At 43.0% G+C, this 115,343-nt stretch carries 107 protein-coding genes and 1 riboswitch (1 of these 108 cut by a window edge); of the genes, 39 read left to right on the top strand and 68 right to left on the bottom strand.

Translation table 11 applies throughout. The features are described 5' to 3' along the window. Window positions 1–494, top strand: partial view of a DUF4396 domain-containing protein gene (locus tag B1K52_RS06970; protein WP_256855863.1) — the 3' portion only. 175 nt of this gene lie to the left of the window's left edge; 494 of the gene's 669 nt are visible here — the last part of the coding sequence; its start codon lies beyond the left edge, outside the window; its stop codon occupies window positions 492–494. A 169-nt stretch (window positions 495–663) separates the two neighbouring features. Here the strand turns inward: B1K52_RS06970 and B1K52_RS06965 are convergent, their stop codons facing one another. Together B1K52_RS06965 and purT are read right to left on the bottom strand one after the other, a co-directional pair. Further along, window positions 664–1,005 carry an avidin-fold protein gene (locus B1K52_RS06965; RefSeq protein ID WP_077306685.1) on the bottom strand — a complete coding sequence of 114 codons (342 nt, stop codon included), beginning with the start codon at window positions 1,003–1,005 and terminating at the stop codon, window positions 664–666. Beyond that, the gene (gene purT, locus B1K52_RS06960) at window positions 1,002–2,165 is read right to left on the bottom strand and encodes a formate-dependent phosphoribosylglycinamide formyltransferase (RefSeq protein WP_077306683.1); all 1,164 of its coding nucleotides are present in this window, start codon (window positions 2,163–2,165) and stop codon (window positions 1,002–1,004) included. The genes B1K52_RS06965 and purT overlap by 4 nt, the downstream gene beginning before the upstream one ends. Window positions 2,166–2,277: 112 nt before the next feature. Between purT and B1K52_RS06955 the strand changes: the two genes are divergently transcribed. The 3 genes from B1K52_RS06955 to B1K52_RS06945 all read left to right on the top strand — a co-directional run bounded on the left by B1K52_RS06955 (window position 2,278) and on the right by B1K52_RS06945 (window position 7,396). Further along, entirely contained in the window at window positions 2,278–4,632 is a 2,355-nt protein-coding gene (locus B1K52_RS06955; RefSeq protein ID WP_077306681.1) for a putative bifunctional diguanylate cyclase/phosphodiesterase, read from the top strand. A gap of 68 nt (window positions 4,633–4,700) precedes the next feature. Next, window positions 4,701–6,407 carry a DUF6044 family protein gene (locus B1K52_RS06950; RefSeq protein WP_077306679.1) on the top strand — a complete coding sequence of 569 codons (1,707 nt, stop codon included), beginning with the start codon at window positions 4,701–4,703 and terminating at the stop codon, window positions 6,405–6,407. After that, complete coding sequence (locus B1K52_RS06945; protein WP_256855861.1) at window positions 6,404–7,396, top strand: glycosyltransferase family 2 protein; 993 nt, start codon at window positions 6,404–6,406, stop codon at window positions 7,394–7,396. The genes B1K52_RS06950 and B1K52_RS06945 overlap by 4 nt, the downstream gene beginning before the upstream one ends. 145 nt (window positions 7,397–7,541) lie before the next feature. Here B1K52_RS06945 and B1K52_RS06940 read toward each other — a convergent pair whose 3' ends face one another. The 8 genes from B1K52_RS06940 to B1K52_RS06905 all read right to left on the bottom strand — a co-directional run bounded on the left by B1K52_RS06940 (window position 7,542) and on the right by B1K52_RS06905 (window position 16,405). Next, the gene (locus B1K52_RS06940) at window positions 7,542–9,332 is read right to left on the bottom strand and encodes a solute:sodium symporter family transporter (RefSeq protein ID WP_077306675.1); all 1,791 of its coding nucleotides are present in this window, start codon (window positions 9,330–9,332) and stop codon (window positions 7,542–7,544) included. A gap of 86 nt (window positions 9,333–9,418) precedes the next feature. Next, a complete protein-coding gene (locus tag B1K52_RS06935) occupies window positions 9,419–10,645 on the bottom strand; it encodes a hypothetical protein (RefSeq protein WP_077306673.1) in 1,227 nt (408 codons plus the stop codon). Between the two features lie 87 nt (window positions 10,646–10,732). Further along, a complete protein-coding gene (locus tag B1K52_RS06930) occupies window positions 10,733–11,548 on the bottom strand; it encodes a VOC family protein (RefSeq protein ID WP_077306671.1) in 816 nt (271 codons plus the stop codon). A gap of 145 nt (window positions 11,549–11,693) precedes the next feature. Further along, entirely contained in the window at window positions 11,694–12,878 is a 1,185-nt protein-coding gene (locus B1K52_RS06925; protein ID WP_077306669.1) for a NupC/NupG family nucleoside CNT transporter, read from the bottom strand. A gap of 359 nt (window positions 12,879–13,237) precedes the next feature. Then, window positions 13,238–14,116 carry an aldose 1-epimerase family protein gene (locus B1K52_RS06920; RefSeq protein ID WP_077306667.1) on the bottom strand — a complete coding sequence of 293 codons (879 nt, stop codon included), beginning with the start codon at window positions 14,114–14,116 and terminating at the stop codon, window positions 13,238–13,240. Beyond that, window positions 14,113–14,934 carry a sugar-phosphatase gene (yidA, locus tag B1K52_RS06915; protein WP_077306665.1) on the bottom strand — a complete coding sequence of 274 codons (822 nt, stop codon included), beginning with the start codon at window positions 14,932–14,934 and terminating at the stop codon, window positions 14,113–14,115. Before yidA ends, B1K52_RS06920 begins: the two co-directional genes overlap by 4 nt. A gap of 73 nt (window positions 14,935–15,007) precedes the next feature. After that, window positions 15,008–15,727, bottom strand: coding sequence for a GNAT family N-acetyltransferase (locus tag B1K52_RS06910; protein ID WP_077306663.1), 720 nt, complete (start codon window positions 15,725–15,727; stop codon window positions 15,008–15,010). A 9-nt stretch (window positions 15,728–15,736) separates the two neighbouring features. Continuing rightward, window positions 15,737–16,405: a peptide-methionine (S)-S-oxide reductase MsrA gene (locus B1K52_RS06905; protein ID WP_077306661.1), complete on the bottom strand. Its 669-nt coding sequence runs from the start codon at window positions 16,403–16,405 to the stop codon at window positions 15,737–15,739. Window positions 16,406–16,666: 261 nt separating this feature from the next. Between B1K52_RS06905 and B1K52_RS06900 the strand changes: the two genes are divergently transcribed. Beyond that, on the top strand, window positions 16,667–18,184 hold the full coding sequence (locus B1K52_RS06900; protein WP_256855860.1) for a glycosyltransferase family 2 protein: 1,518 nt from the start codon (window positions 16,667–16,669) through the stop codon (window positions 18,182–18,184). 77 nt (window positions 18,185–18,261) lie between these two features. After that, on the top strand, window positions 18,262–19,017 hold the full coding sequence (hisA, locus tag B1K52_RS06895; RefSeq protein WP_077306659.1) for a phosphoribosylformimino-5-aminoimidazole carboxamide ribotide isomerase: 756 nt from the start codon (window positions 18,262–18,264) through the stop codon (window positions 19,015–19,017). A 347-nt stretch (window positions 19,018–19,364) separates the two neighbouring features. Here hisA and B1K52_RS06890 read toward each other — a convergent pair whose 3' ends face one another. From B1K52_RS06890 to B1K52_RS06865, 6 genes are all read right to left on the bottom strand, one after another. Further along, complete coding sequence (locus tag B1K52_RS06890; protein WP_077306657.1) at window positions 19,365–19,736, bottom strand: hypothetical protein; 372 nt, start codon at window positions 19,734–19,736, stop codon at window positions 19,365–19,367. 91 nt (window positions 19,737–19,827) lie between these two features. Next, a complete protein-coding gene (locus tag B1K52_RS06885) occupies window positions 19,828–20,721 on the bottom strand; it encodes an NAD-dependent epimerase/dehydratase family protein (protein WP_077306655.1) in 894 nt (297 codons plus the stop codon). 12 nt (window positions 20,722–20,733) lie between these two features. Then, window positions 20,734–21,357, bottom strand: a complete 624-nt coding sequence (locus tag B1K52_RS06880; RefSeq protein WP_143588851.1) for a DUF1796 family putative cysteine peptidase — start codon at window positions 21,355–21,357, stop codon at window positions 20,734–20,736. Window positions 21,358–21,444: 87 nt separating this feature from the next. Then, entirely contained in the window at window positions 21,445–22,344 is a 900-nt protein-coding gene (locus B1K52_RS06875; protein ID WP_077306653.1) for an NAD-dependent epimerase/dehydratase family protein, read from the bottom strand. A gap of 14 nt (window positions 22,345–22,358) precedes the next feature. Beyond that, on the bottom strand, window positions 22,359–23,570 hold the full coding sequence (locus B1K52_RS06870; protein WP_077306651.1) for a glycosyltransferase family 4 protein: 1,212 nt from the start codon (window positions 23,568–23,570) through the stop codon (window positions 22,359–22,361). Window positions 23,571–23,685: 115 nt separating this feature from the next. After that, entirely contained in the window at window positions 23,686–24,186 is a 501-nt protein-coding gene (locus tag B1K52_RS06865; protein ID WP_077306649.1) for a hypothetical protein, read from the bottom strand. A gap of 165 nt (window positions 24,187–24,351) precedes the next feature. Between B1K52_RS06865 and wecB the strand changes: the two genes are divergently transcribed. Genes wecB through B1K52_RS06850 form a run of 3 tightly spaced genes read left to right on the top strand, consistent with a single transcriptional unit; the run spans window position 24,352 to window position 27,255 of the window. Next, window positions 24,352–25,443 (top strand): non-hydrolyzing UDP-N-acetylglucosamine 2-epimerase, encoded by a 1,092-nt coding sequence (gene wecB, locus B1K52_RS06860; protein ID WP_077306647.1) that lies wholly within the window; start codon window positions 24,352–24,354, stop codon window positions 25,441–25,443. Next, window positions 25,436–26,422, top strand: coding sequence for a polysaccharide biosynthesis protein (locus tag B1K52_RS06855; RefSeq protein WP_077306645.1), 987 nt, complete (start codon window positions 25,436–25,438; stop codon window positions 26,420–26,422). The genes wecB and B1K52_RS06855 overlap by 8 nt, the downstream gene beginning before the upstream one ends. Beyond that, window positions 26,422–27,255, top strand: coding sequence for a dTDP-4-dehydrorhamnose reductase family protein (locus B1K52_RS06850; RefSeq protein ID WP_077306643.1), 834 nt, complete (start codon window positions 26,422–26,424; stop codon window positions 27,253–27,255). The genes B1K52_RS06855 and B1K52_RS06850 overlap by 1 nt, the downstream gene beginning before the upstream one ends. Here the strand turns inward: B1K52_RS06850 and B1K52_RS06845 are convergent. Continuing rightward, a complete protein-coding gene (locus tag B1K52_RS06845) occupies window positions 27,234–28,322 on the bottom strand; it encodes a glycosyltransferase family 4 protein (RefSeq protein ID WP_077306641.1) in 1,089 nt (362 codons plus the stop codon). The two genes, B1K52_RS06850 and B1K52_RS06845, sit on opposite strands and share 22 nt — an antisense overlap. 86 nt (window positions 28,323–28,408) lie before the next feature. Here B1K52_RS06845 and B1K52_RS06840 point away from each other — a divergent pair, with 86 nt between their 5' ends. The 4 genes from B1K52_RS06840 to B1K52_RS06825 all read left to right on the top strand — a co-directional run bounded on the left by B1K52_RS06840 (window position 28,409) and on the right by B1K52_RS06825 (window position 31,763). Next, window positions 28,409–29,137 (top strand): glycosyltransferase family 2 protein, encoded by a 729-nt coding sequence (locus B1K52_RS06840; RefSeq protein ID WP_077306639.1) that lies wholly within the window; start codon window positions 28,409–28,411, stop codon window positions 29,135–29,137. A 139-nt stretch (window positions 29,138–29,276) separates the two neighbouring features. Continuing rightward, window positions 29,277–30,503 (top strand): glycosyltransferase family 4 protein, encoded by a 1,227-nt coding sequence (locus tag B1K52_RS06835; protein ID WP_077306637.1) that lies wholly within the window; start codon window positions 29,277–29,279, stop codon window positions 30,501–30,503. A 100-nt stretch (window positions 30,504–30,603) separates the two neighbouring features. After that, window positions 30,604–31,035, top strand: coding sequence for a hypothetical protein (locus tag B1K52_RS06830; protein WP_077306635.1), 432 nt, complete (start codon window positions 30,604–30,606; stop codon window positions 31,033–31,035). A 401-nt stretch (window positions 31,036–31,436) separates the two neighbouring features. Then, window positions 31,437–31,763: a four-helix bundle copper-binding protein gene (locus tag B1K52_RS06825; RefSeq protein WP_077306633.1), complete on the top strand. Its 327-nt coding sequence runs from the start codon at window positions 31,437–31,439 to the stop codon at window positions 31,761–31,763. 61 nt (window positions 31,764–31,824) lie between these two features. Here B1K52_RS06825 and B1K52_RS06820 read toward each other — a convergent pair whose 3' ends face one another. Beyond that, the gene (locus B1K52_RS06820; RefSeq protein WP_077306631.1) at window positions 31,825–32,121 is read right to left on the bottom strand and encodes a hypothetical protein; all 297 of its coding nucleotides are present in this window, start codon (window positions 32,119–32,121) and stop codon (window positions 31,825–31,827) included. Window positions 32,122–32,279: 158 nt separating this feature from the next. Between B1K52_RS06820 and B1K52_RS06815 the strand changes: the two genes are divergently transcribed. From B1K52_RS06815 to B1K52_RS06800, 4 genes are read left to right on the top strand one after another with little or no spacing between them, the layout of a single operon-like run. Beyond that, on the top strand, window positions 32,280–33,377 hold the full coding sequence (locus B1K52_RS06815; RefSeq protein WP_077306629.1) for an ABC transporter ATP-binding protein: 1,098 nt from the start codon (window positions 32,280–32,282) through the stop codon (window positions 33,375–33,377). Further along, window positions 33,367–34,176 carry an ABC transporter permease gene (locus B1K52_RS06810; protein ID WP_077306627.1) on the top strand — a complete coding sequence of 270 codons (810 nt, stop codon included), beginning with the start codon at window positions 33,367–33,369 and terminating at the stop codon, window positions 34,174–34,176. The genes B1K52_RS06815 and B1K52_RS06810 overlap by 11 nt, the downstream gene beginning before the upstream one ends. Beyond that, on the top strand, window positions 34,169–34,975 hold the full coding sequence (locus B1K52_RS06805) for an ABC transporter permease (protein WP_077306625.1): 807 nt from the start codon (window positions 34,169–34,171) through the stop codon (window positions 34,973–34,975). The genes B1K52_RS06810 and B1K52_RS06805 overlap by 8 nt, the downstream gene beginning before the upstream one ends. Further along, window positions 34,972–36,039: an ABC transporter substrate-binding protein gene (locus tag B1K52_RS06800; RefSeq protein WP_077306623.1), complete on the top strand. Its 1,068-nt coding sequence runs from the start codon at window positions 34,972–34,974 to the stop codon at window positions 36,037–36,039. The genes B1K52_RS06805 and B1K52_RS06800 overlap by 4 nt, the downstream gene beginning before the upstream one ends. Window positions 36,040–36,083: 44 nt before the next feature. Here B1K52_RS06800 and B1K52_RS06795 read toward each other — a convergent pair whose 3' ends face one another. The 4 genes from B1K52_RS06795 to B1K52_RS06780 all read right to left on the bottom strand — a co-directional run bounded on the left by B1K52_RS06795 (window position 36,084) and on the right by B1K52_RS06780 (window position 40,899). Further along, window positions 36,084–37,526 (bottom strand): glycoside hydrolase family 1 protein, encoded by a 1,443-nt coding sequence (locus B1K52_RS06795; protein WP_077306621.1) that lies wholly within the window; start codon window positions 37,524–37,526, stop codon window positions 36,084–36,086. Between the two features lie 21 nt (window positions 37,527–37,547). Then, complete coding sequence (locus B1K52_RS06790; protein WP_077306619.1) at window positions 37,548–39,446, bottom strand: beta-glucoside-specific PTS transporter subunit IIABC; 1,899 nt, start codon at window positions 39,444–39,446, stop codon at window positions 37,548–37,550. 320 nt (window positions 39,447–39,766) lie between these two features. Continuing rightward, window positions 39,767–39,916: a DUF2642 domain-containing protein gene (locus B1K52_RS06785; RefSeq protein ID WP_256855859.1), complete on the bottom strand. Its 150-nt coding sequence runs from the start codon at window positions 39,914–39,916 to the stop codon at window positions 39,767–39,769. A 59-nt stretch (window positions 39,917–39,975) separates the two neighbouring features. Then, window positions 39,976–40,899, bottom strand: coding sequence for an alpha/beta hydrolase (locus tag B1K52_RS06780; RefSeq protein WP_077306615.1), 924 nt, complete (start codon window positions 40,897–40,899; stop codon window positions 39,976–39,978). A gap of 133 nt (window positions 40,900–41,032) precedes the next feature. Here B1K52_RS06780 and B1K52_RS06775 point away from each other — a divergent pair, with 133 nt between their 5' ends. Then, the gene (locus B1K52_RS06775; protein ID WP_256855858.1) at window positions 41,033–42,214 is read left to right on the top strand and encodes an MFS transporter; all 1,182 of its coding nucleotides are present in this window, start codon (window positions 41,033–41,035) and stop codon (window positions 42,212–42,214) included. Window positions 42,215–42,789: 575 nt separating this feature from the next. On the opposite strand, the gene B1K52_RS06770 is transcribed toward B1K52_RS06775, so the two are convergent. The 10 genes from B1K52_RS06770 to B1K52_RS06725 all read right to left on the bottom strand — a co-directional run bounded on the left by B1K52_RS06770 (window position 42,790) and on the right by B1K52_RS06725 (window position 55,339). Continuing rightward, window positions 42,790–43,500, bottom strand: a complete 711-nt coding sequence (locus B1K52_RS06770) for a FadR/GntR family transcriptional regulator (protein ID WP_077306613.1) — start codon at window positions 43,498–43,500, stop codon at window positions 42,790–42,792. Window positions 43,501–43,606: 106 nt separating this feature from the next. Beyond that, a complete protein-coding gene (gudD, locus tag B1K52_RS06765; RefSeq protein WP_077306611.1) occupies window positions 43,607–44,971 on the bottom strand; it encodes a glucarate dehydratase in 1,365 nt (454 codons plus the stop codon). Between the two features lie 19 nt (window positions 44,972–44,990). Continuing rightward, complete coding sequence (locus B1K52_RS06760) at window positions 44,991–46,343, bottom strand: MFS transporter (RefSeq protein WP_143588850.1); 1,353 nt, start codon at window positions 46,341–46,343, stop codon at window positions 44,991–44,993. A 70-nt stretch (window positions 46,344–46,413) separates the two neighbouring features. Further along, window positions 46,414–47,880, bottom strand: a complete 1,467-nt coding sequence (gene gucD, locus B1K52_RS06755; protein WP_077306609.1) for an alpha-ketoglutaric semialdehyde dehydrogenase GucD — start codon at window positions 47,878–47,880, stop codon at window positions 46,414–46,416. A gap of 14 nt (window positions 47,881–47,894) precedes the next feature. Beyond that, window positions 47,895–48,827, bottom strand: a complete 933-nt coding sequence (gene kdgD / locus B1K52_RS06750; protein ID WP_077306607.1) for a 5-dehydro-4-deoxyglucarate dehydratase — start codon at window positions 48,825–48,827, stop codon at window positions 47,895–47,897. Between the two features lie 416 nt (window positions 48,828–49,243). Then, window positions 49,244–49,672 carry a hypothetical protein gene (locus tag B1K52_RS06745; protein WP_077306604.1) on the bottom strand — a complete coding sequence of 143 codons (429 nt, stop codon included), beginning with the start codon at window positions 49,670–49,672 and terminating at the stop codon, window positions 49,244–49,246. 111 nt (window positions 49,673–49,783) lie between these two features. Further along, on the bottom strand, window positions 49,784–50,650 hold the full coding sequence (locus tag B1K52_RS06740) for an SDR family oxidoreductase (protein WP_077306602.1): 867 nt from the start codon (window positions 50,648–50,650) through the stop codon (window positions 49,784–49,786). A 78-nt stretch (window positions 50,651–50,728) separates the two neighbouring features. Next, a complete protein-coding gene (mmuM, locus tag B1K52_RS06735; RefSeq protein WP_077310525.1) occupies window positions 50,729–51,664 on the bottom strand; it encodes a homocysteine S-methyltransferase in 936 nt (311 codons plus the stop codon). Then, window positions 51,624–53,042, bottom strand: coding sequence for an S-methylmethionine permease (gene mmuP, locus B1K52_RS06730; protein ID WP_077306600.1), 1,419 nt, complete (start codon window positions 53,040–53,042; stop codon window positions 51,624–51,626). Before mmuP ends, mmuM begins: the two co-directional genes overlap by 41 nt. Before the next feature lie 91 nt (window positions 53,043–53,133). Further along, window positions 53,134–53,238, bottom strand: a riboswitch (SAM riboswitch). 52 nt (window positions 53,239–53,290) lie between these two features. Continuing rightward, complete coding sequence (locus B1K52_RS06725) at window positions 53,291–55,339, bottom strand: beta-galactosidase (protein WP_306278117.1); 2,049 nt, start codon at window positions 55,337–55,339, stop codon at window positions 53,291–53,293. Between the two features lie 166 nt (window positions 55,340–55,505). Between B1K52_RS06725 and B1K52_RS06720 the strand changes: the two genes are divergently transcribed. The 3 genes from B1K52_RS06720 to B1K52_RS06710 are packed head-to-tail and all read left to right on the top strand — an operon-like array spanning window position 55,506 to window position 59,214. Beyond that, on the top strand, window positions 55,506–56,678 hold the full coding sequence (locus tag B1K52_RS06720) for a galactokinase (protein WP_077306596.1): 1,173 nt from the start codon (window positions 55,506–55,508) through the stop codon (window positions 56,676–56,678). Window positions 56,679–56,692: 14 nt separating this feature from the next. Beyond that, the gene (gene galT / locus B1K52_RS06715; protein ID WP_077306594.1) at window positions 56,693–58,186 is read left to right on the top strand and encodes a UDP-glucose--hexose-1-phosphate uridylyltransferase; all 1,494 of its coding nucleotides are present in this window, start codon (window positions 56,693–56,695) and stop codon (window positions 58,184–58,186) included. Further along, window positions 58,183–59,214: an aldose epimerase family protein gene (locus tag B1K52_RS06710; RefSeq protein ID WP_256855857.1), complete on the top strand. Its 1,032-nt coding sequence runs from the start codon at window positions 58,183–58,185 to the stop codon at window positions 59,212–59,214. Before galT ends, B1K52_RS06710 begins: the two co-directional genes overlap by 4 nt. A gap of 92 nt (window positions 59,215–59,306) precedes the next feature. On the opposite strand, the gene B1K52_RS06705 is transcribed toward B1K52_RS06710, so the two are convergent. Beyond that, entirely contained in the window at window positions 59,307–60,446 is a 1,140-nt protein-coding gene (locus tag B1K52_RS06705) for an ROK family transcriptional regulator (RefSeq protein WP_077306592.1), read from the bottom strand. A 71-nt stretch (window positions 60,447–60,517) separates the two neighbouring features. Next, on the bottom strand, window positions 60,518–61,081 hold the full coding sequence (gene maa, locus B1K52_RS06700) for a maltose O-acetyltransferase (RefSeq protein ID WP_077306590.1): 564 nt from the start codon (window positions 61,079–61,081) through the stop codon (window positions 60,518–60,520). A 103-nt stretch (window positions 61,082–61,184) separates the two neighbouring features. On the opposite strand from maa, the gene B1K52_RS06695 reads away from it, so the two are divergent. Next, window positions 61,185–62,051 carry an N-acetylmuramoyl-L-alanine amidase gene (locus tag B1K52_RS06695; protein ID WP_077306588.1) on the top strand — a complete coding sequence of 289 codons (867 nt, stop codon included), beginning with the start codon at window positions 61,185–61,187 and terminating at the stop codon, window positions 62,049–62,051. A 97-nt stretch (window positions 62,052–62,148) separates the two neighbouring features. Continuing rightward, the gene (locus B1K52_RS06690; protein WP_077306586.1) at window positions 62,149–62,496 is read left to right on the top strand and encodes a hypothetical protein; all 348 of its coding nucleotides are present in this window, start codon (window positions 62,149–62,151) and stop codon (window positions 62,494–62,496) included. Window positions 62,497–62,566: 70 nt separating this feature from the next. Here the strand turns inward: B1K52_RS06690 and B1K52_RS06685 are convergent, their stop codons facing one another. The 3 genes from B1K52_RS06685 to B1K52_RS06675 form a co-directional block, all read right to left on the bottom strand. Continuing rightward, window positions 62,567–63,619 (bottom strand): tetratricopeptide repeat protein, encoded by a 1,053-nt coding sequence (locus tag B1K52_RS06685; protein ID WP_077306584.1) that lies wholly within the window; start codon window positions 63,617–63,619, stop codon window positions 62,567–62,569. A gap of 96 nt (window positions 63,620–63,715) precedes the next feature. Next, on the bottom strand, window positions 63,716–64,219 hold the full coding sequence (locus B1K52_RS06680) for a GNAT family N-acetyltransferase (protein WP_077306582.1): 504 nt from the start codon (window positions 64,217–64,219) through the stop codon (window positions 63,716–63,718). Between the two features lie 45 nt (window positions 64,220–64,264). After that, on the bottom strand, window positions 64,265–64,657 hold the full coding sequence (locus B1K52_RS06675; protein WP_077306580.1) for a YfmQ family protein: 393 nt from the start codon (window positions 64,655–64,657) through the stop codon (window positions 64,265–64,267). Between the two features lie 154 nt (window positions 64,658–64,811). On the opposite strand from B1K52_RS06675, the gene B1K52_RS06670 reads away from it, so the two are divergent. Continuing rightward, on the top strand, window positions 64,812–65,231 hold the full coding sequence (locus B1K52_RS06670; RefSeq protein WP_083731686.1) for a DUF4064 domain-containing protein: 420 nt from the start codon (window positions 64,812–64,814) through the stop codon (window positions 65,229–65,231). A gap of 447 nt (window positions 65,232–65,678) precedes the next feature. On the opposite strand, the gene brnQ is transcribed toward B1K52_RS06670, so the two are convergent. Next, window positions 65,679–66,995, bottom strand: a complete 1,317-nt coding sequence (brnQ, locus tag B1K52_RS06665) for a branched-chain amino acid transport system II carrier protein (RefSeq protein ID WP_077306575.1) — start codon at window positions 66,993–66,995, stop codon at window positions 65,679–65,681. Window positions 66,996–67,431: 436 nt separating this feature from the next. Beyond that, window positions 67,432–68,046 (bottom strand): LysE/ArgO family amino acid transporter, encoded by a 615-nt coding sequence (locus B1K52_RS06660; protein WP_077306573.1) that lies wholly within the window; start codon window positions 68,044–68,046, stop codon window positions 67,432–67,434. Window positions 68,047–68,158: 112 nt separating this feature from the next. Here B1K52_RS06660 and B1K52_RS18405 point away from each other — a divergent pair, with 112 nt between their 5' ends. Both B1K52_RS18405 and B1K52_RS06655 read left to right on the top strand, forming a co-directional pair. Next, complete coding sequence (locus tag B1K52_RS18405; RefSeq protein ID WP_306278116.1) at window positions 68,159–68,491, top strand: winged helix-turn-helix domain-containing protein; 333 nt, start codon at window positions 68,159–68,161, stop codon at window positions 68,489–68,491. 68 nt (window positions 68,492–68,559) lie between these two features. Then, window positions 68,560–69,600 (top strand): aminotransferase-like domain-containing protein, encoded by a 1,041-nt coding sequence (locus B1K52_RS06655; protein ID WP_306278115.1) that lies wholly within the window; start codon window positions 68,560–68,562, stop codon window positions 69,598–69,600. 89 nt (window positions 69,601–69,689) lie between these two features. Here B1K52_RS06655 and B1K52_RS06650 read toward each other — a convergent pair whose 3' ends face one another. The 8 genes from B1K52_RS06650 to B1K52_RS06615 all read right to left on the bottom strand — a co-directional run bounded on the left by B1K52_RS06650 (window position 69,690) and on the right by B1K52_RS06615 (window position 78,887). Next, window positions 69,690–70,217 (bottom strand): GNAT family N-acetyltransferase, encoded by a 528-nt coding sequence (locus tag B1K52_RS06650; RefSeq protein WP_306278150.1) that lies wholly within the window; start codon window positions 70,215–70,217, stop codon window positions 69,690–69,692. Window positions 70,218–70,383: 166 nt separating this feature from the next. Further along, the gene (locus B1K52_RS06645; protein WP_179106489.1) at window positions 70,384–71,970 is read right to left on the bottom strand and encodes a putative bifunctional diguanylate cyclase/phosphodiesterase; all 1,587 of its coding nucleotides are present in this window, start codon (window positions 71,968–71,970) and stop codon (window positions 70,384–70,386) included. A 107-nt stretch (window positions 71,971–72,077) separates the two neighbouring features. Further along, the gene (locus tag B1K52_RS06640; protein ID WP_077306566.1) at window positions 72,078–72,785 is read right to left on the bottom strand and encodes a hypothetical protein; all 708 of its coding nucleotides are present in this window, start codon (window positions 72,783–72,785) and stop codon (window positions 72,078–72,080) included. Between the two features lie 34 nt (window positions 72,786–72,819). After that, window positions 72,820–75,006: an alpha-galactosidase gene (locus B1K52_RS06635; protein WP_077306564.1), complete on the bottom strand. Its 2,187-nt coding sequence runs from the start codon at window positions 75,004–75,006 to the stop codon at window positions 72,820–72,822. A 174-nt stretch (window positions 75,007–75,180) separates the two neighbouring features. Next, window positions 75,181–75,888, bottom strand: a complete 708-nt coding sequence (locus B1K52_RS06630) for a LutC/YkgG family protein (protein WP_077306562.1) — start codon at window positions 75,886–75,888, stop codon at window positions 75,181–75,183. Then, window positions 75,885–77,315, bottom strand: coding sequence for a LutB/LldF family L-lactate oxidation iron-sulfur protein (locus tag B1K52_RS06625; protein WP_077306560.1), 1,431 nt, complete (start codon window positions 77,313–77,315; stop codon window positions 75,885–75,887). The genes B1K52_RS06630 and B1K52_RS06625 overlap by 4 nt, the downstream gene beginning before the upstream one ends. A 16-nt stretch (window positions 77,316–77,331) precedes the next feature. Next, window positions 77,332–78,048, bottom strand: coding sequence for a (Fe-S)-binding protein (locus B1K52_RS06620; RefSeq protein ID WP_077306558.1), 717 nt, complete (start codon window positions 78,046–78,048; stop codon window positions 77,332–77,334). 128 nt (window positions 78,049–78,176) lie between these two features. Next, window positions 78,177–78,887, bottom strand: coding sequence for a FadR/GntR family transcriptional regulator (locus B1K52_RS06615; RefSeq protein WP_077306556.1), 711 nt, complete (start codon window positions 78,885–78,887; stop codon window positions 78,177–78,179). 151 nt (window positions 78,888–79,038) lie between these two features. On the opposite strand from B1K52_RS06615, the gene B1K52_RS06610 reads away from it, so the two are divergent. Beyond that, window positions 79,039–80,838 (top strand): L-lactate permease, encoded by a 1,800-nt coding sequence (locus B1K52_RS06610; protein WP_077306554.1) that lies wholly within the window; start codon window positions 79,039–79,041, stop codon window positions 80,836–80,838. Between the two features lie 28 nt (window positions 80,839–80,866). On the opposite strand, the gene B1K52_RS06605 is transcribed toward B1K52_RS06610, so the two are convergent. Together B1K52_RS06605 and B1K52_RS06600 are read right to left on the bottom strand one after the other, a co-directional pair. Continuing rightward, window positions 80,867–81,499 carry a pentapeptide repeat-containing protein gene (locus tag B1K52_RS06605; protein ID WP_077306552.1) on the bottom strand — a complete coding sequence of 211 codons (633 nt, stop codon included), beginning with the start codon at window positions 81,497–81,499 and terminating at the stop codon, window positions 80,867–80,869. 83 nt (window positions 81,500–81,582) lie between these two features. Then, window positions 81,583–83,589: a YhgE/Pip domain-containing protein gene (locus B1K52_RS06600; protein WP_077306550.1), complete on the bottom strand. Its 2,007-nt coding sequence runs from the start codon at window positions 83,587–83,589 to the stop codon at window positions 81,583–81,585. Between the two features lie 139 nt (window positions 83,590–83,728). Between B1K52_RS06600 and B1K52_RS06595 the strand changes: the two genes are divergently transcribed. The 4 genes from B1K52_RS06595 to B1K52_RS06580 all read left to right on the top strand — a co-directional run bounded on the left by B1K52_RS06595 (window position 83,729) and on the right by B1K52_RS06580 (window position 88,187). Continuing rightward, the gene (locus B1K52_RS06595; RefSeq protein WP_077306548.1) at window positions 83,729–84,658 is read left to right on the top strand and encodes a LysR substrate-binding domain-containing protein; all 930 of its coding nucleotides are present in this window, start codon (window positions 83,729–83,731) and stop codon (window positions 84,656–84,658) included. A gap of 80 nt (window positions 84,659–84,738) precedes the next feature. After that, window positions 84,739–85,179 (top strand): Rrf2 family transcriptional regulator, encoded by a 441-nt coding sequence (locus B1K52_RS06590; protein WP_077306546.1) that lies wholly within the window; start codon window positions 84,739–84,741, stop codon window positions 85,177–85,179. 60 nt (window positions 85,180–85,239) lie between these two features. Then, window positions 85,240–86,142, top strand: a complete 903-nt coding sequence (locus B1K52_RS06585; RefSeq protein WP_143588849.1) for an NAD(P)/FAD-dependent oxidoreductase — start codon at window positions 85,240–85,242, stop codon at window positions 86,140–86,142. 101 nt (window positions 86,143–86,243) lie between these two features. Then, window positions 86,244–88,187, top strand: a complete 1,944-nt coding sequence (locus B1K52_RS06580) for a S9 family peptidase (RefSeq protein WP_179106488.1) — start codon at window positions 86,244–86,246, stop codon at window positions 88,185–88,187. Window positions 88,188–88,366: 179 nt separating this feature from the next. On the opposite strand, the gene B1K52_RS06575 is transcribed toward B1K52_RS06580, so the two are convergent. The 6 genes from B1K52_RS06575 to B1K52_RS06555 form a co-directional block, all read right to left on the bottom strand. Next, a complete protein-coding gene (locus B1K52_RS06575; protein ID WP_077306539.1) occupies window positions 88,367–88,699 on the bottom strand; it encodes a hypothetical protein in 333 nt (110 codons plus the stop codon). A gap of 347 nt (window positions 88,700–89,046) precedes the next feature. Continuing rightward, window positions 89,047–89,175 (bottom strand): hypothetical protein, encoded by a 129-nt coding sequence (locus B1K52_RS18225; protein WP_256855856.1) that lies wholly within the window; start codon window positions 89,173–89,175, stop codon window positions 89,047–89,049. Between the two features lie 210 nt (window positions 89,176–89,385). Beyond that, complete coding sequence (locus B1K52_RS06570; protein WP_077306536.1) at window positions 89,386–90,525, bottom strand: M20 metallopeptidase family protein; 1,140 nt, start codon at window positions 90,523–90,525, stop codon at window positions 89,386–89,388. Window positions 90,526–90,542: 17 nt separating this feature from the next. Beyond that, on the bottom strand, window positions 90,543–91,958 hold the full coding sequence (locus tag B1K52_RS06565; protein WP_077306534.1) for a YfcC family protein: 1,416 nt from the start codon (window positions 91,956–91,958) through the stop codon (window positions 90,543–90,545). Window positions 91,959–92,117: 159 nt separating this feature from the next. After that, on the bottom strand, window positions 92,118–93,155 hold the full coding sequence (locus B1K52_RS06560; protein WP_077306532.1) for a polysaccharide pyruvyl transferase family protein: 1,038 nt from the start codon (window positions 93,153–93,155) through the stop codon (window positions 92,118–92,120). Between the two features lie 107 nt (window positions 93,156–93,262). Next, complete coding sequence (locus B1K52_RS06555; RefSeq protein WP_179106487.1) at window positions 93,263–93,817, bottom strand: DUF3267 domain-containing protein; 555 nt, start codon at window positions 93,815–93,817, stop codon at window positions 93,263–93,265. Between the two features lie 115 nt (window positions 93,818–93,932). Here B1K52_RS06555 and B1K52_RS06550 point away from each other — a divergent pair, with 115 nt between their 5' ends. Next, complete coding sequence (locus tag B1K52_RS06550; protein WP_077306528.1) at window positions 93,933–94,625, top strand: DUF421 domain-containing protein; 693 nt, start codon at window positions 93,933–93,935, stop codon at window positions 94,623–94,625. Between the two features lie 1,099 nt (window positions 94,626–95,724). Here B1K52_RS06550 and nhaC read toward each other — a convergent pair. After that, a complete protein-coding gene (nhaC, locus tag B1K52_RS06535) occupies window positions 95,725–97,149 on the bottom strand; it encodes a Na+/H+ antiporter NhaC (RefSeq protein ID WP_077306525.1) in 1,425 nt (474 codons plus the stop codon). A 308-nt stretch (window positions 97,150–97,457) separates the two neighbouring features. After that, on the bottom strand, window positions 97,458–98,168 hold the full coding sequence (locus tag B1K52_RS06530; RefSeq protein WP_077306523.1) for a DsbA family oxidoreductase: 711 nt from the start codon (window positions 98,166–98,168) through the stop codon (window positions 97,458–97,460). A 217-nt stretch (window positions 98,169–98,385) separates the two neighbouring features. On the opposite strand from B1K52_RS06530, the gene B1K52_RS06525 reads away from it, so the two are divergent. Then, window positions 98,386–99,402: a quercetin 2,3-dioxygenase gene (locus B1K52_RS06525; protein ID WP_077306521.1), complete on the top strand. Its 1,017-nt coding sequence runs from the start codon at window positions 98,386–98,388 to the stop codon at window positions 99,400–99,402. A 33-nt stretch (window positions 99,403–99,435) separates the two neighbouring features. Here B1K52_RS06525 and B1K52_RS06520 read toward each other — a convergent pair whose 3' ends face one another. Then, window positions 99,436–101,391, bottom strand: coding sequence for a glycoside hydrolase family 127 protein (locus B1K52_RS06520; protein WP_256855855.1), 1,956 nt, complete (start codon window positions 101,389–101,391; stop codon window positions 99,436–99,438). Between the two features lie 140 nt (window positions 101,392–101,531). Here B1K52_RS06520 and B1K52_RS06515 point away from each other — a divergent pair, with 140 nt between their 5' ends. Next, complete coding sequence (locus B1K52_RS06515; protein ID WP_077306517.1) at window positions 101,532–102,401, top strand: helix-turn-helix transcriptional regulator; 870 nt, start codon at window positions 101,532–101,534, stop codon at window positions 102,399–102,401. Between the two features lie 27 nt (window positions 102,402–102,428). Here the strand turns inward: B1K52_RS06515 and B1K52_RS17685 are convergent, their stop codons facing one another. From B1K52_RS17685 to B1K52_RS06500, 3 genes are all read right to left on the bottom strand, one after another. Beyond that, complete coding sequence (locus B1K52_RS17685) at window positions 102,429–102,578, bottom strand: sortase family protein (RefSeq protein WP_179106486.1); 150 nt, start codon at window positions 102,576–102,578, stop codon at window positions 102,429–102,431. Window positions 102,579–102,674: 96 nt separating this feature from the next. Then, window positions 102,675–103,544 (bottom strand): EamA family transporter, encoded by an 870-nt coding sequence (locus tag B1K52_RS06505; RefSeq protein WP_077306515.1) that lies wholly within the window; start codon window positions 103,542–103,544, stop codon window positions 102,675–102,677. Between the two features lie 63 nt (window positions 103,545–103,607). Beyond that, window positions 103,608–104,237: a DUF2306 domain-containing protein gene (locus B1K52_RS06500; RefSeq protein WP_256855854.1), complete on the bottom strand. Its 630-nt coding sequence runs from the start codon at window positions 104,235–104,237 to the stop codon at window positions 103,608–103,610. Between the two features lie 90 nt (window positions 104,238–104,327). Here B1K52_RS06500 and B1K52_RS06495 point away from each other — a divergent pair, with 90 nt between their 5' ends. The 3 genes from B1K52_RS06495 to B1K52_RS17680 are packed head-to-tail and all read left to right on the top strand — an operon-like array spanning window position 104,328 to window position 105,700. Further along, entirely contained in the window at window positions 104,328–105,080 is a 753-nt protein-coding gene (locus B1K52_RS06495; RefSeq protein WP_077306513.1) for a glycosyl hydrolase family 18 protein, read from the top strand. Window positions 105,081–105,137: 57 nt separating this feature from the next. Continuing rightward, the gene (locus tag B1K52_RS06490) at window positions 105,138–105,407 is read left to right on the top strand and encodes a hypothetical protein (protein ID WP_077306511.1); all 270 of its coding nucleotides are present in this window, start codon (window positions 105,138–105,140) and stop codon (window positions 105,405–105,407) included. A 5-nt stretch (window positions 105,408–105,412) separates the two neighbouring features. Continuing rightward, complete coding sequence (locus B1K52_RS17680; protein WP_143588847.1) at window positions 105,413–105,700, top strand: hypothetical protein; 288 nt, start codon at window positions 105,413–105,415, stop codon at window positions 105,698–105,700. Window positions 105,701–105,757: 57 nt separating this feature from the next. On the opposite strand, the gene B1K52_RS06485 is transcribed toward B1K52_RS17680, so the two are convergent. The 4 genes from B1K52_RS06485 to B1K52_RS06470 form a co-directional block, all read right to left on the bottom strand. Continuing rightward, window positions 105,758–106,816: a hypothetical protein gene (locus B1K52_RS06485; protein WP_077306509.1), complete on the bottom strand. Its 1,059-nt coding sequence runs from the start codon at window positions 106,814–106,816 to the stop codon at window positions 105,758–105,760. Between the two features lie 84 nt (window positions 106,817–106,900). After that, window positions 106,901–107,260: a VOC family protein gene (locus B1K52_RS06480; protein ID WP_077306507.1), complete on the bottom strand. Its 360-nt coding sequence runs from the start codon at window positions 107,258–107,260 to the stop codon at window positions 106,901–106,903. 77 nt (window positions 107,261–107,337) lie between these two features. Beyond that, window positions 107,338–108,969: an alkaline phosphatase gene (locus B1K52_RS06475; protein ID WP_077306504.1), complete on the bottom strand. Its 1,632-nt coding sequence runs from the start codon at window positions 108,967–108,969 to the stop codon at window positions 107,338–107,340. A gap of 442 nt (window positions 108,970–109,411) precedes the next feature. Further along, window positions 109,412–111,397, bottom strand: coding sequence for a methyl-accepting chemotaxis protein (locus tag B1K52_RS06470; RefSeq protein ID WP_077306502.1), 1,986 nt, complete (start codon window positions 111,395–111,397; stop codon window positions 109,412–109,414). A gap of 418 nt (window positions 111,398–111,815) precedes the next feature. Between B1K52_RS06470 and ahpC the strand changes: the two genes are divergently transcribed. Next, entirely contained in the window at window positions 111,816–112,379 is a 564-nt protein-coding gene (gene ahpC / locus B1K52_RS06465; protein ID WP_077306500.1) for an alkyl hydroperoxide reductase subunit C, read from the top strand. Window positions 112,380–112,395: 16 nt separating this feature from the next. Beyond that, on the top strand, window positions 112,396–113,925 hold the full coding sequence (gene ahpF / locus B1K52_RS06460) for an alkyl hydroperoxide reductase subunit F (protein ID WP_077306498.1): 1,530 nt from the start codon (window positions 112,396–112,398) through the stop codon (window positions 113,923–113,925). Between the two features lie 57 nt (window positions 113,926–113,982). Here ahpF and B1K52_RS18100 read toward each other — a convergent pair whose 3' ends face one another. The 3 genes from B1K52_RS18100 to B1K52_RS06450 form a co-directional block, all read right to left on the bottom strand. After that, a complete protein-coding gene (locus tag B1K52_RS18100; RefSeq protein WP_218668038.1) occupies window positions 113,983–114,153 on the bottom strand; it encodes a hypothetical protein in 171 nt (56 codons plus the stop codon). A 72-nt stretch (window positions 114,154–114,225) separates the two neighbouring features. Beyond that, window positions 114,226–115,173, bottom strand: coding sequence for a 5-oxoprolinase subunit C family protein (locus B1K52_RS06455; RefSeq protein ID WP_077306496.1), 948 nt, complete (start codon window positions 115,171–115,173; stop codon window positions 114,226–114,228). After that, complete coding sequence (locus tag B1K52_RS06450) at window positions 115,166–115,342, bottom strand: LamB/YcsF family protein (protein WP_179106485.1); 177 nt, start codon at window positions 115,340–115,342, stop codon at window positions 115,166–115,168. Before B1K52_RS06450 ends, B1K52_RS06455 begins: the two co-directional genes overlap by 8 nt. Window position 115,343: the final 1 nt, after the last annotated feature.

Below are 115,343 nucleotides of genomic sequence, written 5' to 3'. Positions count from 1 at the left end.
GAAAGGATAGTATGGCAAAAGGACAGGATATGGATGGTGACATGCACCATACTGACAAACCATTTTGGCAGCAGGTATTTGTTTCCACCACACACTGCAGCGGCGGTTGCGCATTAGGTGACATAATTGGCGCTCCAATTGTATTTTGGACAGGCTTTACAATTGCAGGAAGTACGCTGTATGCAGATTATGCAGTAGAATTTATTCTCGCCTTTCTGTTCGGTATTCTTTTTCAATACTTCGGCTTGGGAATGAACAAGAAAAAAGACAGCCATATCAGGGATGCAGTCAAGACAGATGCGCTTTCTTTGATTGCATTTGAAATAGGTATGTTTGGTTTTATGTATATAGCACACGCTGTATTGTTTAATGGTTTGCACCCAAATAGCTTCCTTTTCTGGTTTATGATGCAAATTGCAATGATTATCGGCTTTGCAACAAGTTATCCAGTCAATTGGATTATGGTGCGAAAAGGTATAAAGCACAGCATGTAAAAAGACACGGAAACAATGTTAGTATTGTTTCCGTGTCTTGATTGTTCATCCGACGCGCTATTTGAATTGCATCTAGCTAAGAGACAAATGATACCTAAAATTACATACACGACTCCTCTCTCTGTCATCGCTTATATACACTTTATAAACAGAGAGCATCTCACCTCATTTACTCGACCACTTGTTCCACAATCGAGTGTCCGCGGGATTCGTCATCATACATCCATTCCCACTGCTCATGCAACCGAATTCGGCCATCTGGCAAGATTTCTGGTGTCGACAAACATTGCCCGCTGCGCAGTTCACCCTGTTTATTAATATGATGATAACGAAATCGCAGCTTGCCATCTGGCTCTGCCAGACCAATTAGCCTGCCTTCTAGAATTGAACCGCCACGATAAGCAGCTGTGAGGATTTGACCTTCCTGTCGGTAATGAAAAGTCGTTTGACTGGATACTTCTCCGTTGTCCGAATTAGCAACAGCTCGGAATGTCAGATTATGATAATTCATTTTTCACTATCCACTCTTAGCTGCTTCCGAGCCCGCTCCGCGCGTTCTTTCGCTTCCTCAACTGTGTCTGCAGCTGATAATACAACTGCAACACGACGACCGACAGTTGTGTTCGGTTTGCGAAATACCCAAATTTGGGTTTCCGGCTCTTGCAGCGCTTCTCGCATTCCGGATATATGGTAAGAGTCAAATGTGGCATCCGCCTTCAATGGGCTTGTGGCACCAGGCTTCATCAATTTTATCTCTGTGATTGGCAATCCCATAATTGCACGTATATGCAGAGCAAATTGAGACAGCTGCTGTGTTGCCATCGTCACCATACCTGTATCATGCGGTCGCGGCGAAACTTCACTAAAGTATACTTGGTCATCAGCAAGAAAGAGCTCTACGCCAAACAATCCATATCCGCCTAGTCCTGCTGTTACCCGTTCAGCTATTTCCTGCGCCTCCTCCAGCTGCGCATCTGACAAGGGATGCGGCTGCCAGGAAGCCACATAGTCGCCATTCTCCTGCTCATGCCCAATCGGTGCACAAAAGTACGTTCCATTTACTGCTCTAACCGTTAACAGTGTAATTTCTGCATCAAATCGAATGAATTCTTCAACAATAACACGCGGTTTCTGCACTCTTCCTCCTTCCATTGCCATTTGCCAGCTAGACTCGATATCTTCTTTACTGCGGCAAACGCTCTGCCCTTTACCTGATGAACTCATCAACGGTTTAATTACACATGGAAACCCGATTTCTTCTACTGCTGCTTGGAATTCTTCATATGTATCAGCAAATTGGTAGGCAGCCGTTGGCACATCTAATGTTTCCGCGGCAAATCGGCGAATACCTTCCCGATCCATCGTCAATTGTGCCGCTTTGGCCGTCGGCACGACATGGTATCCTTCTTTCTCTAACTCAATTAATTCATCTGTAGCGATTGCTTCAATCTCTGGAACGATAAAGTCTGCTTTTTCCCATTCGAGGATTTGTCTTAGCTTACTAGCATCCAGCATATCAATCACATAGCTTCGATCAGCAACAGCCATTGCTGGCGCTCCATCGTATCGGTCAACTGCTATTGTTTCAAGTCCGAGCCGCTGCGCTTCCAGTACAACTTCTTTTCCTAATTCTCCAGATCCAAGTAAGAGCATTTTTTTCGTTTGAAACATTCAATCGCCTCCTAAAAATTATACAGCCATAATTCGGCTTTATCTGATATGCTTATGTTACCATGCCTGTACAAAACAGGTAATCCGCAACTGTATTTCTAGGAGGAAAAAAGTGTTCTCGTTCATCGACATTCCTGGTATCCACCTTATCTATACTATTATCAGCGTTATGCTGCTGAGTGTTCTTACTTTGGTTGTATTATATGTGAGTCAGCATATGATGCGGACAGGAGTAACCGCCTGGAAGGTAGTCATGGTGTCTGCCTTGACAGGTGTGAGCGGTGCATTGGCAACCTTCTTATTTATTTTATCGATAGATGCCGATCAATTGCAGCATGCCTCAGGACTGTTTTTTCTCATCAGTTTCCTCGTAAGCACAATGGGCGGCGCCATCACATTACGCATGATTCGCATTCCTATTGAAAACACAAAATATAACTTGCTGCTCAGCATCTTATTGGCCTTTATTATCTATTCGCTCTATGTGTTCACACCGTTAACTTTGTACGCAGACCAGATTCAGGCCAATCCAGCCGAAGTAATTGTTACGATAGCGCTGACCCAATCCACCGTCTTCTCTTTGTTCCGGTTTTTGAACATGTATACAAATAGAAGACAAATAAAATGGAGTAAATTCACTCTGTTAGCAGGAAGCTTCATGACTGGTATTGCCATTACAGGGTTAGGTTACAGTATTTTCGCTGCCTTTATTTCTTCTCCTTCTACTGAAGATGGAGGACTACTATTCCTGCTGCCCATAGGTATCGTCTTGTTTATAAATATATTCCTAACCGTTATACCACTGCTTTACAGGAACCGGACGTTGCTGACGTTGCATCAGCTCTATCAATCGTTGTTTGATGATAACCCATATGCAGTCTTTGCTGTCGAAACGAACAATAAGATTAAGCATGCAAATAAGAAAAGCACACATTTATCAGGCTTTGACAATGATTCTATTCATTGCTTGGATGCAGCATCTTTGTTTCCTGATAAGGAAGACTTTCAAGAAAAACTCGCAATTCTTAAAAACGGCAGCCCTCAACAATGGGATACCTTGCTCGTCCAGCGTTCCGGTGAACAAATTGATGTGCATGTCACAGCTATACCAACTATTATTAGGCAGCAGGTTGTTGGTTACTTTCTCGTGATGAAAGACACGTCTCAAACAAAAGAAACCGCAAAACAAATTCAATTTCTTGCTTATCATGATGATTTAACTAGGCTGCCGAATCGCCGATTAATGCAGCAGACAATGCAGCAATATTCCAAAAAACAAATACCGTTCAGTATCATGCTCATTGATTACGACCTTTTCAAGCGCATTAATGATATTTTTGGCCATTCTTTTGGTGACGAAGTGCTAATAGAAACGGCTGATAGACTTACAGAAATACTCGATGGCAGCGGCACAGTCCACCGGGTCGGCGGAGATGAATTCCTGCTGATTGTTCCGGGTGACCAGACTACTCAAATCGCGGAAACAATTGTTAAGAAATTTCAGCAGTCAATGCGTATCCAAGAATACGAACTCGTCTTACAAGCTAGTATTGGGATTGCTTCCTATCCGACAGACGCAGAGGATATGGATAATCTATATAAGTATGCTGATATCGCGATGTACCAAACGAAAGAAAATGGCGGAAATGGCTATACAGTGTTTCATCAAGAAATGGCAGAGAAACAAGTACTTCGCTTTGAGATAGAACATGAATTACAGAAAGCGATTGAGACACAAGCATTCGACCTGTATTTTCAACCTAAGTTCCATAGTTTCAAACGAGAAATAACAGGGGCTGAAGTGCTGCTTCGCTGGAACCATCCAGAGCGCGGATTCATACCCCCAAATGTCTTTATTCCCATTGCGGAAGAAAGCGGCCTAATTGTTGGAATAGAACGAAGTGTCATTGAACGTGTTATGGCTTGTTTGGCAGACTGGGGACCTGCAGCAGAAAACACAATTCCATGCATCTCAATCAACGTATCAGTCAGTACTTTCTTACAGGATGATTTCTCCACCTTTTTCTGTGATTGTCTGCATCATTATAATATTTCAGGCCACTTACTGGAGCTTGAAATCACCGAACGTGTTGTCATGCAAAATGAAGCGAAAATTAATACGATCTTGCAGAAACTGCGGGAGACAGGTGTCCGAATTAGTATTGATGATTTTGGCACTGGCTACAGCTCCTTGAGCTATTTGGATAAGCTCAAGGTTGATATTCTCAAGATTGATCAAACGTTTATCCAGCATATTCAGCACAACCAGACGATTGTTGCTGCCATCCAATCACTGGCTGATAACTTGCAGCTTCACACGATTGCCGAAGGCGTCGAGACTGAAGAACAGCTTCAAAAGCTTCGTTTACTCGGCTGTACAGAGGTGCAGGGCTATTTATTCTCCAAGCCACTGCCGCAAGCTGACTTTGAAGCTTTCTATATTGAAAAAATACCCGTTTGGCATTAAGCCAGCGGGTATTTTTGTATAAGCCTCAGCCTGTTCCAGCATACTAATAGCCAATACCCGAAGAGGAAGTGGAACTTGTGCGGACGTATGCAAACAGAAAAGCGATCCTGCTTAGTGTGGCAGCGATACTTATCTTTGTCTCCCCTCTGTTTTTACTTGGAGATCAAGCTCATATCCGCGTCCACGATAATCTCGACTCCAACCTGGCCTGGTATAAAGTACTTGCCGAAAGCGGACAGTTATTTGGCGGAATTCATGCTGTTATTCCACAGATAATTGGCGGTTTGCCAAGAGACGCTCTTGGTACAGAATGGACACTCATCGTTTGGTTACATACCTGGTTTCCGACAATGACAGCTTATGGAATCAGCCAGCTGTTCACGAGACTGATTGCGTTTCTGGGCATGTATTTGCTGCTTCGTACGCACATAATCCGGAATGAAAAAGCGCATTGGATTGTTGCTCTCGTATCACTTGCCTTTGCACTTACACCTTTCTGGCCGTCAGGAATGCTTAGTACAATGGGACATCCATTAGCACTGTGGGCCTTCCTATCCATACGGGCTCAGAAAGCAACCTGGAGACATTGGATTGCCATTACATTGCTTCCCTTCTATGCGAGTTTCGTCCTTGGCTTTTTCTTTTTCCTCGCTTTAATGGGAATCATTTGGCTAATCGATCTCATTCGATATCGTCGTCTCAATCTTGTCTTTTTGTTCAGCATAATCTGGATGACTACCGTTTTTCTCGCAACGGATTATCGACTCGTCTACACGATGATAGCCGGCTCTGAGACAATGCATCGGGTAGAGTTTGTCTCTTCCAGACAAGACTTTTCCCAAACACTTCGTTTATTTCAGAAAAACTTTTTGCTAGGACACAATCATGTGATGACGCTTCATACATTTATCATACTTCCCGTGCTCATTATTGCACTGCTGCTCGTTCTTTTCACAAAAAGACGCACGAGACCCATGCATATTTATCTTGGTCTGACGGGGTTAAACCTGCTTCTCTCCTTTTGGTATGCCCTTTGGTTTAATAAAATATGGAAGTTACCAAAAGAACATCTCGATTTGTTATCTGCATTCAATTTCGCTCGCTTCCATTTTCTGCGTCCACTCGTTATCTACGTTAGTTTCGGCTTGGCTTGTTATTTGTTATGGCAGCTTGGCAGGCGTAGCATACGCGGATTGGTTTATCTAATTCTCTGCCTGCAGCTAGTCGTTTTGGCTTTATCAAATGAAGAGATTGTTTACCGCTATAAGCAAGCACCTTCCGTGGGAGCATTTTATGCCGTCGAACAGTTTCAGGAGATTCGCGATTATATAGATCTGCCCCAAAGCTCCTATAAGGTAGCAAGTATTGGTCTGCATCCTGCCATTGCGCAGTATAACGGGTTTTATACAGTGGATACATACAATAACATCATACCACTCGCATACAAGCACCAATTCCGCGAAGTAATTGCTGGTGAACTTGCAAAAGATAAACAGCTAAAACGGTATTTTGATGAATGGGGCAGCCGCTTATACGTTTACTCTGCGGAGTTAGGCAAACATTATGACTTCCGTAAGCATACTAGCAAGACTATCAAAAATCTTGAGTTAAACACGCAAGCATTACATGATTTAGGTGGTGCCTTTATCGTTTCCTCCGTTCCAATTGAGAATGCTGCAGCCAACAACCTGCAATTCGAGCGGAGTTTCGATCACCCCGATTCAGCATGGCGCATCCATCTGTATCGTGTGCAATCAAAGGAGGGAATACATTGACTTCTACATTACCTGTACTGACCTTAGTAATTCCTTGCTATAACGAAGAGGCAATTTTGACCAATACTTGCGCTAAGCTTAGTTCAACTTTGGCTTCCCTAATGGTAGAACAGCTCATCTCTCCAGCGAGCACAATCCTCTTCGTTGATGACGGCAGCAAGGATCATACTTGGCAGCTGATTAAAATCGAACACCTAGCCAACCGGCTTGTTACCGGTATCAAGCTTGCGGCTAACGCTGGTCATCAGCGGGCACTTCTTGCCGGGATGATGCATGCCAAACATTATTCAGATTGTGTCATCACACTGGATGCTGACCTGCAAGATGACATCTCGGTTATCCGGACATTTGTGCTGCGTTATCTTGAAGGATTTGAAATAGTATACGGCGTCCGGAATGATCGAACCTCGGATACTAGTTTTAAACGCAATACCGCTGCCCTCTTCTACCGGTTTATGAATACGCTTGGCATTCGGTTAATCTCAAATCATGCTGACTACCGGCTGCTAAACAAGCGGGCGCTAAATGAGCTAAGCCGTTATGGAGAATCAAAATTATTTCTGCGCGGCATCATACCACAAATCGGATTTAAGTCTGATATCGTTCCTTATGAAAGAAAACGTCGTCTTGCTGGCGAAACAAAATACCCGCTCAAGAAGATGCTTAGCTTTGCATTTGAGGGTATTACATCTTTTAGTGTCGCGCCAATACGCTTGATTGCTGCAATCGGTTTTACCCTGTTTTTAATTAGCATGCTTGCCGCTTGTTATGCTGCCTTCCAGAAGTTATTCGGCAATCCCGATGCAGGCTGGACCTCGCTAATTATCTCTATCTGGCTTCTTGGCGGCCTTCAGCTGATGGCTATCGGAATTATTGGTGAATATATTGGTACTATTTTTGCAGAAGTTAAAAAACGACCACTGTATTCAATCGATTCTACACTGGAGCAAATACATCCAATAGGCACAACGAAATTTACAAAGACTTAACAATTATTTTGCATTAGGTCCGCTTTTCTGTTAGAATATCTTACAAACAGGATACCCCCAAAATATTTCTGTTTGTTTGCTGCTGTGTGCTCAGCAGCATGAAAAAAGCCACTCCTTTGAGTGGCTTTTTTGCTTTCTATTCTTGTTAATCTCCGCTAATCCGTGATTCCCTAGCAGCTTCTGTCTGCTTTTCTACATAACTGCTGTACTTTTTATGCCAAAATTTAAGGGAAACAATATATAGAATAATATTGGCAACAACAAGGACGGCAATTGACGGCCAAAACCAGTTCGACACTGCAGCATTCTCATAAGCCAATCCAATTGGAGAGAAGACAACGTAAACAAGTAAGATAGCCATAATCAGTGTGATAGAAGCAGGAATAGCATGCTTCCAAGGAACCAGATGATCTTCCCCATTTTCAGCGTAGAAGACCGGCTTGATTGTTTGAAGCGGTTTCGCTTTTGCCATAATTAGCATAAAGACCACTTCAATTGCCAGCAAGATGCCATATACATGGATATAATTGATTCCTGGATCCCAATCGAAAATCTGTCGGAAACCCCAGACCATCATGTAATACGCAAGAACGTGGAATCCAATGACCACTTTTGCTGCCATGGAAGGAATTCGCTTGAAAAGCATCCCCATTAAGACAATGACAAGGATTGGAATATTAAAGAACCCTGTAAATTGGCGGATTAAATTCCATAATCCATTGGGTGCGTACATCAAGAATGGTGCAACAAAGAAGGATACGAGCGCAATGAAAATGCCGAGTATCTTGCTGACCTTGATGAGTTTATCGTCAGAGGCTTCCGGATTAAATACAGGTTTGTATATATCCAGGACAAGCAGCGTTGCCACACTGTTTAGTATTGAGTTAAAGCTGCTTAAAACTGCTCCAAACAGTACAGCAAGGAAGAATCCAAGCATCCAAATTGGCAGCACGTCACTAACTAATGTCGGATAACTCAAATCACTATCTCTGATAGAATCACCGTACATATGGAATGCAATCAGACCGGGAAGCAACATAAAAATTGGCACTAGCAGTTTCAGATAACCAGTGAACAGCACGCCCTTCTGTCCTTCTGCTAAATTTTTTGCACCTAATGCACGCTGAATAACGTATTGATTCAGCGCCCAGTAGAACAGGTTAGCAAATAGGATACCTGTAAAAATGGAGAAGAAAGGAACATTATCATCACTGCTGCCAATGGCATTTAGTTTCTCCGGGCTATTTTGGACAATATGCTTCATCCCTTGGACCATGCTCCCATCACCAAGCATGATAAAACCAAGTATCGGAACAAGAAAACCGATGATAATAAGTCCGATACCATTCAATGTGTCGGATACTGCTACAGCACGTAATCCACCGAAAATAGCATAAATTGCTCCAATTATTCCAACGAACCAGATTGTCAGCCACAATGCCTGTGTATATGTAATGTTAAGAAGTTCAGGAAGATCAAATAATTGAAGGACGGCTACACCACCCGAATAAAGCATGGAAGGTATTGTTACACACATATAGCCGAGAAGGAAAAGAATTACTGTCATACGACGGACTGTTTCATCATAGCGTTTGCTCAGAAACTCTGGAACTGTGGAAATACCAATTCCCAAAAACTTCGGGAGCAGGAAAATAGCCATAATGATGGCAGCCAGTCCAGCTGTTACTTCCCACGCCATCCCTGACATGTTGTTTGCAAAGCTTTGACCATTCAAACCGATCAACTGCTCGGCTGATAGGTTAGTTAGTACAAGCGATCCAGCAATAAACACTCCTGTTAAACCACGTCCAGCCAGGAAATATTCATCAGCTGAACCAACATTTCCCTTTGTCATGTAATATGATACTGCTGCCACTAATGCCATGAAGATAGCACAAGTTGCCAGGATAAAGATAATTTCACCAATACTGAACATGCAATCACCCTTTATGTAGAAGATAGGCCTGAAAACTACCTAGGCATCTATTAAGTAACCGATTTCTTGCATTGGAAAACCTGTTTTTACAAATTTGTATGCACGTTCACCGAATCTGGTGCTGTTCGTACATATGCCAGCTCATAAAGATTCTCATCTTGTAACGCAATCCAAGCTAACTGCAGCTGCAATGCATCCCGAAGCTGTTCTTTTGCACGCTGAATCGGAAGCAGTTTCTCCACAGATTTTATAGCACGCGGCAATCTATCGATAATGCACTCTCTAATAAGACCTGTATACATACCTACATGAACGCTAGCCGTCACAGCATCAACGATATAATCGTCCCATACATATTGAAATTGAAAAATATATGCTGGCTCTAGTTCATCCTCAATAGCGGCGTCGGCAGCCGGCTCTGCATCAGCTAGCTTCCAACGCTTCCATGGTTCCTCTTCCTCAGCAGCCAAAGATAGGAATCGAACCGCCTGCAGCTGTAGCTCCTCTTCCGTTAACAATTCATCTTTCTGCCACGGGGTCGCACCTGAATAGAAAATCACTTCCTCATTTTTACGAACAGCAACCTGATCTGGTATATCTTCTATGCTATGTGCTTCAACCAGCTCTTTTTCTGCCCAAAGCTGCAATCCTTCTTCCTCTTCCTGATAATAGTTAACAAATGTTTCCGTAAGTCCCATTAAAGCCGTCCAATCTTCCTTCCCTTCTGTTTCTTTTATATCAGTTAACACGGGTGGCAATTCACTGTAAAGGGCCGTTCCATCGGCGCGAACGCCGATTGCTTGATCGAAAAGCTGATAAACAGCAGCCCCATCTGCCACTGTTAGAATGATCGGTGATTCTTTCAGCAGATTCTCTTTGGCAGTTGCGACTGTCACCGGCTCTTTTCTATCAAGCAGTGTATATGTATGTTTGTATAATTGTGCTGCTGTTATATAGCCAGAACGATGCACTTCTGCAGTCAGCCCTGTACTTGGAATCGGCAAATGGTATTTGGGATCAGATTCTGCCAAACGAATAACTGCGTGATCCTCATATTCCTCTATCTGGACCGTTTGGTTCGCTTCCGGATAAAAAGCTGATGCAAACTGGTTTGCTGCCAATACAGGTTCAGTTCCTGCCTTATCGGGCAGCTCAACTGTCAAGTCAAATCCAATCAGCTTACCTTCAGTATCTAGGTCAATGATACCGCACTGTTCTTTGTCCTCTGTTAAAAGAAGCAGCATGTTTCCCGCTTCCTCAACCTGTACGAATGGCGGAAGAAATTGCTTTAATTTTTCTAATAGTTCTTTCATGGTTAACTCCTTTTCTTCTGCATAATTGCTATCATTATGGCACAAATACAAAAAGGCGCACCACAGCAGCTGCCGTCGTGCGTCTATTCATTTATTGTATACTGTAAGTTTTACCGTCGAACCAACCGGGTCTTGGAGTGAGTACGTGTATTTTTCCTGTTTCACTTCCAAACCTGCTGCTTCTGCCCTTTCGATTGCTTGCCGACGGACATCTTCATCTGGATAGACAATCGTAAACCAATCCATGCCAGCTTCATCTATACTAATAGAAGGTGCATTTGCTCCATGCCACGTATTGAGTCCGATATGATGATGATAATGGCCTGTGGAGACAAATAAAGCGCCAGGATATCCTGAAACAACCGTCTCGAATCCTAATACATTGTTATAAAATGCTGCTGCTTCACCGATATGCCGCATATACAAGTGTATATGGCCGATGACAGTACCTGCCGGAAGACCCGTCCATTCCCCCTCGGTAGTTTCTTTTAGCAGGTCCTGTCCATCAAGCGGATCGGTTGTCATTTGAACTTCTCCGTTTTCCCATTTCCAACTTGTGTCTTGCTTATCTGCGTATATCTCAATGCCATTTCCATCAGGGTCATTCAGATATATCGCTTCACTAACACCATGATCTGATGCTCCGAATGCTACCCGATGCAGCACATAGAATTTAACTACATCTGCCAAATCTTTTCTTGAGGGTAGCAGCAATGCGAAGTGATAGAGACCGGCATGCCGATCTGGCTTCTGCTTAAGCTCTTTGCCTTCCTCAAGATACAGCAAAATATCAGTGTCTGAACCAAGCGCGGCTCTGCCTGTTTCCTCTTCGATTACTTGCAAACCGATTACATTTGTATAATAGTCTACGGATCGATGGAGATTTGCTACTCGTAATTTCACTTGGCCAACATAGGTTTGCGGCGGTTGTTGATAAAAGATAAAAGCTCCCCCTCAATCACTTACTTAATGTAAGTAAGTATATTTTAGAAAGCCATTAACGTCAAGTAACAAAAAAGAACACCACGTTTCCGTGATGTTCTTCTAATTACCAATATAACAATCCGACGATTGTTGCAGATAAGAAGCTGACTAATGTTGCACCGTATAGAAGTTTCAGACCAAACTTCGCTACCGTATTCCCTTGTTTCTCGTTGAGACCTTTCACGGCACCAGCAATAATACCGATGGAAGAGAAGTTCGCAAAAGAAACGAGGAATACGGAAACAATTGCAGTAACACGATCGCTTAACACGTAAATCCCGCTGTCTAGCGTCTGCATCGCAACAAATTCATTCGATACCATTTTTGTAGCCATAATGCTCCCTGCATCAATCGCTTGTGACCAAGGAATACCCATTAAGAATGCAAATGGCGCAAACACGTATCCAAGCAGTTCTTGGAAGTTAATACCGAATATAGCATCAAAGATACCATTAATCATGGCAATTAAGGCAACAAAGCCGATTAGCATTGCTGCTACGACTACAGCCACTTTGAAACCATCCATTATGTATTCTCCAAGCATTTCAAAGAAGGTTTGTTTTTCGCCTTTTTCTTCCTCAATCATATCTTCTTCTGGGTCTACATCATACGGATTAATAATCAAAGCAATGATAAATCCGCCAAACAAGTTCAAAACAAGCGCTGTTACAACATAACGCGGCTCAAGCATTGTCATATAAGAGCCGACAATCGACATCGACACAGTAGACATTGCAGATGCACAAAGTGTATATAAACGATGACGCGGCAACAAGCCAAGCTGTTTTTTCAGAGAGATAAATACTTCTGATTGTCCTAGTACAGCTGAGGCAACTGCGTTGTAGGACTCCAGCTTCCCAAGTCCATTCACCTTGCTAAGTGCAATTCCGATATATTTAATAAGGAACGGCAAAATGCGCCAGTATTGCAGAATTCCAATTAATGCTGAAATGAAAACAATTGGAAGCAGAACATTCATGAAGAAAGTAGATTCTTCAGGGTTCACAAGTCCGCCAAAAACAAAGGTGATTCCTTCTGCTGCATAAATGAGCAGTTGATTAAATCCTGTTGATATACTTCCTACCAACACGTTTCCTGCTCCTGTATTCAAGAGGATGTAACCGAATACAAGCTGCAGCACAATCATGATAATAATCGGGCGAATCTTCACCATTTTTTTATTTGAACTAGCTATCCATGCTAACCCCATAAATACGAATAAACCAATGATACCAATAATGTAACTCATGATGCTCCCCTTTCGCGCCTTTTGCCATAAGCTTTAGACGACATTACTCATCAAAGTAAAACATTTTTTTCACAACGAGTCCTATTATGCCATATTAATTCGTCATTACGTAGCATCATGTGAAAAATAAATGTATTGGAAATATTCTAACTTATGTCTCGCATTGTACAAGGATAATGGGAAGAAGACAAGCCTGTCTAATTGAATTAGTATAACGCAAAATTAAGCGCTTTTACACAGGGTATTTACTCTCCTTTTAGTTTCGCTTTACAAGCTGTATGTATACACGATTTCTCGATCTCTTTTACAGAATGCGTCCCGCATAGAAAGACCGCTGTTCGGAAACAGCGGCGTCTTATTTAATGGAACGTCATCGTATAAGTAGAACGGAAATCATTTTGCGGAAGAAGCTGCTGGATACCTGTCTTCTGCGAAAACTCTCCCATTGAATCTACTGTATCAGCAATCCCGAACCATGGCTCGATACAGATAAAAGGTGCCATCGTTTCTGTTGCTTGGTCATATTTTGACCATATACCAACAAATGGGAAACCAGACATTGCAACAGCGACGCCATTCCCTTTTTCTGATTGAAGATGCACTTCTTCAATGTGGTCGTATACGAGCGCATCGTTTGCAAAAAGATCTGCTTTAACTGGTGTCGCCGGCAGTACTGTTGGCTGACCATTCTTCTGAATCAAGCCATCAACTAGTTCATAAGCGGTTACTTGCTTGCCTTGCACGGGTTTCAATTGAAGCTTATAATCTGCTGTTTCTTCTCCCGGTACAAGCGGGATTCGAAAAGCCGGATGAGCTCCAATGGAGAAATACATCGTCTTCACTTGCTCTAGATTAGTCACTTTCCAATCAACGGACAACTTATCTTGATCCAAGTGATAAGAAATCTCTACACGGAATTCATAAGGATAGACTTCCTTGTAACCCCCATTAGATTCCAAAATGAATGTAACAGCAGATTTGTTAGCGCGGAACACTTGAAACTTTGCATCGCGCAGAAAACCGTGCTGTGAAAGTTCGTACGTGTTCCCTTCCGCTTTATACTGATTATCCTTCAATCGTCCGACAATCGGGAATAAGACGGGCGACACACGACCCCAATAGGCAGCATCTCCGCTCCACATATAAGAAATCTCTGTATCCTTATGGAAGACACTGCGCACTTCGGCACCTAATTCAGCTACTTCCACCTTCAATAGATCATTCTCAATACAAATCATGCTTCGTTCACCTTCAATATCTTTTCACGAATTGCTTCTGCCACTCCATGCGCATTATTAGAGGTAGTGATATAATCAGCCGCTTCCTTGATTGCTGGAATTGCATTTTCCATCGCAACGCCACAGCCCGCATACTGAATCATAGATAAGTCATTGCCATTGTCGCCAATCGCCATTACTTCCTCTTGTTTAATTCCGAGCTGTTCCGCAAGCTGCTTCACGGCATTCCCCTTGCTTGCTTCTGGATGCAGAATTTCATAGAAATATGGTGCACTCTGCACCATCGTGTATCGTTTTTTCCATTCTTCCGGTACATTGTCAATTGTCTCACTCAGGCGTGCTGGTTCATCAATATACATGATTTTCGGAATAAGCACCTCCTGCGGAATTTCATCTACTGTACGGTAATGAAGCGGCATTTTCGTCATATAAGATTCCAGAACTGTATAGTTACTAATATCCCGATTGGAAGTATATAAGTTTTCTGCATCGAAATAATGCATTGGTGTTTCAAGTGTCAAACTAAGCTGATGTAAATCAATAAAGTCATCATGCGTTAAAGATAACTGCGAGACTACTTCATTCGTATGCGCGTTTTGAACAAGCGCCCCATTAAAAGCGATAACAAAGTCTCCGTCTTCATTTAAAACCAATTCTTCCAGATAACGATACACGCCATTTATCGGTCTGCCTGTGCAAAGCACAATCTTCACACCACGTTTTTTGGCTTCCTGAAGCGCTTCATGCACCTCCATTGTTACTTCATGCTGATCATTCAACAATGTGCCATCCATATCAATTGCAACAAGTTTATACATATACCTTTTCCCCCTCAGATAGTGTCCTATGTACTTTCTTTTCTAGTATAGCGAAATATGACATAAATAGTTGTCACATTCCTTTGTAATACGTTGCAATTCGCTTTTCTTTTATACAGCCATTCTTTTTGAAAACACGCTGCATTGGTAAATTGGCAGCATGCGTGCTGCCTTCGTATACAACAGCTCCCATTTCTTGAAGCATAAATAAGCTGGCCGCATGAACGAGCTGCCCTAAACCTTGTCCACGCACAGTTGGCAAAGAACCGATATAATAGATGCGCCCCTCCCCATCTTTTCCTGGTTCCAAATGCGGAATTGTCATAGCAATTGGTACGTCACCCTGATAGATGATACGGCAGCTCATCTGCCAATTATCTCCCAACAGGTCTTTCACATCCTGCAGCTGAAATTCTGCAGGGCGCGTGGAAGCTTTGTTAGCCGAGTCCACCATACAAGCCTCCCATACTTTCAAAAACTTATTTTCAGTAGTTTCGCCCATTCCCACAGCTTCCCATCGATAATAAGTTGGGAGCATTTGTTCATTTGCCAGCTGTTTCTGATAGACATACTTTTTAGCGAACAGATTATACCCATAATCGAGCAGTTCGCTATGAAGTGTGTCATAACTTTCATCCTCTGTATATATAATGACTCGAACATGAATAGAAGGATTTTGATCTATTTCTGTATTTGCTTTCTCAACCAAACTGCGAAGTTCCTGAACACTCACGTTCTTATCAACTTGTTCAATGTCGATTTGATTAGGGAATAGGTTGTACTGAAATGACATCACGGTCACCTACCATTTCAATCGATCAAGCAGCTGCTGAAGGTGCAAAATCTCTTCTTCTGAAATGCTCCATTGTGTAACTTCCTGTTTAATAGCTGCTAAGGTTCCGTACTCTCTGACAAATCCATTCAGCCGTGCCACGATTGTTGAATGATGAAAGCCAGCTTCATTAGGAAAACAAGTCATCAGCTGTTCCGTCGCTCGTTTAAACCGTTTTAAATAGTATTTTTGGTGATGCGGCTCCGCTTCAGCGAATTGGTGTAACGGCGCTATTTCTGTATAAAACGTATCATCTTGTTCGGTTTCCAAATGCCGTTTAACCATTTCCATCACGCGCTTCTGATCGGCATTGCGATAAAGCAAAAGACTAATGTACTGTCTTTCCTTATACACAGCTCGATTTGGATTGTGATCTTGCCAGAACTTACGCAGCAGCTGCTCAAGCGATATCACATCCAAATCAAAAGTTACTTCCACCGTCTCTGTATGGTCTCCCATTTGGCGGTATGTCGGATTTGTTTTTGTTCCTCCCGCGAAACCAACCCGTGTATGAAGAACTCCTGGCAGCTGTCCGAAATTCGCTTCCGGACTCCAGAAGCATCCCATCCCGAAGACAAGGGTATCTGTTCGTTTGTTTTCCAGCATATGCTGTTCTATTTCTTGTATGTTCGTATCCATTTACCTATACACCCTTTCTATCTAGAACAAAAGAACTGTAAATAAATCCCACATCATTCAACAAGAGTTGACCAATGGTTAGCGAATAACCCCTTTATTTGACTAACGATTCTGCCTTCCAACAGCATTCTTCTGTGCTATTATGTGACTTAAGAACCAGTAAGTAAGCTTGAGCAGATTCATCTCGTGTATCTTATGACAGCATGTGTTAACTTCCGATAAGCCTGCTCGCTTAATTTCAAAAGGAGGAAGCAAGTAAACATGATCACTGTTCCAGGCAGCACGGAAACACGTACTTTATCTAAAATCAAGCGCACATATATGCGTCCGCGGATTGTCGCCTTTATCCCCGCTCACAATGAAGAAAAGGCCATCCACGACTGCTTGATGGGATTGAAAGAGCAGGTACTGCCTAGCGGTGTGGAACTTGACGTCTTCGTTGTAGCAGATAATTGCACGGATCGCACCGAAGAAATTGCTCAGGAAGCGGGCGTTGAACTTGGATTGTCTATTAATATTATCGTAACAGAAAATAACAAACAGCGAAAAGTTGGAGCGCTGAATGCCGTCTGGAAAAACATTTATGGCGATAATATGGATATCTTCGAAATGGAACGAACAGATTACGAGATAGCTTACCAGCGTTCTGTTAAAGGTATACTCGGAATGGATGCCGATAGTCGTTTAGCTCCGCGAGCACTTCAATACTTATGGGACGGATTAATGAGTGCACGAAATATTGGCGGCGTAATGGCTAAATATACAATGCGTATGCCAAAGAAAAAAAGTCTCCTCTCCAAAGATGATCCTTATTATGAAGAGAAGCTTTACAGCGGAGAGTATGGCGGTCCAATGGCTAGGTGGTGGACACATCAGCAGAAGCAAGACATGGCCAGCTGGCTCCTCAACTTGCAGTACCGAGGCGGCAGCACATATGTGCTTGGCGGCCAGGCGACGTTATTCAGACCTGAAGCATTATATGAAGTCATGCAAAGCAATAAACTGGACGGTCCTTGGCAAAATGACTCCGATGTAGAAGATATGCTGCTAACTTGGCAACTCCAGAAAAATGGCTGGAAAACGCTAGTCAGTCCGCGTGCACGCTGTTTTGTCGATGCAATGCGCTCTTATCATACATTCCGTAATCAGCGTGTAAAATGGAGTTCTGGTACAGTCAGCCTGCTTACCGATCGCGATCTAATGTTGAAAACAAGACATACCGGTCATTTGTGGCGTTCTCAAATGAAATCATTAATGGATTTGCTCATCCGCGTCATCTTTGTACTAATGCTTGGTTCAGCAATTGCAACCGACCAATTTCAGTGGTCCTGGATTTGGGTAATCCCAATTGGACTCGCCTCGTTACTGAATGCTATTCTGGCACTCAAGACTCCGATGCATCGACCCATTGATGTCATACTCGCGTTTTTGCTCATAAGTCCGGAAATTTATTTATGGGTAAATTTGATGACTTTTGCTCAAGTTTGGGGCGAAAAACTATCCAATGATAAAAAAGATGGCTGGGCAAACCAATATCAAGCAGAAGCAGGCAAAACGAAAAGCAAGCTCGTTCAAGGTGTACTTGCTTTACTGTTAGTCATTAGTCTTGTCATTTTCGCTTGTTACTATTTCCGCGATTACCTGACGAGTGAGGCAGTCCAAGAAGCGACAAGTCCTTACTTAATGGCTGGATGGATTGGTTTAACCGGCTTGACCATCTTGATGTCTCTTATTATGGTCTATCAGATTTGGACACTGCGAGGCAGACATCAAGCATAACTGTAATAACCCGCCCTTTCCTAGGGCGGCATTTTTGCTTTATACTTGGAGCAATAGACAGAAAGAAGGGGATCGCCTTGTTATTTCGACCTTGTATTGATCTACATAATGGACAAGTAAAGCAAATTGTCGGCTCTTCCATTACGTCAGAAAATGACAAAGTGGTGGAGAACTTTGTCTCTTCCCACAGCGCTGCACACTATGCTGCGTTATTTCAGGAAAAACAAGTTTCAGGAGGACATGTTATCATGCTCGGACCTGGTAATGAGCAAGCAGCAAAAGAAGCACTTCAAGCTTATCCCGGTGGGTTACAAATCGGAGGCGGTATCAATCCTGAGAATGCGGCAGCTTACCTGGAGGCTGGTGCAAGTCACGTTATTGTCACCTCTTATATTTTTCATGACGGTATATTAGATGAAGACAGACTGCGAAAAATAACAGAAACAGTCGGCAAAGATCGACTTGTTATTGATTTGAGCTGTACGTACCATGACGGAAAATGGTTCGTTGCCACAGATCGGTGGACGAAACGGAGCGATTTTGAAGTTAACGCTGCGAATTTAACAGCGCTCGCTGCTTATTGCGATGAATTCCTCATTCATGCCGTGGACGTAGAAGGAAAACAAAATGGCATCCAAGAAGAGCTTGTCCGTCATTTGGCCGCTCACATGCCAGTAATAGCAACATACGCTGGGGGAATACGCTCCTTGGAAGATATCGACCTCTTCCGAAAATTAACGAATCATAACATGTGTTATACAATCGGAAGTGCACTCGACTTATTCGGCGGTAATGTTTCATTAGCTGATGTTCTAACGAAAGAGAATAACTAGAAGAGACTGGGACACGATTAATTTAGTATAATAGCGAACAATTAATACATCCATTCTTAATATAGTCCTCCGGCGGCGGCTGCCTCTTCAACTCTTGCTGTTACTGTTGGACACTAATAGCTTTTGAAATAAGACACCGACAAGAAAATCGCTTCTTATTTTCGAGGAGTCTCCATATTCCACCTATACTAGTGAAGGTTTCCCATAATTCAAAACAGCGGAGTGTATTTCCGAAGCGTTGCGCTCATCTTAGTTTCCCCATGAAAAAATCCAAACAACGCTGCTGTTAATTGCAGTATGGTTTGGATTTTTAAATAGCATAGCTTAAACAGTTATGTTTCAGCTTCTTATTTCCATTTATCTGTGAAGTTTGAAAGCAAACCTTGTGCTTTCTCAGTTAAGCTTCCTGTCGCTTCATTGGCTTGTTCGGTTACCTGTTGTACTGCTTCTGTTCCTTGGTCCGCAGCACCTTGTAACGCTTCTGTTCCTTGGTCCATAGCCTCTTGCCCCAGCTCTGTGCCCTGCTGTGCCAAATCGCTCGCCTGATCAGTTAGATTATCAACACCTGATGCTTCTGTTACAGAATCAACAGCTTGCTGCGCTTGTTCGGATACTTGCTCACCGTTCAGCAGTTCACCTGCTTTATTAACAAGCTCTTCTGGTGCAATATCACTTATCTTGTTACCGATAAGTTCCTTAAAGGAATCAAAAATCCCCATATAAACACCTCCTATGGGTTCACTATATGACATAGCTGTACGAAATACAACGCTTACACCTTGTATAGCACGTAAAGAAAGTGTGAACAAACTATCTGTTGGCTGCATATTCCCATACATCTTTTAAAGAAGCAGAAAGCGTACGCGTCGGCTCCCAGCCAAGTGCACGAATTTTTTCGGCTGTCATTGACAGTTTCGCTTCGATTGCTGCCTCTGTTTTCGCATGTATTGAGAACTTATAGTTACTCACTTGCCGGAGTACCGACAAAATTTCTCCCAAAGAAACCCATCGTCCTGAAGTGATTTCGTACGTTTCTCCAGCCTGACCATGCAAAAGCAACACTTCGTAAGCTTCCACCAAGTCTCTCACATCAATAAAATCTCTTGTTACGGTGACATCACCAACGTAGAATTCCGTTTTTCCTGTTTCCTTTAGCTGACGAACTTGTTCTGCAAATACTGTGCATACACCGTTTGATTTTCCCGGACCTATTAGATTAGAAGGTTTGGCAATCATAACATCTGTACCGAATAGGTTATGCCAGGCGAGGCCTACTGTTGTCTGCAATGTCTTTGTTAGACTATATGGGTGCGTTGGCGTTGCCAGGCTAGCTATTTCATCTTGCAGCACACTTCCAGCAACCACCAAACGAGCCGGGAGTTCAATTGTTCGAATTGATTCCACTATATGAAGTGTAGATTCCACATTTGCCTGCCAGCTTTTTAATGGTGTTTCCCAAGATGCAGATACACTGTTCTCTCCTGCAAGATGAAGAATATAATCTGGCCTTATATTTTCCAACAGTGCATGTACGGCCGTCTTCTCCGTCAAATCAAGTGTATGAATTGTTAGCTTCTCTCCAATGTCATCAAGCTTCGTTTGCCTTGTCACCGCATCTACAGCATACCCTTTTTTCAGAAAATGCCTTACTGTATGACGACCGGTAAAACCGCTTGCCCCTGTAATTAGAATCCGCTTTTCCATACATACCTCCTGTTACATCAAATGCACATCTTGAAACAACTGCTTCCACAGTGCATTATTCCCTTCCCAAATCTCATTGTCTGGCAGCTCTACGCTATAGACGTTATCTATTGGCCAATGTTTTTCAACAATCCCAGAAACTGGGCCATGGTTCACTATGAGGATCCGAAAATCATGTTCAATAATTGAACGGAGAACTCGCTGAAGCTCTGCCGTATCCTCGAGTGTGGCATTCGTCCGAATAAATAATATACGCTTTGCTGTAATCAGTTTTTCCAAAAGCCGGTTTACACGGCGATCCAGTTTCTCCTTCACCTGCGGATACATCGGCAGCTGTGTCAGGCTGTTCTGCGCTGCATGAAAGTCATGATTGGACATAATTAAATTTCTTTCGTCCGAGACAAGCAACATATCTGCTGTTGCGTAGCCGGCAATACGCAGATTTTCATGAAGCATAAAATCCGCAAAACGCTTCTCGAACAGCTGTATCACATTAGGCAGAAGCGGCGATCCCATCCAATCAAGCGGCCCCGAAAATGGCCGAAGATTATTCTTCTTCATTTGAATGGCTCCAAGACAGAGATCTCCAAGACTATAAACAGCATCATAACCGCCTTTTATCAAATCGTTTCCCACACATATTCCTCCTTTTGCAATCTCCCCTATCTATTAGATTCACTCCTCTGTTTTTACGGAAGAGCAAACCGTCCAGTTTAAAAGAAATTACATCTGGCTCCATGCCTTTTGTATACCATCTGTAAGAGATGTAGATGGAAGCCATTTTAGTTGCGCAACGGCTTTATCATTACAAAGACAGCTGTGAGAAATGTCTCCAGATCGGCTAGAGGTGAATTGCATATCTAAGGAAGGATGTAACTGCTTAAAACATGCGACTAGATCAAGAATCGACGTGCTGGTACCAGTACTAGCATGATAAGTACCGCTTTCTTCCTTCTGCATTGCGGCAATATTAGCCGTTACGATATCGTTCACAAAGATAAAGTCCCTTGATTGGGTGCCATCTCCGTGGATCATAATCGGTTCTTTTCGCTTCAGCTTTTCTAAGAATACTGCCACAACACCGCCTTCGCCCTTCGGTTTCTGCCCCGGTCCGTATACATTTCCGTAACGGAGGATTGTGTAAGGAAGTTGATAAAACTGGTGGAATAGCTGGATGTATTTCTCAGCAGACAGTTTGGATAAGCCATAATAAGAGATTGGGTTCGCTATATCTTCTTCTTGAATCAAAACCTTTTGGATGTCACCATAGACAGCAGAGGTGGACGCAAAAATAAATTTCTTTACTCCTGCAGTACGGCTCGCTTCCAGCATATTGATTGTGCCGCCAATATTTACATCTGCATCTTGCACTGGGTTTAATATGCTTTTTGTTACATCTGCCTGCGCTGCTAAGTGGAACAGTATATCAGGCTGCTCTTCAATGACGGCACGATACGCGTCTGCACTTTTAACATCAAATTGATACAGCCGTACATCCTGCGGAATATCAGTATTTCCAGCTGAGAGGTCATCCAAGATGACAACCTCATGCCCCTCACTTTGTAAAGTCTTCACAAGGTGAGAACCTATAAATCCTGCTCCGCCAGTCACAATTATCTTCATAATGGACCTCCTAATCAGCTGTCTGGTGCAAAGCGTTTATAAATTTCCAAGAGTCGTTCCACGCCTACGTCCATTGACCAATGCTGCAGGCCCCATTCTCGTGCTTGCTCCCCAAGCTTCCTTCGGTAGTCATCATCTTCCAGCAATGTTTCAATTGCCCCCTGTAAAGCCGATGCATCCCCCTTTGGCACGATTAAACCTGTTACTCCATCTTCGACCATTTCCGGCAGCCCGCCCGCATCCGTCACGATTACAGGTTTACTGCTAACCTGCGATTCGATAACACTTAGAGGCTGGTTATCCATCAAACTTGGAAGCACACTAATATCCGCTAGTTTCAACAGAACCGGAACGTCCTCTCGCTTGCCAAGGAAAAGCACCTTATCCCCCAACCCCAAACTTGTCACTTGGGCTTGCAAATGCTGCTTTCGATTGCCGTCTCCGACAATCCAGCAAACCCAATCATCACGATCTTTTAAGGATGCTAACGCGTCAATGAGGTGATGAACACCTTTGAGTTCAATAAGTCTTCCCGCATAGATAATCACTTTTTTCTCTGGCGGTGTCTGCATTGTTGTCGGTTTAGATTGCTCTTCTTGAAAACGTTCTACCGAGAACCCATAATGCAGTTTTTCGAATTTATCTTCAGGCACTCCGAATTCTTCCACTAATATTTTCTGCAGCCATTCATTAGCTGTAATCGTCACCTCTGCACTAGAAGCTCCTAATCTTTCAATCTCATCAAAATAGGCACGGGCAAGATTGGATGTCGGAGATTTGTGGATGGTTGTAAGCTGATGACGTATTTCATGGGACACTAATCCGTGCAAAGTGGCGATAAGCGGAACGCCTTCAGGTCGTGCTCGATCTAGTGCCACCGTGGAAATGACGTCGTGCGTGTGAATGATGTCATAATCATCAAGCCCAAATTCTGCAGCTGCTAGTTCATACGTGTACCGCTGCACTTCTGTGTATTCGACTAGATGATTCAAATAAACTTTTGGGAAATTGTTTTTCTGAAGGATGCTATACACATAAGCAGACCAACGTTCCTTTGGAATGGTCTTCTCGCGCCCAGAGACTTGAATATACGTGTTCTCCCCGCCATAACCCATAATATCTACAGTATGGCCCAGATCCACCAGACTGCTTTTCAACTGGGAAAGATAATTCCATACCCCGCCCAAATGCGGAATGGACCAATATGTTGCTAACAAGATTTTCATTATATTTCCTCCCATACAAATAAAACGCCCATTGATAAGCCTTTAACAGTATATGGTGCAAATGAAAGCATGTGCCTGGCACAAAAAAGGCTTCCTGCCTCAGCAGGAAGCTCAATCAGTCAGGAATGGAAGCTAAGATATCGAGATCGGGTATGGTAATCCGGCTGTTATTAATAGAAATCGATCTGGTTCCGTCCGCATTCAACTCCGTTTTAAATCCGTTTATATGTTCTGGCTGGTATGGAACAGGAGTTGCTGGCACAAAATTTGGTACAGCTGCTCCCTGTGGTTCGGATAAAGGCACGGCTGGCTGCGCTTCTGTTACAGGCGCCTCCCAAGGCGTTGTACTTTCCAAACTTGGATTAACTGCCTCGATTGCCGGTGGCGTAATTATACCTGGAACAATTGCACTGCCTGCGATAGATGAGGTTGCATCAACTGGAGGTGCATTTACAGGTGACGGGACTTCTTCTGCCTGTTCTGTTTGCGGAACTGCTGCAGGAAACGTCGCCGGAAAGCCTCTTGTAGGTGAAAACGCGCCTCCCCAGATAGTTCCTCCTGCGGAAGGGCCCATTGCTCTTCTGCCATATAGTCGCGTAGTTATTTTATTCGGCACTTTCATCATCCTTTCCACAGCTAGTATATGAATATCCCTCGCCGTTGTTATTCCTGACAAGAAAAAACGTCATTACTGTGTATCTATCCAATCCCTTTCTAAATCTATCCATATACTAATCAACGAAAATACGCTTGTGGATAGCGGTTTTAAAGGAGGTTACTTGTGAAGGTTTTAACTGTCTTAGGAACACGCCCTGAAATCATCCGGCTATCTATCATAATCAAAAAACTAGATTTGCTGGCAGAACCGCACGTACTTGTTCACACCGGTCAAAACTACACCTCCAATTTAAGTGATGTATTTTTTGATGAAATGCACATCCGAAAGCCTGATTACATCTTGTCACAGAGTCAACAGACATTAGGCGAACAGCTGGCAACGATGTATAAAGAGCTGGAAGTCATTCTGAAAAAGGAGGTACCGGATAAAGTACTTGTGCTAGGAGACACCAACAGCGCTCTTAGCGCTTTACTCGCGGAACGGATGCACATACCTGTTGTTCATATGGAAGCAGGCAACCGTTGTTTTGATTTGGAAGTACCAGAAGAGAAGAACAGACGCGTCATTGATGCAATCTCGAGTCTCAACCTGCCTTATACACCTGGCAGCAGAGAAAATCTACTACGCGAAGGTCTTCCGGCGAATCGCATCGTCGTATCAGGAAATCCAATCTTTGAAGTGCTGAAGCAGTATGCAGCCAGTATTCAACAAAGTCGCATCTTAGAAGAACTCAAGCTGAAGAAACATTCCTACTTGCTAACAACCATACACCGTGCAGAAAACGTTGATCATCCAGATAAACTGCGGACGATTATCAATGGGTTAAGCGCTGCTGCTGAGAAACTAAACAAGCGCATGATTTGCAGCATCCATCCACGGACCCAATCAAAGATCAGTCAGCTAAACGATGTAACAGTGAGTCCGCTCGTTGAGTTTCACCAGCCGTTTGGTTTCTTTGATTTTGTCACACTCGAGAAACATGCACTGTTGGCACTGACCGACAGCGGAACGGTACAAGAAGAATGTTGTCTGTTCCACGTACCAACAGTGACAGTACGCAAAACGACGGAACGCCCTGAAACTGTCGCTTGCGGCAGCAATATCGTCTCTGGCATTGACGCCGCTGCGATTGAACGGTCCGCCATCATTATGGCCGCTGCTGCGAAAGATTGGGAGTTTCCCAAAGGATATGCTGACCCGAATGTATCGGATAAGGTTATCAAAATTATTTTAGGAGGTTTGGAGATTGTTTAAAGATAAAACAATTTTTATTACTGGAGGAACTGGCTCGTGGGGCTATGAGCTTGTCAAACAGCTGCTGCTTCACCGCCCAAAAGAGATACGCATTTTCTCTCGTAATGAATCCCACCAGTTTACGATGAAGCATGAGTTTGACAACAACCCGAAACTGCAATTTAAAATCGGTGATATCCGCGACCGTGAAGCATTAATCGAAGCAACAGAAGGCGTGGATTATTTATTCCATCTTGCAGCACTCAAACACGTACCAGTTTGTGAAGATCAGCCGCTAGAAGCGCTTAAAACCAATGTATTAGGAACACAGCATGTCATTGATGCAGCCATCCACCATAAGATCGATAAAGTCATTTACATCTCAACCGACAAAGCATCAGATCCTGCAAACTTCTATGGCCTTTCCAAAGCAATGGGAGAAAGGCTAATTACACACGCGAATACCCTTCATGCTAACACAACATTCGTATGTATCCGTGGTGGTAATGTACTTGGAACAAATGGAAGCGTCATTCATGTTTTCAAGAAAGCAATTCACCAAAAAGGAAAAATCGGCATCACAGATCCCGAAATGACACGTTTCTTCTTAACTGTAGAGGACGCGATTAAACTTGTATTTAAAGCAACCTTTGAAGCAGTCGGCGGGGAAATTTTCATCATGAAGATGCCGGCTATTAAAATTACGGATCTTGCAAAAGTATTAATGGAAGCCTCTGGCACGAAGGATATTGAATTTGAAACATTAGGTATTCGTCCTGGCGAGAAAATTCATGAGCTGTTATTAACGATTAATGAAAGCAACTCGGCAATTGTGTATGACGATCGCTACTTCGTTATTCTGCCCGATATCAAAACGGATGCAATTAAAGACCAATATAAAGGCTATAAAAAAGTGGAGATTACCGATTACAATTCCAGCCAGAACCTGCTTTCACTTAAGGAAATCCAAAGCATGCTCGCAAAAGGTGGTTTTATTTAATGAAGATACTTATCCTCGGCGGAAAGGGAATGGCGGGGCATGTAATGTACAGTTACCTGCGCAAAAAGCCGGATTACGATGTGTATTATACTTCCCGCGATCGAACGGATAAGAATAGTATCTATCTCGATGCAGTTGACACTTCTGCATTGGAACAGCTGATCAATTCACTGGAACCAGAGATTGTCATCAACTGTACCGGAATCCTGAATGAGGCTGCAGAGCAAAACCCGCTTTTAGCTTTCCGAGTGAACAGCCTGCTGCCTCATCAGCTTGCTGCTTTCATGAGTAGAAAACAAGGTCGCTTGATTCAGATCAGCACTGACTGTGTCTTCTCCGGTAAAACTGGGCAATACAAAGAAACGGACTTCCGCGATGGAGACTCCGTTTATGCACAATCTAAACAGCTAGGTGAAATCACAGCAGAACCGCATCTAACTATACGAACTTCGATTATCGGACCTGAGCTTAAGAAAGATGGCATTGGGCTGTTTCATTGGTTTATGAATCAGAACGGAAAGATTAAAGGATTTGAGAACGTTTACTGGAATGGTGTAACAACACTTGAGTTGGCCAAAGCAACAGACTTCTTCATTCAACAGCAAACAAGCGGATTATTCCACCTTTGCCCTGAAAATACAATAAGCAAACACGACCTCTTAATGCTTTTCAAAGAGGTCTATCAAAAAAACGACATCCACATTACCCCGGATGCCGCTCATGTGCTGGATCGAACCATTGTAAACACCAGAAAATCACCTGCATATGCTGTACCAAGCTTTCGTGAGATGCTGGAGGAGCAAAAGCAAATTTATCCGTTACTCGTATCTTGAATGCCTAAGTCCAGCAGCATTTGCTTAAACGAGCTTGCGTAGGAACTGTGACTGAACCTTTCCTTCACATGCCGGAGTCCATTCTCTCGAATATAAGTGCGTTGGTCTGTATTGACTATTAACTCTTTCGCTTCTCGAAGCGCTGAATCTGGATTGCCTATATCGTAATATTTCCCTGTTTGATTATGAATTACCGCTCGGCGTACGCCATCAGAATCTGTGGTTAATACGGGGCAGCTGCAGCTAATGGCTTCTATTACTGCATAGCCTGCACTTTCCACCTTGGATGTTGATAATAAAAAACCGCCTGAATCACCGATCAAAGAGAAGTAATACGGCATATCGGTATGCGGTACATCCGGAAAAATAGACACATGCGCACGCAGCTGCAAGCTGTCCAGCATCTGTTCAAACGCGTCATTCTCACTTTGTGTCGCCAGCGACGGATCATGGAACATATAAAACTGCAAATCTTGGCGATATTCTGTCAGCAGTTTATGAGCTATCAGGAGAAACTCCCGCCAGTTTTTATTGTCTTCTAATCTGCCCACCCAAGCGATGATTGGTTTTTCAGCTGCTGTTCCAGCCATGTACGCAAAGCTGTCCGTATCGAAGCATATATCAAACCCAAATGTAGGTGTTGTTGGATAAAAATGCTGGTATATATCTGCAATATGTTCTGTCATGGGGTGCAGCAAGCCGTTTGCATAACTGTTAACCAATGGCACTGCAAGCTCCAGTTGCGAGTAAGCAACTTCTTTTGGTCCGAATCCTTGTGATTCCAATATAAGCTTGCCTGTAAATCCTAGTCTTCGAAAACGGGCAAAACTCAAGAAATCAGATGTGACGATAGCCGCATCAAAATTATTGGCTTCGAATATCTGCTTGATGTCTGCATCTTCGTTTGTTATATACACCGGCGCTCCATGGTCATTTACGAGTTCGCGGCGTTTTTCATAATACAAAAAGTGAGCAGAGATGCCTTCCAACTCCAACGCAGCTCTTCTCTGTCGATTAAGCGTTTCCACGCCACCGCTCGGAACGTAAAAAACAAATAACACCTTCATGTTCTGCCTCCTTTACTAGGCGTACAATATCCATTTCATGCTTATGCTGGAGGCAGAAAAAATATGATATTTAGGAGGACGCAGCAATGCTGCCGAAAGTAACGATCATCATCCCTTTTTTCAATGATAAATATGTTCCTGTTGCCATTCAAAGTGCCTTAGAGCAAACGTACCCGAATATCGAAGTAATCGTGGTAGATGATGGATCTACAGAAGAGATTGATAAGATTCAGCCTTATTTAGACCAAATCACTTATATAAAGAAGGAAAATGGCGGAACGGCCACTGCACTTAACTATGGTATCCAGCATGCCACCGGAGAATATATAGCGTGGCTAAGCTCTGATGATATGTTTTTGCCGCATAAAATCCAGGTTCAACTGGACTATATGCTAGCCAATAATGCACCAGTCTGCTTTTCCAACTATCACCTAATGGATAAAGATAATCAAGTTTTCATTCCTTGGTGTGGCAAACGTTTCTCTCCTACGAATAATTTAAGAGAGGTTTATGAAACTTTCCTGTCAGTAAATCCCGTCAACGGATGCACCATTGTAATCCGAAAAGACGTCTTTGATACTACCGGGGCCTTTAACCCTGGATTCTTATATACACATGATTATGATTTGTGGTTCAGAATCCTGCTGAGCGGTTTTCGAATGCATTATATTGACCAGCCACTTATCCACTTTCGTTCCCATGAGGAATCCGGCACTTCCAGATTCCAGCCGCAAATCTTACACGAAATGAACACAATCGAAACACACTATCGCCCGATTCTAGAAGAATACTTGCAAAAACACCCTATATTTTAAAATGAAGGAGTTTGTCTTATGAATAAGAAGCAGTTAGCTTCATTAATTAAACTTGCCCCTCCTGGATACCGTATACCAGATATCCGACTCCTTCCGCTTATGGAACGGTACGGAAAAACAAACTAGGGAGCTAATATATATGAAAATCTTAATCGTTTCCTATTATCCGCTTCCTTATGTCGGAGGATTGTGGACAGTAGTACGTAACCTCCGCAACGAATTGACAAGAACAGGACATGAAGTTGATATCTTAGCTCAGAATGAAGCGATGACCGAATACCGGATAATTGGACAGAAGGCTCCTTTTGAAGTGTCCGACATCCAACCTCTTATTGAAGAAGAAATGTTAGCAACCTTTTCAAAGCTGGAATCCTATACCTCCATTTATTTAACGGAAGTCTTGAAATACAGTCTGGAATTAACCGCATTAGCACTGGACTTATCCAAGTACGATATTATCCATGCCCAGGATATCATTGCGGCTGCGGCAATTGCTCGAATAAAACCCGCGCATATTCCTATCGTCACCAGTATACATGGCTATCTATCAAAGGAAATAGCACTATCTATTAAGGGACGCCATCCGAAGATAGAACCTGCAGAACTGTATGAAAGCTTTGAATACCAATATAACGTACACTTGGAGCACATCGGCTGTCATGGTAGTGAGTTGATCCATACACCAGCCAATATTACGAAGGTAGATATTATGCAGCAGCACCATATATCAGAATCACGATTTGTTCAATTTCCTTATGGAATAGATATAGAAACTTTCCGGCAGAGTCCGCAGCAGTTGGAACTAATACCAGCTAAAAAGAAGCCGGTTATTTTGTTTGCAGGCAGAATCGTGCAAGTAAAAGGCGTACACATTCTTGTGGAAGCATTGAAACAGCTAAAAACAATCACGTCAAATTGGGAATGCTGGCTACTTGGCAGCGGCGATGCTGTTAAATCGATTAAGAATCAAATAAAGGATGCAGACCTGACAGCAGACATTAAACTTTTTGGCTCCGTACCAAACGTAAAGGGCTTTCTGGATACCGCTGATATCTTTGTTTCACCAAGTCTGCAGGATACACAGCCGTACTCCGTTATAGAAGCACAACTCAGTAGTCTACCTGTTGTAGTAAGCGATGCTGGCGGCTTACCTGAAATGGTGCAAGAAGGCGTAACAGGATTACTCTCAGAAACTGCTAATCCTGAAAGTTTGGCGCATCAGCTGGCTCGGCTTCTGCAAGATACCGCGCTTCGCCAGCAGCTGGGCCACCAAGCTAGGCTGTGGGCAGAGCAGCAATGGTCCTTGATAAACATGGGATACAATACTGTCAATTTATATAAAAAAGCACTCGGGCTTCCCGAGTGAGCATGAAAATCAATTCAACTGCCTTTGGTTGGCTGTCCCTTTCGCAATGAAGTACGAATCATACAATAAAATATCTTCATTATGAGAGGAGGGCATCACCTTGACCATACTTCTTGATGCAAGAACATCCCAGAACGCCAGTACGTCAGGTTCTATTTCCTCACCAATCGCAGCCGGCACGCCAGTTTTGTTTGGTCAAATTGGTCTAGTCGTAACAGAAGCAACATCCCCGATTCGAACACAGCTAAGCGGTATTATCTCTATACAGCTTCCCCTGCTTCCTTTACTGACTAGCGTGCAAGTTAGAATCGTACGAGGTACAGCACCAACAGATCCATTAGTATTCTCAGCTGTTTACAACCTAGACCTGCAAATACTGGGACCGCAGTCGTTTACCTTTAACGGGTCAGACATTAACGTTCCACCACCAGCAAGCGGGCAACTCACGTATACTGCGTTCGTCTCAACGAACATAGTTGGAGCAATTCGAGTAGGTCCAGAGAGCTTTAACGGAATTTCGTTTTCCGGGTAATGCTTCAAGAGGATGAGCAAATTTTGCTTGCCCTCTTTTCCTAATAGCCCTGCCTGTTCTGCCGCTACTCTCATATTGTAATGTAGAGAGGTGGTGAACTACATGGGTTATTACTGGCCAGATTGTAAGATAAAACCTAGACGCAAGTATATATGCAAGCAAGAAGACTGCTGTGAAAAAGAAGAGGATAAACATGCGTGTGATTGCGACAAATGCGATCACAAATGTGAAGGTGGCACAAGATGGGGTGCCTCATTCCTGACACCTCCTTCCCCGCCATTCCCTTATTAATAAATAGGTAACGGCATCTGTATAAGGTGCCGTTTTCTACATACATTATCATGTTAGAATGCTATTCAGGCAGGGTAAACAGATACCGTAATAACAGAGGAGGTACCATAATGAACCCTAATTATGAGAAGTGTATCCAAGCCTGTATAGAATGCATGGAAGCCTGCAACAGCTGCTATGATGCGTGCTTACTAGAAGATAACGTCAAAATGATGACAGATTGCATTCGGATGGACCGAGAGTGTGCCGATATGTGTGCGTTCGCTGTTCAATCGATGCAGCGGAACAGTCCGTTTGCCGAGCAAGTGTGCACCCTTTGCGCAGAAGTATGCCAAGCTTGTGGCGAAATCTGCCGCCAGCATGAAGCAAAACACTGCCAAGCGTGCGCGGATGCCTGCTTTGCTTGTGCAGATGCTTGCCGTTCCATGGCAGCATAATACAAAAAAAGACTGCCAACTAGAAATGGCAGTCTTTTTCATTATTCTGGGTATGCTAAGTTTATTGCTGAAGCCGTCTTGAAAAGGATTCGACCAGCAATACAATCGCTGCTGCCGCATGCAGGATCCAGCCGACAAAAGGAATCCAGCCAAGACAAGCTGCAACAATCCCTACAATACTGCCGGTGAGCGGTCCTTGAACTCGGACAGCCAGCAGGAGTGTAATAATATGCAAAACAAGCATGATAATCAATGGCATCCAGCCATTCGATACAATAATAATTGCACCTAAAACAGGAATTGCCAAGATCGCTTCCATAATACCAGTTATCAGCTTCATCGTTTTCGTTGCAGACATTCTATTCCGCCTCTCTATACACCTATTCCATTACTTACATATACGTATCATACAGGAAAATGTTTCATACGGAAAAAGTTCTATTCAACTAGCAGATTCTGTCGTATAATGGTACGTCTAGTTTTTTAAAATACGTATTAGAAACAAGGGAGATGACAATGACAAAGAAACCGATCATTCAATTCAACAATGTCATAAAGCAATACGATAAAGAAGCCACCATCTTAGACAGCGTCAGCTTCGAGATTGAACGGGGTAAATTTTATACCCTTCTAGGTCCGTCGGGCTGCGGTAAAACCACGATACTCCGTTTGATTGCCGGCTTCACAGAACCGACTTCTGGCGACATGCTATTTGACGGGAAACCGCTAAACAAAATACCTGCCAATAAGCGATCTGTGAATACGGTATTTCAGGATTATGCTCTATTCCCGCACTTAAACGTGTTTGAGAACGTTGCTTTCGGTTTGCGCATTAAGAAAATGCCGCAAAAGCAGATTGACGAGAAGGTAACAGAAGCTTTACGCTTCGTTAACCTTGCCGGGTATGAAAAACGGGAAATCAGCGAAATGTCCGGCGGTCAGCGCCAGCGTGTGGCCATTGCTCGCGCAGTCGTCAATGAGCCGGAAGTAATTCTTCTGGATGAGCCATTATCAGCACTCGATCTGAAATTGCGTACAGAGATGCAGTACGAGTTACGTGAGATGCAGCAGCGCCTCGGCATTACATTTATCTTCGTTACACATGACCAAGAAGAAGCACTGGCACTTTCAGATGAGATTTTTGTCCTGAATAACGGAAAAATTGAGCAAAGCGGCACGCCTACAGATATATACGATGAGCCAATCAACCGCTTTGTGGCAGACTTTATCGGAGAATCCAACATTGTTGATGGACGGATGATCCGGGACTATGAAGTAGAATTCACCGGCAAGCGATTTGCTTGTGTAGACCAAGGTCTGCAGCCGAATGAACCTATTGAAATTGTCATCAGACCCGAGGATTTGCATATAACAAGCGCAGATTCCGGTAATTTGCGTGTCAAAGTGGATTCCCAGCTGTTCCGCGGCGTTCACTATGAAATCTCCAGTTACGATGAAGCCGGAAATGAATGGCTTGTCCATTCTACGAGAAAAGCTGTTGTCGGCGAAGAAATCGGCCTTGCCTTCGAGCCGGAGGCCATTCATGTTATGCGTTTGAATGAAACAGAAGAAGAATTCGATAAACGATTAGAGGCATACAGCGATGGAGAATAAGACAACTCGCAGTCTGTATATGATCCCTTATGTTATCTGGATCGCTTTCTTTGTTATCGCACCAATTCTGCTCGTGTTGTATTATTCTTTCCAAGACCTGAATGGTGATTTCTCGCTAACAAATTATCAGAATTTCTTTACTCCAATCTATTTGGAGATGACTTTAAGTTCTTTCTGGTATGCGTTTCTAATCACACTTGTTACGCTGCTCTTTGCTTATCCAACAGCTTACTTGCTGACAAAGCTAAAACACAAGCAGCTTTGGCTGCTATTAATAATTGTACCAAGCTGGATTAATTTGTTGTTGAAAGCTTATGCTTTCCTTGGCATTTTCGGCACCTACGGGATGGCAAATAAATTGCTTGAAGCAGTAGGTATCGGATCCAGACAGCTGTTATTCACGGATTTCAGCTTTGTGTTCGTAGCCGTATATATTTTCATTCCGTTTATGATTCTGCCTATCTTTAACTCGTTGGACAAGCTGAATCCAACCTACTTGGATGCGGCAAACGATTTAGGCGCTTCCCGCTGGACGACATTCCGAAGAATTGTCTTCCCGCTAACAATTGATGGTGTGAAAGCTGGATGTCAGATTACATTCATTCCGGCATTGTCTTTGTTTATGCTGACTCGTCTTATTGCAGGCAGCCAAGTTATTACACTCGGTACCGCAATCGAACAGCAATTCCTTGTCACGCAGGATTGGGGCATGGGATCAACAATTGCCGTCTTCCTGATCATCTTTATGTTCATTGTTATGTTTGCAACTGGAACAAAAAGGAGGAGAGCACGTGGATAAGAGAATTTCTCCCCTGTCACGGATATTTTTAATTGTTATGTTTGCACTGCTTTACTTACCAATCTTTTATTTAATCTTTTATTCCTTTAACAGCGGCGGAACAATGTATGGATTTGAAAACTTTACGCTTGATTGGTATCGCGAGCTGTTTCAGAACACCAGACTGCTTATTATTGTGTTGAATACAGTTGTTATTGCGCTGCTGTCTGCTTTGATTTCAACGATTATAGGTGTGCTGGGTGCTATGATGATTAACAAGGTGCGTTCTCGCCGGGCGAAAGACAGTCTGTTGTCTTTGAACAATATACTTATCGTTAGTCCGGATGTTATTATCGGTGCCTCTTTTCTAATTTTGTTCACAATAGCAGGCTTAAAACTTGGCTTTTATTCGGTATTGCTTTCGCATATCGCTTTTAGCATCCCAATTGTCGTGCTGATGGTGCTGCCGAAGATTTCTGAAATGAGCCCATCTTTACTGGATGCAGCAAGAGACTTGGGTGCTTCTCGCTGGGAAGTCATGACCAAGGTAGTCATACCATATATTACTCCTGGAATATTCGCCGGCTTCTTTATGGCTTTAACTTATTCGCTGGATGACTTTGCCGTTACGTTCTTTGTTACCGGGAATGGCTTTACAACATTGTCAGTAGAGATTTATTCGTTAGCAAGACGTGGCATTTCCTTAGATATAAATGCGCTCTCCACCATTATCTTTCTTATAACAATGGTTATTGTGGTCATTTATTATCTAATTACAAACCGCACCAAGAAAGCACCTGATATGGAGGTGTTCAAATGAAACAACTTGTTCGTTTGGCTGTCGTAATTCTGGCAGTATGCGGTATCCTGCTTTTCACAATCTCTCGCTTGAATGCCTCGCAAGGTTACTCGGGCGGTAACACACTTACTGTTTATAACTGGGGAGATTATATCGACCCTGAAGTGTTAGACAGCTTTGAAGAGGAAACTGGTATCACGGTGATTTATGAAACATTTGATACCAATGAAGCGATGATGACAAAAATTCAGCAAGGCGGTACAAGCTATGATATTGCCGTTCCTTCTGAGTATATGATTGAAAAGCTGAAAGAAGAAGATCTGCTGCTGCCGATTGACCATAGCAAGATTCCCAACCTAAAAAATATTGATGACCGATTTTTAGACTTATCATTTGATCCGAACAACAAATATTCAATCCCATACTTCTGGGGAACAGTTGGAATCGTGTATAACAGTAAAAAACTTGATGGAATGAAGATAGACAGCTGGAACGATCTCTGGAATCCAGCTCTAAAGAATGAAATTATCTTCACAGACAGTCCTCGCGAAATAATAGGTATGGGTCTTAACAGCCTTAACTATTCGCTGAATGATACAGATCCGGATCATTTGCAAGAGGCTTATGATAAGCTAGTCTCTCTGAAACCGAATGTTAAAGCACTGCTTGGCGATGAGAACAAGATGCTGCTTGCATCCGGTGAAGCGTCTATCGGCGTTGTTTGGTCAGGCGATGCATCCGAAATCATGGGGGAAAATGCAAATTTAGATTATGTGCTTCCAAAAGAAGGATCCAATCTTTGGTTCGATAATATGGTCATTCCGAAAACGGCCAAGAATGTCGATGCTGCACATGAGTTCATTAATTATATGCTCGATCCGAAAGTTGCAGCAAAGAACACCGAGTATGTAAGCTATTCCACACCAAATAAGGAAGCATTACAATATATGCCCGCAGAAATGGTGAATGACAAACGATTCTACCCATCACCCGAACAAACGGAAAGGCTCGAGGTTTATGAAAACCTTGGACCGGAAAAATTGGGCCGTATGAATGAGTTATTCCTCAAGTTTAAAATGGAATAAGCAAAAGGCATGTGTCCTAGTGACACATGCCTTTTCGCTTTGTATTAGGACAAATCCGCTCCATCTGATGCAATTACTTTTTTATACCAATGGAAAGATTTCTTCCTGCTTCGCTCTAGTGTACCGCTCCCATCATCGTGCTTATCCACATAAATGAAACCGTATCGCTTCGAATACTCCCCAGTAGATGCGCTCACCAAATCAATACATCCCCAGCTTGTATAACCCATTAAATCAACACCGTCTTCTATCGCTTCTCCCATTGCTTGGATGTGATCACGCAGGTATTCTATACGATAATCATCATTAACACTGCCGTCTTCTTCCACTTTGTCATACGCACCAAGACCATTCTCAACAATGAACAATGGTACTTGATAGCGATCATACATATCATTCAGTGCAATACGCAGACCTAATGGATCAATCTCCCAGCCCCAGTCACTTGCTTGAAGGAATGGATTCTTCACGCCGGACATAATATTACCCTGCGCCTTATCTTCCTCGGATTTTTCCGCTTTTTCGGTGCGGGACATGTAGTAGCTAAAGCCGATGTAATCTACTGTTCCTGTTTGAATTGCTTTCAAGTCGCCTTCTTCGATCTCAAGCTCTACCCCTTGCTCCTTAAGGAAACGCTTTGCAAAGGCTGGGTAAGCACCGCGTACCATCACATCGCCGCAATAGTTATTGAACAGGCGTGCTTCTTGATTTGCATAAAATACATTTTCCGGATTGCTGTCAAAGGCATAAACAGGTGCATAAATAATCATGCAGCCAATCTGTGCTTCAGGGTTCACTTCATGGCAATATTGTACTGCTTTTGCACTAGCTACAAACTGATGATGAAGTCCTTGTGCAACAGACTGATACTTATGCTCACCAGGCTGGATGGAGAATCCAAGGCTCATAATTGGCATGATAAGTCCGCTGTTAATTTCGTTGAATGTCATCCAATATTTCACCTTATCTTTATAACGGTCCAACACAGCTTTTGCGTAGCGTTCAAAGAATGTGATAACTTCCCGGCTCTTCCAGCCGCCATATTCCTTTACTAAGTTAACCGGCATCTCATAGTGAGAAATCGTAACAACTGGCTCGATACCATGCTTATGCAGTTCATCGAATACACGATCATAAAACGCTAGTCCTTCTTCATTCGGCTCCAGCTCGTCACCTTTCGGGAAAATGCGCGTCCAAGCAATCGACATCCTGAATACCTTGAATCCCATTTCGGCAAACAGAGCAATATCTTCTTTGTAGCGGTGATAGAAATCAATTGCTTCATGGTTTGGATACGTATACTTATCTGTATCTATTTCAAAATTAAAGCCCGGTTCAGCCAATATGCGCAGACGCTGCTTACCACCTGGCAGGACATCTGCAATATTTAAGCCCTTATTTCCTTCATGGAAGCCACCCTCCATTTGGTTAGCGGCAGTAGCGCCGCCCCAAAGGAAGTCTTTTGGAAATACTGTTGTGTTTGTCATCGTTTTTCTCTCCTTCGCAAGTTAAGATGCTTCTTTTGACGTTGCATGTGGTACTGCTAAATCTATTAATGCCTCTCCAGTATGCACGGTCCCTTCAGCAAGCGCAGTAACATCTTCATACTCTGCAGTATTAGTGACAATGACTGGTGTAATTAAGTCATATCCAGCAGCCTGAATTGCTTCTTTTTCAAAGGACAGCAGCTTCTGCCCTTTTTGCACTTTGGCTCCTGATTCAATATGCGCTGTGAAATGTTCCCCATTCAATTTGACGGTATCAATACCTACATGAATTAGTACTTCCGCGCCATTTGAACTTTTTAAACCAATCGCATGCTTCGTTGCAAACACTGTAACCACTTCTCCATCTATTGGTGAAACAACTTCGCCTGCTGTTGGGAAAATAGCTGTACCTTTGCCCATAATCTCCTGAGCGAATGTCGGATCACTCACTTCCGCAAGCGGTCGAACTTCTCCTGTAAGTGGGCTTGCAAGAACTTCCGATGTTTTGTCTGTTACGGTTGCTTCTTCATTTTCAATTGTATTTTGTTCTGCAGTTGTTGTTTCTTCACCAGGTGCAACAACATCCTCGAAGCCAAGAACCCAAGTCATCATCGCTCCAGCAACGAAAGCTAACACAAGACCTAGCATTGCAAAGATAAATTCTGGTCCGAAAAATGTCGGTATACCCGGCAATCCCGCCATACCGGAAACGATATACGCTTTAACGTCTGTTAAGGCGTATAACACACCACCAGCAGCAGCACCGATTAAGGCTGCAATAAATGGCTTTTTCAAACGCATATTCACACCATACATCGCTGGCTCTGTAACACCCATTATCGCTGTCAAGGAAGTTGTAAAAGATAGAGATTTGAATTTCTTATTCTTCGAGCGCATAGCAACTGCAAATGCTGCACCAGCTTGACCAAAATTGGCAAGGAACATGGCTGGAATCATGTAATCATATCCATTTACCGCAATATTGTTTAGCATAATCGGAACTAATGCATAGTGCATGCCCGTGATAATAATAAGTGAGAATGTACCTGCTAAAAGAATCATGGCAATAATTCCAGCATTCTGGAACAAGAAGTCCGTTCCAGTGGATAAATAATTTCCGCCAATTGCACCTAAAGGACCTACTGCAATCAATGTTACTGGTACGACTACAAGCAACGTTAGCGTAGGAACCAATATTAGCTTTAGAGAAGCGTGCGTTATACGATCAACCCATTTTTCAACGTATGATGCAATCCAGATAGCCAACAAGATTGGTATTACAGTAGATGAATAAGTAGCTATTGTCACAGGCAGCCCAGCAAAGGAAATGTCTCCTCCTTCACTAAACATAGCAGTCAGGGTTGGATGAAGAATAGATGCCCCTATCGCAGCTGCAACATAAGGATTAGAGCCGAATTTCCGCGCTGCACTGACCGCAAGCAGGATTGGCAGGAAATAGAAAGCACCGTCTCCTATAACAGTTAGAATCTGATAAGTCTGGGAAGTTTCTTGCAGCCAGCCAAATGTAAGCAGCAATGCAGCAACCCCTTTGATCATCCCCGCTCCAGCAATCGCTGGAAGTATCGGTGTAAATACACCAGAGATAACATCAAAGATAGAGCTAATCACGTTTTTCTTTTCTTTCGATTCCCCTTCTGTATTACTTGATTCACTAAGCCCGCTGTTCGCAGTGATTTCTTTGTATACTTTTGGTACTTCATTCCCGATAATCAACTGGAATTGACTGCCGCTAATATTAGTGCCGAGTACGCCATCCACTTGTTCCAAAGCCTGCCGATCTGCTTTGCTGTTGTCATAAAGATTAAAACGAAGACGTGTCATACAATGAATAACACTTTGAACGTTTGACTCGCCGCCTACTAATTGCAAAATCTCTTCAGCTGTTTTACGATGGTTCATGTTAGACCCTCCATTCGGGGATAGTGTAATGAGGATAAAGGATGCCGCCTTTATCCTTTTTTCGTAGATAAGCCGTATTTGGTACACAAAAAAACCCAAACTACACCCCGTGCACAAAGTCGCCTTTGCTTAAGGAATATAATTTAGGTTTTGCCTGCTTATCAGTAACAATCCTAAAGGATAGTTGTATGCTGTTTTTGTATTACACTCATAATTTATCATGTAAGCGGATACTTGTCAACGCTTTCATAAATTATTTTTAATCCGGCATTACAGAGATAGTTTGCATTGTTCTAATATAAAAAACAGAATCTCCATCTTTAAACTGCGATATGATCCGGCTTCGCATCGATAAGAATACCACGGTAGCTGTCACCAAGCGATTCCACAACAACTCTTCCTCCAATTAAACCTTGAAGTAATTGGAATACATAAGGCTCTGCTGCCACCTGATTTGTTTGATAATGCACACCTATCCCCCCTTTATGCTTTACAACATATGTCTAGCAAGGATAGATGTGCCTATGCATTAAACATGCAATGCTTGTTTTAGCTTAGCAGCTCCTTCTTCCATCGCTTCACGCGCCTCTTCTACATGCGCTGAGAATCCGGCAAAACCGTGGATTAAACCTTCATAATTCCTAACAAATACATCAATACCCTCCTGCTGGAGCTTGGCTGCAAAAGCTTGTGCTTCATCTCGAAGCGGATCAAACTGGGCAGTCAATATTGCTGCTGGCGGCAATGTATGCAGCAATTCAGAATGAATCGGAGCTGCATGCGGATGAAGACGATCTGCTTCCGTCCGGTAATAATGCGATCGGAACCAAGTCATCATGTTCTTCGATAATAAATATCCTTCTGCATTTTCATTTAGCGATGCTGGTTCTTTACCAACGTACCCAGTAGAAGGATATAACAGCAGTTGGAAAACTGGCTTCTGTCCTCCTCTTTCCTCTGCCAGCAGACAAACGACAGTTGCTAAATTCCCGCCTGCACTGTCACCGCCTACGGCAAGCTTGCTGCCCGCAATCCCCAGTGCCTCTGCATGGTCTGCTATCCATTGAAACGCATCATACGCATCTTCTACAGCTGCTGGGAATCGATGTTCTGGCGCCAGTCGGTAGTCAACGGAGATAACGGTGCACGCTGCCAAGTTTGCAAGCTCACGACACGTTGCATCATGTGATTCAATACTGCCAACGACCCATCCGCCACCATGATAAAAAACAAGAGCAGGCTGTGTCTTATCCTCTGACCGATAAATTCGGATTGGCACTGATCTGTCTTTTAAATCAATTGTTTGATCTTCTACCTTAGCAACTTCTTGTTTTGGTCCATCGCTTTGCATTCTTGCCTGACTCCGAAACTGTTCAGGCGACACGTTTTCCAGCGATATTGGCTGCGCATTTACCTCTTCCAAGAATGCTTTAATCTTTGGATTTAATCCCATTGTTCGAACTCCTTCCCTTTCCTTCTTACTAAAATATTTTCCACTATTCCCCTATAATTTAAACACAGCTGCATTGCGGCAGTCTTCCAGAAGGTTTACAATGAATGAATTGATAAGGATGGGGGTACAGCACGTGAAAAAGTCAACATACATTTGGTTAGGTATTGCATTGTTTGCGGCGGCTTTAAATCTACGGCCTGCCATTAACTCTATTTCTCCGCTCATCGAAACCATTCAGTCAGAGTTACATATGAATGCATCCAGCGCAAGCCTGCTCACCTCAATACCTGTTTTATGTATGGGTGTCTTCTCACCTGTAGCAGCAAAGCTAGCGAATCGATTCTCTCTTGAATATGTTATTGCCTGGTCTTTAGGTGTTATCGGTATTGGCACGGTTATCCGCTTATTCTCTCATACTTCCTCATTTCTGCTCATCACAGCTTTTTTGGCAGGAATAGGTATAGCTGCGGCTGGCCCGCTTCTTTCCGGTTATATAAAGAAATACTTCCCTCACAACAGCGCATTTATGATCAGCATTTATACGGCAGCCTTGGCAGTTGGCGCAGGTGTCGCATCCGGCGGAGTAGCACCCATTCAGCATCTATTTAACTCATGGCAAATTGCGTTAGCATCTTGGTCGTTGCTGGCACTGCTTGCTATTGTAATTTGGGTTCTTGTTGTACTGCCTCAAAAGAAGAGAGATCGTGCCGCCCAGACTTTCGGCGGAGCTGAGAGGTTGCCGTGGAATCAGTGGAATGCATGGCTGCTCACCTTTTCTTTCGGCGGTATGGCTTTTATCTTTTATTCTTTAACCGCCTGGCTGCCCCCTATTGTTGAAAATATGGGCTATAGCAAGACCTATGCAGCTAACCTGCTTGTAATTTTCATGATTCTGCAGGTTCCTGCTAATCTAGCAGTACCTTATTTGCTAAAAAGAGTTCCGAGCCGCTTGTTTTGGCTCGTACTGGCTGCTATTTTTGAGATGATTGGTTTTGGCATGCTTCTGTTATCCTTCCTTCCTTGGCTGGCAGCATGCTTTATCGGACTCGGTGCAGGGGGACTATTCGCGATGAACATGCTACTTCCCATCGATGTCACCACCACACATCAAGCAGCCGCTTCTTGGTCGGCGATGGTGCAGGCAATAGGTTATATTATCGGTTCGTTCGGTCCAATAATTTTAGGTGCCGTAAATGACATGACAGGAAGCTTCTCGTACTCTATCTTTGTCCTAATTGCAGTCAATCTGCTAATGATTGTGATGCAGGTTCTCTCAGTTAAACGGAACTTCCGTGGATTAAAAAAATCCTCTTAACCAGTAATTGGATGATTACTAGTTTGCTAGATTGGGTATCTTATTATTACAAACCCAATCACAAGGAGGATTCAAATCATGAGTTCATTAACCAGAGACGTTTTCACTACCTATGCCGAGGACGATTCATTCGAGCTAGAACCTTACTTAGATCATCTGTTTGAAATGAATGAAGAAGAATCCGATAACGAATAAATTAAGAGAGCCGCTATAAAAGTAAGTATTTAGCTACAAAAATACACGCCGCTTTCAACACGCGGATGCTGAACCTCCCCTTGCTAGAAAACTGAGCTGCCCCCTGTTGTTGAACACAAACAACCGCGGGGTCTTTTTTTATGAAGTTGTAATTATGAGATCTGTATTTCTATATGTGTCAGAATTCAGAATTCAGATACCTTGAATACTTCTTAATAAACTGCAAAAGACCTAATCCATTACTATAATAATACGAGGTTAAAGACAATACAAAATTAGGCATGAGCCCGATAGCTTTTCGGTCTCATGCCCAGAAAATACATAAATACGTATTTAATTAGAGAGTTCCTTACAATTACTCAAACTGTTCCGGTCACTTTCTATTCTCCCTGCTGCTCTTGCTGCCCCTCTAAGATTTTTTTCTGTACGAAACGCAGATGATCATACATAGCAGTATGAGCTTTATAAGCATCTCTTTGCTTTAAAGCTTCATAGATTCTTTTATGATAGGCTACGGTCTTCTCTTTTTCCCGTACAAAGATATGATTGTTGATTTTCGCATGATATAGTAACAGCGAATGAATCATCCCATCAAGGATCAAGTTATTCGCACTAAGTGCGATGATCCGATGAAATTGTTTATCTGCTGCTCCATAGTTATTGTCCTCTGATTCTTCGATTTCTACGATTGTTTCGTATAATTCCTCAAGCTGCTGATCTGTAATTTTTTCGGTCGCAATTGTAACCAACCCAAGTTCAAGAACAATTCTCGCTTCAATGATAGCCTGGATATTATCACTTGCTAGATTCAGCATATCGGAGAAAGGTGCATAACCGATCTTCAAATTAAAGTATGTACCTTCTCGTGTCTTCCTTGTAATGATACCAAGCGTTTCCAATGCACTTAATGCCTCGCGCAGCACTGTTCTGCTCACTCCGAGAATCGTGATGAATTCCGCTTCGGTTGGTAGTTTATCACCTGGCTTCAACTGCCCACTTGATAAGAGATGCAATATACGTTCCACTACTTGTTTGGATAATGTTTTTCGATTGACATGTTCCACATTCATTTCCAATGGGTCTTTCTCCATTACGTCCAACACCTTTAATATGTGATAAGCTTATGATACTGATAATGGCACTAAATTACAAACGCATACAAAAGAGCCGGCCCTAAATGGAACGGCTCTAAAGCTGTCATCGAACAAGACAAGGCTTCTTATTGTCAAACTTCCAATTTTGAATCAAGTACTGCATTGCTACGGCATCATCACGGGCTCCAAGTCCCATAGATTGATACAGCTGATGTGCTTTTTCTATTTCTTCCATATCAATCTCCACACCTAAACCTGGCTTATCCGGCACAGTCAGTTTGCCTTCATTAATCTCATAAGGTTCTTTTGTCAAACGCTGTCCATCCTGCCAAATCCAATGGGTATCAATAGCCGTTATATTACCCGGCGCTGCAGCTGCGACATGGGTAAACATAGCCAAGGAAATATCAAAATGGTTGTTTGAGTGCGACCCCCACGTCAGCCCCCATTCATGACACATTTGTGCTACACGGACAGAACCTTGCATCGTCCAGAAATGTGGATCAGCAAGCGGAATACTAACGGATTGTAATTGGATGGCATGCCCCATCTGGCGCCAGTCAGTTGCAATCATATTCGTCGCTGTAGGCAGCCCAGTAGCTCTGCGGAATTCTGCCATGACTTCACGAGAAGAATAGCCGTCCTCCGCACCGCAAGGATCTTCTGCATAAGCAAGAATATCATGCTTGCCTCTGCAAAGATTGATTGCTTCCTCTAGTGACCAAGCACCATTCGGATCAAGGGTAATTCTTGCATCAGGGAATCGTTTTGCCAATGCTTCAATGGCCTGCATTTCCTTTTCTCCAGCCAAGACTCCTCCTTTCAGCTTGAAATCTCGGAATCCGTACTTCTCATACGTAGCCTCAGCCAAACGAACGATTGCTTCAGGAGTTAAAGCCTCTTCATTACGCAGATGGAACCAGTCTGATGTTGCATTTGGTTCTTCTTTGTATGCAAGATCGGTTTGTCTTCGGTCACCAATATAAAACAGATAACCTAGCACATCTACTTCGCTTCGCTGCTGTCCTTCTCCCAGGAGAGCTGCAACTGGCACTTGCAAGAACTTACCGAGCAGATCAAGCAGAGCAGATTCAAGTGCTGTAACAGCATGAATAGTAGTTCGCAAGTCGAATGTCTGGTTTCCACGGCCACCAGCATCCTGGTGGGCAAATTGCTTTCTTACTTGATTAAGAATTGCTTGATAGGAGGCAATGGATTCTCCAATTACAAGTGATTTCGCTTGCTCAAGCGTTTGGCGGATTTTCTCTCCACCCGGCACTTCACCAACACCAACAGCACCGGTAGTATCTTTTAAGATCAAAATATTACGAGTAAAGTAAGGACCATGTGCCCCACTTAAATTCAGCAGCATGCTGTCACGACCAGCTACTGGTATAACGCGCATTTCCGTAACTGCAGGTACTTGATTCGATTTTTCCGCTCTCACGTTTTCTGTCATCTGGTTCATAACTTAAATCCCCCTTATTTTATTTAGGCACTTCCAACTGAACTCGTTCGATTTTGCCTACAATAAATAAATAACTCAAAATTGCCACTAACGCATTAGCACCAACAAAAATGAGTGCACCATTGAAGGAGCCAGTTGCATTAACAATATAGCCAATAATGATAGGTGTCGTAATAGAGGCTATGTTCCCGAATGTATTAAACAAACCGCCGCTTACACCAGCAGTCTCCTTTGGTGATGTATCAGAAACAACTGCCCAGCCAAGAGCACCGAAGCCTTTACCGAAGAATGCAAGTGACATAATCGCAACGACTAGCCACTCAGCATCGACATAGTTACAAATAATCATACTGCACGATAGCAGCATTCCGATAATGATTGGTGTTTTACGCGCTGCAGTTAGAGAAATATTTTTTCTTAGTAAGAAGTCCGAGAACATCCCGCCGAGGATTCCTCCGAGAAAACCGCAAATCGCAGGGAGAGAAGCAATGAATCCAGCTTCCAAAATTGTCATGCCACGCCCTTGCACTAAGTAGACAGGGAACCAAGTTAAGAAGAAATACGTCAGTGTTGTAATACAGTACTGCGCGATATAAATACCGATCAGCATCCGTTTTTTCAATAACTGTTTAATAAATGGCCATTGCGATTGTTTTTCTTTTTTCTCCACGTTTTCCTTCTCTTGGTCCATATCAACCATTCCGCCGCCGGCTTTGATGTAATCAATCTCTGCCTGATTTGTCCGTGGATGTTCGCGTGGATTACGGATAACTTTTAGCCAGACTAGTGCCAGTGCAATACCAATTGCACCCATTACGTAAAAGACAAATTCCCAGCCAAAGCTGTACGTTAGCCAACCCATCAATGGTGAAAAGATGACAAGAGCAAAATATTGAGCCGAGTTAAAAATAGCGGAGGCTGTGCCCCGTTCCTTATTCGGGAACCATGCTGCTACGACCCGGCTGTTTCCTGGAAATGATGGCGCTTCTGAGAAGCCGACCAAGAAACGAAGCGCAAACAAGATGATAATCGCTGTTCCACCAGCAAAGAATCCGACCATTCCTTGCAGCAAAGTGAAAATTGACCAGATCATAATGCTCATACCAATGACTAGCTTGGAGCCAAACTTATCGAGCAGCATACCGCCTGGCAGCTGTCCTATTACGTAAGCCCAACCAAAGGCAGAAAAGACATATCCCATATCGACAGCACTTAATCCTAGATCCTGCTGAATTGCATCTCCTGCAATACTGATAGTTGCACGGTCAGCATAGTTTACAGATGTGACGAGAAACAGCATAAATACGATAAACCAACGGACTCTTGTTTTCTTAGCCTGCGGGTCTCGCAGACTCTCTTTGATTCTATCCATGTGTGTATCCCTCCCGCATCACTGTAAGCGTTATCATTATTAAGGAAGGAAAAAGGGCTTTTCGCCCTTTTTAACCTTTCACGAATACTGTTTTGATACTTGTGAAGAATTCCTTCGCTGCTTCACCTTGTTCTCTTGAATGAGAACTGGATTGTTTCATACCGCCGAATGGCGCCTGCAGTTCCACTCCAGCACTTTCTGCATTTACTCGGACAAGGCCTGCTTCCATATCTTCAACAAATTTCATGAAGCGACCAATATTCTTCGTGAAAATAGATGCACTCAATCCAAATTTCACATCGTTCGCTACATCAATTGCTTGTTCTTCTGATTCTACCTTAATTAAAGCAATAACTGGACCGAAAATTTCCTCTTGAGCTATAATCATATCATTTGATACACCTTCAAAGATTGTCGGCTGCACGTAAAAGCCTTTACTATAGTCGCCATCTGTCAGCTGTTCGCCACCTAGCACTAACTTCGCGCCTTCCTCTATCCCTTTTTGGATGTAATACAAGCAGTTATGGAGCTGCGCCTCACTTGCAATCGGTCCGAGCCATACATCATCTTGCAGACTGTTTCCTATTGTAATTTCCTTTGTTTTTTCAATTAAGCGATCCCGAAAAACATCGTAAATTGGCGCTTCTACAATGACTCTGCTTGTCGCCGTACATTTCTGTCCTGTGGAACGGAAAGCACCGCTAATTGTCGCTTCTACTGCCTGCTCAATATCAGCATCTGCTGCCACAATAACCGGATTCTTACCACCCATCTCAAGCTGATATTTAGCACCTCGCTCTAAAGCAGAAAGTCCGATACCCTTTCCGACATTGTTGGAGCCTGTAAATGTGATGCCATTTACTTTTGGATGTTCTGCTAGACCTTTGCCGATAACAGATCCCGCTCCTGTAACCAAATTGACGACCCCTTTAGGCAGTCCAGCAGCTTCAAAGCATTCCATGATCTTAATAGCTGTTATCGCTGTTTCGGATGCTGGTTTGAAAACAATCGTGTTACCATAAATAAGCGCAGGTGCCATTTTCCATATAGGAATTGCAACCGGGAAGTTCCAAGGAGCAATCACACCCACAACTCCGAGCGGAACACGTGTCGTGTACATAAAAGCACCCGGATCAGTTGACGGAATAACATCCCCAATCTGGCGCATCCCTTCACCAGCATAATATTTTAAAATAGCGATACCTCGCTGGGTTTCTCCGCGTGCTTCCGGTAATGTCTTGCCCATTTCTTTTGTGGCTGTTTCAGCAATCTCTTCTGCCTTCTCTTCAAGCTTAGCTGCTACTCGATAAAGAAATTCTCCGCGTGCAGCTCCAGTCAGGTTCCGCCATTCTTTACGCGCTGTGTCAGCCGCCTCAATTGCAGCCTCTAAATCTGCAGCACTTGAGCTTTGGATCTGACCAACTGGTGTTTCAGTGTCAGCAGGATTTTTCACAGTAATCTGTTCACCAGATTCAGAATCTTGCCATTCACCGTTGATAAAGTTACGGTATACATTCGTTGTCACATTTATAGGCATGTATTAGCTCTCCTTTATCTCTGTGTTTTTACTTTTTTCGGATACTTTTCCAATGCTTTCGCTAAGATCTTTTCCATTTCCTGATAATGCTCATTTGTTACAGGTGTAACCGGCGGACGAACATATCCTTTTGTTTGCAGACCAACAATTTCCATTCCCGCTTTAATCAACGAAACCGCATAGCCTTTTCGCTGTTTGCGAATATGATTTATTGGCAGGATAACATCTGTATATAATTCATTTAATGTTTCCTGATCTCCAGCCAATAGTGCTTCATAATACTGACGGGAAATATGCGGAATGTAATTGGAAATAGCCGAAGAGTATGATGTAATACCGAGCGGAATATATGCAGGCATTGTCACCTCTGCCATTGGCATCCCATTCAAGAATTCCAATCTGTCTTTAAATTCGTGGGTCAGACAGATATTCATGTCCATGTTTCCTATTCCATCCTTCAGTCCTTTTAGCTGTGGAAATGCTGTGAGCCGCCTTACCGTTTCAACGGAATAGACTGCGTTGTCTCTTTGATAGAGAATGCCATCTAATGACGGCGCACTCTCGAATATTTCTTTAGCATACTGGTAAAGCCCTTCCTGTTCCCCATGAATTAAGTAAGGTGGAAGCAGCAAATAACCGTCTGCTCCTTTTTCTTCTGACAGTGCCGCAAGTGCCATTGCAGACTTCAAATTACCGCCAACACCTGTGTAGATTGGTACTTTGCCACCAACAGCTTCATTTGCTACATCAAGCATCGTCTCAAATTCGGACTTATCCAAGGATTGAAATTCACCTGCACCGCACGCGATATAGATGGCATCAAGCCCTTCTTCTACTAGAAAGTTAACATTTTCATATAATGCCTTTTCATCTAACTTTCCTTCTGCAGTAAACGGTGCTACCGGAAACCCAAGGATTCCTTTTGCAATTCCTGTTGATTGCCCCATTGTGTACCTCCTTAAGTAAGCGCTATCAATTAATTTGTTTAATTGTAATACAAATAAACAATAATGAAAATAGCTTTTTAAGCAGGAACTCTATAAGATAAAAATACTATTATCGTGTATTAAATTAGAATTTGAGCATCACATATATATGCCAATGAATTCCAACAAAAAAAAGAGGTTATATTTCCTAGATAACCAACCATCTGTCAGGTTTAATTTTTTTACTAGAAGGTATAAGTAATGAACCCCCTTATTTTATTTTGTTACTCAATTTTCTATCCAACGGCTTTCGTTGGATATTTTTTTATGCATTTATTCAAGGCTCTCATTTATTTGATTGAATGCTTAAAAAAAACCAAACTTATGTGCACTCTACTGAATGTCATCATAGTTCGGTTTCAAGTCAACTAATATTTTTACACACTAAAATCTTGCGAAATATAGCCTTGGAAAAACTTATTCGAAGGTACTTCGTAGCCAGTTACGGTACCAAAGCGCCTCATCATTACTGCATTCCATGCTAGGAACCAATCTCGGTCTTCGTGTATCTCATCAAGCAGCATCGGTGTCATTTCGATATGACCGTCAAATAGATGGGCTCCAAGCTTAGCTAGTTGCAGCAAATCGCTGTCCAGTTCATAATCTTTAAACATTTGCTCATACGCAAAATGGCAATTTTCAATCTGGAAGTATGGCTTAAACAGTTTCTCCAGCCTGCTATCCCCAGCCATCATGTATAAAACAGCGAGGCAGCCTTTATTATTTAAAAACTCCGACTTCCCAATACCTGCTCGCAAGTTTTGGTATTTGATTTCATGATTTTCATCATGGAATTTTATATACAAGTTTCCCCCTCCTCCCGTCAGTTCTGCTTATCACCTGATAAGATTGTTGTTCCCTATCCTCTCCACGTTAAACAAAGAAGACCCTGTCGAAAACCGACAGGGTCTAATGAATCAAGATGATGTGTAAGAACCGCCGTTAATATGGATGGCTTGCCCTGTCATATAAGAAGCTTCATCTGAAGCAAGCATGACATAAGGCCACGCATGTTCAGATGGCTGACCTGGACGGCCCATTAAGCTGTCTTGGCCAAACTGTTCAATTTTATCTTCGCCAATTGTAGCTGGAATGAGCGGTGTCCAGACTGGTCCAGGCGCAACCGAATTGGCACGAATCCCTTTCTTAATAAGACTTTGCGCGATACTGCGTGTCCAAGCTGTAATCGCCCCTTTGGTCGCAGAGTAGTCCATGAACATTGGATTCCCGCGATAAGCATTGATAGAAGATGTACTTATAATCGAGTCGCCTGCTTCCATATGGCGCACTGCTGCTTTCGTTAAATAAAATTGGGAGAAGAAATTGACTTGGAACACTTCTTCAAATTGCTCTGAAGAAATCTCCAAAACATCTTCTCTCACATATTGAATCGCTGCATTGTTGACGAGAATATTGATCTTACCATATTCCTCAACTGTCTTCTCGACTAAGTTGATACAATGCTCTTCATCTTTAATATCTCCCGGCAGCAGCAAGCAGCGTTTTCCTTCTGCTTCCACAAGACGCTTCGTTTCCTCTGCATCTTCTGCTTCATCGAGATAGGAGATTGCCACGTCTGCACCTTCCTTGGCATATAATACAGCTACTGCACGGCCAATGCCAGAATCGCCTCCAGTAATAAGGGCTGCTTTTCCTTCCAATCTGCCAGCACCTTTATAGTCGAGCGGTTGATGCGGCAATGGATCCATCTTCGCTTCAATACCAGGTTGACGATCCTGCTGGTGGGTACTTGTCTGGCCATTCATCATATCTTTTGGTTCCATGGGGAAACTCTCCTTTGTCTGTATAAATGATACATTACTCTTCCTCTGTTTCCCCATTGCCAAACATCAATTGCAATCCTAGCGCCATCGCTTGGCCAAGTGCTGAATCTGCTGCGGCGTCGTTCGGCAGCACCCGCCAATAATTTGGGCACCAGCTTTATACCATGTCGGAGAGCAGCCAGCAAGCGATTCATCTCCCTGTGCACCTGACCATGTTTTCGACACCGCATCATATTTTTCACCAGAATTTGGATAAACAATAATTGGTTGCGATGTATGTTTCTTAAGTTCCTTCACAGCGTCTGTCACCACAGAGATAGGCGCACAGTTTAAGCCAATTGCCGCAATCTGATTACTACTAGCTGCCAGTTCTGCACAGCGAGCAAGTAGTGTCCCATCACTAATAGTTTTCGAATCACGCAGAGTAAAAGTAAGCCATGCTGAAGCATCGGGAAATTCTTTTAAAAGTTTGATTAAGATTTCGGCTTCACGTACGGAGGGAATCGTTTCAAAAGCAAGCAGATCCGCACCAGCTTCCAGCAAAGCTTGAATACGAGGTTTGTGAAATTGTTTCAATACCTCGTCAGACACTTGATAGTCCCCTCGGTATTCTGAGCCATCGGCCAAAAAGGCACCATATGGCCCCACCGATCCTGCAACGAGCGGTGACACTTGATTAGAATCGTTTGCTTCTTGCCTATAAATCTCTCTTGCTTCTGCTGCTAACTTAACTGTTTTTCCAATCAAGTCCTGCGCTTCTTTTTCCTCCAAACCATGAGATTGGAACCCCTCAACAGAAGCTTGATAGCTTGAGGTTATAGCACAATCGGCACCAGCTCGGAAATAATTCAGGTGTGTTTGGCGAATTAATTCTGGCTGCTCCAGAAGAATGCGTGCTGACCATAATGGGTCATCCAGGCTGCAGCCCTGCCTTTCCAGTTCTGTTCCTAATGCACCATCTAGTATCATTATTTTATGCTTGCTTAGCAGATGTTGAATCGGATTGCTTGGCATGACGTTGTCTCCTCTTTTTTGTATATTCGGTAATATAATATGCAGCATAACAAAACAGGACGAATGGGATTGTACAATACAAGGCAATTACCTGGGTAGGATCAAATGCGATCCCAACCACAGACGCCAGACATAACAAGAAAGCTGTAATCGGCACAACTGGATACCATGGCGTTCGGTAGCCAAGTTCGTTGTCCGCGTGCCCCGCTTCACGAAAACGACGCCGGAAGAGGAATTGGGATAAAGCAATGCTCATCCATACTGCTACAACCGCAAGGCCAGAAACAGATACTAAAACGAGATAGATTGTTTCCGGCGCAATAATGCTCGACAACAAAGCGAGTGCTCCTCCTCCCATGCTCCAGATAGTCGCCCGCAGTGGGATCCCTTGTTTAGAAAGCTTGGCGAAATATTGCGGAATGAGCTGTTTATCTCCGAGTGACCATAACATTCTGCTCGAAGCATACAACCCTGAATTCGCAGCCGAAAGAATTGCTGTCAAAATGACAAAGTTCATCACATCCGCAGCATATGGTATTCCAATCCGTGACATTACCGTTACAAAGGGACTTTCCAGTACCCCAGCTTCTTGAAAAGGAAGCAAGGCGGATAGCACCATAACGGTCCCGACAAAGAAGATAACCAGCCTGATGACTGTGGTACGAATTGCTTTTGGTACGGTTTTCTGCGGATCTTCTGTCTCTCCTGACGCTATACCAATTAACTCGGTACCGGAAAAAGCAAAATTAACTGCAAGCATCGTTAAAAGAATAGCCAAAGCACCATTAGGCAGCAGTCCAGCATCAGTGAAGTTCGTAAACAATGGGGCCGTATCAGTATCTTGCATCGGAATAATTCCGAATATGGCGGCTGTTCCAATTAATATAAAAAGAATAATAGCAGCTACTTTCACGAATGAGAACCAAAACTCAGATTCAGCAAAAAAGCGGACGGCTACACTATTTAAAAAGAATACTAAACCCGCAAACAGCGCACTCCAGATCCATACATTGATTTCCGGAAACCAGCGCTGCATAAGCAATCCAGCAGCTGTAAATTCTGACCCTAACGCTACCGTCCATGTCAGCCAGTACAGCCATGCAACAACATATCCTGTTGCTGGTCCTATGTACTTATGTGAGTAGCTATGGAATGCTCCTGTTTCTGGCATATGCACAGCAAGTTCGCCTAAACAAAGCATGACGTGGTAAACAACTAACGCTCCAATTAAATAGGCAAGCACCGTTCCAAACGGACCAGCTTGCTGGATTGTGTAACCAGAGCTTAGAAACAACCCTGTCCCAATTACACCGCCAAGTGAAAGCATAATAAGATGACGCGCCTGCATGTGTCGTTTAAAATTTGGTTTCGATGTCATGTTACAGCCTCATTTCTATCAGTCTAAGTATTTTGCCAACAAAAAAAGCACACCCACGAGGATGTGCTGAACTGACAAATAATCTGCGAACGTCTCATCTATCAGGTGGCATCCACCCGCTGGAATTAGCACAGTATCATTGCGACCTGTTGCTGAAGCTTCATAGGGCCAGTCCCTCTGCTTCTCTGGATAAGATTATGGAATTGCATTTACAATATCAGCAGCTGTCAAAAATGTCAATAAAATCTTTAGAACTGTAACACTTTTACTTCATATGGTTTTAACAAGGATCGCCCTTCCAAAGAGCCTCCTTGGAGTACATCCTGGTAAGGCTGTTCTAATTCAATTGCTTTTTCACTTTCACTAAAGTTCATGATGAACACAAAAGTGGTGTTTGGATGGAAACGGACTTGAATGGATACACCTTCCTCTTTCCTAATGCGGACAGGCGCGACAATCTTCTCTTTTATCAGCAAATCCTCGTAAAAATCCTCTTGAAAGGCATCTTCAAGCCTAGCGCCAATGAAGTAAGCACTACCCTCTCCATAAGCGTGTTCGGTAATGGCAGGTGTTCCTGCATAAAAGTCTTTTTCATAGCTGCCAATTGCCTTGGCTCCATGAAGTTTCAATACAGTTGCATAGTCTTTTAATTCATACTGTTTTCCTTTGTACCGCACACTGTTGCGATCCTTCGGGTATAGTGTGTCTGTTTCAATAGGACGCAACCCAAAGATATCTGCAAGTTTCTCCTGCCAAGCACCGTGATGCACTAAATCATGCTCATCTGCTACACCGCTGATATAGGTCATCACGAGTCGACCACCTGCTTGCACAAACTTCTCTAGCTTTTCAGCGATTTTGTTTTCCATCATGTAGAGCATAGGCACAACCAAGAGCTTATACTTTTGAAAATCATGCGATTTCCCAATAACATCTACCGGAATATCACGTTTCCAAAAAGGCCGGTAATGCGCATGCATCGTATTGATATACTGTTTGGAATCCAACCCATAACCTTGCGCATCCTCCAGTGCCCAATCATTCTCCCAATCATAAAGCAAAGCCACTTCTGCCGTACGATGCGCGCCTGATAATCCTGCCAGCTTTTCCATGTTTGCACCAAGTTCTGCCACTTCGCGGAAAACGCGGCTATCAGGCGAGCGATCATGATCGACCACGGCTCCATGGAACTTTTCTGTTGACCCACGTGATTTACGCCACTGGAAGTATAAGATGCTATCCGATCCATGCGCAATCATCTGCATCGAGGAAAGTATATGCATACCAGGCCGCTTTGCTTTGTTCACCGGATGCCAGTTAACCATACTCGGTGTGTTCTCCATCAAAAGAAACGGCTGATCTTTCATTGTACGGTACAAGTCATCGATAAACCCTACCTTCATCGCTAGTTCAGCTGTTGTTTCCCAATCATTATGCCAAGTTGGATAAGCATCCCAGCTGATCACATCTATCTTATCGGCAAATCGGTTATAATCCAGACCTCGGAACGGTATTAAGTCGGGTGTGTCTGCCATAAAATTCGTCGTTACCGGAATTTCCGGTGTCAGTTCACGAATCGGAGCCATTTCATTTTCCATAAATCGGACAGTCTGATCAGTCACGAACCGCCGCCAATCCAAGCGCAGACCATGAACGCCATCCTCACCATTTGGCGAAGGAGATTCTACCTGTTCCCAGTCTGTGAATGTGTGGCTCCAAAACGGTCCCCACCATGCATCATTTAAAGCATCCAAACTACCATCGTAGCGATCTTTCAACCAGTCTCGAAAAGCTGTCTGACAGCGATCACAATGACAATCACCGCTGTATTCATTGGAAATATGCCATAACAGCAGCGCTGGGTGCCCCCCGTATCTTTCTGCTAACTTTCGATTTATGTTTTGTGACTTCTCTAAATAGGTAGGAGATGTGAAGCAATGATTATGCCTGCCTCCATGCAATTGTTTGACTCGAGCTGCATTAACCCGAAGAACATCTGGATACTTTTGTGACATCCAAGCCGGGCGAGCCCCGCTTGGGGTAGCCAGAATCACCTTTCCCCCAAAAGCATGAATATCATCAAAAATCTTATCCAGCCATTCGAATTTGTATATACCTTCCTCCGGTTCTAAAGCACTCCACGCAAATATACCAACAGAAAATGTATTCGTGTTTGCTGCTTGCATCAGTTGAATATCTTCTTTAAGAACATCAGAGTATTTCAGCCATTGATCTGGATTATAGTCTCCGCCATGAAGCAGAAATGGGGCATTTATTTTACTATTCTTATTTGTCACATCAGTTTCCTCCCGACTTAGTAAGCGTTTACAATATATGATACGCCAATCATCTGTATTCTCCTTCTTAAAAGAAGTAATCCTTGCTCCCCTCTTACGCATATAGTACACTAACATCAACTTAATTAATTAAATTAACAAAGTTTATCAAGGAGGTTTTATAACCATGAATCATTTTCCTAATTTGACAACTGAGTTCCAGAAAATCTTCCAAACGGCAGAAACACCTCGCCGCTTCTTTGCACCGGGCAGGATTAATCTAATTGGAGAGCATACAGATTACAATGGCGGCAATGTCTTCCCTGCAGCTATCTCTTATGGTACTTATGCTTTAGCAGCCAAACGCCAGGATAACTTACTGCGGTTCTATAGTATCAACCTCAATGAAAGCGGTATCATAACCTCTTCCTTGGAAGACCTGAACTATCGGGAGGAAGATGGCTGGGCGAATTATCCAAAAGGTATGCTGCTCTACTTACAGCAATACGCTAACAAAATGGACGCTGGCCTGGATATTCTCTTTTATGGAGATATTCCAAATGGTGCGGGTCTCTCGTCTTCTGCTTCTATTGAGCTTGTGACCGGTGTCCTGGCTGATCAGATGTATGAAATTGGGATGGATCGAATTCCCCTAGTTCAGATTGGACAGCGTGTAGAGAACGAATACATCGGTGTTAATAGTGGGATAATGGATCAATTCGCAGTGGGTATGGGGAAACAAGGGCATGCTATCTTGCTTGACTGTCAATCGTTAGATTACAAGCACGCCCCAGTAGATTTAACCGAACACATCATCTTGATTGCAAACACGAATAAACAGCGTACGCTATCAAGTTCGAAATATAATGAACGCCGATCCCAATGCGAAGCTGCTCTGCAAAACTTGCAGCAGGAATTGTCTATTCAAAGTCTCGGAGAACTCACACCGGAAGCATTCGAACAGCATCGTTCCCTCATTAGCGATCCAATCCACATAAAACGTGCGCGCCATGCTGTATATGAAAATAATCGAACACTCGAGGCTTTGAAGCAGCTGCAGAAGCATGATTTAACTGCTTTCGGGGAATTGATGAATGAGTCGCATCGTTCATTGCGGGATGATTATGAAGTGACTGGTAAGGAACTAGATGCACTTGTGGAGGCTGCCTGGTCACAACAAGGTGTTCTTGGAGCCCGCATGACAGGAGCCGGATTTGGCGGCTGTGCCATTGCGCTTGTTGAGAAAGACAAAGCAGAAGCTATTCAGGCAGGGATTCAGCAGCGCTATGAAGAAGAAATCGGATATAAAGCAACTTTCTATACAGCGACAATCGGTGACGGCGCTAAAGAATTAGCATAAAGGGTGTGAGATAGATGATTTATTCAGATATTGAAGCTTTATTGGAACAAACATGTCAGGAAGGTTTAATCAAGGAACGAGATAAAACGTATGTACGTAACCAGGTGATCCACTTGCTTGGAATGGACAATTATCCGATGCATAAGATCCTGACAAGTGAAGGCTCCATACCAGATCTAGTAGACCGTATTATTGAATACGCCGTTAATAATGAAATCATTGATAATGTGTTGGATGAAAAGGAGATGCTTGCTGCATCCTTAATGGATTGCTTCATGCCTCGCCCTTCCACTGTTCAGACACTATTTGATTACTATTATGACGAATCACCTGAAAAAGCAACCGACTATTTCTACAATCTAAGTAAAGATAGCAATTATATTCAAATGAACCGGATAAAGAAGAATATTTCTTATAAAACCCAAACAAAATACGGAGAGATGGATATTACCATCAATTTGTCAAAACCTGAAAAAGACCCGGAACAAATCAAACGTGAACGGATGATAAAGCAAGATGTTTCTTATCCTGCTTGTGTACTTTGCAAGGAAAATGAGGGGTACGCCGGAAGGATTGGTTATCCTGCGCGCTCTAACCACAGGCTCATTGAGCTCTCCTTGAAAGATGAAACATGGTATCTCCAGTACTCTCCATATGTGTACTATGAGGAACACAGTATTGTACTGTCAGAGGAACATCGCGATATGAAAATAAATGCAGATGCATTTGCCCGGTTGCTCGAATTTGTAGAGCAGTTCCCCCACTACTTTATTGGCTCCAACGCCGATTTACCCATTGTAGGCGGCTCAATTTTATCGCATGATCACTACCAAGCTGGAAGATACACATTTGCTATGACGAATGCCGAAGAAAAGTATACGTTTCATATTCATGCCCATCCTGATGTTAAAGCTGCCGTGCTCAATTGGCCTCTGTCTGTCATCCGCCTGCAAGCGAGTGACAAAGACAAACTAACAGAAGTTGCTGATAACATTTACTCGTTTTGGTATAACTATGATGATTCCGATGCAGAAATTCTGGCTTACACAGATAAAACACGTCATAACACGATTACACCAATTGCAAGGAAGCGTAATGATTTGTATGAACTAGATCTAGTATTACGCAACAATCGAACATCAGCTACGCATCCGCTCGGCATTTTCCATCCTCATGCAGATGTTCATCATATTAAAAAAGAAAATATTGGTCTGATTGAAGTGATGGGACTAGCGGTACTTCCTCCCCGACTTAAAGAAGAAATAGAAACAATCTATAAATTCTTATCCGGCGAAGTGAATGAAGTAGACCCCGCCCACCAGGAATGGGCGCAGGAACTACGCCATAAGCATGGCTTTCTGCACAACCAGCAATACGCTGAAGAAGTGGTGCGCAAAGAGTTAGGAGAAAAGTTCGTCCGCGTACTTGAGGATGCAGGTGTTTTCAAGAACGATGAAACTTTTCAGCGTTTTATCACCAAATTAAATCAGAAAGTGGTGTCGAATTGATCGAAAAAACTCCGCTCCAAGATAATTGGGTATTATACAAGGTTATCAATACAAACGGTATGAAACTTGAAGTACTAAACTTTGGAGGTATTATTACTTCATTAGAGGTTCCAGATAAGGACGGCAACCTGGAGAATATCGTGCTGAGTTATCGCAATCTAGAGGATTACAAAGAAAATCCGAACTACTTCGGTGCGCTTATCGGGCGAGTAGCTGGGCGTATAGAAGATGCCCAATTTGAGTTAGATGGAAAAGTCTATCAATTGCAGGCAAACGAAGGCAGTCATCATTTACATGGAGGTCCGCAAGGGTTTCATCAAGTTCTTTGGGAAGTAGAGACATTCGAGCAGGACCAGACAGCTGGCCTTCGACTTTCCTATACAAGTGCGGAAGGTGAAGGAGGTTACCCCGGCAAATTAAAAGTGGTCGTCACATACACGTTAACCGAGGATAATAAGTTCGCCATTCTTTATGAAGCGACGACAGATCAAGCTACACCTGTCACCCTAACCAACCATACCTATTTCAACTTGAGCGGCGGCTTAAAAAGAACAATTGCAGAGCAGCAAGCAATGGTTGCAAGCAAACAATTCACAGAGCTAGATGAAGAGCTCATCTCTACAGGAAAGCTGCTGGATACGGAAGGTTCTCCCTTCGATTTGCAATCGTTCAGGACACTAGGCGATATTTTCAGCACACCCCACGAACAACTCCAGCTTGCAGGAGGGGGAATTGATCATTATTTTCTTTTCTCTGCTAACGAGAAGCCGAAAGCTGGCTTATATGATCCCGAAAGCGGCCGGTTAATGACGATTGATTCCAATCAACCAGGTCTCGTTTTATACACTAGCAATGGTCTTGATAAGACCTTAGAGTTAAAAGAACGTCAGTCAGCGAAATATTTAGGGATTTGCTTTGAAACGCAAGCATTTCCTGCCAGTTTGCATCACAGCGGTTTTCCAGACATTATTTTACAGCCAGAGGAAACCTATCGAAAAGAAACTGTCTTCTCTTTTTCTATTAAATAGTGCCCCAAATCCATTTACCGGGATTGAATTCCCGGCAGAACAATCTTATCTACGCAAAACCCAAATAAGAGCACAGCTCGCTGCTGTGCTCTTTATACTGGAGCGAATAGTTCTTCCAGTACTAAGGCCACTGCACCAAGTGCTGTCGCCCGCTCTCCCAGTTCACTAATAAGAATCTCTGTGTTCGCTGCTGCACCCGTAAGCGCTCTCGCTTTTATCTCTTCTTCTAGCGTCGGAAGGAGATATCTCGCACTTTGCATGACACCGCCGCCAAGTATAATACGGTCCGGATTTAAAAGGTGAATCAAATTAATCAGTCCTATGCCTAGTATTCTGCCGGTTTCTTGCAAAATGTTTCTTGCTGCCGGACCGCCGCTAACAGCTGCCTGGTAGACAGCTTTTCCGCTTATCATTCCAGCTCGCTTGGCAATAGCCGGACCGCTGGCAAATGTCTGTAAACAGCCGCGATTTCCACATGCACATATTTCGCCATTAAGATCTATCGACATATGACCGAATTCGCCAGCAAGTCCTGCTGCTCCGTGAAGCAGCCTGCCTTGAATGATGATACCAGCGCCAATACCGCTTCCTATATTGACTGCAACGATTGTTTCACGTGCATCATACTTGCCAAACCATGATTCACCAAGTGCCATGGCGCGCGCATCATTTTCCACCTTAACAGGTACACCAAATACACTTTCCACTTCTTGCTTAATCGGTATATTATGCAGCTTTAAAATCGGAGCCACCTGTCCTATACCAGCCTCCGCGTCGACTACTCCGTGCATGGCTATGCCAATTCCCAAGATATGCTCTCTTTTCACTGAATAACTTTCAAGTAAATAATCAACAGCTTGTGACAGCTGCACAAGAAATTCATGATTAGTATGTACTTGAAGAACACGGGAAACAGTTCCAATCACCTCACCAGTAAGGGTTGTCAGTATACAATCGACTGTTTCCGGTCCGGCATCCACTCCGATCACAAATAATCCTTCCGTTCGGATACGGAGCATCTTCGGTTTCCTTCCGCCACTGGAAGAACCAAGCGTACTTTCCACCACTAATCCTTGTTCCATCAATTCCTTGACGATTGTACTTACAGTTGGCGGCGTCAGGCCTGTCTCCTTGGCAATCTCAGCCCTTGATATCGGGGCTGCTAAACGAATCTTATTCAATATTAATGATTTATTTACTGTTTTCATTAATTGAAACGTACCACGCTGCATATGAACCGCTCCACTTTTTTGATACTCCGAGTATAGCATGTTTACACTGACGCCAGCTTCTCACAAAAATCTCAGACCTCAATTACTTTTATCGTTTTCGCCGGATTCCCTCCAACTACTGTATTGGCAGGTACATCCTTCGTCACAACTGCTCCTGATGCAATGACAGCGTTATGTCCAATGGTTACGCCAGGATTGATGATGGCACGTCCGCCAATCCAGACATTATCACCAATGGTTACCGGCTTGCCCAGCTCGTATCCGGAGTTACGCTCCACAGGATGAAGCGGATGAGTTGCTGTGTAAATGTGCACACCTGGAGCAAGCATACAATTATCCCCGATTTTAATCTCACAAGTATCCAACATCACACAGTCAAAGTTCGCATAAAAGTTCGCTCCGAGATGAATGTTGTATCCATAATCACAGCGAAAAGTAGGTTCAATATAAGCACTGCTGCCTACCGAAGATCCAAAAATTTGTCCGAGCAGATCTGCTCGTTCCGCTTGCTCATAGCTCGCCGAATTATTGTAACGCCTAACCAGCTCCCGAATTTCCATACGCCTATCAGTTAATTCCTGATCAGATGGCCGGTAAAGCTCACCAGCAACCATCTTTTCTCGTTCTGTCTTCATTCCCTCTCTCCTCTCTATTATTCTTACAGATTAGATATCTGATGTTATAAAACTCTTAAACGATGTCCATACTGTTTCTATTATATCGCAAAGGAGAATTACGATGCATACCGCCATTAAAGTTGCTCTACCTATTCTTTTTATACTCGTTGCTATTCTCTTCATCTTGCCAACACAGGCAGACGCCAGTACCTCCCAAACGGGACAGACAACAGCAAACTTAAACATTAGAGCAGCTCCAACTACAGACGCTGCTATTCTCGGAAAATTCCCGGCAGGTACACAGTTTCAATATATTGATAGAGGTGATGGCTGGGGGCAGATTACAGTTAATAGTCAAACGGGATTTGTCAGCTTGGATTATGTAACATCTGTAGAAAAGCAGGCAGCACCTGCTCCTGAAGAATCGACTGAATCGACTGAACCAACTCACCACCCTATCCGGAAGATTGTCATTGATCCAGGACACGGCGGCAAAGATCCCGGAGCCACTGGAAACGATACAGTAGAGAAATCGATTGCATTATCTATTTCCCAGAAACTGCAGCATCAATTGCTTCATAACGGTTTTGATGTAAAAATGACACGCAGTGATGATATCTTTATTCCATTAGCAGACCGCGCCAATATATCAAATAACTGGGGAGCAGATCTTTTTGTCAGTGTGCATGCCAATAGCGCAACCACTTCTGCAGCACATGGTTTAGAATCATATTATTACGGGGCCAGCAGCAGCGGGAAGCAGCTAGCTTCCAATATTCAAACAGCTCTTGCAGCCAATACAGACAATGGTGACCGCGGCACACGCAGTGCTGACTTTTACGTATTACGGCACACATCCATGCCAGCAGTTCTTGTAGAAACTGGATTCATCTCAAATTCAGCTGATGCCATTCTCCTCAAAGACACAGGCTATCAAGACAGAGTTGCAAATTCTATCGCTGACGGTATTAAAAATTATGCAAGTTAAAAAAGACTGCTCATGGAGCAGTCTTTTTTACATAATATTCACACTTCTCGTTCTGTATAAATGTATAATCAGTAAAAAGGAGGGAGGAGGGAATAAATTGAAGTATCTATTTGATTTCATTCTAGCCATAATGCTTACCGGACTGTCTTATTATATAGGCAGCTTACTTTTTCGGCATGGATTGCCAATCTGGCAGACACTCATCATCGGCTTTTCTGTCGTCAGCCTGGGCGCTTTAACGGAGGCTCTCGGGGCACCTATCTGGCTCATTGTATTAGTTCCTTTTCCGGTTGGAATGCTGCTATTGTACGTATTCCTGCAAGTCCCAATCCCAAATTGGTTCCTCACCTATGCGACGACACTTGCTTTATACACCGTGATACACATTCCAATGAGCTATTTCTTCCATTTTCACAGCTTAATTCCAGCTTGGAAACTATCTTAATACGGAAAAAGGAGATTGCCCCTCGGGCATCTCCTTTTTCCAACACGTCTTTTCACACACGCACATTTATTTATTTTAAAGCCAACAAGTAGTATCGTGATGCTTTTTCGAAATCCCGATGGTCTGTATAATACTTTGCAAACTGCTCTGCAAAATGACGTACTTTATGGTTGTCTTGAATGGACTGAAAATACTCAATCCCTTCCCGCCAAACGCCTTCAAGGCTATCTTGGTCCACATATTGCTTATGAAGCATGGCAAACATCCATTTATACGCATCATCGTCACGTTCTTTGCTTAGCGTAAAGCCTTCTGCAAAGTACTGGATAGCACGTTCTTTCAGACCCAGGCGAAAACTGCATTCGGTTACGTAATAAAGACTCTTTATATAATAGTTTGGATGCTTGTAGTCCATCGATTGCTCCATATGAAAAATCGCCTTCTCCAACTGATTCTGCTTGAAATAAAGCACACCAAGATTATGGTGCACATATAACGGCAGCTTTAATTCAGACTGCGACGCATCGTGCTCTAATGATGCTTGAAACAGTTCTTCTGCTTTGCGGAAGTTGGCTGATTCCATGTAATTCAAACCCTGGAGCAAGCGGCACTTAGCAACCTGTAAATCTTGTTTGTAGCGCAAAGCCGCTTCAATTGCTTTATCCGCATTTAAAACCGAGAAGGCAGTCATATTCATGTGGTAGTACGTATTCGCCAATTTATAATAGAAATCAGACACTTCTCGATGATCAATTTGCCCTGATAAAAATGACTCTGCACGTTCATATTCGATAATTGCCTCTTGAAGATTGGTTTGTCGGTAAAGTAATAGCCCTTTAAAGAAATGATAATAATAAAGATTTTCGCTGGTGAGCGCAAATGCATCAGCAACACCTTCCAAAAGTTGCTCGCCTTTTTCTAAATTACCTTTTAGCGTTTCCAAGCGGGCATCGTACAGCATACTCCTTGCAAGCAGTTTCTCGTCACGAATAACCATTTCCTTTTCAGCTATCTTAAATCGGACATGCTCAGCAGCTTTTATCTGTTCTGACTTGATATTTTCATACAAATCATCAAGCAGCACGGTAAACGTTTCTGTTTGTTTCAAATCTGTCTGGTGCATTGGCTCACCCTCCTTCTATTCATAGGAATCATCGGTTGGTTAACGGTAATGTTTAGGAGTTAGAATGAAAAAAGACCCACCAAGTGGTGAATCGGATTATAGCAGCTTTTTCCCGTATATTCGAAATGCTTTATCACTCGGATAAAAGGAGTCTTTCAGCAATCCCCAGCCATTCCGTTCGTATAGACGAATTGCTCCGGTATTTTTCTCTCTAGTTGTCAATACAGCAGTTGCATTAGAAACACCGGCAAGTAGCTGCATTAGCAGCGATGTTCCAATTCCTTGTCCGCGCAATGTTGGTGACACTATTAACTCTACTAATTCAAAGCAATCTTCGAGCCAAGAGGATCTGCCATTCTCCTGCAGCGCCGGATGCAATAAATCATGATAATATTGTCCCGGTTTCGAGGTATATCCATATACCAACCCTACTATATTACCTTTTTCGTCTAGCTGTACAAGTCCACGATATCCAGGATACGTACTGTGGCGTACAAAGCGAGGGGCAATCGTCGTATCCTCCACTTGCCATGCTTCTTGGTAAAAAGCTGCCGCCGAAACAATTAGCGGAGAATCTATGATTAAGTTTTTTAGTGTCATCAGGCTCACATCCGTTTCCTGTTTCTATCCATTATAAAGGAAACTCTAATCGGTGTGCACCTGTCTTTGCATGAACTCAGAACGTAAACTATACGCATAAACTTTTTTCTTTCTATATTTAAAAACATCTACCCTGTCTGCATAAGGGTAAAGATAATAACGCTCATTAATCGCTTCAATCTCATATGGGATTCCTTCAGGAGCTGGCGGATAGTAATACTTTTCGAGAAAGTTAGACTCGTTAAAAGCATCCAATAGACGCTGTTTCTCCTCATCCAATAAGACCTCTCCATCTTTTTTAACGGAAACATCATATGATAACGATGGGTGAAGCTGAAATCGTTTGCCTATTCTTTCAACGACAGCACTCGGGGCAGAAGCAGCCAAGATCTTAATCAGACTAGCAACAATCAGTACAACAATAAAAAACCACGACATATGATCGCCTCAATTCAATTTAATCCTGCTAATGATACCACATTTCCTGCCACGTCCACTTATCCAATTTTGACAAGTAATTGACAGATACGTCTTTGGTTCTATTTCATCAGTCGCTAGCTGCGTTTATACTGGAAAAAGGAGGTGAACAATCTTGAAAACTTCTAAAACCTTAACAATTATTGCACTCACATTATTGCTTCTTGTTTTTATCGGAAGTCTCATATTCACAATCACACTGCCACAGAACAAGTCTATGGAACAAGCCGTGACGACGTTTTTGGAAGATGACCCGAAATATCAGCGACAGTTGGAGGCAGGAGAAGCTCCTTCTATTTCCCTCACCAAAATGGCAGCTGAAACTATGTCGATACTGCAAATTTTCTTCGTAATCCCTACCGTTTATATCGCAATTATCTGTTTAATTATATTGGTTGGTTTCCTATTAATTGCCAATAAACCGGATGCTGCTCGCTTTACCTTATATAGCGCAGCAATCCTATCTTTACTAACAATTATTGTCCCTATCTTATTGTTTATCGCCGGCGGGAAGCTCAGAAACCAACCAGCATAAGAAAAGAGAGCGGGACAAAACAAGATTAATTCATCCTAAAAGCGAACGATAACTAGATCCATACTTTTTAATGCAGCTCTCTGACGGCTGCTGCCTCTCCAACATTAGCTGTTATCGTCGGACAAGAATGGCTTTTGAAGTAGACACCGACAAGAAAATCGCTATCTATTTTCGAGGAGTCTACTTATTCTACCTACACGAATGAAGGTTTCCCATCACACAAATCAGCGTAGGAAATACACGGAGACTCCCGCGGGAAAAAGGCCTCGGTGAAACCCCGCGGTGCTTTAGCACGAGGAGACTCACCAGCCGCCCGCAGGAAAGCGGAGTGTATTTCCGAAGCGATGCTCTCATCTCCGTTTCCAATGCAAAAAATCCAAACAATGCAGTATTGTTTGGATTTTTATATAGCTAAAACAGTTATGTCCCAGCCTCGTTCTCTTCTTCTTATTTTCTAAGCTGAGACACAAGCAGTCCAAGCAAGCCTCCTAAGATGGAAGGCACTAGCCATCCAAGACCTACATCATAAAAAGGCAAGATCTTCGTGAAAAGATCATTTACTGCTGCCACTTGCAGGCCAGCCTCATTTAAACCATCAAAAATACTCACACAGAATGTCAGTACAAGACTGCCGATGTATACTCCTCTTCTCCCTTTAAATAGTGAATGAAGAAATGTTAGGAACACTAGACTAATCGTAATCGGGTAGATCGCCATCAATATCGGAACAGAGATAGATATCAATTCTGTAAGCCCAACAGTTGAAACAATCGCACTAAAGATAGACAAGATGACTGCGAAAGTCCTATAAGAGATACGCGGCATTAGCTCATGGAAGAAAGTTGAACAGGATGTAATTAAACCAACACTCGTTGTCAGGCAGGCAACTGTAATCATTAGACCGAGGAAAATTTGCCCCCAAGAACCGAAGTAATGGTTAGAAACATCAGCCAAAATTTCGGCCCCATTATTCAAATAACCAAGTTCACTGACACTGGAAGCTCCCATAAAAGCAAGTGCTGTATAAATTACACCTAAGACAACAGCTGCCAGGCCAGTTGCTAGTAAGCAAACCTTCATAACTGTTGCTTTTTTCGTTATTTCTTTACCTCTGATTGCATTAACAATGATAATCCCAAAAACACATGCTACAAGCGCATCAAGTGTTAAATAACCTTCTTGGAATCCATTAAAGAAAGCATTGCTCGTATACGCACTTGTCGGTGCCTTAAATTTCCCGATTGGGTATATGATTGCAACTAGCACAAGCAAGCCAATAAACGTTAACTTGATTGGCGTTAAGAATTTCCCGATTATATCAATAATCTTCGTCGGGTTTAAAGACAATAAACACGTGATCAAAAAGAAAATAATAGAGAAAACAATTAATGGAAACGGCCCAGGATCTGCAGACAAAAACGGCTGCTTCAAGCCAATCTCATAAGATACGTTCCCCGCACGCGGAATTGCAAAGAACGGCCCGATAGCAAGATATAAAATAACCGTGTAAACAATTCCGAAAACAGGGTGGACTCTGCTGGATAATGACATAAGATCTTTCTCACCCGAGAAAACGAAAGCAATTATACCAATTAAAGGCAGTCCAACACCTGTTACAAGAAACCCTGCATTTGCTACCCATATATTTTCACCAGCTTGCTGCCCTAGCATCGGCGGAAAAATTAAATTTCCTGCTCCAAAGAATAAAGCAAAAAGCATCAAGCCAAGCATGACCGTAAATTTACCTGGTACTTTCTGTGACACGCAAAAAACCTCCAACTAACTATTCGAAAAGTCTGATAAATAACACAATAAAAGTCTGACTTTTGTCAGAATTTCTGACACAATAGAAGCTAGTATAATACTGAACAGGGTAACATTCAAGGAGTTTTTTTAAGGAATTTTCTGCAAGTATCCTTGATATTATATTTATGCATACCGTTGTTGAACTGGCTGATTATCATATCTTTTGTTAATCTGACTACTTTTTTTATGAAAACAGTATGGTCAAATTCCCGTTATTCTAACCTATAGTACCCTGTGGCTTCTCCCATCAACTGAAAACACAGAATGATTTTTTTACACAAATCAATGAAATCAATAGCTAATTATCAAATTAAAAAAGCCGAACAATTCTGGGTTTTTCCTCAGAATTACTCGGCTTTTCACATAGGCAAATCATCATCATTTTATATTGTTTTTATAACGCATTTATAAACCTCACGAGCATCAGGATAGCCATTATCCATATCAGTCCTGCTGATACACGATTGAGTACCACTATTATCTTGCCTTGTTTATCTAAACTTCCTACCAGCCTCCCTGCAGCTGCTAATCCAATGAACCAGATCCACGAAACAAGGATGCAGGCAATGGTGAATGCCCATTTTTCCGTTCCGGTATATGCCAATGAACTTGTCCCAATAACACCAACAATATCTAAAATAGCATGCGGATTTAATAAGGAGACAGATATGGCAAAAGCGATCTGCTTACGAAGCGGAAAACGTTCTTCTCCTGCGTGGGTATTGTTCGGAGCTGACTTCCATAAGCTATATCCTATATAAAAAAGAAAACAAGCTCCTACTCCGTATAATACAACTTGAATCCATGGAACACTCCATACGAGTACAGAAATTCCACTAACTGCTATGGAAATCATAATTGTATCTGCCATTCCTGCAGTAATTACAGCAGGTAAGGTATACATCCATCGCTTTTGAATAATCCCTTGATTGAATAAAAATACATTTTGAGCTCCTAAAGGCAAAATGAGTCCGAATGCCAGAAGGATGCCGTGCAAAATTGGTTCCATTTTATCTCCTTTCCTTTCTTAGCTGATAATACAAGAGTACAATTACATTGTCGCCATCCAATTGGTTGGTTTTAAACCAACCAATTCGCTATATTAAAAAGGGAGGGATAATATGCTGCAGATAGATTGGGCACCAAATCGAGACTTACATATACCTTTGCACGTACAAATTATTCATTATATAAAAGAGAAAATTAAAAATGGCGAATGGCCTCTTGGTACTGTACTGCCTTCGCAGCGAAAATTGGCAGCTCTATTCAACGTGAACCGCAGCACCATTGTCAGTGCTTTCGAGGAATTGGCTGCAGAAGGCTTACTGGAATCAAAAAAAGGTAGCGGAACGACAGTTAGAAATACAACATGGAATTTGCTTGGAGCAGCTTCTCTTGACTGGCAAGGTTATGTCCGCACTGGCATGCACGAGCCGAATGTGAAACTCATATAAGCGATCAATCATGCGGAAGCTGACCCATCCTTTATTCGTTTAGGCACTGGAGAGCTATCGCCAGACTTGTGCCGAATCAAGAAATCACTAAGCTTCTGCAGAACGCACACAGCCTGTCTCTAGGTTATTCCGAACAGAAGGGCAGCTACGCTTTGCGGCAGCAGCTGAGTCATTTTCTGAAAAATCGAGATATCCATGTTTCTCCCTCAGCTATTCTTATTACGTCAGGAAGCCTCCAGGCACTTCAATTAATAGCGGGAGGGTTACTAGCAAAAGGATCAACTATTCTCTATGAATCCCCTTCGTATATTCAATCGGTTCCTGTCTTTGAATCAGCAGGAACAGTGACTGTCGGGTTAACTGGGAAAGACGCCATCACACAGCAAATACACAAACATTTGCGGACAAGTGATGCTGCCTTATTTTATGCCAACCCAACATTTCACAATCCAACAGGACGAATATGGGATTTGGCAGAACGACAGCAATTATTAGCAACATGTCAGCAGCTTTCTCTTCCGATTATTGAAGATGATGCTTATTATGATTTATGGCTAGATACACCACCTCCACCGCCTCTTAAAGCATTGGATTCTCAAGGAACTGTCCTGTACATGGGCACCTTCTCCAAATCAATGAGTCCAGGTCTGCGCATTGGCTGGGTAGCAGGACCTGAACCCGTTATTAATAGATTAGCTGACAGTAAAATGCAAACCGATTATGGCGCGAGCAGCATCTCCCAGTACGTGGCAGAACAATGGCTGTCTACAGGAATCAATGTACAAGTGACCGAAAGAATCCGGTCAGCTTTAAAAGAACGGCGAGATAAAGTATTGCGTTACTTGGATGCTTACTTCACGCCTATCGCCACTTGGGAGCGACCAGCGGGAGGCTTTTATATCTGGTTAAAAATGCACCAATCCATTCCCATTAATACACTGTTTGAAAAGGCATTTCAGCAAGGGATCCTGCTCAACCCTGGCCAGATATACGAAAGAAACAATACGCAGCATCTCCGTATTTCCTATGCTTACGCTTCGATGGACCAAATGCAGTATGGATTGAAGAAGCTGGCTGAATTTATTAGGGATTTGCAGAAGATCCTCTAAATCAATGTAAAAGTGATTCGTTCCGTAATAGAAAAAGCCTGTATCTTAGATTAGCAAGAAATCATCGATACAGGCTTTACATTATCTATTCAAATAGTTGGACGAGAATGCGAATTCATATAATATACAAGGTGGTCAGTCCACCCATCATCTTCTAGAATAAATCCTTTTCTTGTACACTCATACTTCATTCCTACACTCTCTGCCAAATGGAATGAGACGTCGTTATCAACAGCTATGTGGGCTTCAATACGGTGGAAATCTAAATCGTCATAGGCAATTTTAAGCGCTTCTTGCACCGCTTCCTTGCCATAGCCGTTTCCCCAATGCTGATTATGTATGGTGTAACCAATTCTAGCCCATTGAAAATGCATCCTTGCTAAAGTAGAGAAATCCACCATTCCTAAGTGTGTGCCATCTGATTTGTGAAAAACACCGAACACATGAGCGATATCGCTCACTGCCTTCTTTTGATGTTGATCCACTAGGTCAAGGAACCATTCTTCTGTACATTCACTCATATCAATTCTTCCAGGATCGTGTCTATGTCTAGATGGAAATCTGCTATTGAATTCATGAAGCCAATTCTTATAATCATTTTGTTGTAGCGGTCTCACTATCAATCTCTCTGATTCAGACACAACATCAAACCTTTTCCCTTCAGGTAACAATGTGACATCTCCTCTTCGTTTCCATATAAGTAAAACTTGGTTTATTCATACGAGCCCAGTTAGTTTCCATAAATAACACATGTTTCAATACATATCTAATTGCTATTACAATTTATCCAAGCCATCTCAACCGAAATTCCTCCGCGGCAACCGGCTTTCCAATAAGATACCCCTGCACAAACGTACAGCCCTTCTCTTTCAGGAAATGGAGTTGTTCCTGTTCTTCTACACCTTCGGCAATCACATCCAACTCTAGTTGATTGGCCATAACCAAAATAGTCTCTACGAGTACTCTGTTATTTCGATTCTGCATCATATCGTAAACAAATGCTCGATCAATTTTCAGCGTATGCACAGGAAGACGCTGAATATATTGAAGGGAGCTGTAGCCTGTCCCAAAATCATCAATGCTCATTCGTACACCAAGCTGACTAATATGTGCGAGAACAGCAATAGCATGAGCGTCACAAAACGGAATATTTTCTGTAATCTCAAGCTCTAAATAAGCCGGATCCATATCAAATTCACGCAGCGCCGCCTCAAGCTCTGCTACAAATTCAGGATGGAGAAATTGATTAACAGAAATATTTACAGCCAGACTGATAGGTTCGTACCCTTGGTCTCTCCAATCATGCCACTGTCTGCACACTTCCCGAATCAGCCAATTACCGAGGCGTACAATGAAACGGGACTCCTCAGCTAACGGGATAAATTGGTTCGGCGGCAGCAGACCTTGCTTCGGATGATTCCAGCGCATCAGCACCTCTGCTCCTGCTACTGTATCTATGTCCAGACGATACAGCGGCTGAAAGTGAAGAAGGAACTCCCCTCTTTCAAGCCCGTAACGCATTTCTTTTTCCATTTCGAGTTTCGATTGTTCCACAGGATGGAGCGATTCATCGTAAAATAGCCAGCGCTTCCCAGGACTCTTTTTTGCTGCGTACATTGCGATGTCTGCTTTTATTGTGAGCAGCTCTACATCTTTGGCATCCTTTGGGTAAGAGCTGATTCCGACACTTGCTGATACAAACACTTCTTTCCCATGCAAATGAAATACTTGTTCAAGCGCTTGTACTAGCTCATCTACTGCCGCTTCAACCTTACGTACATCCGTAGACGGCAGTAAGATTAAGAACTCATCTCCACCCTGGCGAAAAACTCTTCCTTCTAACTTGATATTCGCTTGTAAACGTTCTGCCACCTGCCTTAGCAGCAAATCGCCAACGCCATGATTCATTGTGTCATTTACCCACTTGAATCGATCCATATCTATAAACAGCAAAGCAAAATTCTTGCTGTTTGCAGCCCATTCGGCCGCCACTCTATCAAACTCACGACGATTTGGCAGTCCCGTTAAAGGATCATGTCCTGCCAAAAACTTTGCTTGTTCAGTAGAGTTTTCGAGTTCTTTGTTCTTTTGCAGTAATTCCTCTGTCCGCTGCAACACCTTCTCTTCTAGCTCCAGCACTAGCCTTCGATTTTCAAACATCGTATACATCTGGCGAGACATGATCAGCAAGGTAGAAACGATACATCCGAGTGCAATTAAATCAAAGCCATCTTTTCTCACTACAATAACTGCAAGCAATAAAAGTACACTAATGGTAGAAAACCATAAACGAAAGGAAAATAATGATTTACTAACATCAGCTGCCGGCTCTTTATGAAAAACGACCGCGTCTAATTCTTTTGTATACATTGCTGCACTGCCAACCAGTACCAAACCGACAATCCATAATAAATCGATTAAATGTCCGTCAAAATACGATTGCTCGGATAGGAGGTACAAGTAACTTGTGTCAGCGATTAGAAAAACAATAAAACCGGCACATACAATACTTTCGACAAATATTGAAAGCTCAGTGCATTAAACACGCTTACCACAAAAAACAAAATGATAAGATCTCCAACTGGGTAACTCAATCCAATTATCTGCGAAAACAACCCTAATTCATTTGTTTCGTCCCATAATGGATGCAGCAAGAACTCCCAGCTTAGACTGGCTGCAGCAACAATGATAATAACCGCGTCATATACCATTTGATAAAAGGTAACTTCTATTGGCCGCTTCCGAATTAATTGTAAGAAGGCTAGTAAATAAAAAATCGTCATGAGATTCCAAACTACATCTGCTGCCAATGTGAGAGACGAACTCACTTCTACGTAAAAATATTGGATATTCCAAAGAATGGTTGCAATTAAGTAGCCTATTATTGCAATAGACAAGTGAAGCCAAAATAGCCTTAATGCCGTGTTAGAAGATTTATATGCCTGAAAAGTCCAATAAGCAGGAAAAGCAGTTCCAATTACTTGGAAGACAGCTGATCCGGCTGCAAGAACACTTGATGACGCAAATAAAAGCAGAAAGATAGCATAAGCGACCAAAAATGCAGCAATTAAAGTTGTATGCACAAAGTAGTTTCCATCTCTATTTCTTGCCAAATATAACTTCTCTCCTTGATAAAAAGAATAGTTAAAGTATACGATAACCTCTGCAGATTTTATATACTTCATCAAAAAAGCCGCCTTTATAAGGCGACTTTTCATCTTATTCCGTTCTTAAATACCATGTATGACTTACAAAGTCTCCTTTAAGGGCTGTTGGTATTCTGATTCCGCTATATTCCAGCTCTTCACCACTATACACTTCGTCTGTTCCCCATACAGAATAATCCTTTGATAGATCCAGCCCTTTCACCCGCAGCACAGCAAGCGGAGCGGCTGGCTCTGCAAGTACACGGTAATAACAGACATAGGCCTCCGATTTATCTTCATTGACAAACATCCAAGCTGTCTCATTTCCCTCAAAAGGACTTTTCAAGCGATAGAATTGTCCAAATTGAACGAGACTCCGAATTTCCTTATAAAACTCTATTTGCTGGCTGACAACTTGTTTCTCCTCTTTACTGAGTCTTGTGAGATCCAGTTCGTAGCCAAGATTACCAGCCATTGCTACATCCCCGCGCATCGTCAAAGAAGTAGAGCGGTGTACCTGGTGATTTGGAACATCAGATACGTGTGATCCCATCGATGCAACTGGATAAAGCAGACTGGTAGCATATTGAATTTTAAGCCGGGACACCGCATCTGTATTATCACTCGTCCACGTTTGCGGCATGTAATACAAAATGCCCGGATCATAACGTCCGCCACCCCCGGAACAGCTTTCAAACAAGATATGTGGAAAGCGAGAGGTGAGCATCTCCATCACTTCATAAACACCAAGCATGTGTCGATGTGCTGTCTCTCGCTGCCTTTCTGCAGGAAGAGATGCTGATCCTACTTCTGATAGATGACGATTCATATCCCACTTTACATAACCAATTGGTGCGCTGCTAAGGATATCAGATACGCGCTTGATAATTTCCTTTCGAACATCCGCCCGGGAAAAATCAAGGACAAGCTGATCACGACTTTCTGTTCGGTAGCGATCCGGAACATGCAAACACCAATCCGGATGCTCTCGGTACAGCTCACTATCTACTGATACCATCTCTGGTTCAAGCCAAAGACCAAACTGCATTCCGAAATCGTTCACCCGCTTCGCCACGTCTTCCAGCCCATTCGGCAGCTTCTTTTTATCAACAAACCAGTCTCCCAGAGAAGTAGAATCAGAGTTTCGGTTCCGGAACCAGCCGTCATCCAGAACGAACAATTCAATTCCTAACTCACTGCCCGCTTTCGCGATTTGCTCAATTTTATCGGCATCAAAATCAAAGTACGTTGCTTCCCAGTTATTGATAAGAATAGGCCGTTCCTTATCTTTGTGTTCCCCTCTTACAAGATGCTGCTGGTAAAAACGATGCAGCGTATCAGACATAGCGCCAAGACCCTTCGAGGAATACACGAGGACAGCTTCAGGTGTCTGGAATGTTGCTCCAGGTTCTAACAGCCATGAGAAATCGAATGGATTAATCCCGAGTGTCACACGCGTTGTTGCAAATTGATCAACTTCCGCCTGCGCAAGAAAGTTTCCACTGTAAACCAAGTGAAAGCCGAACACTTCCCCGTAATCCTCTGTTGTGTGCTTTTCCATTAAACCGATAAATGGATGCTGCTGGTGGCTGCTCGCTCCACGCGTACTTTCGGCAGATTGTATACCCGCTTGCAAGGAGCGCTTTTCCATATGCCGCTCTTTCCCCCATGCACCAGGAAACGTTAGCATATCAAAATCAGACCGGCGAAAATCAACACTAACACTGGAGGCCTGCAACAGCTTTAGCTTTTGTTTGCCTTTGTTGTGGAACTGTACTGACCTTGTTACCACATCATAGTTGCTGAAGACGGTATATAATAACTGCACTTCCAAGCCTAAGTATTCATCCTGCATCACAAGTTCCAGCGTTTCTGCATCTGCTTGACCCGCATAGGTCGCTGGCAGTGCTGTTAGCTTTGGTTTTCCGCTATAAATACGATGTGACTTGTACCGTAAATCAGTTACAGTTGATCCATTTTCCAGTTGAATATGATAAGCCGGCTTCCGAAAATCCGAGTTACCATACTGCGGATACTCCTGAGGCAAGTTATCTAAAGAAAACGTTCGATCACGATAATAAGGATTTGGTGAAAAGGAACGATCTATGTATTGCTGTCGATTGCTATTTCGAAACTTCCGGATTTTTCTCCCCCAATACTGGTGCGTTACATAGCCATCCCGCTCCAGCTGTATGACATAACTAGTCGCCTTTCCTTGCAGGTGAAAAATACGCTGTTTCTCATCGAATTGAATTCCCATCAACCAATACCCCCTCAGGCTTTATACTATAAATGAGTCTGGCATTTATAACTGTTCTTATTCGTTATACAAGCATCTTGTTCTAACAAGCTAAGCCTAGCAAAGAAAGCGCTATCATTCAAGAAAAAAATAAGAAGGCTATTCTATGAATTGCCTTCTGCAGAGTACTTCGTCTTATCTATCTTCAATAACAATATAAGCCGCCTTCACTGGCCCATGAACGCCTACAACAAGGTTCATCTCAATATCGGCAGAGTTGCTTGGTCCCGTAATGAAATTAATACAAGAGGCAATTGCTTTTCCTTCTTGCACTTGTTTTGAGATTTGCTGTGCCGCCTGGGTCATGCGCGGAACGATGGTGCTTTTTGGTATGAGTGCAATATATTTATGCGGAAGCAGGCTGACCGACCGACCCTTTCCTTCACCAGAAAAGAGGACAACAGTACCTGATTCAGCGAGTGTGATATCACTGAAGGTAATGCCGATATTGGCTTTCTCGGTAATTGCAACGTTATCATAACCAAGACTAGGATCCCATTCGTGCACAGCAATTCCTTGCGTCGGCCACTTCTCAATTTGTTCTTGTAAACCAAATTCTCCGTAGCGCGGATCCTTCCAAATTGCCAGCGGACCGTCGCCATAAGAAGCGACTGTCTCCTCCAGCACATTTTGCAAGTCTTGTGCTGTGGTTTCTATCAGATCAGTATGGATGAGCCGGCATTGATCTCGGAGAATACTGACTAGTTCATCCGGCGTCTTATTTATCAGCGTCTTATCTTGCGGCCGGAACTTCCAATTTCGAACTGGTTTTTCTGTTTGTACCGTTGTCCGGCTAAGACGGCTGGCGACGTTCGTTAGAAACTTCTCACGATTTTGTATCATGCATCATCACGCTCCTTGTCATGCTGCTTGAACCAATCGCGGAAACGTTCTTTGTTTGGTGCAGGGAAGTCACGAATCTCTGTCCATGCTTTCAGCGGACCAGGTCCTTTTGAAATTGTTTCATCCTTTGTAAAAGGCTTCATAACAGAATTGGCCATTTTAGATCCTGCTGCGTAAAGCTGATTGGAAGAAGCACCAAGTCCGAATGCTTTCATCGCCAGCTTTTCTGATATAGGCGCACGTCCTTCCCGCTCGACAATTACTTGGCGATGTTGGTGCAGCAGCGTATGCAGCGGGATTTTAACCGGGCAAGCATCGGTACAAGCACCGCAAAGCGTTGACGCGTACGGCAACTCTTTGAAATCATCATAACCGCCTAACAGCGGTGTAAGCACTGCCCCAATGGGACCTGGATAAATAGAGTTATAAGAATGCCCGCCAATATGTCGGTAAACCGGACAAACATTAATACACGCTGCACACCGGATACATTGCAATACCGATTGAAACTCGGTGCCCAAAATACCGGAGCGGCCATTGTCCACGATAACAAGGTGAAATTCAGATGGACCATCTACTTCTTCCGCTGTCCGCGGACCTGTTAAAGCAGTAATGTAGCTCGTTAGTTTTTGACCGACAGCACTCCGTGTTAACAGTCCAACAAGCACCTCAAATTCCTCAAATGTCGGAACAATCCGTTCCATCCCCATTACACAAATTTGCGTATCTGGTAAATCAGACACCATACCGGCATTTCCTTCATTCGTCACTAAGCCAACAGAGCCGGACTCAGCAATTGCAAAGTTGCAGCCTGTGATGCCAATATCCGCTTGCAAAAATTCTTCACGAAGTTTTTCTCTTGCATGCAGCGCAAGCTCTTCTGGTTTGGAAGTTAATTTGTATTCCAGCTTCTCGGTAAATACATCCTTAATTTGCTCTTTATTTTTATGAAGTGCAGGTGTAACAATATGGGATGGCGGATCGTGCTCATCCAGCTGCAGAATGTATTCGCCAAGGTCTGTTTCAATGACATCACAGCCTTCCTGCTGCAGCACATCATTTAAACCGATTTCTTCGGTAACCATCGACTTTGCCTTCAAGATTTTTTTAGCACGCTTTTCTTTTACGATGCCCTTAACATAATCATTGGCTTCTTCAGCTGTAGCTGCAAAGAATACATGTCCCCCGCGCTTTTGCAGATTCTCCGAAAGTTCTTGTAAGTAATAATCGAGATTGTCTAACGTATGCTGACGTATCTCTTCGCCATGTGACCGCCATTCTTCCCAGTTGCCGAGCTCCTCGGCTGCATCCAACCTTCTCGTGCGAAGCCGCTCTTGCGCTCCGGCAACTGCTCCACGCATAAACGTGTCTTCCATCTGTTTATTAACATTATCTTTGAACTTCTCATTCCCTATTTTCATCGCCATGTCTGTTTCGCCCCCTTTATCTGCTGTTCAATACTTCTGCGATGTGCATCACTTTGACTGGTTTATCACGCCGCTGCATTCTTCCCCCGATATTCATCAAACAGCCGCCATCTGCCCCAATCAAATAGCTCGCTTTTGTTTCGGATACCGAATCCACTTTCTCATCAACCATTTGTTCAGAGATATTCCCCATCTTCACAGCAAATGTCCCGCCGAAACCACAGCAGTTCTGTGCATTCGGAAGCGGTTGCATTTCTAAGCCCTCTACATGAGACAACAGCTTCATCGGCGCATCTTTCACACCAAGCAGCCTTGTCATATGGCAAGAAGGATGATACGTTGCAATGCCATCTAACTTCGCACCAACATCCTCCACTTTTAACACATCTACAATAAACTCCGTCAGCTCATATGTCTTCTCTGCCAAGCGTTCTGCCCGCGGACGCCAAACCGGATCATCTTTGAATACATGCTGGTATTCTTTGAACATCGTGGCACAAGACCCGGACGGTGTCACTATGACTTCCGCATCCTCAAACGTGGCAATCATTTTCTTCATTGCCTTTTTCGCATCTTCTACATAACCAGAATTGTAGGCTGGCTGCCCGCAGCAAACCTGACCTGTCGGAAACACAATCTCGCAGCCTAGCCTCTCCAGTACCTCAACTGTCGCTATTCCAACATCGGATTGAAACATATCAACAATACAAGTCGCAAATAAAGTAACCTTCATACTCCCACCCCACAGATGAGGTCATCAGATGACCTGTTCTATTTTCTGCTTTCAGCATACTACAAACGCTTACATTTTCCAAGTCCTGCCGATACGAAAAAAGCTAACCCTAATCGGGCAGCTTCTTTCTATTCCATATAGCTTCGTAACACATCTTCTACGTATTCCAGGTGTGCAACCATTGCCATTCGCGCCTGTTCTGGCTGCTGGGAGCGGATAGCCTGGAGGATTGCTTCGTGCTGTTTGCTTAATTCCTCTGGAGCAGTTTTTGTCCCAAATAAACAAATCTGTCTCGTTTCTTTCATCGATTCTGCTGTCAGATCAGACACATGATGCATCAAGCGAAGCAGCAATTTGTTTTTGGCTGCGTGCGCAATCGTCATGTGAAAGGCAAGGTCAGCTTTCTCGCCATTCTCCGGATCTCCTTCATATTGCTTCATCTCTATGAGAGCTTGTTCCATCTGTGCTAAATCCTCATCTGATCTATTTCGGGCTGCTGATGCTGCAATTCCCGTCTCCAGTATGTTACGAACCTCCATAAGCTCTGCTCGATCTTCCATACTCATGAGCAAGGCATGCTGCAGTGGGTAAACAATTTCTTCCGGCTCAAACGCCTTCACATATGTTCCTTCCCCTTGCTTCATTTCCACCAAGCCCTTCGCCCGAAGTGTAGCCAGTGCTTCACGAATAGCTGAACGCCCAACCTGGAAATTCTCGGCTAGCTGCGTCACACTATCCAGCTTTTCTCCTGGCTGCAGATTACCGTCTTTTATCAACGCAAGCAGCTCATCTGCTACTTGTTCATATATCTTTTTTGGTTTGATTTGTTTGTATTTCATTGGGTTCTCACCTCTCTCTCATTATAAACGGAAATTTTCCAAAATTTCATTGCTTTTTCAAAAAAGACCATTCTATAATGTAAGCGGGTCATCAGATGACCTTATTATTAACGTTTAAATGTAAACGCTTACTAGAGGGGTGGAGAGGACGATGAGTTTACTTGCATTATCTTTAATCGCTATTGTACCAATCGTAACGATATTGTTATTCTTAGTCATTTTAAACTGGCCAGCCAGCAAAGCAATGCCTGTTGCGCTTGTTGTTACTGCACTAATTGCCGTTTTCGTTTGGGGAACGAAAACAAATGTTGTAGCTGCCGCTGCCTTTAATGGTCTTGTAACTGCGCTGGAAGTTATCTTTATTGTATTCGGCGCTGTCCTGCTGCTGAACACAGTAAAAGAATCTGGTGCCATCCACACAATTCGCCGCGGCTTTATGACTATCTCACCAGACCGTCGTATTCAAGCTATCCTAATTGCTTGGCTTTTCGGCTCCTTCATTGAAGGTGCAGCAGGCTATGGTACAGCTGCTGCGATTGCTGCACCGCTGCTTGTTGCTGTTGGGTTCCCAGCCATGGCTGCCGTACTCGTCTCCTTGATCATCCAAAGTACACCGGTTTCATTCGGTGCCGTTGGAACACCTATTTTAATTGGTGTCAATACAGGGCTGACTGATCAGCAAGCTGTGATGACCGGTCTGCAGCAAACGGACATGGGCTATTTTGAGTATTTGCTTCGTATCACTTCTGATGTGGTCCTTGTTCATGGGATCGTAGGATCTATCATTCCGCTGTTTGTATCGGCTATGCTTACCCGCTTCTTTGGACCGAATAAATCTTACTTGGAAGGTCTTCGAGCTTGGAAGTTTGCTTTATTTGCCGGGATTGCCTTTACTATTCCCTACTGCTTAATCGGCATTTTACTTGGACCTGAATTCCCTTCCTTGTTAGGTGCACTCATTGCTCTTCTGATTGTAGTACCTGCTGCACGACAAGGCTGGTTTATGCCCAAAGATAAAACATTTGATTTCCCAGACAAAAGCCAATGGGAAGCTGACTGGATTGGTAAACTTAATCAAGCTCCTGCACAAGAAAAAGCTGCTCGCTCTATCTCTACCTGGATGGCTTGGCTGCCTTATGTATTGGTTGCAGGGATACTTGTTCTGTCCCGTTCCTTTGATCCATTCAAACAATTTCTTGAATCCTGGAAGCTTGTATTCTCAGATACATTCGGGTCCGGGATAACTACTACTTCCACACCACTTTATCTGCCTGGTTTTCTATTTGTAATTGTTTCTGTCCTAACTTTCTTCCTGCACAGGATGAAGCTGCAAGCATACAAAAATGCTTGGAAGCATTCCTTTAAAACAGCTGTCAGCGCTGGTATAGCATTGTTGTTCGCGGTGCCTATGATTAAGATTTTCCTTAATACTTCCTTGGCAGCCGACAAAGTCAATGCCGCAACAGAAGCACTCGCCGGGCAAAATATGCCGCTAATTCTTGCTGAGTCGGTTGCCATCTTAACCGGCAGTTTCTGGCCGATTGTCGCACCGACAGTCGGTGCACTGGGTGCCTTTATCGCAGGAAGCAACACTTTCAGCAATATGATGTTTTCCTTGTTCCAATTTGGCGCTGCCGGCAACATCGGCTTAGATGTACATCAGTCTGGAACGGTTGTCGCATTGCAAGCTGTAGGTGGCGCTGCCGGAAATATGATTTGTGTCCATAACATCGTTGCCGCTTCCGCTACGGTTGGATTAGTCGGCAAGGAAGGCGCACTCATCCGGAAAGCCATTCTTCCCATGTCCTATTATGTGCTTGCCGCCGGATTCCTCGGTATGGCCCTTATCCACGGCATCTTAAATATATGGCTGCTTCTATATGCATTGATTGTCATGCTGTATATTCTGCGCCTCGTCACTGCGAAGAGTGCCTTAAAAACAGCCGCTTAAAAAAAGCTTCCCAACACGGGAAGCTTTTTCACTTAATAACAAGTCCTATTAAAGATGCAAATTGTATTGCTTGGTTCGGTGATACGATACAGCCTTTCAAGTTTTCGATAGAAAAGGTAAGCTGCTGAAAACTGCTTGTGCTGAGGTCTATACCTTTTAACGATGTTTGCTCAAAGTTTGCTTCATTTAAATCACAAGCAGCAAATTCTAGTTTCTTCATTCGGCAAGCGTAGAAATCAGCTCCTTGCAAACCGCAGGAGGAAAATATAACTTTTTCCAATTTAGATTGGCCGAATGAAACAAGGTTTACAAGCGAATCTGTAAAGGAGACATTCCCTAAGCTAGATTCCGTCAAATCTGCACCCAAGAGCTTACAGCCGTGGAACTCCACGCGATGGATGGATGATTTGCTCATTTTCACATTCGAAAAATCACAATTCTCAAAGCGCACATCAAGTAAATCCATTCCTGTAAAATCAGTATGATTGAAGCGGCTATTGCGGATGACCACTTTTGACAGACGCAGCCGGTCAACCAATTCATTCTCAAAATCAGCTTGCAGTACCTGACAATTCTCTAATTCAGGTTCTTCTTCAAAGAAAATATCATGCATTCTTTTTTCAGGTAAGTTATTTGGTAGTTTCGGTTTATCGATTTGCATAACACGTATCCTTTATATAGGTGATGCTTAAAGTCTATCATATTATGTCAATAGAAAAAGCCCGCCTAATGGCGAGCTTTTCTTCATGCTGCTTCTTGCTCTGTATCTTGTTTAGGACGGTGCTGCAGATGGGAAACCACCCAGCCGATAACACCGATTACTACTAGATAAATAACCAAATCAATTAGCTGATGACTTAGTACGGACCAGTTACCAAGCGTAATTGCTTCTTGCAAACTATGCAAGGAATGCGCCATTGGCAAGTACCTGCCTACAGCGGCCAATCCAGATACTGTTAGTTCGCTAGGGAAGGTGCCGCCGCAGGATGCCAGCTGAATAACCAGCAATACAATGGCAAGCAATTTCCCTAAGTTACCGAATATCGTCACCAGTGCGAGAATTATTGTCATAACTGTCATGGATACAATGATGCTGGACAAGAACAACAGTGGAACACTCTGTACATCCACTTGGAATCCGAATAGGAAAATCAGATCAAGGATAACTGCCTGTACAATTGCCACGACATAAATGAGTGTCAGCTTACTGAAGAATTGCACGGTGCCTGACACTTGCATGTCCTGTCTTCTGCCAAGCGGCAGGATATTGGCTGCCATCAAACCGCCCACAAACAATGCCAATGACAAGAAGTACGGCGCAATACCCACACCATAATTCGGTACATCTGACAGTTGTTTCTCTGTCAGTTTAACTGGGTCTGCGAACATTGTTGTCAATGCATCACTTGACTGAATATCACTTGTTTTAGCCGCAGCATCCTGCAAGCTAGTCGCAAGCTCATCTGACCCATCAGAAAGCTTATTGATACCATCGTTAAGCTCAGCAGCACCATCCGAAAGGTCACCTGTACCGGACGCAAGCTGCGCTGCACCGCTTTGCAAGGAATCGAAACCTTTCGTGTAGTCAGTAAATCCACTATTCAAATCTGCTGCACCGCTAGCTAATTTATCCGCACCGCTAACAGCCGAGCCAAGTTTCTCACTGAATGTATCCACTCCATCCGCAAGTTTTTGTTCACTGTTTGCGAGTTTATCGGCGCCTTCGCCAAGCTTCTGCTGGCCATCAGCTAATTTCGCAGAGGAATCTGCCAGCTTACCGGATACTGCAGCTATTTGCTGGAATGCTTTATCATCCTGAAGCTCTGGATGCTCTTTCATATAAGATGCAATCAGCTTATTCAAGTCTTCTGAACCAGATGTGAATGCTTGTTGATTCTCCGATAGCTTCTCGCTTTGTTTCTTCCAATCAGTCAAGCCATCCGCTATTTTGTTGCTATTTGTTGCTAGCGAGTCGGCACCTTCATCCAGCTGTCCCAATCCGTCTGCCAAATCACTTGCACCCGTGTTTAAGGTGCCAATACCATCAGACAATTCACCTTGGGCACCAGCCAGCTTATCTGTGCCGTTCGCTAGATCAGCTGCGCCGCTATGCACGTCGCCAATACCAGTTTGCAAATCCTTCAGACCGCTCTGCTCATCCGTCATTCCTTTATGCAAATCTCCCGCGCCGTCGCCTGCATCTTGCAAACCGGATGCAACTTCATGGAAACTTGTAAACACACTGTCAGCATATGATTTTGTGATACTGCTCGCCAGCTTTGTTTTCATTTTTTCCATCGCAGAGGAACTAATTTGTGATGCCACAAAGTTCTTCCCTGGATTAACTTCGTACGTCAGCTCCGCTTGCTGCGGTTTATCGTCCATTAAGGTTGTAACACTTTCAGAGAAGTCTTTCGGGATTGTCACTTTCATATAATATTTTCCGTCATCCAATCCTTCTTCTGCCTTCTCATTGGAGACAAAATCAAAGTCAAGTGACTTGCTCTTCTTCAATTCTTTTATAAAATCGTCCCCAGCATGCATTTCTTCTCCATCCATGCTGGCACCTTCATCTTGGTTAACAACAGCCACAGGCAGATCTTCTATATGGCCGTACGGATCCCAGTAACCACCTAGAAACAGCGAAGCATAGATAACTGGAATAATCAGTAGAAATAGAAGTGCAATTCGTCCATGCTTGTGCTGCCACATCCGCTTTATATCAAAAAAGCCTAGTTTTAATCCTTTCATAGTCTCCTCACCTTTACCTTTGTGAAATATTGAACATCTATATCGAACATCTAAATAGCATAACGGCTTTTTTATATGATGTATAATATATATATTGTTATAAATAATAGCTCTTAAGCTATCCGAAAGAAGGCCGAATATGGAACTGCTACAACTGCAATATTTTAAAAAGGTTGCTGAGTTAGAACATATGACACATGCTGCCGAAGCACTCAATATCGCCCAGCCTTCTCTCAGTAAAGCAATCAGCAGACTGGAAGAGGATGTAGGTGTGAAGCTCTTTGAGCGTTTTAATCGCCAAATCAAGTTAAATGATAATGGAAAGATGTTTCTCAAACGAGTGGATGCCGTCCTGCATGAGCTGCAGGAAGCTAGAAGAGAACTGAACGCCTCGAATCAAGAGGCAGATAAAAGCATAAAACTTTCTGTGACTATTCCAAGAGTACTGCCTGATTTAATTAGCGGTTTTCTACAGAAACAGCCTGCTGTTCACTTCAAGCAATACGTTCACTCTGTCCCAACAATGACGGATAAACTGCGCAGTGGCGAGCTTGATTTCTGTATATCTTCAGTTCCCCTTGAGGCAGATGATATAGAATGGAAGCCACTGATTACAGAAGAAATTCTGCTTATCGCCCCGCTTGGACACTGGCTTGAAACAAAGCGCTCTGTCACTTTAGCAGAACTTCGAGAGGAAGCCTTTGTCAGCATGAATGAAGGCCATGGCATCCGCAGTCTAACGGATAAGTATTGTCAGCTAGCAGGTTTCCACCCGCACATTGCTTTTGAAGGCGATGAACCAGGCGTCATTGGTGATCTTGTTCGCAATGGCTTGGGTATCGCTTTTATCCCCGCTGTCTCCCTGACCGGCAGCAAAGCAGAACAGCTACCTGTCATTCGGATAAAAGAACCTGTTTGCGAACGAACGATTGGCGTAGCGTGGTCTTCCAGAAGATTTCTCAGCCCGATTGCAAAACAGTTCCAGCATTACCTGACGAGTTATTTTCATGAATTAGAAGGAAAGCTGCATGATATTACAGCATGGCGCATCGAGGATAGTCCCAAGTAAATACAAGGTGTTCACATTGACTTTGTTAAATACAGAAGATATTATAGACATATGGAATCTACAATAAAGAGGTTGACGTCATGAAATATTCCAAAGCTACCAACTATGCCCTCCACTCCATTGCTTTTCTCGGTTTGCTTCCGCCCGGAAAGTCTGTCGGTGTAAAGCCTTTAGCTGAATTGCAGAAAGTCTCGCCCACTTATCTATCAAAGGTACTGACAACGCTTGTAAAAGCCGGATTAATCTCATCTGCAACTGGCGTAAAAGGCGGTTATAAATTGATGAAGCATGTCCGAGACATTTCTTTCTGGGATGTTATCCAAGCTGTGGAAGGCCAGAATCCTTTATTCCAATGCGGCTTGGAATCACACGCACACGAAAACGATAATTGTTTTATCCAGCGCGTGATGAACGATGCGGAAAGAAAAATGGAAGAACACTTGCAATCGCAAACGATTGAACAAGTGCTAGAAAAAATCGACCGTCGAGCTTCCGAATACCTTCAATCCGAAGCGGGTTGATTTTTTCTTCACTCTATTTAAAGATAACAACAATCCATAATATCCACAGGAGGAATGAACATGTTAGATTGTGCCATTATAGGCGGCGGTCCAGCTGGATTAAATGCTGCACTTGTATTAGGAAGAGCCAGAAGAAATATTGTGTTATTTGATCATGCCAAGCCGAGAAATGCTGTGACGCACGAGTCCCACGGTTTTATTACAAGAGATGGGGTTTCTCCAAGCGAGTTTCGCAGCTTCGCACACAATGACTTGCGTAAATATCCTTCTATTACTATTCATAATATGGAGGTTGTGACGATTGAAAAAACTGGTGAATCTGCATTTCAACTCCAAACACAGAGTGGCGAAACATTTTCCGCCAAAAAAGTCATCCTCGCAACCGGACTAAGTGAGAGTTTACCGAATATACCAGGCATATATGATATGTATGGAAAGAGTCTGTTCAGCTGTCCTTATTGCGATGGGTGGGAGTTACGTGATCAGCCATTAGTGTTAATTGCAGAACACAAACATGGCGCACATATGGCAAAGGTAATTTCGCAATGGAGTAAGGATTTAATTGTTTGCACAAATGGGCTGTCCATTATCCCCGATGAAGATAAAGCAATGCTTCAAAAACATGACATTCGTGTCGTAGAAGAAAAGATACCTAAGCTGGAGGGATCTGCTGGGATATTAAAAAAGGTGGTCTTGGAAAGTGGAAAAGAATTGGAACGCACTGGAGGATTTGTAATAACAGAACTCTCACAGCCGCATAATTTCGCCTCTTCGCTTGGTTATGATACGGACGCTAATGGCGGAATTAAAGTCGATAATTTAGGCAGAACTTCTATTTCTGGTGTTTATGCTGCAGGCGACTCTACTATTGCCGGCCCTTCCCAGCTCATCCTCGCTGCGGCAAACGGATCCCTCGCCGCTATAGGAGTAAACAGTGATTTAACGATGGAAGCATTCAGCTAATACACGAGCCTGTTCTGCACTTTGCCATAGTAGTTTATGTTGTCCCATTCCTCTATATTTCGATACAATAAATGGCAAATAGACAGGGAGGCATTTCAACTATGGCAAAGCGTTATTTCACCCCGGAAGATCTGCTGGATCACCATTGGCTATCCGGTTTAACTGTTCATTCTGACAGCACGATCGCCTATGTGGATCGCAGTATCAATAAAGAAACAAACAGCTATTACACAACTATCAAAACAATCAGCAATTCAATCATCGAAACCATACCTGGTGATGGCTTTGATTCATTTCCATCTTGGTCACCTGACGGCACACTCACTTTCCTTCGCGGAAAAGAGAAAAAAGCAATCTGGATGCAGGATGCGCAAGGAAACATGGCACAGTTACTTGATTACCCCGCATCCATTCTTTCCTATCAATGGTCACCCGATGGTTCACATCTGTTATTCACTGCAGCTATTCATGCAGATCCGGCTAAGCAGGTGAACCCCAACAATTTTGGACATGTGTATGAACAAGTCTATTTCAAACAAGAAGGCACAGGTTTTTACTCCGGTACTTACACCCATCTATTTTTGTTCCGTGTGGCAGATAACAGCATTGCCCAGCTAACAGATGGCGCGTTCCACGTTAAAAATGCACAATGGCTTCCAGACGGCAAACAGATCGCCTTCACAGCGGGATCTCTGTCAGGCAAAGATGCCTATAATCGACGAGATAAACAGATACAAGATCTTTACACAATTGCAATTCAGGATTGCGCTATTACAAAAAAGTCAGATTCCAGCTTGTCGATTCAAAAGTTCACCTACAATGCAGACGAGCAGACCTTTATGCTGATTGCAAATAACCAAGCATTCGGCAGCGGTACTTCTGAGCGGCTTTACCGACTTGGAACAAGCGGCACTCCAGAACTGTTTCATACCGAGGATATGCATATCGGGAGCGCTTCTCTAAATGATGCGAAGTTTTCGGATGCTTACACAGCACCAATTGTTCATCCTGTCAGCAAAGCAATTTATGCGCTTGTTACCAAGCATGGACAAGTACATATTCACCGTTTTGCTGGGGATGCCCCCATCCAGGTAACACCAGGAGAAAAAGACATCTATGATGCGACGATCAGTGCAGATGGACGCTATCTTATTTATGCAGCACTCACACCGACCAGTCTTAGTGAGATTTATCAGCTGGACTTGGAAACGATGACAGAAGAACAGCTTACAAATTGCCATACCGCATTTCATGAAGCTACATGGCAAAGCATACCAGAAGAATTTTGGTTCACCTCCTTTGACGGCACTAAGCTGCAAGGATGGATGATGCCGCCTGCGGAGATCACACTTGGAAAAGTACCGCTTATCCTGCAAATCCATGGCGGGCCACATTCTGCTTATACCAATATGTACAGTTATGAGTTCCAGGCTCTGACCGCACAAGGATACGCGGTACTTTTCCTTAATCCGAGAGGCAGTGTCGGCTATAATCAAGCGCTGACCCAAGCTTGCCGCGGTGACTTTGGCAATGGAGATTACCGCGATATTATGAGCGGACTTACATATGCACAGAATACCTACCCATTTGTGGATCAATCTCGTATCGGCGTTGCAGGCGGAAGTTACGGCGGATTAATGACCAATTGGATCATCGGCCAAACAAACAAATTCAAAGCAGCTGTCTCTCAGCGTTGTATCTCTAACTGGGTATCCTTTTACAACACAAGTGATATTGGCATTGCATACACAGAAGGAATTGTTGGCGGAAACATCTGGGAGAATTCCGATAGACTATGGGAACGCTCTCCTATCGCACACGTACAAGATATCGAAACACCGCTGCTCCTCATTCACGGAGAAGCAGATTTACGCTGCCCAGTCAGCCAAGCAGATGAGCTCTATACCGCATTGAAGCGCTGGGACAAAACAACAAAATTGATCCGATACCCAGCATCCAATCATACCTTGCTGAAGAGCGGCAAACCATCTTATCGAGTTGATCTGCTTGAACAGGTCACTTCATGGATGAACCAATACGTATAAAAGGAAGGCCTCAGCTCGTGGAAGATAGCTAAGGCTTACCTTTATAGATTACGTCAGTTAAAGCTACTGTGACAACGAGCTTCAGTTTATATAAAACTAGCTTTCTTCTAGCCCCCCAAGTGAAGCTTTAGAAGTGCTTAAACGCATAAGAAAAGCTGACCGATCTGGTCAGCTTTTTCTTATTGTTTCGTTAGTGTAATTGGATCATCATCAGCATCCTCAGGATTTGTTAATCTAATTACATCCTTGCTTTTCTGCTCAAATCCAAGAGTTGCGCCTTCCCCTTCAAATGTTAGTGTAAGTTCATCACCTTCATCATTGATGCTGTATTCCATATCCATTTCGCCTTCCATGTCATCTGCCACAGTTGCTGTTCCATCATCAAAGAACATAAAAATGAGAGAATCACCATATGAATCTTCACCTTTCCATGTCCCTTCAATATTCGGTTTTCCACATGCTGCTAAAACGATGACCATTAAAAGAAGCATGCCAATAAGTACTTTTTTCATTGCGATCTCTCCAATACATAGTTATGTAATAATTTCACACTTTTACTATGTTAAGGATTTCGAGAAATCATCGCAAGACTTTTTTCTTATAAATACGGGTCTTAATAGGGTAATTTTGACTAAATCCTTTCCCGTTACAGTTTTTATACCCATACATTGTAAAATTAACCTTGAATATCCATTGGTATATATAGCCAAAATCGCTATTTATAGATCCTAATAACATGGAGGTTTCTGTTACGTTTGAAGATGCGCCAGATATCCACATCGGTTATATAAACTGTCCGAAGTTCTCCGACTCTTAACTTAAGACTCAATCATGTACCTCCAATAAAAACAGCCTTTCCTTAAACCCGCCTCGTTTCCGCTTCTTCTACTATTTCAGTTTTTTCTTCGGCAGATCGGAGTTCATTTGCTTCCTCCAGAAGTTTTAATTTCAGTGCCTCTGTGTAACTTGCCTGATCAAGTAGTTTCACTTCGGGAACCCTGCCGGCCTGTTCAATGATCTAAGGAATATAATCACGTACTAATTTATTATATATAAGCATGCGCTGACTCCTCCTAATGAAAGTTGTTTATCCAGCTTGTCGCTTTCTACGAGTTCTTTCCTCCTATTATAACGATACATTTAAGCTAGCAAATAACAAAAAACTAGAAAAGGAAAACTCCCTCTCTAGCTTACCTTGTTAGCTATGTTGTATCAGTTTCAAGAACACTTCAATCGCATCCCCGAACACATCTTCATCAATATCAAACTTCGGATGGTGGTGCGGATACTGACTTTTCTCTCCTTGCATACCGACCTTAATGAATACCCCCGGGATTTTCTGTAAGTAGTAAGAAAAATCTTCCGAGCCCATTACTGGTTCAAGCTCTTCGTATCGTTCTGCACCAAATGTATCTTGCAATACTTTTTCTGCAAATGCTGCTTCTTGTTCATCGTTGACGAGCGGTGGTGTGCCGACAATAAACTCGACTTCTGCTGTTGCGCCGAATGATTCACAAATGCCTGTCGTCAGCTTGGTAATCTGTTCTTGGATTGTTTGCACCGCTTCTGTAGAAAAGGAGCGCATTGTCCCGATAATCTTAGCTGAATCTGGAATCACATTGTACGTGTTTCCTGCTTCTATCTTTCCGACGGAGATGACGCTAGCGTCCATTGGATTGAGCTTACGGCTGATAATGCTTTGCAAGGATTGGATAACGTGTGTTGCGATATAAATCGGGTCTACTGTCAAATGCGGTGTTGACGCATGGCCGCCGGAACCTTGAATTTTAATCTCAAAGTCGTCAACAGATGCCATCATCGCACCAGGACGTGTCCCAAATTGCCCTTTCTCCAGATCTGCATCAACATGGATCCCATAGATGCTGTCGACACCTTCCAGCACACCTTCTTTAATCAGTTTATCGGCACCGCTTGGCGAAGCCTCTTCCGATGATTGGAACAGAAATACGATATTCGGTTCTATTTTCTCACGATGCAGCGAAGTCCACTCTGCTACCGCCAGCAGAATAGCTGTATGTCCATCATGACCGCACATATGAGAAACACCATGATGTTTAGAAATATAAGGTTTGTCGCCTTCTTCTACTATCGGGAGGGCATCCATATCCGCACGAAGCGCAATTGTTTTATCTCCCTTTGTGCCTTTCACATAACCAACCACACTTGGCGGCTGAAAATCTAGAATTTCAATGCCAAGCTTTTCAAGTCTAGATTGGACATACTTTCCTGTCTCGTATTCTTTTCCAGAAAGCTCTGGATATTGGTGAAAATGACGGCGATCTTGAATCGCCTGGTCAACTAATTTATCTACTATCATATTGATTACTCCTTTTATTAAAACGGTCCATATTGGATTACTTGGGCTACAATGAGAGCGATAATGGCAATGCCAATTTCAATTAAAAAGAACGGCAGAAACCACTTTACCCATTTCCCATAGCCGATGCCAGCAATCGCCAGCTGTGCAATGATATTGCCTGTTGGCAAGATGGTATTGGAAAGTCCGTCGCCAAATTGATAAGCCAGCACCGCCGTCTGTCTTGTTACCCCTATCATATCGGCTAGAGGCGCCATTAGCGGCATTGTCAGTGCTGCTTGTCCGCTTCCAGATGGTACGAAGAAATTAATCGCTGTTTGCAAGAACAGCATGCCGACAGCCGATAAAGAAGCCGGAATATCTCCAAGTGCACCTGCTGCATGATAAAGAAGCGTGTCCATCATACCCGATGTATTAAAAATAACGAGAATTGCTTGTGCAAATCCAATAATTAATGCACCGCCAAGCAAGTGCTTCGCTCCAAGGATAAAGTTATCGGCAATACCTGAGAAGGAGATACCTCCCAAAATACCCATTAATAAGCCAAACAACAGAAACAGTCCTGCGATTTCTGTGATATACCAGCCGTATTTTAATACGCCGATAATCAATACAACATAATTAACCAAGAAAGCAGTTAAAACTAGTTTGTGACGTGTCGTCATTTTTTCAGTCTGTTTCCAAGCAGTAGTATCTACCTTTCGGCTAAATCCCCCATATTCTCCGAGTTCTGGGTTTTTCTTCACTTTACTCGCATACCGCATTACATAAAAGACGGCAGCCAAGTATAAAACAATGAAGACAACAATACGGAATCCCATACCTGAGAATGTCGGCAGCTCCGAAATTCCTTGGGCAATCCCAACTGTAAATGGATTCATTACTGCTGCCGTAAATCCGACACCAGCTCCAAGAACAACAATTGCAAATCCTGTAAGCGCATCAAACCCAAGCGCAATCGCCATCGGTGCCACTATTGCTACGTACACAATCGTCTCATCTGACATTCCCATTAAGGCTCCAGCTGCTGCGAAGAATAGCATGAGCACGGGAATCAATAACTTCTCTTTATTCGCCATCTTTCGGGAAAGCATGTGAATGAAAGCATCCAATGCTCCTGTTGCTGTAAAGATACCGAATGCTCCACCCACAATCAAGACGAAGAAAATGATATTAGCTCCGTTTACCATACCGGTATGAATACTACTGAATATACCAAGCAAGCCAATATGCTCTCCATCAATATAATGGAATGTTTCAGGCAAGATAACACTGCGGCCATCCTGTTCCACACGGTCGTATGCTCCGCCTGGAACAATATAAGTTAATAATGCAGCTATAAGAATGAATGCAAAGATCATCACGTAAACATTAAAGTGTTTTGGTTTCTTTTTATGCGCAGACTGCTGCTGCAATTCTTGTGAACTGTTCATCTAGTTGTACTCCCTTGTTAGAACGAATCGTGATTGTATATTGTGTAATAAATATACAACTATAATCATAATAATACAACCGTATATTCATAATATTTTTGGATTAATTATGCGAACACATACAAAAAAAGCTAGAATCTTAAGATTCTAGCTTTCCGTTCAACTGCGGAAGAAATCAATTAAAGGCTGATAGTCTTTACGCAGATCTACTTCATTTTGTTCTTCCTGCATTAATTTCTCTGCTAATTGTTCTAACAACTCTACATCTTTGGAATCTGTATATTCAACAAATCGAATAGGATCGAGCCAGTCTTGATAAGAGTGCTTCGCTTTTCCGTAGCTGTTACCGAAGACCAAGCAAGGGGTCTTTGTGAGAATAGAGAAGATCATGGCATGCAGGCGATCTGTAACAATTAACTTCTTAGAACTAATAAGATCCAGCATCTCAAGGAAATGCTTCTCACGGTCTGCGTAATCAATCGTTGGCACGATATTCTCATCTAGAACGGTATCTGCACGATCCACAGAGCCATATTTTTTCGTCCACTCCATTAATTCGGCAACAAAGTCTTCCTCCATCACCTTTTCTTTATCCGCGCGAAGGAAGAACATAACACCTTCACGTTCTTTCTGGCGAGGCACATAATCGAGTGACATGACCATATCCGGTGTATAGATCACTTCGGAATCAAATGTCTGTCTAACAATATCGAGCGTTTGATTCTCTCTGGCAGCGATTGTCAGATTTTTATTCTGATGATAAGCATCTTGTGTTTTCTTCTTCTCCTGCTCCCCACGCTCGTTATCCTCAAAGAATACAGACTGCGGCATGGAAATAGATTTGTAATCCTTGAAAGCAGTGAAGACTTTGCGGCGATCTTCTTCTATATCTAAGTACAGACTTCCAAGATTTCCGCCGCCAGTGAACATCACAATATCATCTTCATGAATAATCTTCTTAACAAATTCAATTCCCTCATCTGTCGCATAGTCCATAATTTCAATGTATTCATAATAAGGGAAACGGCTCGTGATAAACTGTTCAATGCTGTATGCAATTGCTTGGTCACCTATATTTGTATAGCTTGGTGAACCGAACAAGAATATCTTGCGTTTATCATTTGTGAATGCCTCTGGAGAGACATTCGGTCCGATGCCTTTTGCCAGATTAGTAGTATCAATTGGTTGTATCGTCATAACTTATAACCTCCTAGCAGCTTTCTTTGTTACTATTCCATTCCCCAAATCAAAAGAATTTATGCCTAATAGGAGTTTCAATTTTTACCATTTGTTCAGGAGAAAGTTTATGTTGTTTTCTCTTTATCTTCCGATGTATTTGTATAAATAAAGTACCCTACCTTGGTCGGATGATCCAGTACCCGCTGACTAGCGTCATATTTCATTAAGCTGCGGAATACGAGCCAATCTCCAATACCGCCAGCTGTTAAAATGACCGAAACAGTGAGCAGCATGCCATTTCCAATTATATAGGCTATCAGGAGCGGAATTAGTCCTGTCAGAATTACAGGCAGCAGCAGTGCAATGCGATAGGCGCGCAATTTAATTGGAACTTGGCAGTGTGCATAAGCAACCCCCTGCTTCCAAAGAATGCCGTATTTCACCTCTTTCAGCCGGACTTTACCAAAACAGATAAATCCGATGCCATGCAAAAACTCATGCAGGACAATTCCCAGGCCAGTTAGCAAAAAGAATACTGCACATCCCGTTAAGGTTATGTAAATCTCCATTCCATGAATCATAAAATAAACAAAACTAGCTGCTAACATCAATCCAAACGTCAGGTATGCTGCTTGTTTCTGGAGCTTATTCATGTCGAATAAAATTTCTTGCTTGTGCATGCTGATCATCTCTCCTTCTCTCTTTTCAGTTCCTTACTTTGTTCTATCTATTTCATAGCACTAGTTTTGGAAGCCGCTCTGACTGGAGATGCTGTAAGTTGAAAGGAGCTGCACAATGCCAAATTTTATACACGATAATATCATTGTCCTCGCCCGGATAGTCACCATTATCCCGCTCATGCTTTTCGTAACCTTGTATATGGGAAAACGCGCAATTGGAGAAATGCCTGTATTTGACTTTTTGATTGTTGTCATATTAGGTGCCGTTGTCGGTGCAGATATTGCGGATCCTGCGATACATCATCTGCCTACAGCAGTAGCTATTGTGGCCATTGGCTTATTTCAAAAAGCTATCGGCAAATGGAAAATCTCCAATCGTACAGTCGGACGACTTCTCACCTTCAACCCTACGGTTGTAATGGAAGATGGAGTTTTCATATATGAAAATATGGAGAAAATCCAATACTCTATCGATAACGTTTTATTCATGCTCCGTCAAAAAGATGTTTTTGATATCAGCGAAGTGCAGCTCGCCATTGTCGAGCCAAATGGTACAATCAGTGTCCTAAAAGTCTCCAATGAGAAGCAGCGTAACCCCACCATGACGTATTCCGCCATTGTAGAGGGTAAGATTGAACAAGAAGTTCTTGCTTATCTTCAATTGGATGAGACATGGCTTCGTGCACAGCTGGCAGACAGAGGAATCATCGGGTTGAATCAAGTCTTTTATGCTTCCATCTCTTCTGACTTAAAAGTCCATGTTAGTCTGAAAGAGACAAACAAACAATCTCCGCCATTAAAGCATTAATTACACACAAGATAAGTGATTTCCTTCTCCTTTTACAGACTAATTAGATTAACAGGTATAAGAGGAACAGCTTTAGCAACTATAAGTGTCTATTTTGGTGGCATGAAAAAGTAAGAGACTGGGACATAACAGTTTAAGCTATATAAAAATCCAAACAATACTGCAATTAACAGCAGAATTGTTTGGATTTTTTTGATTAGAAACTAAGATGAGAGCACCGCTTCGGAAATACACTCCGCTTTCCTGCGGGCGGCTGGTGAGCCTCCTCGTGCAAAAAAACGCACTGCGGGGTCTCCCCTAGCCTTCCTCCCGCGGGAGTCTCCGTGTATTTCCTACGCTGATTTGTGTATTCCCTAAGTGTAGGCGGAATAGGAAGACTCCTCGAAAATAAGAAGCAATTTTCTTGTCGGTGTCTTACTTTAAAAGCTATTCTTGTCCAACGGTAACAGCAAGAGTTGGAGAGGCAGCAGCCGTCAGAGAAATTAAGTAAAAGTATGATGTATTAAACGTTCGCTTTTATACTGATTTAATCTCGTTTGTCCCAGTCTCTTCTAGCAGAGATTTTCTATAATTAAGCAACTATTTTATAGTCATGCATTAGGCTCATAAGTGTGATGTATCTCGTCACCTTCCACTTTTCCATAATCAGTCTTAAAACTATTAAAAATATCCGTTCTTCTGTATGGAACATTATACTTCTTTCTAATGAAAGTTAAAGTATTAATATACATATCCAATGGCTTTTTTACATTGATATTCTTGATTGCTGACAATAAACCCTGTACTTTATTGCAAGCATCGACAAAATCTTCTTTCTCGAAGTCAGTATACTTTTTATCCAACAACAACAATAGATTATATGTATCATGCAATTTCTTTTACAGGTACGCCTGCCAATTTCATTTCAACTGCCTTCATTTTTATCTCCACTGGATAACTGACTCTAGTTCCCATAGAAAAAACACCTCCAAGGATTATTTAGGATAACAATCGTCCGTTTTCAACCTTGAAGGTGTTTTTTATTTGTCTCAGCCTATATTGATTATAACTTTTTTAAAAAAGAGCACTCCCCTATGAAGGCAGTGCTCTCCCATCGTTATTACGCTTCTGCAATTTTCACTTTCGGTTTCTTCTGTTTTACTGCAGCTTTCTTCTCTTTCATTGTCCAGCCTGTTATACCATACAGCAGGGTGAACATTGGCGTTATGAAGGCGAGGAAACAGAATGGCAGGTAAGTGACAGTTGCAATACCAAGTGCACCCGCAGCGTAAATTCCTCCACCGGTCCAAGGTACTAATGGTGAACTAAGTGTTCCGGTATCTTCCAGAATTCGAGACAAGTTCTCTGGTTCCAAATTCAGTCGTTCGAATATTGGTCGCATTAGCGTTCCGCCCATCACAGTGGAGAAGTACACGGTACCACCCAAAACGAGCGTCAAATAACTTACTGCTAGCGTCACAACTGTCAGCACGCCAGTATGTTTAATTTTAGAAGCAAATGATGCAATAAGTGCTTCCAGTACACCAGCATCTGCTAATAGACCACCTAATCCAAGCGCGAATAGGAAGAGTGCAATCAATTCCAGCATACTAGTCAATCCGCCGCGCATCAGAAGCGTATCAACAACTGAAATGCCTGATTCTACTGCATATCCGCTATAAAACGTTGTAAGTGTCTCTGCAAAACCAAACCCTTGATAGAAGATTGCGATCAAACCGCCAACTGCTGCACCAGCAAAGATAGATGGAATAGCTGGCTTTTTCATAACAAGCAAGGTAATCAGCACGACAATTGGAAGCAATGGCACGATACCTAAGTGGAAGTTATCAGCTAAATAAGCTGTCAGCTGGTTAACACTCGCTGAGTCCGCTCCTGCTCCGTTATAACGCAAGCCGATAAACAAGAAGATACCAGCTGTAATGAGATAAGATGGTACAGTCGTCCATAGCAAATGCTTAATATGCTTAAATAAATCCCCGCCTGTCACAGCAGGTGCTAAGTTTGTTGTATCTGATAATGGAGACATTTTATCACCGAAGAAAGCTCCGCTGACAATTGCTCCGCCTGTCAATCCTACCGGAATACCAAGCGCCGTACCGACACCCATCATCGCAACACCCGCTGTACCTACTGTTCCCCAGCTAGTACCTGTTGAGACAGAGACAAGCGAACAGAACAATAGTGTTGTTACTAAGAAGAACTGCGGTGTTATTGCCTGCACACCATAATAGATTAATGTTGGCACAGTTCCGGAGGCGATCCATGCACCGATTAAAATGCCGACGGTCAAAAGAATAACACCGGGCATCAATGCTCTTCCCATTGCCTTTGCCATGGATTTTTCAATTTGCTTATACGTAAATCCAAGTTTTAGCATATATGGGATGATGACCAGCATGCTGATGAACATCAGTATTTGAATCGGTGCATCAAAAGCCAAAATTCCTACGGATACTACTGCCACAACAGATAAAATCATCATCATTGCGTACAGAAACGACGGTTTTCTAATATCGGTTTCCAACAAACCACTCCCTTGAAATTGTTTTTATTTGACTGAACGAGCTTATTTTCTAAACACAACTTTATTCTTATTCCCGCTCAGTCATTTCTCAAACTTACTCTTATTATGTTACAGGACTTTCCTTTTATCGGAAAATGCCATAATACTGCTATAAACAGGATTGAGTTGCCTAATTCCACCAGGTTGTTATGTAATCCATGCCATTCTTAGATATCCGCCGTTATATTGCCGTATCATCCTTATAAGAGGCATATTCACCTTTTTTAGGATTGAAAAAGGCCCTGCAGCAGTTGCTGCAGGGCCTTTACTTATATAGAACAGTTATCATCTTTGCATACACCAGTATCTGCGGATCCAAAGTTTTGGAATTTCGGCTGTTCATTCTCTTCTTTCCATACTTGATTAATCGCACCGATAAATGTTTCCATCGGCTGTGCACCAGAGATGGTGTATTTGTCATTAAAGATGAAGAAAGGTACACCAGATATCCCATATTGCTGCGCAAGTCTTTCATCAGCTCGTACTTCGTCTAAGTGAAGCGACTCATTGTCAAGCACCTTTGCAGCAGCATCTCGGTCTAATCCAGAAGCTTCGGCGATAGCAAGAAGTGTTTCTTTCTCACTAAGATTCTTCGATTCCGTAAAATACGCATAAAGCAAGTTATCCGTAAGCTCTTTTTCTTTCCCTTGTGTTTCGGCAAACTTTGCCAAGCGGTGGGCTTGAAGTGTATTTGTCGGCTTCATTTCCTCAAAATTAAATGTAAGACCAACTTCGGCAGCATGCTGCCCAATTTGTTCATTATTCATTTTGGCCTGTTCAATTGTCATGCCGTATTTCTCTGCAAGCGCCTCGTGAATGCTCTTTCCATTGTAGACACCCGCATTCGGGTCCAGCTCAAATGCTTTGAATACTACTTCCACTTGACCTCTATGCTCGAACTGCTCTAGCGCAAGCTCCAGCTTTTGTTTCCCTATATAACAAAAAGGACAGACATAATCTGACCATACTTCTATTTTCATTAGGACACCCCTTTTTCACAATAAAATGATTTTAGCACAGAGCCAAAACTACACAAACATAATTGCTCACGTTCTTACCAGGTCTTTTTTCATCTTACATCCTTTCTTGAAGGGAATGTGACCGTATTGAAGCACAACTTTATCCTCTTGTTAGAAAAAAGGGTGTTTCTTATACTAATCCCCTAAGTTGAAATTGCTAGCGACTGGAGGAAATATAATGATTACAATACAAGAACAAGCTGTTCCAAATCAGAAACAAGCCTATTTACTACGCGATAGCAATGGTGAACGTCACTTAATAAACAAGCAAGTCATTAAAATACTCGCTGACGCAAAGAGCACCGGAAATCTTTTTGGGCTTGTGCAGATTACTGGCAGTAAAGGCGAAGAATCACCTCTTCACCTGCATAACACACAGCATGAAGCAATCTATGTCACCGATGGATTACTTCAATTAACAATTAATAATAAAAAGCACATGCTTGCTTCAGGTGATTACGCCCACCTCCCTGCCGGCACAGTGCACCAGTATGTTCTATTACGAAATCGAACAAAGTTCTACTCCTTCACCACTGGAGGTCTACATGCGGACCTATATCGAGAACTTGGAGAAACACATACTTATATGGAACCTCTAGTTGGAACTGCTACCTCTTCTATTACAACGAAGGAATTGGACAGGCTAGATGATTTTGATATCCGCATTGTCAACGAAGCGCTGCAAGGACCGCAAGCTATCGTGCTGCAAGAGGGTGGCGAATTGCCAGATACCAGTACTCCATATGTCATAGAAGCCGGCGCTGGGGAAGGCATGCTAGCCGCCGACCAGCTGTTCACATTTCTTGCAACACAAGCAACTACTGACAAACAATTTCTTGCTCTGACAACAGAAGGTTACGCCGGCGAAGCCATTCCTCCGCATTACCACGAAAAGCACACCGAATGCTTTCTCTGTCTCGAAGGGCGAATGACAATGTGGGCAGGCGAAGAAAAATTTCAATTGGAAAAGGGCGACTTCCTTCACGTCCCAGCTAACACAGAGCATTCTTTCAAGCTGGACAGTCCTTACACAAAGTTCATTGGGTTTCTTGCGTCTGGTCTGTTTGAGCAGTTCTTCCGTCTCCTTGGAGAACCATACGCATATAGTGAACTGCCGAAGCAGCCCAGTGCATTCTCTTTTCAGCGTGTGTTGGAAAACATCGATGAACTAGATCTTAAATTTCCCCAGAAATAACAAAATGCTGTCCATCAAGGACAGCATTTTTCATTATTCTACACCCTCATGCACCCATATACGCATCTCGCCAAGTCCTCGGTTTCCCCATGCAAAGTACGGAATAGCTTGGATAGATCTTCGCGTTGTTTTAGGAACATCCATCTGATAAAGATTCTCCGTTTCCACAATATGAAGCGCCTCTGCTCCTAGTGTAACAACGCCGCTAAGGAAGTTTGCCTCGTGTGTTGTCTTGAAAGCAACTTGGCGCGGGAGGCGAAGCCCTGCCAGATTTGCACCATTGTCTGTCTCCTCTAAACAATACACAATCGGACCGCGCTGCAGTGCTACCTGGCCTTGATTCATCCCAGCTTTCGGATTGCTATAGACTCGCTCTACAGGCATCGGAAGCAGCAATTCAATCTGGTCCCCTATTTTCCATGTTCGATCTAGCACCAGGTATCCATCTTGCAAGTCATCGACAGAAATTGCTTCACGATTCACAGAAGCAGATACGCCACTGCTCCAGCCAGGAATACGAAACGCTAGCTTAAAGTCTCCTTCTGTTTCTACCGTAATGGTTATCTTCCCATCCCAGGGATACTGATGCGTCTGCGTCAGCTTTACCGACGCCTTCCCAATGATTGCTTCCACATTTCCCGCCATATACAGATGGGTATAAAGGGTGTCCCTAGTCGTTGTATAAGCATAATCTTCAATTGATGCAATCATTCGTGCTAAATTCGGCGGGCAGCAGGCACATGCATACCATTTCTGCCGCTCTTGCTTTACATGTTCCTGATCTTTACGCCCTGTCTGGTACGCATTTATTTCTAAAGGATTCACATAGAAAAAGCGCTTCCCGTCCAAGTCCATACCGCTGATTGTTCCATTATAGATCGCTCGCTCCATTACATCTGCATACTTGCGGTCTGGCGAAAGCTCCAGCATTTTCTTTGCCCAGAAAACAAGACCAATTGATGCACACGTTTCACAGTACATACTGTCATTTGGCAGATCGTATGCATCTGTAAACGCTTCTCCGTTCACAGTCGATCCAAGTCCAGCTGTAATGTACAACTTCCGCTTTGTAACATCCTCCCACAGCTTGTCACAAATTTCCCGCAACTGTTTATCATCTTTCCGATGGGCCAAATCAGCCATCGCTGTATATAAATACATTGCCCGCACAACATGACCGACTGCTTTTTCCTGTTCTCGGACTGGCTTATGCGCCTGCATATAGGCATATCCAAGTCCAAAATTCGTATGTTCATCGTTCCATGTTTTCGGCCGATCCATCGCCTGGCGCTGTTCCTTTTCGATATCAAAATAGTGCGGCTGCTGCCCTCTCTGCTCAATAAAGTAAACAGCTAAATCAAGATGCTCTTGCTTACCCGTAACATCATAGAGACGCAGCAGCGCCAGCTCAATTTCCGGATGCCCTGGATAGCCTTGCAGCTTGCCGTCTTCATTTCCGAATACTTGCTGAATGAGCTGTACATATTTTTCCATCACATCTAAAAAGGCACGCTTGCCAGTTGTTTGGTAATAAGCAACTGCTGCCTCAATCAAATGACCCGCACAATACAACTCGTGGTTATCACGCAAGTTAGACCACCGGTAATCTGGTTCGACAAGCATATAATACGTATTCAAATAGCCATCTTCTGCCTGCGCTCTTCCCAGTAAAGCAATTACATCGTCAGCTGTCTTCTCCAACTCTGCATCCGGAAAACTTCGCAAGCTGTACGCAACTGTCTCCAGCCATTTCGCCACATCACTGTCCTGAAATACCGTTCCAAAAAATTCTCCCTCTGCTTCTCCGGCAGCAATCCGGAAATTCTCGATTGCATGACTCGGAACAGTATCCGGCAATTCATCATTCAATGCTTTCCATTGATACGGGATAACCTGCTCGGCCACGATTCGCTTATAGTTTCGCCAAAAAGCATCCGTCACCGTTACGTTGTTCGACTTCTCAACACCTGCATGTATAGGTTCATTCAAGATTGGCATCCCCTTTCAAAAAATCACTCACTGTTATCGTTTAAGCGTTTTCAAAAGTTAGCTTATCATCTAAAATAAAAGCTATATACTACAGATTTGAACTTTTATTTTCATTATTTCAACCAAAAGGTGGCGCTATTATGTTGAATTCTTCCTTCTTATCCATGCTTACGCCTCCCCTTCCTTATTTCTTAGAAGGAAACCTAACTACCTTCCGCAAAGGACAGCGGCATCCTGCCCGGAAACAGCTCGGTTTCTTTGATGTGCTAGTCGTTAAAGAAGGCAGACTATTTATTGGAGAAGAGACAGAGCGCTGGCAGGTAGGTGCCGGAGAAGCACTCATTTTGGAGCCAGCCAAGTTCCATTACCCCACTGCCGCCTGTGAAGAAGATACCGCATTTTATTGGCTGCACATGCAAACTCCCGCAATATGGAGGGAACAGGAAGCTTGCGAACCAATCCAAACAGACCAGAACATCTCATTCCTTCATTACCACACGAGCAACACGACCGTTCATTTACCAAAACACCAGCGTATTTCACATCCAGAAGAACTGTATCAGACCATCCAGCACTTGTTACAATCAACAATTCAAGCACGTTCCTTTGCCTTTTGGGAAACACAGCAGCTATTTCTGCAAGTGTTACAGCACCTATCTTACTCGCCAACACCACAGCACGCTTCCCTGCAGCTGGCGGAACGGGTAGAAATGTATATAAAACAACACTACATGGAGCACATCACCAATACGACGCTTGCTTCACACTTCCATGTCCACGAAAACTATTTAGCAAGATGCATGAAGCAAGCATATCATTGCACCCCGCTCACCTACTTAGCAGCTTACCGGTTGCATCAAGCACGCTTGTTATTGCTGAAAACTGATTGGCCGCTACAGAAGATTGCTGAGGAAGTTGAATTCTCGAGACAAGGATATTTCTCTACCTGCTTTAAACAGGCGTACGGCATGGCACCGAGTGACTATCGAAAGAACATGCTGCAAAAGTAAGGATTTGCAGCTAACGACATTATGCGCTTATTCAACCTTCGTCAGCTTCCCACGCACCACGAATCTGCCATCTTCCACGTCAAGCAACTCATTACATGTAGATAATGTAATAATGTTATCTTCTTTCGCTACTTGCACATCCGTCGGTATACTGGATTTCTCTTTTATCTCTTCCACAAAACGCTAATAATCTTCATCACTCTCAAAATCTGTTTCTATGTAATTGAAGTCCGTCGTTGTGACGTAAACCGAGAAAAACTCTACTTTATTGTTTTAAACCTCGCTTTTTCGGGATGAAAAGGCGATTAAGATAATCCCAGCTAAGAGAAGTGCGATTCCTACCCAAGAAAGAATAGTTAATTCCTCGCCAACTAGCACCACGCCTAACACAGCAGCGGTAAGCGGTTCTGCTAACGAAAGGGTAACAGCAGAAGATGCAGGCACCTTCTTGAGTCCGCTCGAAAACAAAAAATAAGCAATCGCAGTCGTAATGAGTCCTAAATGCAAACTCACCGCTATTCCACTAGGTTGCAGGATCCAATTCATATCAAAGAGGAATAGAAACGGAACGAGAAAAACTCCTCCAAGGATAAAGATAACAGCGGTTGCTTCAAGCGAGCTTCTGTTTTGAACAATCTTGCTGCTCAGCAGTGTATAGCCAGCAAATGCTAATCCCGCTCCCAGCGCCAGCATGATACCAACTGGCTGTATAGTTACAGAATCACCGGTCAAAAACAGCAGCAAACAACCAAAGATGGATAATAATGTAGCCGCCCACCATACTGTCGCAGGCCGCTTCTTTAAGAATATTGCTTCTAAGAGTCCTGACAAAATTGGCGCGCTGCCAATACCAATCACCGTACCAACCGCCACACCTGTCTGCTGCACCGCCGAAAAGAACAGCGGCTGATAACATGCCATGCAAAAAGCAGCCAGCAGCGTCAGCTTGACTGGCCAACCTTTACGATTAAATTGTCCGAATAGCAGCAAAACCACCAGCAGACAAATACCACCTATCGCCAGTCTCGAGGCACCAACTGCAATTGGGTGGGCAGCAGCTGGCGCAAAAGTCTGAGCCGTTCCGGTAGTTCCCCACAACATCGCAGCAAGCAAAACAAGTAACGGAGCCAGTCTAGTTAACATATGCATCCCCCTTCCTTTTCTTTTCTCCATCTTTATTTATATCAAACTATTATTCTAAACACATTAAGCTTCTTTCTTCCTCGTCCGTAAATAGATAATGCCCTCTGCTATCGTTAGATTCAGTACAATAGAGCCGTAAACCCCGATTGTATAACTTAGTGTATAATCCATTCCTGATTTATACAGCACGTCAGAAATCAAATGAATAAAGAGATTCGTAAAACAAAACAAATAACTCCGGATCATCCAGCTTTGATGTTTCTCCAGCCTGCCTTTCCTGGCATGGACAATTGCAGCAATAATCATAAGCGGCCAAAAGAGATTCACCATATTGAAGGGAATGCTAACCAGCTTGCCGCCCGTAGCATAAGGAGCCAAGTAACCTGACGTTAACGATACAAGCATGACAGAAATAGCGTACACATAACCGTTGATACGGTGAAACTTTCGCTGATGCCACGCCAATCCTCTGGAGAAGTTGACTGCTCCGCTCACTGTTGCCAGACAGGCGACAAACACATGGATATACATCATATCGAGCCAAAGAGGCAGATGGAAAGAATCGCGTAAATCTAGTTTCTGTTCAAGGAAAAAGGCAGCGCGATGATCCAAAATGTAATTATCTGCGAACGTATAGAGAATATAACTGCCAATAAATAAGAGCAGCAATTTGTATAAGTTCTTTGTAGACATATCGTTCTCCTTTATTGAATAGTTGCATCAATAGGCTTTTTTAGCTGAAAGCGTGGTAAAATTACCTCCTACAAACGCAGGAGGAAAAAGATGAAAAAGATAGCAGTCATCGCAATCATTATATTAATAGCAGCAGGCAGCATTGTTTTCTCACAAGGAAAATACAAAGTACAGGCCGAGGAAAAAGTCATTCTTGGTTACACCACGCCCGATAGTACATCCTTTCAGTCTATCAGGAACTATCACAACTACCTCAACGCAATAGCTCTGGATACATATGCATTTAACATGCAGGGAAAACTGACTGGAGAAACACCACAGGAACAGGTGGACTATGCGAAAAAGCATGATATAGATACGTATGCTGTCATCTCCAATTTCGGCAAAACAGACTTTGACCCAGACTTAGCTCGTGCCGTCATGTCTGATAAACATGCAAAGGAACATTTCATTGCGCAACTAGCATCCTTGGCTGAAGAACATAATCTGACTGGTATCAACATTGATTTTGAATCCATTTATCCAGAAGATCGAGACCTTTACACCATCCTGATAAAAGAAACTGCACAAACACTTCACAAAGGTAATAGAAAAACAATGGTATCTGTTCCAGCTAAAACTGTCGATGATGCAGCCAATGATTGGACATGGCCGTACGACTACAAAAAGATTGGTAAATATGCAGACTATGTACAAGTCATGACATATGATGAGCATGGAACTTGGAGTGAGCCCGGCTCTTCGGCAAGTGAGAACTGGGTGAAAGATACACTAACTTTTTCAACCGCAGAAATGGCACCCGATAAAGTGATTATGGGAATACCAGCATACGGTTATGACTAGAATCTTACCAATCCAGAACAAAATAAATTAATCGAATGGGATGCTATCCATTCTATCATGGAAGCTGAAAAAGCTGATCTGTATTCGTTAGAGAATCAGCCTCCGCACATGTCACCTATACAGAATGACAAAAAGCAAGAACACGTCATTTGGTTTGAAAATAAAGCGTCCTTAAAACGAAAAAGCGACTTAACCAATCAATACAATATTGCTGACTTATCTGTGTATGCTTTAGGACATGAATCAGACTCCTATTGGAAAGCAATTGTAGCCGGACTAAGTAAAACAGCAGGCAAAGCGCTAACTTTGCCTGCTGTTTTTGTCTAACCCGTTTGTTAAAAGTACATTTACAATTAGGTGTATTTGCGGCGAACAAAGTAGAAGGCCTAGCTTTATCTAAAATGGCAACCATTACCGTTATCGCACCTGTTATTGCTTATTTTGTCCCTTCTCAGCTGCAGTATATCAGCAGTTTTCTCCCCGCTTTTTGGGTCACCAAAGCTTATATGAGGGCAAGTGATTTTGATACCGTTTACTGGCTTTCCAGCATAACAGGGTTCGTCGTTTGCCTACTTCTCGTCGGTATCTTATGTCAGCGCTTCCGCAAGCAATTGATTTAATCCTAAACGAAATGCACCTCGCAATTCGAGGTGCATTTCAAGACATATCTTTATCTTTTATTGTTCTAACAAAAAGCTGAATTTACTCTTTTTCACTTCATCTATAAGGGATTCTAGGCGCTTCTGTTCTTTTTCTACTTTCTCCAAGTAAGTATTGTAACCATCTTTATATTCTTTCAAGTAAGCTGTATCCAAAGGTTTCTCATATTGAAATTCATTAGATTCTCCCTTGTACTCAGCAAGAGCTTTATAAAAATCATAAATCTTTTCAAAAGAATCTCGCTCATAAATAGCATTATTCCTTGCATCTTCTAATGCTTGTTTCCGATCCTGGAGACCTACAATAGCTTCCATGACCTCTAGCTTATCGAACGCTTCCTCATCAGTATTATTAATAACGACTAATCCTTCAATATTTTCACGCTTATCATAAATACTATCTGCAAGTTCAATATTCAACGTGTCGTGGATCCCAGCACTTGGTACAATACGATTTTCTAAATCCATGTACGCCCCTGAATAACCTTCATATACGCCATGATACATTGAAAGTACACTACCGTATATATCATATACTCCTTCATAGCCTTCAAAGTTCTCTTCTGTTGATGCAAAATCAGCATCAATAACATCCGGATTACGCGCACCTACAGGTTCATGAGACTGAATTTTGACGAGTTTCTCCGCAAACTCCAATTCTTCCTTCGTAACCTCATAGAATTGTTCGCCCGTGCTCTTTCCATCAAAATAAAAATCATGATGACCGTCCACTGCAATTGGATAATCTGTATCGTACACATCAGACTTATACTTTGTAAGACTCTTCACTTCAAATTTCTCTTCTGGATAGATTGTTTTCTTCCCGAAATACGCATAATCAAGCTGAGGTTCTGCCTGAAGAAAAGCAAACTCCAAATCCTCATCTTTTACAGCCCGCTTAAAATCTTGATAATGCTGTTCACTTGGAAAAAACAGCTTATATGTAATTGGCGTGACTTTTTCTTCTTCCTTTTGTACAGAGCTTTCTATCTCTGTCTTCGTATTGCTAGATTGACTGCTGCAGCCTACAATTACTAGAACAGCCAATAATATAATCGGTAAAAGAAACTTTTTCATTCATCCAACCTCTATTCCTATGTAAATAAACCTAGTGTATTGTAACACATTACCATTAGGATAGGACTTTAAACTCTAATATTGTTAGTTCCCAACCAACACAAAAACATTGTTATCTGGTGCCTGCATAACAGCAACATGACCGCCAAGCGCATTCGGGAACGGCTTTCTAATCCACTTTATATCGGTGTTCTGTGCTAAATGAGTAAAAACTGCATGTACATCATCTACGACAATTTCTGTTTCAGCAAAAGCTAGATTTGGATTATCCTTTAAGACCAATTCGGTTTCTCCGTTCGGAAACTTCATTCCTGCCAGCCGCCAGCGGTGTTCTTCATCTTGAAACGTATCCCACGCTTTGGACAATCCCATCGATTCATAGAAAGCAATTGATTGGTCGATATTTTCTGTGTAAATAGCTTGGCATTGCAGCAGCTTCCACATTTCCCACACCTCCGAATTCAAATCACCATTATTATACAATAAAACACCCTGACGTCTGTGCCAGGGTGTTTGTCTGTTTATTTTGCTTTCTTGACTATCTTCACAGCTTCCTTCGATACATAAAACTTGCCGCCGCTTTGAACTGTTACACTATCGAGTTCGTATTCACGGTCATTCACAATAGCGATATTTTTATTTACCGGGAATAAAGCTTTCTTGCGCCCTCTATCTACAACAAGCACTGGATTGGCTTCATTAGAAGTATCAATGCTTACTTCTCCCCACTTGCCAAATGCATCTTCTGCTTCCATGAACATATTACGGCTCAGCTTACCAAGCTTAAAGCCCATTGCGTCCGCTGCACTATGCGCGATATCTGTGTTCTGAATCATACCAGATGGCTTTCCAGGTCCATAGGAATAAAGGAATACATCTTCACCCGTATGTCCGCCAGTTGTAAAGCCAAGGTTCGCCCGCTGCGCAAGCAGCTCTACTAATGTGCCGCCAAGATCTTCCGCCTTGTTGATGGCTCTCTTTTCTTTTTTCGTTGGGTTGGTAATCCCGTAAAGCGCCGCTACTTCTAATTTATTTGAGCCATCCTCATTCAGCTGGGATAAAGCTCCTTCTAATGTCATCTTCGCTTCTTTCAGCGGATCCACATAAGCAGATACTGGCGTAGAGGAATAGGTGCCATCTGTATTTTTATTTCCGATAGAAATTCCGCTATTGCCATGATCAGAAACAGCTATAACCATGGTATGTTTATCTTTCTTAGCAAAATCAAGCGCCTCTTTTACTGCATCATCGAAAGCCAGCGTGTCACTAACCATACCAACAGGGTCATTCGCATGTGCTGCCCAGTCCGGCTTGCTGCCTTCTACAAAGAGGAAGAATCCATCCTTATCTTTAGACAATGTCTGGATACCTTTTTTCGTCATCTCAGCCAGTGTAGGTTCATCCGGCTGTGTTGCTTCCCTGTCCATTTCATAAGCTAGAGCAGCTGGTGCGAAAGAGCCCCAAATCTTCTTTGATCCGGAATTGAGTAAGTCATCCCGTGTTTCCACAAAGTCATACCCTTTGTTATCAATCACTTCTAATAAATTCTCGCCATCCTCACGATTGCCGCTCTCGAGTGTTTCTTTCCCGCCGCCAAGGACAACATCAATATTCTGATACACTTGCTGTTCCGCAATATTGTCGTATTGCTGGCGATGCTCCGCATGAGAAGAAAATGCTGCAGGAGTTGCATGCTGGATTTCTGATGTAGAAATAAGACCTGTTGCTTTTCCTTTCGTCTTTGCACCTTCCAGTACATTGGTTACTGGACGATAGGGATCATCGGCAAGATCCTCATCTACTCCAGGTGACGTTATCTTTTCTGGCAAGACACCGACAAACTTATCATTTGATTTGTTACCGGTGGCCATTGCTGTTCCTGCTGGTGCTGAATCCGTTATTGCCGAATCAGCTGAATATGTACGCACGCCTCCCGCAGCCATTTCATCCATTGCCAAGTCGCTTCCTTTATACCATCTTGATAAAGTTGTCGTGGAAGAGCTGACGCCGTCCTTCACAAGGACGATAACATTTTTTACCTTAGCACCTTTCTTCGCCTCTGCTTCTTCCCGATCCAGATTAGCCAAACCGAAAGATCCTACTGCCAACGTTCCCGCTAGTGTGACACCAAGTAATTTTTTGCTCAGTTTCATTCTCTTACCTCCACCCGATTATTTATGAAAAAGAAAGATTACTACAACTAGAAAGTTAGTAGAATTAGGTCGTGTACGAGGGTAATTGTAAAGGCGAAATATTAATAGGGTGTTAAGAAATCATAAAGCTATCGTTAATTAGTAGAAAGAGGTTGTTGGTAAGGAAAAGCTTGTCGAATCGTGAAGAATACTATTGTAATAGGTATTATGCAATGTTTTGGAGTCACACAATTTCACTAATATTCTATTAGCCGCTTAGTTTAATTGGGTTTTATACATGTTAGTTCAAATTACCTAATCACTTTATTATCAAGACTATATAAATATAGATATCTATAAGTTACCATATATAGTTAATGTTTCTTGAAAAAAATAGAAATCGCTCCTACGTGAGATTCAACTTCTACAAAAAAAGCGACCCTTTCTCGGGTCGCTTTTCGATTTATAATTTGAACTTCGTCAATACACCTTGCAGTTCCTCCGCCAAGTTAGACAAAGCATGAGCAGAAGCTGTGATTTCTTCCATGGAGGCAAGCTGTTCTTCTGTTGTACTTGCCATCGTCTCGGATGCCGAGGCGTTTTCCTTTGCAATTGCGGCCAGCTCTTCCGCACTAGCAGACATGTGCTGAACACTTGCTGCTATTTGCTCGGTAATGGAGGAGATATCCTCCATTTGCGGTGATATGGTGACGATACTATCCTTAATCTGGCTAAACTTAGTTGTTGTTTCTTCAGATGCTTGCAGCCCTTCTTGCACAAATTCAGCTGTATTTGCCATCACATCAACAGATTGCGATGTGTCCAATTGCATCTGCTGGATAAGACCTGTAATTTGCATAGCGGATTGCTGGGACCCCTCTGCAAGCTTACGGACTTCATCTGCCACTACTGCAAATCCTTTACCTTGTTCACCGGCTCGCGCTGCTTCAATAGCCGCATTTAATGCCAGCAGATTCGTCTGATCGGCGATACTAGCAATGACACCTGTAATACTGCCAATTTCTTTGGAGCTTGTCTCTAGTTTCTGCATTTTGACGTTTGATTCTTCCACCGAAGCGTATATTTGCTTCATTTGTTCGACTGTTCGATTGACCGAATACTCCCCGTCTTCAGCTAAATCAGCCGCTTGTTTCGTTGCATCTGAAACAGTAGTCAAGCTACTCGCTACACGGTCCATACCGATTGAAATCTCACCCACTGCGTTGGCGTTTTGTTCCACATAAGCTCGTTGTGATTCGGCGCCTTCCGCAACTTCTTGCAATGTTGCAGTGACATGCTCCGTTGCGGAAGTTGTTTGTTCGGCACTTGCCAGCAGCTCTTCAGATGATGCAGCCAGCTGACCAGAGTCTGTACCAATTTGCCGGATTAATTGGCTTAAATTATCCGTCATTATATTGAACGCTTCTCCTACTTCTGCTAATTCATCTTTCGAATTGATTTCAATACGCTCCCGCAGATCACCACCGCTTACTTGTACTGCTGTTTGTTTCAGCTTGTCCAGCGGCTTACTGATTGAACGTACTACACTAAAGATAAGGAATCCTCCTGCAAGAAGTGCCACAGCAAGTACAATTAGAGTTGTATATAAAATCGGTGCTGCCGCTTCGTCTATCTCGGTTTCAGACATCACACCTGCAACTTTCCAACCTGTTAATTCATTTGTTGTATAGATAAGTTCCTTCGTTTGGTCAGCTTGTTTGAACTGGTATTGACCGTTTTCCTGTTCATACTGCCTCGTAAGATAACCCGCGGAAGCCTCCGACCCTTTCTCTTCTGTTGGATGCACAACAACATGCTTTGCTTGATCAAGAATAGATGTATATCCTTCTTTACCAATCTGGATATTCTTCGATGTCTCTTCTAAATTACTAATTGTAATATCCATCCCAATAACACCACTGTTATCTGCAGTAGTTCGGGCGATTGTTACAACGAGGCTGTTAGTAGAAGCAGAGATATAAGGTGCCGTTATAACAACTTTTCCTGGTTGTTCTTTAGCCTGCTGATACCAAGGTCGTTCCCGCGGATCATAATCCGCTGTGAGTTCTAGATCAGGCGATTGAATCATCAATCCTGCTTCCGTACCAACATATGCAAGTTCGAGTTCTGGATGCATCTCTATATATTGGTCGAATTTCTGCCGAATTTCGGGGCTTTCTGTTCCGTCATATAGTTGTGTGCCAATTTGATCGGCAAAAGCTTCTACGGCATGGATCTTCGGCTGAATTGTTTCGTTAATCATGTTGTTAAGAACTTCTACATTGCCAGATGCGCTGCTAATCAGCTGATTAGATAATTCCTGTTTTGCACTCTGGTAAGCCAGGAACCCAATCAATATACTCGGAACTAGTAAAATAATGATAAAAGACAGAATCAACTTATTTCGAATTGTAAGACGAAAGTTTCCTCTTTCAAACATTTGTTTCATGATACTCCCCCTTGAAATCTATGCTGCTAGCCACTTGTTAACATTCTTATCGGCAGCAAAGACAACTTGTGGAGAAGAATTAGTAAAAATTATATAGAGAAATTATTCCATTACAGTCAGTTTTCCAAGATTTTATAATTCTCTTCTCAAAGAATCAGTTCCAATTGATAATAGATTTGTCGGGTAGTGAAAACAGCAACTTCAAGCTAACTCTACCTTTCACATAAATTTAACTTTCTCTTAAAACTAGCAACTAACAGCGAAATCATCGTATTTTTCATGTGACAAGCTTCACATAATTGCTTGACATTGCTTCATGATTATTCTAACCTTACTAATAAATATAAACTTAGAATGATTATGTTTAAGTAATTCTGAGTTTCTAGTTATTAATTTATTTTAGGAGGCTATTAAATTTATGTCACTTATCGGCAAAGAAGTACAACCATTCACAGCACAAGCATACAAAAACGGTGATTTCGTTGAGGTAACAGAACAGAATTTCAAAGGTAACTGGAGCGTCGTTTGCTTCTATCCTGCAGATTTCAGCTTTGTTTGCCCAACTGAACTAGAAGACCTTCAAGGTCAGTACAACGCACTTCAAGATCTAGGTGTAGAAGTATTCTCTGTATCTACTGATACACACTTCGTACATAAAGGCTGGCATGACAGCTCTGAGAAGATCGGTAAAATCACGTACGCAATGATCGGTGATCCATCTCAAGCAATCTCTCGTCAGTTCGATGTTTTAAATGAAGAATCTGGTCTTGCTGACCGCGGTACATTCATCATCGATCCAGATGGTGTTATCCAAACTGTAGAGATCAATGCAGACGGTATCGGTCGTGACGCAAGCACGCTTGTAAACAAAATCAAAGCAGCACAGTACGTACGCCAAAATCCAGGTGAAGTTTGCCCAGCGAAATGGGAAGAAGGCGGCGAAACATTAACACCTAGCTTGGACCTTGTAGGTAAAATCTAAGGAGTGCATTTGACTTATGGTACTTGATGCAACTATCAAAGCACAATTAAACCAATATATGGCGATGATGGAGAACCCAATCGTTCTTAAAGTAAGCACGGCTGCAGACGATGTTTCCAAAGAGATGCTCGCTCTAGTAGAAGAACTTGCTTCCATGTCACCTAAAATCACAATTGAAAAAGCAGAACTGACTCGCACACCAAGCTTCACTGTAAACCGTGTTGGCGAAGAGACAGGTGTTGCTTTCGCTGGTATTCCGCTTGGTCATGAGTTTACTTCACTTGTTCTGGCTCTCTTGCAAGTAAGTGGTCGTGCTCCAAAAGTTGATGAAAACTTGATCAAACAGATTAAGAACATCAAAGGGGAATTCCACTTTGAATCTTACATCAGCCTAACTTGTCACAACTGTCCAGATGTTGTACAAGCATTGAACGTGATGAGCGTGCTTAACCCGAACATCACGCATACAATGATTGACGGCGCGGCTTTCAAAGACGAAGTAGAAAGCAAAAACATAATGGCAGTTCCAACTGTTTACCTGAACGGTGAAAACTTCGGCAGCGGCCGGATGACAATGGATGAGATGCTTGCCAAAATGGGCGCTGGCGCAGATGCGTCTGAGTTCGACAACAAAGATCCGTACGATGTTCTTGTTGTCGGCGGCGGTCCAGCTGGTTCCAGCGCAGCAATCTATGCTGCCCGTAAAGGAATCCGTACTGGTATCGTAGCTGAGCGCTTCGGCGGTCAAGTATTGGATACAATGAGCATCGAGAACTTCATCACCGTTAAGGAGACAGAAGGACCGAAGCTTGTTGCAAGCCTGGAAGAGCACGTGAAAGAATACGATATTGATGTGATGAACCTACAGAAAGCAACAAAGATCGCGAAAAATGATCTATTCGAGCTTGAACTGGAAAACGGCGCTACACTGAAAAGTAAGAGTGTGATTGTTTCCACCGGTGCACGCTGGCGTAATGTCAACGTACCTGGTGAGCAAGAGTTCAAAAACAAAGGTGTCGCGTATTGCGCACACTGTGACGGTCCACTATTCGAAGGAAAAGACGTTGCTGTTATCGGCGGCGGTAACTCCGGAATCGAAGCAGCGATTGACTTAGCAGGTATCGTAAATCACGTTACTGTTCTTGAGTTCAATGCAACACTAAAAGCAGATGAGGTACTGCAAAAGCGCGCCTACAGCCTGCCAAACGTAACAATTATCACAAATGCGCAAACTACAGAAATCACTGGTGACGATAACGTTAACGGTATCTCATACCTCGAGCGCGACACAGGCGAAGAGAAACATGTTGCCTTGCAAGGCGTGTTCGTCCAAATCGGACTTGTACCAAATACAGAGTTCCTAGCGGACGTTGTAGAACGTACACCGATGGGTGAAATCATCGTTGACAAACACGGCCAATCAAACATCCCTGGCCTATTCGCAGCTGGTGACTGTACCGATTCAGCGTACAAACAGATCATCGTTTCTATGGGATCTGGTGCGACTGCATCACTTGGTGCATTTGATTATTTGATCCGTAATTAAAGCAAAAGCGTGCAGCTGCTTGTGTAGCCGCACGCTTTTTATTTATTAATTATCCACTTACATCCCTAGCATCCTTCTAACAAAGCCTTTCATGAACTGTATAAAAACCACAGCAACGCCAGCGCACATTAACAATTGAAGCGATAACAGCGTCTTATTACTCGGCTGATAATTCCGCATACCGATAAATGATAACAAAGCAACGATAGCACTTAGATTCCCCAGCATATTCTAGACTCCACCTTGAATATCCTTAATTTCACATAAAAAAAGAAGATGTCCAGAAACATCTTCCAATTGTTACATCACTATTTTCTCTAGTACGCTAACGATTTTCTCTTTCCTCAGATAAAGTGCTTGCGCCTCATCCACACTAATCTCCTCAAACCGAATAACAGCTCCTGGCGAGGCCTGCGCTAACTTCGGCATGTCCGCAGCAATCACTGTCGCAATTCGCGTATAACCACCAGTTGTCTGTCGGTCAGCCATCAAGATGATCGGCTGGCCATTGGCTGGTACTTGAATACCTCCGAGCGGAATGGCTTCTGAGATAATGTCTGCCGAGGTTTTATGTTTTAGCTCTGAACCCTTCAGGCGGTAGCCCATGCGATCTGACTGAGGTGTGATTTCATAAGCAGATGATAGGAACGTATCGAGCGCTTCTTTGGTAAACGCGTCTTGATGCGGACCAAGAATGACACGAGCCGTGATTTCCTTCTTATATACTGGAATGGCATCATAATGAAGTGACCGGCCCGCCACTGTGTGCACCTGCTCCGATCCGTACAGCATGTCTTCCTTCTCGAGCGCGCGCCCATTCAGACCGCCCAATTTTGCTTTAAGAAAGGTGGATTTGCTTCCCATGACAACCGGTAAATCAAAGCCGCCTGCCACACTTATATAAGAACGAATGCCTTCTAATGGCTGACCAAATTCAATCAGCTGCCCTTCTTTCACAGCAATACTTTTCCACATCGGTACAGGTATCCCATTTACTCGCGGAGAGAGATTCCCACCACAAATACTGATAACCGTATCCTTTAAGACTTTCAATGTCGGTCCCATCATTGTTACTTCTAGCGCCGCTTCATTTCGTTGGTTGCCAACAAGCAGGTTGGCGATTTGCAGTGAATAATCATCCATAGCACCTGCCACGACAACTCCATATTCCTGATAGCCCGTTCGGCCAAGATCCTGGAAAGTTGTCAGCAACCCAGGCTTGATTACTTGAAATAGCGGTCTACTCATGATGATTTGCCCCGAAATTTTGAATGGTAATGTTTTCTGTCTGCAACCTCTCACGGAGCTGCTGGACAAAACGCAATGCCTCCGGTTCATCTCCATGGACACATATCGTATCCGCCTGAATGGAAACGTCCGTCCCATCAACCGCCGTTACTTTTCCTTCCTGAATCATA

Source organism: Terribacillus halophilus (assembly GCF_900162685.1).
Lineage (GTDB): Bacteria > Bacillota > Bacilli > Bacillales > Amphibacillaceae > Terribacillus > Terribacillus halophilus_A.
Note: the sequence above shows the minus strand (reverse complement) of the source record. Positions and strands in the feature narration are given on the sequence as shown.

Coding starts and splice junctions, on each gene's coding strand:
- B1K52_RS06965 (WP_077306685.1), bottom strand. CDS start 1,005: ATGAATTATCATAATCTGACATTCCGAGCTGTTGCTAATTCGGACAAC.
- purT (WP_077306683.1), bottom strand. CDS start 2,165: ATGTTTCAAACGAAAAAAATGCTCTTACTTGGATCTGGAGAATTAGGA.
- B1K52_RS06940 (WP_077306675.1), bottom strand. CDS start 9,332: ATGTTCAGTATTGGTGAAATTATCTTTATCCTGGCAACTTGTGCTATC.
- B1K52_RS06935 (WP_077306673.1), bottom strand. CDS start 10,645: ATGAAAGAACTATTAGAAAAATTAAAGCAATTTCTTCCGCCATTCGTA.
- B1K52_RS06925 (WP_077306669.1), bottom strand. CDS start 12,878: ATGAGTTACATTATTGGTATCATTGGTTTATTCGTATTTATGGGGTTA.
- B1K52_RS06920 (WP_077306667.1), bottom strand. CDS start 14,116: ATGATTTGTATTGAGAATGATCTATTGAAGGTGGAAGTAGCTGAATTA.
- yidA (WP_077306665.1), bottom strand. CDS start 14,934: ATGTATAAACTTGTTGCAATTGATATGGATGGCACATTGTTGAATGAT.
- B1K52_RS06910 (WP_077306663.1), bottom strand. CDS start 15,727: ATGTCATTTCAGTACAACCTATTCCCTAATCAAATCGACATTGAACAA.
- B1K52_RS06905 (WP_077306661.1), bottom strand. CDS start 16,405: ATGGATACGAACATACAAGAAATAGAACAGCATATGCTGGAAAACAAA.
- B1K52_RS06900 (WP_256855860.1), top strand. CDS start 16,667: ATGATCACTGTTCCAGGCAGCACGGAAACACGTACTTTATCTAAAATC.
- B1K52_RS06890 (WP_077306657.1), bottom strand. CDS start 19,736: ATGGGGATTTTTGATTCCTTTAAGGAACTTATCGGTAACAAGATAAGT.
- B1K52_RS06885 (WP_077306655.1), bottom strand. CDS start 20,721: ATGGAAAAGCGGATTCTAATTACAGGGGCAAGCGGTTTTACCGGTCGT.
- B1K52_RS06875 (WP_077306653.1), bottom strand. CDS start 22,344: ATGAAGATAATTGTGACTGGCGGAGCAGGATTTATAGGTTCTCACCTT.
- B1K52_RS06870 (WP_077306651.1), bottom strand. CDS start 23,570: ATGAAAATCTTGTTAGCAACATATTGGTCCATTCCGCATTTGGGCGGG.
- B1K52_RS06850 (WP_077306643.1), top strand. CDS start 26,422: ATGAAGATACTTATCCTCGGCGGAAAGGGAATGGCGGGGCATGTAATG.
- B1K52_RS06845 (WP_077306641.1), bottom strand. CDS start 28,322: ATGAAGGTGTTATTTGTTTTTTACGTTCCGAGCGGTGGCGTGGAAACG.
- B1K52_RS06840 (WP_077306639.1), top strand. CDS start 28,409: ATGCTGCCGAAAGTAACGATCATCATCCCTTTTTTCAATGATAAATAT.
- B1K52_RS06835 (WP_077306637.1), top strand. CDS start 29,277: ATGAAAATCTTAATCGTTTCCTATTATCCGCTTCCTTATGTCGGAGGA.
- B1K52_RS06825 (WP_077306633.1), top strand. CDS start 31,437: ATGAACCCTAATTATGAGAAGTGTATCCAAGCCTGTATAGAATGCATG.
- B1K52_RS06820 (WP_077306631.1), bottom strand. CDS start 32,121: ATGTCTGCAACGAAAACGATGAAGCTGATAACTGGTATTATGGAAGCG.
- B1K52_RS06815 (WP_077306629.1), top strand. CDS start 32,280: ATGACAAAGAAACCGATCATTCAATTCAACAATGTCATAAAGCAATAC.
- B1K52_RS06810 (WP_077306627.1), top strand. CDS start 33,367: ATGGAGAATAAGACAACTCGCAGTCTGTATATGATCCCTTATGTTATC.
- B1K52_RS06800 (WP_077306623.1), top strand. CDS start 34,972: ATGAAACAACTTGTTCGTTTGGCTGTCGTAATTCTGGCAGTATGCGGT.
- B1K52_RS06795 (WP_077306621.1), bottom strand. CDS start 37,526: ATGACAAACACAACAGTATTTCCAAAAGACTTCCTTTGGGGCGGCGCT.
- B1K52_RS06790 (WP_077306619.1), bottom strand. CDS start 39,446: ATGAACCATCGTAAAACAGCTGAAGAGATTTTGCAATTAGTAGGCGGC.
- B1K52_RS06780 (WP_077306615.1), bottom strand. CDS start 40,899: ATGGGATTAAATCCAAAGATTAAAGCATTCTTGGAAGAGGTAAATGCG.
- B1K52_RS06770 (WP_077306613.1), bottom strand. CDS start 43,500: ATGGAGAAAGACCCATTGGAAATGAATGTGGAACATGTCAATCGAAAA.
- gudD (WP_077306611.1), bottom strand. CDS start 44,971: ATGAACCAGATGACAGAAAACGTGAGAGCGGAAAAATCGAATCAAGTA.
- B1K52_RS06760 (WP_143588850.1), bottom strand. CDS start 46,343: ATGGATAGAATCAAAGAGAGTCTGCGAGACCCGCAGGCTAAGAAAACA.
- gucD (WP_077306609.1), bottom strand. CDS start 47,880: ATGCCTATAAATGTGACAACGAATGTATACCGTAACTTTATCAACGGT.
- kdgD (WP_077306607.1), bottom strand. CDS start 48,827: ATGGGGCAATCAACAGGAATTGCAAAAGGAATCCTTGGGTTTCCGGTA.
- B1K52_RS06740 (WP_077306602.1), bottom strand. CDS start 50,650: ATGGAACCAAAAGATATGATGAATGGCCAGACAAGTACCCACCAGCAG.
- mmuM (WP_077310525.1), bottom strand. CDS start 51,664: ATGCCAAGCAATCCGATTCAACATCTGCTAAGCAAGCATAAAATAATG.
- mmuP (WP_077306600.1), bottom strand. CDS start 53,042: ATGACATCGAAACCAAATTTTAAACGACACATGCAGGCGCGTCATCTT.
- B1K52_RS06720 (WP_077306596.1), top strand. CDS start 55,506: ATGAATCATTTTCCTAATTTGACAACTGAGTTCCAGAAAATCTTCCAA.
- galT (WP_077306594.1), top strand. CDS start 56,693: ATGATTTATTCAGATATTGAAGCTTTATTGGAACAAACATGTCAGGAA.
- B1K52_RS06705 (WP_077306592.1), bottom strand. CDS start 60,446: ATGCAGCGTGGTACGTTTCAATTAATGAAAACAGTAAATAAATCATTA.
- maa (WP_077306590.1), bottom strand. CDS start 61,081: ATGAAGACAGAACGAGAAAAGATGGTTGCTGGTGAGCTTTACCGGCCA.
- B1K52_RS06695 (WP_077306588.1), top strand. CDS start 61,185: ATGCATACCGCCATTAAAGTTGCTCTACCTATTCTTTTTATACTCGTT.
- B1K52_RS06685 (WP_077306584.1), bottom strand. CDS start 63,619: ATGCACCAGACAGATTTGAAACAAACAGAAACGTTTACCGTGCTGCTT.
- B1K52_RS06680 (WP_077306582.1), bottom strand. CDS start 64,219: ATGACACTAAAAAACTTAATCATAGATTCTCCGCTAATTGTTTCGGCG.
- B1K52_RS06675 (WP_077306580.1), bottom strand. CDS start 64,657: ATGTCGTGGTTTTTTATTGTTGTACTGATTGTTGCTAGTCTGATTAAG.
- B1K52_RS06660 (WP_077306573.1), bottom strand. CDS start 68,046: ATGGAACCAATTTTGCACGGCATCCTTCTGGCATTCGGACTCATTTTG.
- B1K52_RS18405 (WP_306278116.1), top strand. CDS start 68,159: ATGCTGCAGATAGATTGGGCACCAAATCGAGACTTACATATACCTTTG.
- B1K52_RS06645 (WP_179106489.1), bottom strand. CDS start 71,970: ATGTATACAAAAGAATTAGACGCGGTCGTTTTTCATAAAGAGCCGGCA.
- B1K52_RS06640 (WP_077306566.1), bottom strand. CDS start 72,785: ATGAAGTATATAAAATCTGCAGAGGTTATCGTATACTTTAACTATTCT.
- B1K52_RS06635 (WP_077306564.1), bottom strand. CDS start 75,006: ATGGGAATTCAATTCGATGAGAAACAGCGTATTTTTCACCTGCAAGGA.
- B1K52_RS06630 (WP_077306562.1), bottom strand. CDS start 75,888: ATGATACAAAATCGTGAGAAGTTTCTAACGAACGTCGCCAGCCGTCTT.
- B1K52_RS06625 (WP_077306560.1), bottom strand. CDS start 77,315: ATGGCGATGAAAATAGGGAATGAGAAGTTCAAAGATAATGTTAATAAA.
- B1K52_RS06620 (WP_077306558.1), bottom strand. CDS start 78,048: ATGAAGGTTACTTTATTTGCGACTTGTATTGTTGATATGTTTCAATCC.
- B1K52_RS06615 (WP_077306556.1), bottom strand. CDS start 78,887: ATGAAATACAAACAAATCAAACCAAAAAAGATATATGAACAAGTAGCA.
- B1K52_RS06610 (WP_077306554.1), top strand. CDS start 79,039: ATGAGTTTACTTGCATTATCTTTAATCGCTATTGTACCAATCGTAACG.
- B1K52_RS06605 (WP_077306552.1), bottom strand. CDS start 81,499: ATGCAAATCGATAAACCGAAACTACCAAATAACTTACCTGAAAAAAGA.
- B1K52_RS06600 (WP_077306550.1), bottom strand. CDS start 83,589: ATGAAAGGATTAAAACTAGGCTTTTTTGATATAAAGCGGATGTGGCAG.
- B1K52_RS06595 (WP_077306548.1), top strand. CDS start 83,729: ATGGAACTGCTACAACTGCAATATTTTAAAAAGGTTGCTGAGTTAGAA.
- B1K52_RS06590 (WP_077306546.1), top strand. CDS start 84,739: ATGAAATATTCCAAAGCTACCAACTATGCCCTCCACTCCATTGCTTTT.
- B1K52_RS06585 (WP_143588849.1), top strand. CDS start 85,240: ATGTTAGATTGTGCCATTATAGGCGGCGGTCCAGCTGGATTAAATGCT.
- B1K52_RS06580 (WP_179106488.1), top strand. CDS start 86,244: ATGGCAAAGCGTTATTTCACCCCGGAAGATCTGCTGGATCACCATTGG.
- B1K52_RS06575 (WP_077306539.1), bottom strand. CDS start 88,699: ATGAAAAAAGTACTTATTGGCATGCTTCTTTTAATGGTCATCGTTTTA.
- B1K52_RS06570 (WP_077306536.1), bottom strand. CDS start 90,525: ATGATAGTAGATAAATTAGTTGACCAGGCGATTCAAGATCGCCGTCAT.
- B1K52_RS06565 (WP_077306534.1), bottom strand. CDS start 91,958: ATGAACAGTTCACAAGAATTGCAGCAGCAGTCTGCGCATAAAAAGAAA.
- B1K52_RS06560 (WP_077306532.1), bottom strand. CDS start 93,155: ATGACGATACAACCAATTGATACTACTAATCTGGCAAAAGGCATCGGA.
- B1K52_RS06555 (WP_179106487.1), bottom strand. CDS start 93,817: ATGCACAAGCAAGAAATTTTATTCGACATGAATAAGCTCCAGAAACAA.
- B1K52_RS06550 (WP_077306528.1), top strand. CDS start 93,933: ATGCCAAATTTTATACACGATAATATCATTGTCCTCGCCCGGATAGTC.
- B1K52_RS06530 (WP_077306523.1), bottom strand. CDS start 98,168: ATGAAAATAGAAGTATGGTCAGATTATGTCTGTCCTTTTTGTTATATA.
- B1K52_RS06525 (WP_077306521.1), top strand. CDS start 98,386: ATGATTACAATACAAGAACAAGCTGTTCCAAATCAGAAACAAGCCTAT.
- B1K52_RS06515 (WP_077306517.1), top strand. CDS start 101,532: ATGTTGAATTCTTCCTTCTTATCCATGCTTACGCCTCCCCTTCCTTAT.
- B1K52_RS06505 (WP_077306515.1), bottom strand. CDS start 103,544: ATGTTAACTAGACTGGCTCCGTTACTTGTTTTGCTTGCTGCGATGTTG.
- B1K52_RS06500 (WP_256855854.1), bottom strand. CDS start 104,237: ATGTCTACAAAGAACTTATACAAATTGCTGCTCTTATTTATTGGCAGT.
- B1K52_RS06495 (WP_077306513.1), top strand. CDS start 104,328: ATGAAAAAGATAGCAGTCATCGCAATCATTATATTAATAGCAGCAGGC.
- B1K52_RS06490 (WP_077306511.1), top strand. CDS start 105,138: ATGGAAGCTGAAAAAGCTGATCTGTATTCGTTAGAGAATCAGCCTCCG.
- B1K52_RS06485 (WP_077306509.1), bottom strand. CDS start 106,816: ATGAAAAAGTTTCTTTTACCGATTATATTATTGGCTGTTCTAGTAATT.
- B1K52_RS06480 (WP_077306507.1), bottom strand. CDS start 107,260: ATGTGGAAGCTGCTGCAATGCCAAGCTATTTACACAGAAAATATCGAC.
- B1K52_RS06475 (WP_077306504.1), bottom strand. CDS start 108,969: ATGAAACTGAGCAAAAAATTACTTGGTGTCACACTAGCGGGAACGTTG.
- B1K52_RS06470 (WP_077306502.1), bottom strand. CDS start 111,397: ATGAAACAAATGTTTGAAAGAGGAAACTTTCGTCTTACAATTCGAAAT.
- ahpC (WP_077306500.1), top strand. CDS start 111,816: ATGTCACTTATCGGCAAAGAAGTACAACCATTCACAGCACAAGCATAC.
- ahpF (WP_077306498.1), top strand. CDS start 112,396: ATGGTACTTGATGCAACTATCAAAGCACAATTAAACCAATATATGGCG.
- B1K52_RS18100 (WP_218668038.1), bottom strand. CDS start 114,153: ATGCTGGGGAATCTAAGTGCTATCGTTGCTTTGTTATCATTTATCGGT.
- B1K52_RS06455 (WP_077306496.1), bottom strand. CDS start 115,173: ATGAGTAGACCGCTATTTCAAGTAATCAAGCCTGGGTTGCTGACAACT.
- B1K52_RS06450 (WP_179106485.1), bottom strand. CDS start 115,342: ATGATTCAGGAAGGAAAAGTAACGGCGGTTGATGGGACGGACGTTTCC.